Below are 115,343 nucleotides of genomic sequence, written 5' to 3'. Positions count from 1 at the left end.
TTTATTTAAAGCGTATGATTGGAGAGATACTTGGCCGGCTACTCCTACTTCTGAATGGATGAAGCATGTTCTTTCTGAGTCGGATAATGAGACTGAGAAGGAATATTATAAGATTCTTCGTAAAACAAATCAAATCTTCTTCAACCAGGGATACAATGTTGCCCATAAAGAAATATACACTAAGGGCTCAAGCGATGCTCCTAATGATACATCTCATATTGAAGATATAATCCTTGATTATGCAAATACTAATTCTTTTGATCAAATTATTATTGGAACGCGTGGTTTATCAAGTTTTAAGGGGTTAATCTTCGGCAGTTTAGCTCATAATTTACTTAATAAGTCAACGATACCAGTTATGCTGATTAAAAAGCTTCCACAAGAATTTATAGATAATTATTTGGGAAATTGATAGGAATTATTATTAAACATTTATCCAATTGTAAGACTCCCACTTAAACAAGTGGGAGTGGTTCCCATATCTTGCTTCGGTGGGGGTAAAGTTCCCCCGAAGCCCTGATGAAAAAGTTAGACAAAAATAGGTTTTGATTTTGTTGAGGTGACTGAATAAGCGGTTACCTCTTTTTTTGCTGCGTTAATTAAACGGTACTATACGGCATTCATGCCGCTAAGCTTTTGCTTTATACGCTCAACAGGTGGTCAAGACTTGAAATACGATTCGGATGTGGGGCACAAGCACCAGCGTTATAAGGATGTGGATGAAATTTTGTTCTGAAAAGAGGCTTCTATTTGTTTTTGGGAATTTTTTTTTTAGGGTCATTCCTTCAGCATCGGTAATAATTATTGGTTAGTTACTGCTTTCAACTGGATACCTAAACCATTGATGAGCGTTTTAGAGAATGAGAATGTCAAATTGTAGGTAATATAAGATATATTTGGCGGTATTTTGCAGATTATATTGCAAGTAATGAATCTGAGTAAGGAAAAAAATCCACAAAGTAATCATAAGGATAACTGAAGTATTGTGGAACTAAACCGGCAATTACATTATTTTTCATTTTTGCCATTACGTTAATTGATGGTGAGCATATTGATTTCCCATAGACAGAATAAAAACATAATGTTAACCTTTTATTAAATTAGTGAAATATTTAATTTGGAGGTGAGAGCAATGTTAACAGGTATATTAGCGATTATGGTTATGGTAGCATCCTTCGGGGTTATCTTAGCAGATCAATTGGAACAAAGAAGCGGAGGAAGAGAGCATGCGTAAATGGACAGTTTTAGAAACAGGAACAAAAATTCCGACGATTGGGTTAGAGTTAAGAAAATAAAAAAAGCAGCCTCGAAGGCCGCTAAAAAATGTGACTAATTAAATTATACCAGAATTCCTTATGGTTATCTACCCTGACCAAGATAGCTGCTGCAAAATCTCATGCTTAAAAGAAAAGAAGACTTAGTTGCAGCCTAAGATGAGGCTGCAGCTAAGTCTCAATCAAAGCCATCTGTGTTAAGAGGAATTCTAGGCCGCCGTTTTTAGGGCGATTTGAACGTCTATAGGTATATGTTGACACCAATAGGCTTGGCTTTTTATTGCTAAATTTTGAGACAGGATTTATGCCTTAAACGTTCGGAATAACAACCCTAATGTATTATTAACAACACAGATAACTTAGAGGGTTGTTATTCAGAGGAAAGGTGGAATTAATTTGAACCTAACAGGATTTCGATATATTCCTGTGATGTCTACAATAAAAAACTACAAAAAGGAATATTTCACCAGAGACTTAATTGCTGCTTTGACTGTTGCTGTAGTAGCGATTCCTCAGTCGATGGCGTATGCTCTGATCGCAGGAGTGAATCCAGTATACGGTCTATACACGGCTATCGTGTCTTCTATTTTCGGTTCAGCTTTTGGAAGTTCAAAACATTTGGTTACTGGTCCTACAAATGCCATTTGCCTGCTCGTTGCAGGAAGTATGCGAAACTATATGGGACTTGATAATGCTTATCAAATGCTCTTTCTTATGACCTTCCTAGTAGGGACTTTACAAATGTTGTATGGAATAATTAAACTAGGAAAAGTCATTAATTTTGTATCACATAGCGTTATTGTGGGTTTTACCGCGGGTGCAGGTGTTTTAATTGCCCTTGGACAATTGAATACGATACTGAGCATCTCAATTAAAAATTCAGCTCAATTACCAACTATGGAGAAACTTTACTATGTATTAACTCACATTAATCAAACCAATCTCTATGCATTAGGACTGGGATTATTGACAATCGTAATTATTTTGACATGTAAAAGAATCAATAAAAACTTGCCTGGTGCACTTATAGGGATTGTTATCCCGATCTTAATCATTATCATGTTTGGATTGGATCAAAAGGGTGTTAAACTTACAGGATTCATTCCTTCGTCATTGCCTCCTTTCAAAATGGTTCAATTCAACTTTGATTCAGCAAGTAAAGTTTTTAGTGGGGCAGTTGCAATTTCTGTGATCGGCTTGGTTGAAGCGATTTCAATTTCTAAATCTATTTCAAGTACCTCTAGACAAAAAATTGACGCCAATCAAGAATTCATTGGACAGGGGCTTGCGAATATAATATCCTCATTCTTTCAGTGTTTCCCAGCCTCTGGTTCCTTCACCCGTTCCGCTATCAACTACCATAATGGAGCAGTTAGCAGATTGTCAGGAATTCTGTCAGGTGTGGTGATAGGCCTTGTCCTCTTGTTCTTTGCACCCTATGCCCGTTATATTCCGAATCCTTGCCTGGCAGGAGTTATCCTGGTAACGGCATATAGTTTAATTGATCAAGAAGAAATTAAAAGTATTATCAAATTAGGGAAATTTAATTCAGATTCTTTAGCTATGGCGGTAACTTGTTTGGCAACAATCTTGCTGCCAGATTTAGATTATGCGATTTATACGGGGATAGTGTTATCCATAATACTCTATCTCAAGGACACAAATAAATCACCAATCAAATTGTTCATTCCTTCACAGGGAAGGGATTTGAAAATTAACCGGCAGGAATTAATGGTCGTAGATGAGAAAACCGATTTGCTTATCATCCAAATAGAAGGTCATTTGTACTTTGGCTCTGCCTACGATTTAGAACAAAAACTTGATAGTTTGGTTGATAAAGCTAATCTTTATGTTTTGGAAATGAAAAATGTTATTTCCCTTGACGTAACAGCACTAAATGCCCTGAAGGTTTTTATTAAATCTGTAAATAGGTTTGGTGGAAAAGCCATGATCTGCGGAGTAAGGCCAGAGATTAATTTACTACTTTTAAAGGCGAATCTAGATACTGAATTAGGAGTGGATTACGAGTTTACCTTGTCTGAAGACGATCTGTTAAAATCGATTGCTCTTGATATTGAGAAGACAAGGGTTGCATTTTCTTGTGAAAATACTAACACGGAAACTGATAATTTTGCCTATCATCTCTTACAATCTGTTTCGAATTTTAATGGAGGGAACAGCTCCAATAAAAAGCCAGCTTATTTTGAAAATACCAGCACTAATTAAAGATGATTGTAAACCCAAAACGATGAGTGATCGACGATCGGTAAATTGATTGAGAGGCGGGGTCAAAATGTCAAATCTCATACGCCATAACTATATATCTCAAACTGAAAAGGCTAAGAGAGATACAGGAGATAAAAATTATCCAATTTGGTTATTGGTAAATCCCAAATATCCTGCAGTTCGCCATCAAATATGGACACCGGTTCTTGCCGAAATGCAAGATAAAGTTTATCGGGAAATCCAAACGAGAATTGATACAACAAACCTATATATTAGGAACGCAGTAACTGATAGTGGTATCGTTCCCAATACTTTAAACTGGTGGGGCGTTGAAGTCGGCGAAGAAATTGAGATGTTCAGGGAAATCGTCTTAGACTATAAACCGAAAATTATTATTACCTTTGGTGCCTTTCCCTATGAATTTCTGCGACGGGTCTTTAAAATTAAGCCGGAGAAGGGACCAGTCTATTGGGGAAATGCTATTTTAGGCGAAGAATTTGGCAAAGGAATTAAGAATTTTGATATAAATAAAACCAACCGCATACCTTTGCTCCACAGAGTCAATGCGGGTGTAAAGTTTGTTGAGAATCAAAATTACTTCGGCGAGAGCTATTTTCAGTATGTTGGGGTAAAAATAGCAGAGAAAATTATCGAATATAAGGATAATCTTGATATCTGGATAAAATAAAAGAGTGTTTGCTAATCGCCACGGGGATTGTCCCTTGCCAAATCATTAAATAAAGGCGTTCTCATTATACTGAGAACGCCTTTGACTATTTGCACCCACTTTGGATTTTTAGAGTTAAGTCTTTAAACGCCTCTTTTTGCAGGAGTTAGACGGGGCATGGTTTTTTGATAAACAGATAGATAATTGGGTTGACATAGAGCAGAGAATTGACCATCAATAATTGATAAGGGTTAAAAAGTCTTGAATTTTAGTTGCACAATTGAAACAATGTCGCTTAAATAGCACCAAATTGTATTGCTAGCGCAACTATTTTGATAAAAATCTGAGCAACATTCGTGAGTTAGAGGTATAAAAGGAAGTGGATATAACCGTAATTGCCTAATAATGGGTAAATTCAGACAATTCAAAATAGTAATTTATTGGTGTCTGTCTTGGTATAAATTTTGCTTGTATTAAAAGTAAAATGATTTAACTGTAAAGGAGGATAGTGTTATGGAACATGGTTAGTTCTGAATTATTTACCCTTTTTAGAGTTTTATTCACTTGGATTAGCGCTGGGGGGATATCATGCTTACAGAGATTGTTGTAACTTCACCGGATAAAGAAGCGACGAAAATTATTGAACAAGTTCAAAGTGAACTGAATATGTTTGTTTCAATTATAGAGACTTCTTTCGAATCTGCTGTAAGTTTAATCAAAGATATTATATCAAATGATCCTGATCGCATCAAAGTAATATTAAGCGGAGGGGCGACATTGGAATTATTACGACAAGAATTACCTTTCATGCAAATGATTAGTATTCATCCCACGGAGTATGAGATAGTTCTGGCTCTTGATAAGGCAAAAGCAACGGGAGAGAAAATAGGTTTATTTATTGCCGGAACTGAGGACCCCACCGTCGTAAGACAACTTAGTTATGTTCTTGGCCTTAACGTTAAAATTTACGTCTACAAAAGCTGGATGGAACTAGAAAATCAAATGGCAGAAGCACGTAAAGATGGGATTCAAGTAATATTGGGCGTTGGAGAGAGAATCAAAAACTTAGTGAAACGATTTGGGTTAATTTACGTCTCCGTATCTGCCGGAAAAAAAACCATTAAAAACGCTTTAACTCAAGCTAGAGATTTTCTGGAAGCTAGATTATACAGTAAAGTTCAGGAACCTAAGCATAAAAGAGAGTTATTGGCAAAAGGATTCAGAGCAAAATATACGTTCAACGATATTATCTATGTGAACCGTAAAATGGCTGCTATTATTGAGAAAACGAAGAAATATTCAAATACAGACTGCACAATACTAATCCGGGGAGAGAGTGGTACTGGTAAAGAATTGTTGGCTCAGAGTATTCATAATGAACATTATGTGAGGCGTAAAGAACCATTTGTTGCAGTAAATTGCGCATCATTCGATGATAATTTATTTAAAAGTGAACTTTTTGGTTATGCGGAAGGTTCTTTTACTGGTGCAATAAAAGGGGGCAAACCTGGTTTGTTTGAACTGGCGAATGGCGGAACTCTATTCCTCGATGAGATTGGGAAAATGAAATTTGAACAGCAAGGTAACTTATTGAGAGTACTTCAGGAAAAAGAAGTTCGGCGCATAGGCAGCGACCGAGTGGTTTCAGTGGATGTTCGAATCATTGCAGCATCTAATGAAGATTTAACAGAATCAGTCAGGAAAGGAACATTTAGGGAAGATTTGTATTTTCGTTTAAGTGTCTTGAAAGTTGTTTTACCGCCTCTGCGTGAGAGAAGGGAGGATATTCCGGATCAAGTAATTTTGTTTGTGAGGAAATTTTCTAAAAAGTACTCCAAAACAGTCTATTCTTTGCCAGCATACGTCCTCAAAAGACTATCCAATTTGGATTGGCCTGGGAACAGCAGACAGCTTCAAAATTTAGTAGAAAGATGTGTGGTATTAGCAAATAATGAAAAGGATGCATCAACTATTATGCTTGAACTTATTGACGAAGAATTTATTGAAAATAATTTTTCCGCTGATTCGAAGGATGGAAATAAGGATAAAATAAGTGTTTGTATTAGTACCTTAGCGGAAATGAATACAGAAATTGTTCGCAGAATGAGAGCTACAGCAAAATTAAGCAATAGTGAATTAGCACTGAAACTCGGAATTAGCCGCCCAACTCTTTCGAAGATGTTAAATTATAATTAAGCGTAGGAACTTATTATAATCTAATTGTCTCTTAACTTAGTACCTATTAACCCTAGCCTAATAATCTTACTACATTAGGTCAACTGCGATTAGCATGATTTTAGATGCTAATTTTTTTTTTACTATAGAAAAGTAATCCCATTTGGCCGTAAATTTTTTCCTCTTGCATTAGTGCGACTAATCTGCCGCTTTTGTCAGGGGGTAAAGGTGCGGTTTAAATGTCTTCGAGCGCTGGCTAAACCTTTTATATTGGATACGGAAAAAATTTTTACATTTCCAGAAAAATATTTTGCCAACAGGTAATGGACTTTAAAATTCTATTCTTTGAAAATATCTTCAAATAAGCTTCTTCAGGGAGGAGAGAGATTTGTTTTAAAGATGGCATGAGAATTGCAAATTTAAAATAGTCAGAATATTTCAAAATAGATATCTCCTAGCATATCAAACGTGTTTTATGATCCTTATTCTTACTCATGTTGAAATTAATTAATGGAAAGGGGAAAAGACCATGGAACGATGGAAAGAAATTGAGCGAATTCCTGCGCCGGCTCTTGTGCCAACCTATGGACCACTAACAGGTATGAGAGTGTTAATGACAGGAAGTATTGTGGCGGCACCTTTTTGCGCATCATTGCTTGGGGAATACGGGGCTGAGGTTATTCATATCGAGAGGCCAAAGGCAGGTGATCCCTATCGGGAACAGGCTCCTGTTATTAAGCGTGGTGATAAGCGGGTCAGTGCTGGGTGGATCCAGGAAGCCAGAAATAAACTAAGTTTGACACTTGAGATTAACCTCAAAATACCAGAAAGCCGGGAGATTTTTCTCTCTTTAATTAAGAACTGTGATGTCTGGGTAGAAAATATGGTCTGGACAGAGAAGCTGGGAATAACAGAAAAGATACTCTTGGAAGTTAACCCAAAGTTAGTCATTGCTCATATAAGCGGCTTTGGCAGGCCCCAGTTTGGGGGCATTCTTTCGGAGTGTGATCGACCTTCCTATGATCCGATTGGTCAAGCGGAAGGGGGCTATATGTTTGTTAATGGTTTTCCAGAACCATCGCCCCCATCACATGCGGCAACGTTTATTAATGACTATTTAACAGCTATGTTTGCGGCTAATGGAATTCTCATGGCTTATATTCACGCTCAAAAAACGGGTCAGGGGCAAGCTGTTGACGTTGCTCAGATCGAAGCGATGAGCAAAGTCCTCAATGATACCTTTGTGCAATATTTTCTTTTAGGTCGAATTAGAGAACGGAAAGGAAATAAGGTAGCTATTTTTCAACCGGGCAACCTCTTCAAAACTAAAGATAATAAGTATTTATACATTGGTGCCTATGGACCAGCAGTTTATGGGCGATTTGTTAAGGCTCTGGGACTCGACTTGAATAAATATTCTCATGAAGCAGCAGGGGGGTCTGTTGAGGCGATTAATTCAGAGTTAGGCCTGGAGTTAAATCAGATTGCAACAGAATGGGTGGCGGCAAGAGATGCTGAAAAGGCTAAGGAATATTTGCTCAGTTTAAAGGTGCCCTGTGGAATCGTGAGAACCTCGGCTGAACTTGCTGCTAGCGAACATTATCAGAAGAGAGGCAATTTCATTCAGTACTTCGATGAGACCTTGGAAGAAAATGTGAAAGCCTTTGGCTTTTGTCCCAAAATGAGCGAAACTCCCGCTCAGGTTTGGCGTGGGGCACCGAAGATAGGACAGGATACAGATAAGATTCTCCACACCCTTCTCGGTTATAGTGAGAGTGAAATCGCTGTTTTTAAAGAAAAAGGCATTATCTAGTAGATGCCATTACTTCAATTAATATCGGGGAGGTAAGATAATGGATAAAATATCCATATCCCAAATCATTGATGGCATAGGTTTGTCAAAATATACATTTAAAATTTATTTTTTAATAGGTTTTGCCCTGCTTTTTTGTGGATTTGATTATATGGTCGTTTCTTATACAATGCCTCAAATGACGAAAGAATGGAGCTTATCAAAGGTGCAAACCGGAAGCCTTGCTTCGTGGAGTCTTATAGGCTTGATGATTGGAGGAATTATTGCTGGAGTTATTTCCGACCGGATAGGCAGAAAAAAGACACTTGCATTCTTTTGCCTGCTATTCTCCCTCTTAACGTTTCCTATTTATTTTGTCCATAGTTTTGAGGCCTTTGCTCTACTCAGAATTTTAAGTGGTATTGGTTTTGGGGCGATTATACCCGTTGCCGTGACCATGTTGTCTGAGAGTTCACCGACTAAGAATAGAGGATATTTTACTTCATCGATTATGTCTTTCTATGTTTTGGGCTGGGTTGTGGCTGGTATAGCAGCCATATATATTGTTCCAGCCTATGGGTGGCGTGTTTGTTATTTGGTCGGAGGTATTCCAATTATTTACGCCTTTATATTGCTCTTTGTACTTCCTGAATCATCACATTGGCTTCTAGGAAAAGGGAGAGAAATTGATGCCTTACAAGAAATAATGCACATGGAAATTACAGCTAGAGGCCAGGCGGGGAAATATGTTCCGGGAAGTTTAGTGATCCCATCTCCTCCGTCCACAGTCGGTGTAAGTGCTGTTTTTTCAGCGGATTATCGCAAGACAACGATAGCTCTCTGGATTATATATTTTATGGGCTCTGTCGTTATTTATGGAATTAATGGTTGGCTGCCCACACTTCTTGTTGGTAAAGGGTATGGCTTGGTGAAAGGTTATTCCTTCGCTGTTTTACAAAATGTTTTTGGGATGATTGGCGGTATTTGTACAGGGTACGCAGCTGATAAGATTGGTCGAAGAATCAACGTGATTTTCGGCTGGGTTTTTACAGCTGCCGCAATTCTCTTGCTCGGTATTGCTTTAAATCAATGGCAAGTTGTAATTTGCGGAATGCTGGTAGGCTTGGCAATGAATTGGGGGCTCAGTGGCACTCAACCACTCCTTGCGGAAGGATATCCAACTGAATTTAGAACAACCGGTGTATCATGGGCCCAAGCGTTTGGCCGAGTCGGCGGTTTTTTCGGTCCCATCGCTGCAGGATATGTGCAGCAATTAGGAGTTGGTTTCAGGGGGATTTTTATCTTTTTTGCTGTTCCTGCAGTCATTGCCGCTTTCATAGCTCTATTTTTTATTGCAGAGACAAGAGGAAAAAGTATCGAAAATATAGCCGGTATAAAGGCTTAATCCTTGAAGATAAAAAGATACACTTGATAAATCTCTAAAGTTTGCTTCAATACCAAAACTGAATACAAGTTAATGGATTAATAATCGAAAGAAATAGGGAGAGTGAGTTTAATGAACCAATTGCCTAAAGGAGGAAGTTTTCTTTTCGAGCAAACCAATCCCCAAGCTATCTTTACCCCTGAAGATTTTACATTAGAACACAAAATGATTTACAGAACGGCGGCCGGCTTCGTTACAGACAGCGTTTTAGCCAGAATGGATGAATTGGAAGCTGAAAAAGAGGGACTCAATAGAGAACTGCTCAAGGCAGCCGGAGAGTTAGGATTAAATGGTGCCGATATTTCGGAAGACTATGGTGGTTTCGAGATGGACAAAATAAGTACTACCATTATCGCCGAGTGTATGGGCCGATCTGGTTCATTCGCTATGACCCAAGGCGGTCAGACGGGGATCGGAAGTATGCCTATTGTAATGTTTGGTACTCATGAACAAAAGAAAAAGTATTTACCGGGTATCGCTGCCGGCGATATCATAGGAGCGTATGCTTTGACAGAGCCCGAAGCAGGATCGGATGCAATGTCGGCTAAAACGAGGGCAGATTTAAGTTCCGACGGCAAGTATTACATTCTTAATGGAACGAAGCAGTTTATAACAAATTCAGCGATGGCTGATATATTTGTTGTTTACGCTAAAATTGATGGAGATAAGTTTTCAGCATTTATTGTAGACGCAGATTCCCATGGCTTATCCACGGGACCTGAAGAAAAGAAAATGGGCATAAAAGGATCTTCGACTAGATCTGTAATCTTTGAAGATGTTCATGTGCCAGCAGAGAATTTACTATTCGAAATAGGCCGGGGGCATGTGGTAGCATTTAATATTTTAAACTTAGGCCGCTACAAACTTGCAGCAAATTCTGTGGGTAATGCCAAGTATGCCCTTGAATTAGCGGCCTCATATGCTAATGAACGTAAGCAATTCGGAACCGCAATCGCTAATTTTGGCCTTATTAAAGAGAAATTGGCTGAGATGGCCATTAGAATTTACGTGACAGAAAGCATGGTTTATCGAACAGGCGGTCTTCTGGAAAACATGATGAATAGTTTAGACACTTCAGGTGAAAACGGAGGACAGATTGCTGCGAAGGGTATTGAAGAATATGCTTTAGAATGTTCTATGAATAAGGTTTTTGCTACGGAAGCTTTGGCCTTTGTTGTTGATGAAGGAGTACAAATTCACGGAGGATATGGATTTAGTTCTGAATATCCCATTGAAAGACTTTACCGAGATGCACGGATTTATCGGATTTTTGAAGGAACTAATGAAATAAATAGAGTTTTAATACCTACAACTCTATTTCGTCGTGCTGTGAAGGGAGATTTACCTCTTCAAGAAGAGGTTGATGAGCTCAGAAAAAAAATTGAAGCGGGATGTATAGTCAGAGAAGGGGAAGCGGGAAAAGTACAGTCAGCAAAGGATATCTTTTTGTTGACCTTTGGCAATGCACTTGAGAAGTATGGAAAAGATCTTCAGAAACAGCAAGAACTATTAGGAAGATTGGCGGATATTGCAATCCGGATTTTCGCTCTTGAAAGTGCATGGCTTCGGGCACAAAAATCATTGCTTAATGAAGGCGAAGAGCAGGCAAAGCTGAAGTTTAAGATGGCTATAGCTTATATTAACTCCAGTATCGGATGTATCGAACAAGCTGCCAGAGAAATTTTAACAGCCCTAGTTTGTGGAAAGGACTTAGAGAACCAGTTGGCAAATTTGCAGCGGTTAACAAATTATAGAATTCAAAATACGATCTCCTTAAGACAAGAAATTGCCGGCGCTATTTCAGAGAACAGCAAATATACCGTTTGAATCCGATTACATCTTTGGGTATAAATTCTCAATGAATTTTGCTATAACATTACCTCGTATTTGTTTCACTAATTTATAAAGTTTCAATAGCCTTCCGAGGATAAAGAGAATCCTTCGGAAGGCTTATTTTTGCTATCAGACCTGCATGCAGACATACGGAACCACCGCCGTTTTCCCGGAGGCTAACAGTGCGAAAACAGTGTCTTCGAGGACTAGCCGAGTTGTCTTTCATAATTCAGTGGAAATTTTTTTTACAAGGATAGGAAAGATTTTTTACAAGGTACTTATTTAACAAGGCTTTATCCAATCGTAAGACTCCCACTTCTACAAGTGGGAAGACCCGATGTAAAGCTTTAGCTGAACGGCTTCACTGTCTCTGTTTTGCAGCAAAACTGGGATAATGCTCCTAAGGTATTTTGGCATGGGAATTGCATTATATACATTTCAGCGTAACGACAATGTGTTCTTACAAGATGAAAGAAGGCATTTAGGCTAAGGCGAATGAGAAAGTACAAATTACTTAATTTCGAAAGGAGGCGTCGAACCAAGTTTAAAACAAACACCTGTAAACATTAAAAAGTTATTAAAGCTTTATCAGAATAAGGAGGTAAGTGTGATGTCAATAAAAACAATTGGGGTTTTAGGTTCCGGATCAATGGGGGGCGGAATTGCTCATTTAGCCGCTGTTCAAGGTTTTAAAATTGTACTCTGTGATGTTGAACAGAGATTTGTTGAAGGTGCCGTTAAGCGAATATCCGGTTTTCTTGATAAAAGCATAGCCAAACAGAAAATGACCGTGCAAGAAAAAGAGGAAGTACTGCAGCGCATAACTTTGACTACCAATATGGAAGATCTAGCCACCGTTGATCTTGTCATTGAAGCTATATTTGAGGATTTAGAGGTTAAAAAGAGCGCTTTTGCCAAACTCGATAAGATTTGCCCACCGCAAACCATCTTTGGCTCCAATACGTCCTCCATGTCAATAACCACCTTGGCTTCGGCAACCTCCCGACCTGAAAAAGTCGTTGGCATGCACTTCTTCAATCCTCCTTTGATCATGCGCTTGGTAGAAGTTATTCGAGGCTATTATACCAGCGATGAGACGGTAAAATTAGCTTCCGATGCGGCTTTGGCTATGGGTAAAACTCCGGTTGTCGTAAAGAAGGATACCCCGGGCTTTATTGTCAATCGTATCATGATGCCACAGTTCCTTGAGGCCATTCGAATCGTTGAAGAAGGAATTGCTTCTCCGGCAGATATTGATACAGCCGTAAAATTGGGCTTGAACTATCCAATGGGTCCCTTCGAACTTATGGACTTTACCGGTGTTGAAATTTCCGTACATGTGGGAGATTACTTATTTAACGAATCTAAAGATATGAAGTGGAATCCTCCTCAGACTATAAAATCTTTGGTTCGCGCCGGACGGCTGGGTAAGAAAACCGGCGGCGGCTGGTTTGACTATGATAAATAACCTACTAAATCAGGAGGAAGTATTTATGGCTGAGAACAATGTTGTTGAACTTACAATCACAGATGATGTGGGTGTTATTGCTATTAACAATCCCCCAGTTAACGCTCTTACGTTGGCGGTCAGGTCACAGCTAAAGAAGATTCTAAAAGCCGTTGAAGGAAATCAGGAATTAAGGGCTATTGTAATCACGGGTTCAGGACCAAAGTGTTTTGTCGCCGGGGCGGATATTAAAGATTTTCCTCAACAAATGGAAAGTGGTCCGAGAGGAAATGCAACGATCTATAAAGAAATGTTTGCTTTTCTTGAAGAATCGCCATTGCCAGTTATTGCGGCCTTAAATGGTCTGGCATTAGGCGGGGGATGTGAATTAGCTTTAGCCTGTGATTTGAGAATTGCTGATGAAAAAGCAAAAATTGGTTTGCCGGAAGTGACTCTGGGTCTAATTCCCGGGCTCGGCGGGACTCAAAGATTAGCAAGGTTAGTTGGGCAAGCCAAAGCAAAAGAATTGTTGTTTACGGGTAAAGTTCTTTCAGCAGAAGAAGCATTGCAGATTGGTTTAATCAATCAAATCGTACCTCAGGGCAAGGCTTTAGAAGAGGCTTTAAAGCTTGCCAAACAATTAGCCAAAGGAGCAGGTGTGGCAATATCCTATGCCAAGCATCTGGTTAATAAGGGAATCGAGCTTTCTCTGCCGGATGCAATGGAAATGGAAATGCAATATGTGGAAAAAGTCTTCCATACCAAAGATCTCCATGAGGGCATAAAAGCTTTTATTAACAAACGGCCGGCAGTCTTTAAGAATTGTTGAAATGCTTAACCTAAAGTCAAGATTTGGCCGAAAGAATGATTCCACAAAATAATTTATGGCTAATTATTTGATTTATATAGGGAGGTTTATTGAATGTATACCAAAGTCTTTATCCCATATGGCGGTTACTATAGTACTCCCTTTGCCCGTTGGCAAGGTAGTCTTCAGAATGAAAATTCCATTGAGTTAGCTGCCTCGACAGCTAAGAAATGGTTTGAAACACGAAAAATTGATCCAAAAATTTTCGAATATCTTGTTTTTGGTAAAACAATCGGACAATTGCACTCTTTCTATGCAGCTCCATGGGCAGCAGCACTCATGGGCGCACCGGATATTCCTGGTGTACACATTCCCCAGGCTTGTTCAACATCTACGACGTCCATTAATCATGCCGCTGCATCGATTGAGACCGGCCTATATGATACGGCCTTTTGTTTACTCACGGATCGTTGTTCCAATGGACCTTTCACAATCTGGCCCAATCCCCAGGGGCCTGGTGGTGAGGTCATATCAGAAAGTTGGATGATGGATAATTTTGCGCAAGATCCTTGGGGCGGTGTGGCCATGATCCAGACTGCAGAAAACGTTGTTAAAAAAGCCGGCAGAATCAGCAAAGAAGACATTGATAGAGTTACGATGCGACGATATGAACAGTACCAGGATGCTTTAGCTAATAATCGCGAGTTCCAAAAACGATACATGGTTCCCGTTGAATTCAAGATCACGAAAAAGAAAACCGGAGTTCTGGAAGGCGATGAAGGTGTAACTCCCACAACACTAGAGGGGTTAACGAAATTGAAACCTGTCATTCCCGGAGGAGTCCTATCTTATGGAGCTCAGACCTACCCCGCAGATGGAAACTGTGGAGTTATAGTAACAAGCCAGGAAAAAGCTCTAAATCTGAGTACTGACAACGCTATTCAAATTCAGGTACTGTCATATGGTTTTGCTCGTGCTGAAAAAGCTCATATGGCTATGGCTCCTGTTCCGGCCGCCAAAATGGCCTTAGATAAGGCCGGAATATCCATTAAGGATGTTAAAGCCATCAAAACTCACAGTCCCTTTACAGCAAATGATCTTTATATGGCCAATGAAATGGGAATAGATGTTATGAACATCAATAATTATGGATGTTCACTGATTTACGGGCATCCTCAAGGACCTACCGCCGGTCGAGCGATCATGGAGATGGTTGAAGAATTGACTATTATCGGAGGCGGGTATGGTCTATTTGCAGGATGTGCAGCAGGCGATACTGGCGCAGCCCTTGTCATTAAAGTCTTTTAATGCTGATGAATACCAAGGAACCGTTTAACTATTGCAAGTATGTTGAGGTATAGGATTTAAAGTAGAACCAACGTAAGAATTAATTTATGATTGGTTCTATTTTATTTTTAAGTTCTATGATGAGCTTATTCAGATAGAGGATAGAAGTTTTTCACATATAAAGAATAGAAGGTTATTAAAGGAAGCATGGCGAACTAATGGTAACGGTAAATGATATAAAATTCAGAATATTTAATATACATTTAATAGATTAGTACTATAATTTTTGTACTTAATGTACTTGTAGTTAAGAATAGTATCTCTCTTTTCTTTTTTCGACCAAATTCTCTTTCATCTTAGATATCAATTAAGAGAAGGTGATAATATGGTCTCAGAAAATCATAAAACAAATCAACAGGAATCTATTAAAGACTTAAAAAAGTCTGTTGGCCAGCATTTTTTGCAACAGATACTCGATAACTCTTATGACTCAATCTTTGTTACCGATAGATTTGGTAATGTACTTTTAGTGAATAAAGGGACCGGTAAATTTATGGGATTAACTACGGATCAATTAATAGGAAAGAATGTTAGAAATTTTGTTAAAAGTGGAGTCTACGATTGGTCTCCAACCATGCAGGCTATTAAAACTCGTTCGATTGTGTCGGGAATTGTTAGAAACCATCAAGGTGAACAACAAATGGTGACGAGCAAACCATTGATGAATGAATCCGATGAAATTGTCATGGTTATAACAAATGCTCGAGACATTGATGTCGTTAATCAATATATAGAAGCCTTAGAAAGAGAAAGAACTACAGCTCATCTCTATAAAACTGCTGCTAAATACCTTAGTGATTCCGATATGGAGAATAAAGAAATTGTGGCTGAAAGCAAGCAGATGCTGCAGATTTTGAAGAGCAGCAATTTTATCGCTAAAACAGATAGTACTGTAATGCTTATTGGTGAGACGGGGACAGGCAAGGAGGTTATGGCAAGACACATCCATAGGAATAGTCTCCGCTCTAAAGAAACATTTATTCCCGTGAACTGTGCAGCTATTCCCCATGAATTGCTGGAATCGGAGTTTTTTGGCTATGTTCGCGGGGCATTTTCAGGAGCAAACCCTCAGGGAAAGCCGGGATTGTTCGAAATAGCGAATAGCGGTACTTTGTTTTTAGATGAAATTGCTGAATTACCTCTCTCGATGCAATCAAAAATGCTGAGAGTTTTAGAATCAGGAGAGGCCAAAAGATTAGGTGATACAAGTACATATCAAGCCAATGTTCGATTTATTGCTGCTACTAATCGAGATTTAAAAACTATGATCAATCAAAGGCTATTTAGAAGTGATCTATATTATCGCTTAAATGTAATACCTATAAATTTGCCGCCTCTTAAAGAAAGGCCAGAGGATATTTTGGCTTTAGCCAATAAATTTTTGGCTGATTTAAATAAAAAATATACTTTGCATAAAATACTGTCCAAAAATGCGACACAGGCACTATATAGTTATAATTGGCCAGGAAATGTACGAGAATTACGCAATGTTATTGAGCGATTGTTCATAACATCGGCCGGCGATATCTTGAATTTCGAGAAAGATTTTTTCATCAACAGCTTAACACGATCTGAATCATTCATGGATAATGATATGCCGGCCAAGAATCGAATATATCAAGGAACCTTAAAAGATGTTATCAAGGCAGTAGAAGAAGAATATATAAACCAAGTTTTAGCAGAATGCGGCGGACGTGTTGGTGAAGCTGCCCAGAAGTTAGGAATTCATCGTTCTATTTTGTATCGAAAAAAGAATAACAAATAAGTGAAATATTATGGGCAGCCCAACAAGCCGCTCTTATAAGATGAGGATTTGAAGGCGAAATTTCCTTTTTGAAAGACTGAGATTTCTCTTCCATCCCATGTTTCTCCGATTATCTCTAAATCATTTGTACCAATCATGAAGTCAACGTGTATTAACGAATCATTAACTCCTAACCCTTGTAATTCTTTTGCATCCATTGATTCACTATTCTTAATACATACAGGATAGGCTTTACCTATAGCTAAATGACAAGATGCGTTTTCATCAAAAAGCGTATTGTAAAACAGGATATTTGAATTTGAGATAGGAGAATCAAAAGGAACTAAAGCAACTTCGCCTAAATAATGAGAACCCTCATCTGTTGCAATGAGATTTTTCAGCGTGTCGTACCCTTTCTTCGCAGAGAAGCCAACGATTCTCCCATCCTTAAATGTAAAGGAAAAATGTTCGATCAAATTTCCATTGTAATTTAAGGGCTTTGAACTAATGACGGTGCCATTAACTCCATTTCGATCAGGCAATGTAAACACTTCTTCTGTAGGCATGTTGGCAATAAATTCAATGCCTTCAGGTGTGAAGTCTGAACCGCCAAGCCATTGGTGTTTTTGGGAGAGCGAAATGGTTAAATCTGTGCCCAAAGAATTCCTGTAGTGGAGTGATTTAAACGCATAGTTATTGAGAAAATCCAGTCTCTTTTTGAGGTTGGTTTTATGGTTATTCCATGCCATAATCGGATTTTCCGTATCAACTCGTACTGTCATGAAAATAGTTTCCCATAGTTTGTTTAGTGCTTCTTCAGGTTGTAGATCTGGAAAAACTTTTTTAGCCCAGGCCGCGGTGGGAATAGAAACGATACTCCAAACATTTTGATTGCTCATAAGATGCTCGCGGTATTCTTTTAAAGCCATACTGCTTGATTTTTGGGCTTTCATCATGCGTTCAGGGCTGACATCTTGCATAAGTTCGGGGTCAGAAGCAGAAATAGTTAAGAAAGCAGATCCCTGATGAACATAAGAGAGATAAAAACTTTTCTGCCATTCAGGGAATTCATCGAATATTTCTTCAGGGGCGTTGAGAAAACGAATTTTTGAAAAGAGTTCGTCTCTCCATTGAATTATGACATCTCTTGCCCCTTCTTGGAAAGCTGTCTGGGCAATTAAGCGGGCAAATGATGCACATTCAATAGGAGACATAACAACGAGAGTCTGATTCGGCTGGAGATTTAAGCCGGTTTTTACAATAAGTAACGCGTATTTTTCTAAACTATCAGCCATGATAACATTCCTTTCTACCGAAATTAGCTTCATGAATTATTTCTTCATCAGCATTTAATATATGCTAAAATCAAGGTACACATAATCGAAAGATCTTTTGAGATTGAGGTATTTATTCACTAGCTCACAAAGACTTGTTAAATTATAACATATATTTTCTGAAGAATTCTCTATAGATCATATAAACATCTTCAAGATGGAAACTAAACTTTATGTAGAGAAAATAGTCTGTAAAATTAAAATTGGGAAAAATATTCCTTAATCTAAAAGAGGATATGATATAATTATTTGGTAATCAAATCAAAGGAGAGTGACATTGAATGTTAAAACATGGAGATTCCCTAAAAAAAGAAACAGTCTTTGAACGCTTTGGGGGAAAAGGAGAACTCCAAATAACTCATTTTCTTAATGTTGATGAATTTAATGGCAAGGGAAGATTATTTGCCAAAAATGTACTCCTTCCTGGGGCGTCTCTTGGCCTTCATGAGCATGTCGGAGATTTTGAAACTTATGTCATTCTCAGCGGGGAAGGCCTTTTAAATGACAATGGAGAGCAAAAATCTGTCAAACCCGGAGATGTGATTATTACTCGCAGCGGCGAAAAACATGCTATTGAAAATACGGGGAACCAGAATTTGGAGTTTTTAGCTCTAGTCATTTTTGACTAGATTTCCGATGGATACTTACTTTAAAGGACGGATGCTTGTTATTTTGCTAAAACATAAGAATATCTAGAGAATATCTGGCAAAACGTTCAAAAGAAAGTGGATGAAACGCTCCTCTTGTGGTAGTGGACAGTTTAAATAGAAACTGTTTATTTTACTTCAAGAAGGAGCTTTTTATGTTTTAATTTACTTTTCAATGCAGCTTAACAAGCTAGATAGTTTTAGCATAATGTTTGCATGGCCTTGGTTTTATATGGTAAACTTCATTTAATTTAATTAGGATTTTGACGTTTTTTAAATAGAAAGGCAGGGAAAGTAAATGGCTGTTAGACTTAGTAAAGGGCAAAAGGTCGATTTGACTAAAAGTCATCCGAATTTGCAAGAAATTATTGTTGGCTTGGGGTGGGCTCCAAATGTCTCTAAGAATAGTTATGATTATGATTTAGATGCTTCAGCTTTTCTGTTAAGTTCCAACGGACTTGTCAATGATGAAAAGGATTTGGTTTTTTATAATAACCCATCTGGTGGCCAGGGTTCTGTTAAACATAGCGGCGACAATAAGAAAGGATCCGGAAGCGGAGATGATGAGCAGATCCGAATTAACCTTCAAGCTGTGCCATCATATATTGAAAGAATTGCCTTTACGATTACCATTAATGATGCTCAACTAAAGAGGCAAAGTTTTGGCGATATAAAAAGCTCTTACGTTCGAATTATTAATGCGACCACCAATGAATTACTGCTAAATTATGACTTGGGTCAGGATTTTTCAGTTGAAACAGCTATTGTAGCTGCTGAACTATATCGCCACGGCGGGGAGTGGAAATTCCATGCCATAGCAAGTGGGTTCCAAGGTGGTTTGGCAGCCCTCTGCAGAAATTTTGGGTTAGATGTTGAAGAAGATCAAACGTCAACAAGCAGAAACCTTAATATTAATAATGAAAGAAATTTCTCTGCAGGTAATTATAGACAAGAGACAAGCATCGATCATGCGACTTATGGAAGTTCTTATGCAAGCACATCGCATGGACAGACAAACTATACCTCCTATGAACCATCCCGAAATTCAGGGTGTCCACAGGATCATGGTGGTCTGACTTGTCCGCGTTGTCATTCGACTCAAATAACAGCAGGAAAGAAAGGATTTGGAATTGGCAAAGCTTTCGTAGGGGGCATTTTACTAGGACCCGTTGGCTTGCTGGCCGGTTTTATTGGCAGTAGAAACATGGAATTTGTTTGCTTGAGCTGTCGAGAACGTTGGAATGCGGCAAGTAATACCAATACTGCCCAGTGGCTTCAACAACAAACGGAAAATGCCAGAAATGTCGTTAATAAATATATGGGTAAAGACCTTACTGATGCTCTGGTCGCTGGGAGTGCCTTGGTCGCTATGGCAGACGGAGTAATTGATCCTTCAGAACGAGAGAAACTCATAGAGTATTTCAGGACCAGTCAAGAAATGCGTGGTATAAATATTCGCGATGTTGACAGTCGATTTACCGAATATGTTCAAAGAATTAAAAATGACCCCATGTTAGGTAAAGCAGAAGCATTGAGAGCTGTTGGCAAAGTCGCAAATAAACCCGAAGCAGCCCGTTTAGTTGCTCGACTATGCTGTGCTATCGGTTTTGCAGATGGAGAATTCTCATCGGTCGAAAAGAATGTCGTTAGCGAAATATGTCGGGAAGTTCACTTAGATCCCGGAGAATTCATTTATTAAACTATCATGTTTCAAAGTTCATTCTTATAGCAACTAAGGAAGGGTGTTCAATGAGGCTCTGGCATCAAGATCTATTACCTTTCTTGCCTCGCGCCCAACTTCTTGGACAACACCGCGAATGCTGCGCTCTGCGAGGCAAAGGGTGGGGAAAAAAGCATTCAACAGTCGATTATGTATTTGCTTACAATGTAGAAAAGCTCGTAAGCTTTCATCATCTTGTTCTTAGAGAAATGGAACATCGAGGATACAAACCAAATCAGCAGTGGTATGGCCCTGAATACAGGGGGAAAAATATAGGACCCTGGGCCGGTCTTGTGCTGGAAAAATTAGATATTCCGGCATCTACTCCTATCTACCCTGAACATGATAGGGCATACTTAGAAGAATGTTTATTAAATCTCAGGCAGAAAGGGATAGAACTTAAAGTGCCTTTTAACGAGGATTCTTGTTCTCCATAACGTTATATTATACAATAATATTATGGTAATGGTATAAACCCGAAAGGGATTTTTCTTGAGGAGGAACACTTTGAAAGCCATTATTCTGGGTATTTTAGCATCATTTTTTTTTGCCTTTACCTTTGTGCTTAATCGGGCAATGAATCTTGCCGGAGGCAGTTGGGTATGGAGCGCAGTTCTTCGCTATGAGTTTATGGTGGTGCCGCTGTTTTTAATTGTCCTACTCCGGGGGAATTTAAAAATACTTGTGTTGGATTTGATAAGAAGGCCTTGGTTATGGCTGGGTTGGAGTACTGTTGGCTTTGGCTTATTTTATGCTCCTTTATGTTTTGCCGCTGACTACGGGCCGGCCTGGTTAGTGGCCAGTACGTGGCAAATTACGATTGTTGCGGGTTCTTTACTGGCCCCATTGTTTTTTGAAGTTGTATCTTCAGACAGCGGGTTACAAAAAGTACGTTCGAGGATTCCCGTGAAAGGCCTGTGGATTTCCTTAATCGTTCTGACAGGGGTTGCTGTTATCCAATGTCAGCAAATACAGCACCTGACCCTGCGGGAGATCCTGCTCGGAGTACTTCCGGTCATTGCAGCGGCTTTCGCGTATCCCTTAGGTAATCGCAAAATGATGGCAGCTTGCGGAGAACGATTGGATACCTATCAAAGAGTTCTGGGAATGACATTAGCAAGCCTTCCGTTCTGGTTGATTCTTTCTATCTATGGCTATATGAGTGCTGGACTTCCCAGTCATCAACAAGTTATTCAATCATTGATTGTTGCTCTATCGTCCGGTGTAATTGCTACTGTCCTCTTTTTCACAGCAACTGATCTTAGCCGAGGTGATCTTCATAAACTTGCCGCAGTTGAAGCTACTCAGTCCGGTGAAATTATTTTTTCGCTCCTGGGAGAGATATTCATTTTAAAGGGAAATTACCCCAGCATCATATCAATCATCGGTATTGGACTTGTGATTCTTGGCATGACGCTTCATAGTTTCAATTCTGGAATAAGAAGGAAAGATGAATCTGTCTCATTATGAATTGCTTGCTTGGTGTAAGTATCAGTTCATTGGATTAATGCCATAATTTAAGCAGATGCATTTTAAGGAGAATTACGGTAAGGGGAGCAAAGGAATGACTATACAAATCTTTGGCGTCAAGAAATGTTTTGATACCAAAAAGGCAGAACGCTATTTTAAAGAGAGAAGAATTTCCTATCAATTTATTGATTTAGCACAATTTGGTTTGAGTAAAGGCGAACTGCAAAGTGTTAAGTCTGCAGTTGGTTTAAATAATTTAATAAATTCTGAGGCCAAAGATTATAAGCTATTAATGATGGAGCGAATTATTACACCTCAGGGTAAGGAAGAGATGTTATTGAAGCATTCAAGCCTTTATCAAACACCGATTGTACGTAATGGAAAATTGGCAACAGTAGGATATAAGCCGGAGGTATGGGACTCTTGGGTCTAGCACAAATCATGGCTTTTCTAAAGAGGTGAAATAGGGTGGAGACAAGCCGAAATGATCAAATGATGCTGTTGGAAATTGAAAAACTCTTTAAGGATCTACTGTCTCCTTTGCAGGAAAGAGAAGGGGGTTCAGCTGCTTACTTCTATCGAATTGTCGGCTGCGATAATCAGAAAGAATTATTAAGTCGAGTCGCTAGTTTTGCGGGAAAACTTCAATTCACGGACAATTTTAAAATTTGGGACACGGTAATTCCCTTGCCGAGTGATCAAAAAATTATTGAAAGAATTAAGGGGGTTTTAGAGCCGATTTCCCTTAAAGATTATAATAACGGGGCTCTTCTTAATGTTCTTGAGGGTAAAGGTTATTTTTCCCTAACGATAGATTATTTGAGCCCTCAAACCATTCGCGAGGCTTTTGCTATTGTAATTAATTTATATATGGTTAATGATCAACCAAAAAATATTAGCATCGCCATGAATTTTGTGACAAAAATTCTGCTTTGGTGCACTGATTTTGGTCAGTTTTGCCAAAGAGCTCGGATTAAGCCTAAAATTCTCTATTGGGGAAGTCCTAAGACTCATGAAGTATACTTCCTGATATTAGTGTTTCTGCTTGGCTGCGATGTCATCATAATTAATACAACCTTTAATGATCGCTTTGACAACATCGATAAGCAAAATCATTTTTGTCTGCCTATAAAATTATCCCAAGAAATACCCCTTCCTTCCTTTCCCCAAAGACGGTCGGTACTGGAAACCAGTCCAAAAAACATCTCGACGATTCAATCCCCAACAAAGGCAGTGCAAAGGCCCTCCAATTTAATCTCTAAAATAAAAACTGATCCTGCAATCGTGGTAAAATTGAAGCATTCAGATAATCCTTTGCAAGATATCCTTCTTCCGTTATCTAAACGCAGTGGGTATATTTCTGGACAGTTTCCCATTTTACCGACATTATTTACACGTTATATCGGTGTGCCTGTTTCTTCGGATGATTGGAAAGCAGAATACTATAACGACCTCTATAATTTAGACCGAACCTTACAGCGTTCGGGTCATTATCTGAAGTTTCTTGAGGGCGTTCCTGCTCCTACTCCTGTGGAAAGTTCCTTAATTCCGGAGCAATTTGCTCATGGTTCCTCTGAGACTCGAGAGGATATCTTAGAAAAGATTCTTCAAGCTAATATTTTGCCTCAGATAAAACCCCCAATCTTTGATAATACGCTTAAACAATCGTTTATCGATACAGTAAATCTATTTTGTGATAGCCAAGCACATTTCACGTCTTCTATTTTCTTGAATTTTTGTTTGAAGCTCGTGGTATGGATTAATCGCTATCTGCCAAAACTGCTGGAAGGAAGAGATCCCTTGCCGCAAGATGGGGAGGGAGGAATTCTTCAGGAACAATGCTTTAAAATTCTCTTTTATGGTCCTATCAAACTTCATGAAGTTTATTTGTTGAACTTTTTTCATGGGATCGGAAGCGATGTACTCTTTATTCATTCCGAGTTAGATGGTGATTCGGCGTTTAAAAATTTCGACAATAATGGTACAATGACTCAAGTGATCAGAAACTTAAATAGTCTACAATTAGTGCCATTTCCTCAAAAAGAACAATTAATCCGCAAAAGTACTGTGGCGTATAATGCCTCAAGAGAAATTGAAGATGTTATTTACAGTGAGGATGTTGGTTTATATAAACCTTGGCAATTCGAACATTACTTGACTCAACCAATTACTCTGAAAACAACGTATGATGAACTGAAGATACTTTGGCAGGAAGCAGCTAAAATAAGACCTGAATTCAAAGTTCAAAATCATAAAGTCTATATTCCCAATCTCTTTGCCAAGATTAATGGAATTCATGAGGATTTAACAGCCTATTGGCAAGACCTGAAAACTTTTTCCCAGGCTGCAAATACGCATTTAATCAAAGCTGTACCTTTCTGTAGAGTGACCTATTCCAGACAAGAACTTTATCAAGCTGATTATTTATTTAATCCTCAAGGCTATCTCGATGAAGATAAAGTTATGAAAAGTCAACATTATAAATTTACGTATCTGAGAACACCTTTGCAGCGGTTTTTGCTTGCTAAAATCAACGAACTTCTGTTTTCCAATATGTTTCTTTTCCAAATTGATGAACGGATGAAATTGAAGATTTTAATGACAGTCTTGACCATGGATGATTCTTTGATCAAGCTCATAGAAACTTTCGATTTTCCCCAAGAAATTCCCAAACTTATTGTTTATGATTCTAATAAAGAAAGTTTTTCAGAATTTGACGCGATATTAATTGCTTTTCTGAATTTAGTTGGCTTGGATATTCTTGTTTTTACTCCTACTAAGTATAATACCCTTGAACAATTAATCAGGCCAAACCTTTTTGACGTATTTCAGCTGCCTTTGTTGAAATATGACCTTGATCTTTCAGAACTATACAATATTCCTTCGCCTTCAACTCATAAGCAAGGGTTTTTCTCGAAATTTTTTAATAGTAATAAGTTTTAGTACTGATGGTCGAGGCTGTAAATAGACGAGACAAGAGATTGCTATTTTTAAAGAAGTTAATTTGAAGTTGCAAAAAAAATCGATCGTGAGATGCTCTTAATTAAGAGGAAATGAGGTATAAAGAACATGGAAATCCAAGGCTTTACAACGACATTGACTGAGGACAAAAGCTTAGTTCCGGCACCCGTTCCAGAGTTTAATGTTGAACAAACTAAAAACGAAATTATGGCTAAGGTTAAGGAAAGCCCGGAAGTACGCAGTATTGTTCGCCAAATCAATATTGAAGATGTTAGTTCAATTATGAGCTTTGGGAAAAATACTTCAGAAGAGGTTTCAAGATTTGCAGATGCTATTTTACATTCCATGCAGACAACGAAAGTTGAAGATTCAGGTGAACTTTTACTGCAACTGAATAAAATTATGGACAAATTTGATATTAAGGACTTTGAAGAAAAATCGCCGGGATTTTTAGCAAAAATGTTCTCTAAAGCTAAAAACTCTGTAGAAGCTTTGTTTCATAAATATAACTCTATGGGTGATGAAGTAGATAAAGTCTTTGTCACTCTAAAACAGTACGAAGCAGAGATCAATACTGCAAACAAACATTTAGAAGATATGTTTATGAGAAACACAGAATATTATGAGCAGCTGGGTCAATATATCTATGCCGGTCAAGTCGTTCTGGCTGAGCTTAAAAACAATATCATTCCTACAGCCCAAGCTGCGGCTAATCAGACGGGCAATCAGCTTGATCAAATTAAGGTTAATAACCTCTTGCAAATACAAGAGATTATGGAACAGAGAATCTATGATTTACAACTTGCTGAAAATGTTGCTGTTCAAAGTATGCCAACCATCAAATCTATTGAATATGGTAATTATAATTTAATCCGCAAGATTAACTCAGCTTTTGTTATAACAATGCCTATTTTCAAGCAATGTTTAGTTCAGGCAATTATGTTAAAACGGCAATCAGTCCAGGCTAAGGCGATGAGCGCTTTGGATGAAAAGACGAATGAACTTCTGCTCCGCAACGCAGAAAACACAGCCCTGCAGTCTAAAATGGTTGCTAGGTTAGCGTCGGGAAGTTCAGTAAGTATTGAGACTCTGGAAAAATCTTGGCAAACAATCGTTAAAGGGATAGAAGAGACCAAGGCTATCCAAGATGAAATGAGGCAAAAACGTATTGATGGCACAAAACGTTTAGAGGTTTTGAAACAAGACTTTATAAATCGTGGAATTATTCGCTGATCATAAACGGTATTTCAAAATAGCAGACAGCCATAAGGCAATGCACCGATGATGAAAGAAATTAACGGGCCGATTCAATAAATCGTGCCCGTTAATTTTATAAAAAAGTAAAATGTTCCTAATACTTCATTGGTCGAATCTTTTGTAAATCAGGTTGAATTGTCTTTAGTATAATACTTTCCAATAAGCTGTTGATGTGAACTCGTTCAGCTAAAGCTGAACATCGAGGCTTCGGTGACGAAAGTGTCCTGTGGACACTTTTGCCGTAAGCGCCTAGCCCATAACAAATGCTATCGCGCTGAAGGATGGACTCTACCCCCGCCGAAGCAAGGTATGGGAACCATTCTAACTTGTGGGATTGGAAGCCTTTCGGTTGGATGAATTATGTTGGTAGTTCTATGGTTTAATTTCTAAATTGAGTAAATCTGAAATACAATCGGATCAATTCGTATGTAATAATTTGAAAATTTAATTAAATATCTTGATACTTTTTTAACTCAAAACTATAATGGTATTACAATCATTTGTATACAATTAATTGTAATACCAATAAAAAGGAGGCCTGAAGGTAAAAATGATCAGCGATAATTCATGCGGTCCCTCAAAATATATTTGTTATAAGCTGAGTCGTGTTATGAGAAAAATATATCGTTATTACGAGAGTAATCTTTCTCCCTATAGTATTACTCCATCTCAGTTTTACGTCTTGACCGTAGTTTGGGAGAATGACGGACTCAAGTTTAAAGAACTTGCTAAACGTTTGGAGATGGATGGGTCAACACTGACTTCTATCTTGGATCGCATGGAGAGGCAAGACTTAGTGGAGAGGAGGGACGATCCCGAAGACAGACGGTCACTATTAGTTTGTCTAAAAGAAAAGGCACGTGCAAATATCTTGGAAATTACTAACCTTGCAGAAAAAATGGATCAAGAGATCAAAGAGCGTTTTTCCAGAGAAGAATACGCTATTTTTGAAAAGGTTTTGGAGAGGCTTTTCCAAGATTGAGGACAAGTCTATTTGCTCAAGAAAGAGATGCACTATATACCTAATGACAATACCTGACATCTATTTTAAATAGAAAAAGGAGGATTATCGGATGTCTCGATTGTTTTCTCCCGCCCAGATAGGAACCCTTAAAGTGCGTAATCGTCTGATCATGACTCCGCTGCATTTGGGGTACTGCCCGGAAGGTGAAGTTACGGATCGACTGATTGAATTCTATCGATCCCGTGCCCGCGGAGGCGTAGGTTTGATTATAGTGGGTGGTTGTGGCATAGATAAAATCGGCAACGCCTTTGGCATGCCGCAGCTGGACGAGGATCGCTATATACCGGGACTGATTCGTTTAATTGAGGCAGTACACTCCGAAGGAGCAAAAATTGTACCACAGCTCTACCAAGCTGGTCGTTACGCTTACTCTGCCCATACCGGTCAACCTCCCGTAGCTCCTTCAGCGATCCCATCCCGGCTTACAGGCCAAACTCCTCAGGAATTGACACAAGCGAAACTATTGGAAATTATTGCGTCTTATGAAAGCGCAGCTAAACGTGTCCAGACAGCGGGTTTTGACGGGGTTGAAATATTGGCCAGTGCCGGTTACTTAATCTCTCAGTTTCTTTCTCCCTTAACTAATCTACGTAAAGATCGTTACGGGGGAGATCTTCAGGCTCGAATGACGTTTGGTTTAGAAGTTGTTGAAGCTGTTCGCCGAGCTGTTGGAGCGGATTATCCAATCATCGTTCGGGTTGCGGGCAATGATTTTATGCCTGGAAGTCATACAAATCTCGAATCAAGAGCTTTTTGTCAGGCTCTTGAAAAAGCGGGGGTCAACGCACTTAATGTGACAGGGGGATGGCATGAAACACCCGTACCTCAACTTACCATGAATGTTCCGTCCGGAGCGTTTACCTACTTAGCTGCAGGGATTAAACAAGCGGTCTCGATTCCCGTCATTGCCTGCAATCGGATCAACACTCCAGAGCTTGCCGAGAAGATTCTCCAAGAAGGTAAAGCGGACTTCATTGGCATGGCCCGGCAGCTCCTGGCCGATCCTGATTTCCCGAATAAAGTCATTCAAGGAAATCTAGAAGCCATTCGTCCTTGCATCGCTTGCAATCAAGGATGTCTTGATAGTATCTTCCGTTTAAAACCGGTTGCTTGCTTAGTCAATGCTGAAGCTGGACATGAAGCTGAGTTAGGATCAATGCACCCAACATCGAACCCCCAAAAAATTCTAGTGATTGGGGCTGGGGCTGCCGGACTGGAATATGCTCGAGTTTCAAGTCTTCTTGGGCATAAGGTTACAGTATGGGAAAAAACTGAAAAACCTGGGGGACAATTGACACTAGCCGCTGCTCCTCCGGGACGAAAAGATTTCCTTTATCTCAGCAGCTATTTGCTGTCAGCCTGTCAGCAACAAGGAGTACATATTGAATTTTGTGTTGCGGCTACGCCGGAAATGATTCTTGAAGCGGTAAAAAAGGACATGTTTGATCAAGTTATCATCGCTGCCGGGTCTGTTCCTATCAACCCGCCGCTTCCCAATCAGGGCCATAAGAACGTTCTTCAAGCATGGGATGTATTGGCTGGCCGTAAAACAACTGGTCAGAACATCATAATTGTTGGCGGCGGTGCAGTTGGGGTGGAAACGGCTCTCTTTTTGGCAGAACCATCTGTTCTCGATGATGAGAGCCTTCGCTTCCTTATCTTGCATCAAGCTGAATCTGACAAAGAACTATACCGCTTATTAACCCAAAGTAATAAGCAAATTACTTTGTTAGAAATGGCTAAGGGAATTGGCAGAGACATCGGTCCAAGTACGCGCTGGTCAATGCTCGCCGATTTGAAACGCTATGGCGTTAAATGTATGGATCAAACGAAAGTTTTAGAGATAACAACCGATGGCTTGCTGGTTGAACGCGAAGGGGAACAACGTCAAATCCCCTGCGATACTGTGATTCTTTCTGTGGGTTCTATCTCTCAGAATGAACTTTACCACGCTTTGCTGGGAAAGGTTGAAAAATTGACTTTGATTGGAGATGCGCTAAACCCTCGTAAAGCATTGGATGCTATTCATCATGCTTATCAGGAAGCTCGAGGCCTGTGGTCAGGAGAATAATTTTGCCTTTGTCTCAATCTCCACTTACAAGAAGTGGGGGTCTTAGATGGGGAAAAGCAGTTCTTTATAGATTAGGTTGTTCGGATACTAATACTGTCTCTGAGTAAAAACTGTAGTTATCAGTACAGTGATGCTCAGAGTTTTTTTATTAAAGTAACTGGACAAGGAGGAGAAATAGGTGTTATTGTACATAATGTCAATAGTAGAGTAAAATCACTACGGAGGTGAACTGTTTGTCAGCAGCGCAGTATAATGCAGAATCCATACAAGTATTAGAGGGCCTGGAGGCTGTACGCCGCCGTCCGGGCATGTATATAGGTTCCACGGGAAGCAAAGGACTTCATCATCTTGCTTATGAGGTTATTGACAATGCTATTGATGAAGCGGGAGCAGGTTTTTGCGATCGAATCTCGGTTACCCTTAATCGAGATGGATCAATTACGATTGAAGACAATGGGCGGGGAATTCCCGTTGATATTCATCCTGAAAAAAAAATCTCCGCAGTGCGCTTAGCTTTTGAAACCCTGCACGCTGGCGGTAAATTTGGCGGAGATACTTATAAAACATCGGGCGGGTTACACGGAGTTGGGGCAAGTGTTGTCAATGCTTTATCGGAGTTTTTAACGGTACAAATTAAACGGGATGGCAAGCAATATCAAGTTGAATATGTTCAGGGCGGGGAATTAAAGTCTGATTTGAAAATTATTGGTAAGAAGTTAAAAGGTACTGGAACAACGGTAACCTTTAAACCCGATCCTTTGATTTTTAAGGAGACTACTGTTTTTAAATACACTACCTTGCGCAGCCGCTTAATGGAGTTATCCTTTCTGAATAAGGGATTGACGATTATACTTACGGATAACAGGGGAGAGGTAAAGACCGAGACCTTTTTACAACAGCAAGGGATCGTTGGTTTTGTTGAACATTTAATGAAAGAGGCCGGAGTATCACCTGTCCATAAAAAAACGATCTATTTTACCGGGGAGAAGGACGAGGTCATTGTTGAATGTGCTTTGCAGTATAACGATGGCGAGGATGAATCCCTGCACTCCTACGTTAATAACATACCTACGGATGAGGGGGGAACCCACGAATCGGGTTTCCGTACTGCCTTAACGAAAGCATTCAACAATTACGGGCGAAAAAACAACCTCTTCAAAAAAGATGAGAGTCTTATCGGGGATGACCTGCGGGATGGTCTAACCTGTATCTTATCTCTTAAAATCAAAGAACCTCAGTTTGAAGGACAAACCAAAACAAAACTTTCCAATCTGGAGGTTGAAGGGATTGTTCAATCCTTAACGAACGAGGGCATAAGTCAGTTTCTCGAACAAAACCCATCCATAGCTAAACAAGTGATTAACCGCACCTTAACAACATGTTTAGCTCGCTTGGCTGCTAAAAAAGCGAAAGAATTAAAAAAGAAGGCCCGAGATGCGGAGGTTAAAGCTTTAAGCGGTAAACTTGCCGCCTGCAGCGGTAAGGATAAAACTCGCAATGAACTATTCTTAGTAGAAGGAGACAGCGCCGGCGGCTCAGCTAAAATGGGGAGGGACCGGCGTTTTCAAGCTATACTTCCCTTGCGAGGCAAAGTTATTAACACGTATCGGGCGAAATTAGATAAGATCCTGGAAAACGAAGAGATACGAAGTATTATTACGGCAGTAGGTTCGGGAATTGGCAAAGAATTCGATTTGGAAAAAGGCAATTATGCTCGTGTTTGTATCATGACAGATGCTGATATTGACGGAGCTCATATTCGATGCCTTTTGTTAACCTTTTTTTACCGTTACATGAAGCCTCTCATTTTAAACGGTCGAGTCTTTATTGCCCAATCTCCTCTTTTTAAAGTAGAAAAAGAACGGGGCAAGATTACCCGCTATGCCTATGATGAAGAGGAATTAAAGAAAGAGCTCAAAGAATTAGGAAAAACGGCCAAGATTTCACGTTACAAAGGGCTTGGTGAAATGAACCCCGAACAACTTTGGGAAACAACCCTGAATCCTGCCAACCGGCGCATGATTCAAGTAACAATAGATGATTCATTGGAGGCAGAACGTAAACTGAGAATTCTCATGAGTGAACAGGTCGAACCGCGGCGGGATTTTTTGATGGAAAATATTGTTTTTACGGATGATGATATGTAACGTGAAAGGGGGAGTATCCCAATGAGTGTAACTGAAGAAACGATTAGTCAACGGCCATTGGAAGAAGTCCTGCCTGAATCGTTTTTAGGCTATTCCAAACATGTAATTTTGCAGAGAGCCGTTCCGGATGTCCGGGATGGATTAAAGCCTGTACACCGCCGAATACTCTATTCTATGGACGAAATCGGCATGTCTCCTGATAAACCCTATAGCAAGTCGGCCCGCCTTGTTGGTGATTGTATGGGAAAATATCACCCCCACGGCGATTCTTCGATCTATGAATCGGCTGTTCGTATGGCCCAGCCCTGGGCTATTCGTTATCCTTTGGTTGACGGTCAAGGGAATTTTGGGTCAATCGATGGGGATAATGCAGCCGCCATGCGTTATACGGAAATGAGAATGACTCCTTTAGCTCAACTAATGACCCAAGATCTTGATAAAAACACCGTACTTTTTAAAGCAAATTATGATCAACGACTCAAAGAGCCCGTTGTTCTTCCCAGCCCTTTTCCCAATCTGTTAATTAACGGAGGGTCAGGGATTGCCGTAGGTATGATGTCGAATATTCCTCCCCATAATTTAAGGGAAGTTGTTGCCGGGTTGATCATGCAAATTGACCGACCGGACATTACCGTCGAGGAGCTTTTGGAAAAAGTGAAAGGTCCTGACTTTCCTACAGGTGGGTTGATCATAGGAACTGAAGGAATTATCAGCGCTTATAAGACCGGCCGCGGAAAAGTGACCATGCGCGGTAAAGCTGTGATAGAGCAAGGTAAAAACGGCAAACGTTTAATTGTCATAACTGAAATTCCTTTTCAAGTCAATAAATCAACCTTAGCATCTAAAATCGAGGCACATGCAGATTCCGGAAAAATCAATGGGATTAGTGAGGTTCGAGATGAATCGGATCGTGAAGGAATTCGTTTGGTTGTGGAATGCCGTAAAGAGGCGGACCCCCTCGAAATTTTACGCAATCTTTACAAATATACCCAGATGGAGGAGACATTTGGGATCATCAATCTTGTTATTACTGCGGATGGAACACCCAAAGTTTTAGGGTTGCACGAGATTAATGAGGCCTTTATTGAACATCGCAAAATTGTGGTTACGAAACGAACAGAGTTTGATTTAGAAAAAGCCAAAAAGCAGATTCACCTTCTTGAAGGCCTGATGATTGCGATTAATCATCTTGACGAGGTAATTGAGATTATCCGTTCCAGCAAAACACCGGCACTTGCCAAAGCAGCGCTTATAACAAGATTCGAGCTCTCGGAAATACAATCACAAGCAATTCTCGACATGAAGCTCCAGAGCCTCACAAACTATGAACTGGAAGGAATACGAACTGATTATGAAAATACCTTGCAACTGATATCAGAATTAGAAGGAATCCTGGCTGATGTGTTTAAGGTCTATCAGATTATTAAGCGGGAACTTAAAGAAATCGCGGATAAATATGGTGATGAACGTCGTACACTTATTTTGCCTGAAGAAATGAGAAACCAGTTTGACCTCAGTTCCTTCGAGGAAACAGAACATCCCTTTGAAGTAATTCTGACCCAGCAGGGTTATATTAAACGAATTCCTTTACCGACCAAGAACCTTAAATCGACACCGTTATTATCGTTTAAAGATGGGGATAGTGTCTCTATAAAAGTCCCGGCCACAGATCAAGAAACACTGTATTTCTTCACCCAACTTGGTAATTTTTATAGTATCAAAGCCAAGACGGTACCGGAAGCTGGGCCTAAGGAGAAAGGATGTCTACTGAATAATCTGCTTCAGCTGCAAGCGCAGGAGACCATTGTCTCAATTATAGCTTTAAAAGAAGGGGCAGATCAGAGCAGTCAGAGTTACTTTGTTTTTATAACGCAAGAAGGACAAGTGATGAGGAGTCCGGTTAAGGACTTTGTTCATGCTCGCAGCTCCGATGGTATGGGACTTAAAGAAGGAGATCGTTTAATTAAAGTATTTATGGGTTTTGTTCAAGGAGAGTTATTCCTTGCCACGTATAAAGGTCAAGGGATTCGTTATCCCTTGACGGATATCAACCCAATGGGTCGTAAAGCGCGTGGTATTAAGGGTATTACCTTGAACGAAGGGGATCGAGTTGTCGATGCATTATTACTGGTTTCCTCACCGGATGATTCTTCGGGCGATCTTGTAACCCTTACCGAGCGAGGATTTGTCAAACGGACATCTTTTAATGAGTTTAAACCTCAGGGAAGAACCGGCAAGGGTATTGGAATTGCTAAAATAAACCCGGCTAAGACGGGTTTTCTTGTCGGCATCACTCAAGCTAAAGCGGATGATGTTTTAGAAATTCTTCAAGTCAACGGTGAGATTACAAAACTGGATATGAACAATTTAAAAACTGAATCTCGGACTAAATACGGAATACAATGGATACCAGTTTTACAGAATAATTTAAGCGTTAGGCTGTTTTGAGAAGAGGATATTGCATAATGCAAATGACGCTGCAACATACTAAAGGGTAAACAAGAGGTGAAACGGGAGGATTTACGATGGAAATTTACGATGTTACAGTTAATGGCTCGGGATTTGATCCTGAATATAACTTTAACAATTATGCTTTAACTCTCGTCTTCCAAAATAACGGTTCAGAAAAAACTGTTAGAGCAAATTTACGCTACTATCCTGCAAATCACGAATGGGATCTCAATCCGATTTTTTATGAGTATTCTGCTGATGAAAAAACAGAGTTAATAGCCCAAATTATTAAAAATGAGAATTTCAAAACTGTCTTTGAGGATCGTCCGAATACTTTAATGTAACTAAAAAGGCGAAATATTTTTGTACTGGGAAGGAGGGCGTGTTATACACAAACTCCTTCGAGAAAAAAGAGGAATTTTCGGATATTTCTTGAATGTTTCTATTGTGCCTAAATATATAGTAAAGGATTGATATATTCTGTCACAACATGAGGAACCATTAATCTACAACCCGTTAAATTTGCCGCCATCTCAAACTCGGGGATTTCTAGAAAAACGGCAGAGATTTGGACTCGTGCAGTTCCTGAAAAACAACATATTACTTTTCACCATGGTCTTGACACTTTTAATAAAGTTTATTTTGTTTCTTGGCTTAGTTAATAATGATGATTCTTCAAAATTCAGCTTTATGAAGGCATTCTTTAGTTTTAGTTCAACTCCGCCGATCCTTGTCTATATTTCCATGATCCTGATTCCTCTAAGCTTTAGTTTCTTATTCCAGGGGCGGGCACGCTTTTGGTTCCTGCAGTTTTGTAATGGCTTAATAACCCTATTATTAATCTCTGATTTGATGTACTATCGAGGATTTAATAGTTTTATTTCTCCCTATATCTTTAGTCAGACTACGAATCTGGACAATTTATCAAATAGCATAATTTCTATGCTTCGTCCCATTGATATGGTTATGATCATAGATCTTGTAATATATCTTGCCCTTGGCCTTGGTAAAAAAACATTTTATCTCCATAGGACTCGAAGCGGAATAGCCTTTTTACTGACATTGCTGCTGCCCACTGCATATATCTATTATCAGCATTATCAGCTTGATCTTCACGGAAACAACAAGACAATGCTGTTTAGAGTTTCTTGGTCTCCCAACCAAACGATGTCTAATTTGTCGCCTTTAGGTTATCATGCGTTTGATTTATATAATTTTTATAAAAATAAGAATATCCAGCCGGCTACTCCCCAGCAAACCGCTGAAATCAAGAATTGGTTTAAGGATAAGCAAGAAAATCTGCCGCCAAATCAATACTTCGGTATGTTTACCAATCAAAACCTTATCGTGATTCAAGTGGAGTCACTTGAGAATTTTGTCATTAAGCAAAAAATTAATGGACAGGAAATAACACCTAACCTTAATAAATTATTAGCAAACAGTTTATATTTCTCTAATTTTTATGAACAAGTGAATAATGGGACGAGTTCCGATGCTGACCTTATGACCAACACTTCTGTATATCCCATCCGAACAGGGGCTGCCTTTTTCCGTTTTCCAAATGATACCTATAATTCTTTACCCAAAATGTTGGCCAACAAAGGGTATGCAACGGTGGCCATTCATCCCGACAAGGGGTCCTATTGGAATTGGATGCCCGCTCTGAAGTCTATAGGTTTTGAAAAAACGTTGGATGCAACTCACTTTAAGGAAACTGAGAAAATCGGCTTAGGGATCAGCGATGGAAGCTATTTAAAGCAAATCGCACCAATTATTGAAAATGAAAAACGGCCTTTCTACAATTTTATGGTCACCTTAACGAGTCACAATCCTTTTGATCTGCCGGCTCAATATCGAACTCTCAAGTTAAGTGATGACTTAAACAAATCCAAGCTAGGGGGATATTTCCAAAGTGTCCATTATACCGACGAGCAACTCGGAAATTTCCTGAATACTTTGGACCAACGAGGAGTTTTGGATAATTCCGTTGTGGTTATTTATGGCGACCATACTGGTGTTCATAAATATTATGATGATGAAGTTAAGCAAGTACAGCCCCAAGAAAGCTGGTGGCTTGATGACAGCAAACGAATTCCTCTGATCATTTTTCATAAAGGAATGAATGGGCAAGAGCTTAAGATCACCGGGGGACAGATTGATACTATGCCGACAATAGCTTCTTTAATGGGTATTAGTGAAAAGACGTATCAAAACACTGCCTTTGGACGAAATCTCTTAAATACGCATAAGAATTTTGCTGTTTTGGCTAATAAAGAATACGTAGGACAAGCTTCCTCCGAGACTGAGGAAAATCAAGCAATAGCAGGTATTGATTTGGCAGATCTTGTTGTTGAAAAAAACTATTTTAAAGGACAAGGTTATAAATAATTCGAGAAACATTTAAAGAATAATATGCCTAAGTCAGTTGAGAATCCCGGGCTGGCTTAGGCATTAGTCTTTTCGACATTATCTCTGTTGACGAATTTATTTATAATTAGTATAATAACAATAAAATAAATAGTACATATTCAAAAACAAAACAAATTTAATCAGATCCAATTCATCCAACAACCAAGCCAAATTTCTATCAATGAACTTATCTTACCAAACTTCAATCATCAACGAAGGAATAGGGAATGAGGTGGTAAATTGTATAAAGATCCTTATGTCTGAATAAGCGTAGTTTGAGTTTAAAATGAAAGCGGAGGTGCAGCGATGACTCAACTAATATTATCTAGATTACAGTTTGCAGTGACAACATCCTATCATTTCTTATTCGTACCCCTGACTTTGGGGCTTGGAGTTTTAGTTGCTCTGATGGAGACCTGGTATGTAAGAACAGGCAATGAAACTTATAAAAAAATGACTAAGTTTTGGGGTAAATTATTCCTGATCAATTTCGCCATGGGCGTTGTTACGGGGTTGGTTCAAGAGTTTCAATTCGGTATGAACTGGTCTGAGTATTCCCGCTTTGTCGGTGATATTTTCGGGGCGCCTTTAGCCGTTGAAGCCTTGCTAGCCTTTTTCCTGGAATCAACCTTTTTAGGAGTATGGGTTTTTGGTTGGGATAGATTGCCCAAAAAGGTACATTTGCTTAGTATCTGGTTGGTAGCTATATCCTCGAATTTATCAGCACTTTGGATTTTAATTGCTAACTCTTTTATGCAGGAGCCTGTTGGCTATGCTTTGCGTCATGGCCGGGCAGAAATGACAAGTTTCCTGGCCTTAGTAACCAACCCCCATGTTTTCTATCAATTTCCTCATACCGTCTTAAGCGGTTTTGTTACAGCAGCCTTTTTCGTAATGGGAATTAGTGCTTATCATCTAATCAAAAAGAACCATCAGGACGTATTTCGCCGTTCTTTTCATATGGCCGTAGTTTTTGGAATAATTAGTACTTTCGGAGTCGCCGGTATCGGGCATTTACAAGGCATGTATCTTGTGAAGGTTCAGCCTATGAAGATGGCTGCAGCAGAAGCACATTGGGAAACTGAAAATCCCGCCGGCTTGTTGCTTTTTGCCTCTATTGATGATCAAGGGCATAAAAATACGTCCCAACTTGAAATTCCCGGCATGCTGAGTTTTCTTTCTTATGACAGTTTTACCGGGGAAGTTAAAGGAATTAATGAACTTCAGGCTGCCGACGTGCAGCAATATGGACCAGGAAACTACATTCCGCCTGTAACTTCTCTGTTCTGGAGCTTTAGAATTATGCTTACTGCCGGTATGTGGCTGGTCTTAATGTCTCTTTTAGGTCTGTATTTCTATAAGTCTAAACGCTTAGAACAAAAGACTTGGTTTTTAAAGCTTTTGCTTTTTACAATTCCTGTTCCCTATATTGCCAATACTTCCGGTTGGTATATGGCAGAAGTCGGCCGTCAGCCCTGGATTGTCTATGGCCTGCAGAAAGTGGAAGCAGCTGTTTCGACTTCCGTACCTGCGACGTCAATGCTCATAGCTCTGATCGGTTTTGCCCTGATCTATTCAATCCTAGCTGTTGCCGATGTTTATCTCCTCGTTAAATTTATTAAACAAGGTCCTGAAGAGGCAAGCCCGGAGACACTGAATCATGAAATGAAGGGGGCGTCATTATGGACTTAAATAGTCTGTGGTTTATCCTAATCGCTGTTTTGTTTGTCGGTTTCTTTTTCCTCGAAGGATTTGATTTCGGAGTAGGCATCCTATTGCCTATTCTGGGAAAGAATGATGTAGATCGCCGCCAAATTATTAATACCATCGGTCCCCATTGGGATGGCAATGAAGTCTGGATGATTACGGCAGGGGGAGCCATATTTGCAGCGTTTCCCAATTGGTATGCCACCTTATTCAGCGGTTTCTTTCTCGCCTTGTTTTTAGTCTTGGTGGCCTTGATCATAAGGGGAGTGGCTTTTGAGTTTCGCAGCAGTCATTCAAGCCCCGGCTGGCGTACTTCTTGGGATTGGGCAATTTTCACCGGGAGTATTTTATCGGCTATTCTCTGGGGGGTTGCTGTAGCCAATCTCATTAAGGGAGTTCCTATTGATGCGAAGATGCAATACGTAGGAACGTTCTTTGATCTCCTTTCTCCCTATACAATTATAGGCGGTTTAACGACACTTTTTGTTTTCGTCTTTCATGGTGCTCTGTTTCTTAGTCTTAAAACTACTGGGCAAATGGCTGAAAAGGCTGCGAAAACAGCCCGAAGTGTTGGCTTATTAGCTATTCTCATTGTCCTAATCATGGCAGTCTGCACGTACTTCCAAACAGGACTATTTTCCACTCTGGGCGCTGGGATCACCTTGTTATGCTCGGGTATTACGCTTATACTTGCCAATGTCTTATTGCGTTCGCAAAAGGTGAAAGTTTCTTTTGTCCTGAATGGCTTGACAATTCTCTTATTTACTGTTGCAATGTTCTGGGGACTTTTCCCTCACGTTATGATTTCAAGTTTAAATCCGAATTGGAGTTTGACAATCTATAATGCCTCTTCCAGTCCTTATACTTTGAAAATCATGACTATTGTAGCTTTTACCATGGTTCCTATCGTCTTGCTTTATCAAGGCTGGACTTACTGGGTATTCCGCAAACGGGTCACTGAAAAAGACCTGCATTATTAAAAATACGCCTGAGGGCCTGTTCTCCATGCATTCCTTTATTTTGACTGTGAATGCCATAGAAAACTAAGCCCTCATTTTTCATTTGGTCAAGCTAAGGTTTAGGAGATGAACGGCATGTTTGATAAGCGACTAATAAATGAAGGGAGGCAAGTGAAGGGGTACCTTATACTTACCGTTGGTCTGAGTGTCGGAATTTCACTCCTGGCCGTTGCCCAAGCTTGGTATTTTTCTCAGATTGTCGCTAACGTTTTTCTTGGCAAGGCGCCCTTTAAAGCTGTTGAACATGCTTTGGGCTTAATTCTGGCTATTGTCATCACTAAAGCTGTTTTTCAATGGTCAAGCGAAGTATGTGCCCATGAAGCAGCCTTACGTGTTAAAAGCGGTTTGAGGCAGCAATTGCTGCAGAAGATATTCGCTTTAGGTCCTTTCTATGTTCGGGGAGAAAAAAGTGGTGAAGTAATCTCAACCATTGTTGGCGGAACAGATGCTCTTGAAGATTATTTTGCCAAATATTTGCCTCAGCTTCTCATAGCGGTCGGTATACCTTTAATCATCTTAGTCTTTGTTTTTCCCTTAGATTGGAAATCAGGGAGCATTCTTCTTTTGACAGGGCCATTGATTCCCATCTTTATGGTGCTGATCGGCAAATTAGCCGAGAAGAAGTCGTTGCAGCAGTGGCAGCGTTTGAGTTGGATGAGCGGACATTTTCTGGACATTTTGCGCGGAATCACTACTTTAAAACTATTTGGACGGGCTAAAGATCAGATTAGAGTCATCGCCAGGGTCAGTGAATCTTTTCGGGAATCGACGTTGAGTGTATTGCGAATCGCTTTTTTATCGGCTCTTGTCCTTGAATTTTTGGCGACAATGAGTACCGCACTTGTTGCCGTTGCTATTGGCTTAAGACTTGTTTACGGTACTCTTTCTTTCTCTTCCGGGTTGTTTCTTTTATTGCTAGCACCTGAATTTTATACTCCTCTAAGAACACTTGGCCTAAATTTTCATGCTGGACTATCCGGAGTAAATGCTGCTGCAAGGATTTTTGAGATTTTAAACGTGCCTCAGCCAAATCTTATCATCGAGCCTAATTCCAATATTCGTCATTCAAGGATTCTTGCAGACGATTATCAGATTAAGTTTGACCATATTTCCTTAACCTATGAGCAGGAGGATACACCGGCATTACAAGATATCAATGTATCTTTGAATTGCCAGGAAACCATAGCCCTTGTTGGTCCCAGCGGGGCAGGGAAGACCTCTTTGGTTCAACTTTTAATGGGCTTTATTCAACCCTCAGAAGGTCAAATTTTTGTAAATGGAGAAGTGCTTCAGGCCATCTCACCCAATATTTGGCGGGAACAGATCGGCTATGTTCCTCAAAATCCCTATCTCTTTGCTGGCAGCATTTTAGAAAATATTACCCTTGGAAAACCCGAGGCGACCACGAGCGAAGTCATCAAGGCGGCGGAGGCCGCTAATGCTCATGAGTTTATCATGACATTTCCCCAAGGGTATCACACAATCCTGGGTGAAGGAGGGTATCGTTTAAGCGGAGGTCAAGCCCAAAGAATTGCTATGGCCAGAATTTTTTTGAAAAATCCACCGCTGCTTATCTTCGATGAACCGACGTCTTCTTTAGACCTTGAGAGTGAAAAGGCTGTTCAGGAAGCTCTCTGGAACTTAGCACAGGGGAAGACCACTATTATCATCGCTCATCGGCTTAATACCATTCGTCAGGCAAATCGTATTCTTGTCTTGGATCAAAGCCGCATCGTCGAAGCGGGCAACCATGATGATTTAATGATAAAACGGGGGCTGTATTATCAGCTTGTTCAGAAAGCAAGAGGGCTCTCATTATGAAAAGAATAATCTGGTTAATTCGTTTGCTGATTCCTTATTGGCCAAGAATACTGTTAGCCTTATTCTTAAGTGTTTTTACTGTTACCAGTCATATTGGTTTAATGGCTGCGTCTGCTTATCTTTTGGCGCGAGCTGCTCTGCATCCTCCCATTCTGGATTTGATGGTAACCATCGTAGGAGTACGCTTTTTTGGGCTATCGCGCGCTGTCTTCCGCTACCTGGAGCGTTATTTGTCCCATGATGTGACGTTTCGTGTTTTAAGCAGAATCCGGGTAACATTTTATGAACAAATAGAGCCACTCGCCCCGGCTCGTTTAAGCCACTTCCGCAGTGCTGATCTTCTAAGCCGAATTGTTGGGGATGTAGAGACACAGCAGAACTTTTATCTTCGAGTTTTTGCCCCGCCTCTTGTAGCCTTCTTAGTTTTGTTGGGATATGGAGTCTTTTTAACGAGGTTCGATGTTCGTTTTTCCTATATTCTTGCTGCCGGCTTCTTAATGGCGGGTCTATTGCTGCCTTGGCTCATTAAGATACTGGGACAGGGTATCGCAACTCGGGTTATCTCCCTAAAAGCAGAGTTAAATACCCAAGTTGCTGACGGTCTCTTGGGAATGACTGAACTATTATCTTATAATCAGGTCAGAAAACACTTGCACAAAATTGAACAGACAAGTGACAGGATAATCAAGCATGAGCGTAAACTCATGAAGCTTTCAGCACTTTCTTCATCGCTGATTGGACTGATTGCCAATCTTGGCATGCTGTCTGTCCTCGTCTTGGGAATTCTGCTTGTGGAAGCAGGGAGGTTAAAGGGAGTCGATTTAGGAATGTTGGCTCTTGGAACCTTAAGCAGCTTCGAAGCAATTTTCCCACTAGCCTTGCTCCCTCATTATTGTGAACAAAACCTTGCGGCGGCCGATCGTTTGTTAGAGCTAATGGAGAACAAACAGGGGCTAAATGACAACGGCAATCTTCTTCCCCAAGGAGATAATTTAGATTTGCGTTTCCAAGATGTGAGCTTTCGATATGATCAAGATGAACCCTGGGTTCTGAAAGATCTGGCTTTTGCCATTCCAAAGGGAAGCAAAACAGCAATTGTCGGACCGAGCGGAGTGGGCAAAACCAGCATCATCAACCTTGTCTTAAGATTTTGGGAACCTGATAAGGGCAAGATATTCCTGGCTGAACACTCGTTGCCGGAATACGATTTAGAAGGGCTGAGGGATTTATTCGCTGTCGTTTCTCAACAGACTTATCTTTTTAATGCAACGATTAAAGAGAATTTTCTTTTGGCCAAACCGTCGGCCACGGATCAGGAACTGATTGAGGCTGCTCAACAGGCCCAGCTCCATGAATTCATCCTGTCCTTACCCCAAGGTTATGATAGTTACGTCGGTGAAGTTGGTTTAAAGCTATCCGGCGGACAGAGACAGCGTTTAGCTATTGCTCGTGTCTTATTAAAGAACGCGCCTATCATAATTCTAGACGAAGCATTTGCAGGCCTTGATTCGATTACTGAAGGCGAGGTACAAAGGGAAGTCTTTCATCTTCTGGAGGGGCGAACAATAATTTTGATAACTCACAACCTCTTAGGTTTAGAGAACATGGACGAGATTTTGCTGCTTGGCAACGGAAGAGTAATCGAACAGGGGACGCATACAGAGCTTCTTCAATTTGGGGGAGTTTATAATGAATTATGGAAACGAGCAAGATTTGTTAGTTAGGATTAAAGTGTCAATGACACTATCAAATGAAATGAGCTATTTTACGATGGCTCATTTACTTTTTACGGGTAATTTTAACCCTCTTAATGAATTTGCTAGTGAACTCGTTCAGCTAAAGCAAAACATCGTGGCTTCGGTGGCGTAAGTGCCCTGTGGACACTTACGCCGAAAGCGCCTAGCCCATAACAAATGCTATCGCGCTGATGGATGGACTTTACCCCGACCGAAGCAAGGTATGGGAACCACTCCCACTTGAAGTGGGAGTCTCACGATTAGCGAATTCGCTGAAAAATTATCTCTTAAAGATTAAAAGAGCTGCCAATTTTTAATAAAAGAAACTGACAGCAGTGAACCCTATTAGTCTTCAATATTACTTTCATTCTGTTCTAAGAGTAGATTTGTTTCATTTACTGGCAGCGATTGAACGGTTTTTAGTTTCCGAACAATGGTGCGCGATTTTTTCGTTGCCGAATCAATAGTATTACTTGCTTCTTGAAGTTTCTTCTGGGTTTTTTCAAGGATCTCCACAAATTTTCCGAATTCCGTTTTGACAGCACCCAAGAGATTCCAAACCTCACTCGATCGTTTTTCAATGGCTAAGGTTCTGAAGCCCATCTGTAGACTGTTAAGGAGTGCAGCGAGGGTCGTTGGACCGGTGATGATCACTTTATATTCCCGCTGCAGGAATTCACATAAACCCGGGCGCCGCAAAACTTCGGCATATAAGCCTTCAACAGGCAGAAACAAGATGCCGAAATCCGTTGTGTGGGGCGGATCGATATATTTATCATGAATACTTTTGCCTTCTGACTTAATCCGAGTCTCCAGGGATTTGCCAAACTCTTCAACCCCCGGGACATTTACCTGTTCTTGTGCTTCCAGCAATCGTTCATAGTCCTCCAAGGGAAATTTTGCATCAATGGGTAACCAAAGGACACTATCCTGATCATCCCGTGACGGTAATTTAAGGGCAAATTCAACGCGGTCATTGCTTCCGAGTTTTGTCGGGACATTGGTTGCATATTGTTCGGGGGTAAGGACTTGCTCAAGCAAATTCCCCAGTTGAATCTCACCCATAATGCCTCTGGTTTTTACATTCGCTAAGACTTTCTTTAAATCCCCAACACCGGAGGCTAATGTCTGCATTTCCCCGAGCCCTTTATACACGGCTTCAAGCCGCTCACTGACTAATTTAAAGGATTCTCCCAATCGCTGCTCCAGGGTAGCGCTGAGTTTCTCATCGACGGTGGCGCGCATTTGGTCTAATTTATGGGCGTTATCCTGTTGAATCTGTGTAAGCCGTTCTTCGACAGTATGACGCAGTCGTTCCAATTTCAAATCAGTGGTTTTAGTTAGCGAGCCTAACTGATCTGAAAAAATATCCAACTGATTGCGCTGGAGGGAAGCAATCTCCGCCATGCGAGTCAAAACTGAATCGTTGAAGGAATGAAGGGTTTGGCTTAGTTCTTCCCGCACCTGACGTGAGTTGAGCATTGATTCTTCGCGATTTTTAGAGATTTCGCCATGAACTAAGCGCTCGCTGCGTTCAAGGCCCTTCTCCAATACCTCGAATTTTCCTTGGAAATGGTTCGCTGAATTTTGAGAAGAGCGAAATACTAAGAGAATAAGTAAGAGTAACGAAATACTTGCTAGAACTATTATGGTCATAAGTAAAGGATCTCCCATTGAAATGCCTCCTAAGTTTAAATCTATAATTACAATAACAATAACACACTTGTAAGACATTTCGCGGTTATTCTCGTATTTTAATAATTTCGTTTATGCCCCCCCGGACGACCAAGTGTCTCTGAAGCCATGGACGGCGAGAAGAGACCGCTTCCCTAAAATAAATCGAAAATCATGGTTTGCCCCTAAGTTTAAAGAGTTGACTTTCGATTTCGAGCGTGTTAGATTTTAGAAAAACATAAGAACAGAGCGGGGGAGCTGGAAAGGCCGGCTGAGATTTAGACCCTGGAAAGTCTAAGACCCTATAAACCTGATCTGGATAATGCCAGCGTAGGTAAGCAGTTACTCTTTTTGTTTAAATAATTAAGAGCTTAACTCCTATTCTGGAGATAGGCTCTTTTTATATGAAAGAATGAAAAATTATGGGGGTAGAACAATGAAAAAAGCACTTACAATCGCTGGTTCGGACAGTAGTGGAGGAGCAGGAATTCAAGCCGATCTAAAAACCTTTTCCGCACATGGCATTTTCGGCATGAGCGTCATTACCGCCGTCACGGCTCAAAACACACAAGGAGTTTTTGCCGTTCAGGATATTTCCAGAGAGGTGATAGCAGCTCAAATTAAGGCGATTTTTGAAGATATTGAAGTCGATGGTCTCAAAATTGGTATGGTTTCTCAAATTTCCACTATTGAGGTCATTGCCGAATCTCTAAAAGACTATTCCCCGCAGAACATTGTGCTGGACCCGGTCATGGTATCAAAAAGCGGCTACCATTTGTTAAATCCTGAAGCCGAGGCAACACTTATTCGTAAGCTTTTGCCCTTAGCTACCATCGTAACACCTAATATTCCGGAAGCAGAAGTGATGGCAAAAATGTCGATTCGTAATCTTCCCCAGATGGAAGAGGCTGCAAAAATAATTCGCCAAATGGGAGCTAAGAATGTTCTTCTTAAAGGCGGACACCTGGAGGATGATTCAACGGATATTCTCTATAATGGTCAAGGCTTTAAGTATTATGCTTCAAAACGAATTGCGACAAAGAATACCCATGGAACCGGATGTACTCTGTCTTCAGCTATAACTTCTAACCTTGCTTTAGGCTATTCTCTTGATGAAGCCGTTTCCCGGGCTAAAGAATACATTACTGCTGCGATTGAACACTCTTTAGACATTGGCAAAGGGGTTGGACCGACTCATCACTTTTATGAGCTGTATAAGAAAGCAGGAATGACGAACTGAGGTTAAGCATTTGTTCAAGATTTAGACGCCAAACCAGGAAAGTATCTCTCTAAGTAAATCCAGTAAAACCCCTTTTGACAAAAGAATAGGGGCAGATTACAGGAACTAGAGCCATCTCCAGAAAAAACAAAGAGGCTTTATCCAGTTTTAAGCCCCCCACTTCTATAAGTGGGGGTGGGCCCTTCGTTAACTTTAGGTGGGGTAGAGTCCTCCTTCGCCGCTAAGTATATTCCTTTTGGGAAAGGCGGCTCGGCAATAATGTCCACTGGACATTATTGTATCTGAAGCCCCGATGTTCAGCTTTAGCTTTCTTGGATTAGTTTTAAGATTTTTGGCATCCTAAAGTCTGGAAGGACCCTCTGGATTAAACTTGTACAGTTTTAGAGGGTGCGTTATACTAGAATTCAATATTTTAAATTTATATAATACAGAATTAAGACGTAGAGGAGGAGTTTAAATGCTGCAAGGAAAAATAGCTTTAATTACTGGCGGAGGTACGGGAATTGGGAGAGCAATTGCCCTGATTCTTGCTAAAGCCGGTGTCCAGATTGCCGTTAATTATTCACGTTCAGAAGATGACGCCTTAAAGACAAAGGCTGAGGTCGAAAGTTTGGGTGTTCGTTGTCTAACTTATCGGGCCGATATAGCAAAGGATGAAGACGTCAGATTAATGATCAGGAAGGTTGTTAACGACTTTGGAAAATTAGACATTCTTGTTAATAATGCCGGTATGACTCACTTTGTAGATCATGCTGATTTAGAAGGCTTAAAAGAAGAATATTGGGATGACATTATGGGAGTAAATGTTAAAGGAACGTTCTTCTGCTCCCGTGCTGCCGCCCCAGAACTTAAGAAAACTCGTGGATGTATTGTCAATATGGCATCCATTGCCGGCCTGACGGGATTAGGCAGCTCTATTGCTTATTCAGCCTCAAAGGCTGCCGTTGTCAGCATTAATAAATCTTTAGCTCGCGTTTTAGCTCCTGAGGTTAGGGTCAATGCTGTAGCCCCGGGAATCGTACAGACTCGTTGGGTGGAAGGTAAGGATGAGCATATCGCCCATCTTGCAGCCGGTACTCCCCTCGGACGCGTGGCCACCCCGGATGATATCGCCGAAGTTGTTTACGCACTTATTGCACATGCCGGCTTTGTAACCGGGCAAACGATTGTTGTTGACGGCGGGAATTTCATCTAAATCCTAAAGAGATAAATCCTAAAGTAGGAATTGGTATGAAGGTGAGAAACTATAATGTTGCGGAAGTTGATAATCTTTGTTCTGATACTATGCCTGATTTGTTTTCCAGTAACGTTATTCTCTCCTCAGACCGCTGACGCCACCACAATAACTCCAACCGATTATGTCTCTTTAGGTGATTCGATAGCTTACGGGTATAGCGCTCCTTCAGGCCAGGGCTACTCTGATCTTTTTAACGCCTACTTGCAGAGTAAGCCTGAGCTTGCAGGCTCTCAATTTTATAATCTGTCTCATCCCGGAGATACCAGCAGCGACCTTTTAGAAAAGCTTAAAAACAATTCCAAAGTAAAAGAGCGTTTAAACAAGTCACGTATAGTAACGATAAGTATAGGCGGAAATAATCTCCTCGGTCCAGTGATTAGTTCTCTGGCTGGGGTTTATGACCTTAAGCTGTTAGATCCTCAATTAAACTCTAAGCTAGCTCAGGCTTTGCGTTCTGATAAAAATCTTGAGGGTACACTTTTGCAGCTTGCTTCATCTGGAACGATTGAAAGACAATTAGCCGATGGTGTCGCAAGTTTTAAAAAGGATTGGCCTGGAATCATTCAATCCCTGAAATCTCTTGCACCTGACAGTCAGGTATACGCCTTGAATATTTACAATCCCTTTGCTCAAAATGATCCCTTTTTCTCCCTCATAGATCCTTATGTTGAGAAAATCAACTCCGTAATTGAAGTAGGTGAAGGGTATTCCTATGCGGACATCTATACTTGTTTTCTCAAGGGATATGAGCAAAAACCATTGAATTATAATTTGTTGCAAGGAAATACAGATCCTCACCCAACTCCAGAAGGCCATCTTTTCATATTCCAAACTCTTTGCAGCCTATATGACCTAACGAATGCAATTCCCTGGGATAGTCGAAGAAATGTGCCTGAGGATAAAACGTGGACAGTAAAATTCACAGATACCTTAGCTCAGTCAGCTGCCGGTTACATACAGGTTTATACGAATTCCGGCTTGTCGTTGAACCTCTCTGTTCAAACTACAAAGATTGGTTCTGATTTTCTAGTTGTTAAACCGCCTTCAAATGGGTATTTGCCGGGTTCCTATTGTCTCTTAATCAAACAAGGATTACCGTCTCGGAGTGGTCAGATCCTTAAGAAAAGTATTTGTATGAGGTTCACTGTGGAGTGAACTCGTTCAGCTAAAGCCGAACATCGTGCTTCGGCGGGGGACCTGATTGGGATAAAAAGGCACTTGACAAAAAATAGAATAGGATTATAATTAAATCATAAACAATAAATAAAAGATTCAGTTAAGTTCTTGTTAGGGCATTGCTAGGTGAAGTTTCGATTCTTCGGAGGTTTTCAGCATTGCGGTTTTAATGGGTGCTGAATTCGTTGAATTGATAACTACCTAGTAAGAAGGTAGTTCTTTTATTTTAAGAAAGCTTTCCCGCAAAGTTCCTCCCCGTAACTCTGTTGTCGTTAGTCCCATAAAATTTCTTTGGTAATCAGTAAGTCATTGATTCTGCTAGGAAATTAGGTCGAGATTTCAGAGGATTGTTCCCGAAACACATTTTATCAGAAGTAGTGGAGGATTTGTCGAGATTAGTTTGCTAACCTAACATGATTTGGTTCGTATTTTCTTAGTGAGTATGTTGAAAATTAATCCAGAGCCGTTTATCCATTAATTCTGGGGGAACTTTGCGGGATCCATTGGTTAAAAGAAAGGTCACTAATTGGTGGCCTTTTTTGTTTGCACTCCTCGCAGCTGTGCAACACAGAGGGTTAAAATTCTTTCACTGCCGTTTACCTGTTCGGTGCTAAAGCCAATATTAAACTGTCCGGTATTTATGGACTGACAAATCTTCATCCTTACCTAAAACTTACCACGAAGCAACGCAATACAAACCCCTGGGAATATTGTATAATAAGGCGTAAGGACATTTGTCCTTAAGTCTTTTTCATGTATATCCTCTTTGTCCCTCCGGGACAGCATAATCGGAGGGAACCTTTTTCTTCTTTCCTAGTGCGATTGGGAACGTACTGCTTATAGTTTCTTAGAGGATAAATGAAGAAAATTTTTGGATTAGTTTTTAGGAATAAGCCCGCCTTTTGGTGGGCTTATTCCATTAAAGTGGACAGATCGTCATAGAATCGGTTAAAATAAGATTGATCAGAATTGTTTAATTTAGGAAGGTGACGTTTATGAGTATACATATTGGCGCTAAAGAGGGCGAGATTGCAAGGACAGTTCTTTTACCCGGCGATCCTTTGAGAGCAAAGTTCATAGCAGAGACCTTTCTTCAAGATGTTGTTTGTTATAATGAAGTAAGAGGCATGTTCGGATTTACAGGTACTTATCAAGGAAAACGGGTTTCTGTTCAAGGAACTGGAATGGGAATGCCCTCAATCTCAATCTATGTCAATGAACTTATTACCGAGTTTAAAGTTAAGAATTTAATTCGCATTGGTACTTGCGGTGCTATGCAGGCGGATATTCATCTTAAAGATGTCATTCTGGCAATGAGTACCTCGACTGATTCCAACATGAACAAACTTAGATTCAACAATATGGATTATGCTCCAACGGCTAATTTTTCCTTGCTCATGAAGGCCTATAGTAATGCTCTAAAATTAGGAGTCCCTGTTCGAGTAGGCAACATATTAAGCACAGATACTTTTTATGGAGATGAACCTGACGATTGGAAGCACTGGGCTAAGTTTGGAGTTTTGGCAGTGGAAATGGAAGCAGCAGCACTCTATACTTTAGCTGCAAAATTTAACGTCAGGGCCCTTGGGATAATGACTGTCAGCGATAGTTTTATAACGCATGAAATTACAACCTCCGAAGAGCGTCAAAAGACCTTCCGAAATATGATTGAAATAGCTTTAGAAACTGCATTAGAGTTAGAAGATTAATCATTTAATAGAATTTATATTAGATTTTATGTATAGAGTCTATATAGGGCCTGACTTTACAATCTTAAGGTCCTCAAAAAAAACTTAGAGATGCAAAATAGTCTCAGAAGAACTTATGCAGCGTTTCAAAATAGGGGGTGGCAAATCACATGTCACTGGATAATCCTTTGGAAGTTTACAAATTGCTCCCTAGATCAAATTGCAGACAATGCGGCTTGGCAACCTGTCTTGCCTTTGCTGCAGCAGTGATTAAGGGAGAAAAACAGTTCACTGGATGTCCTCATTTAGAGAGGGCGCTTATTCAGGAATTAGAAGGAAAGATCGTCCGCCAATCGACCCCGGAAGAGCAATTGAAGCAAGTTCTTGTACCTTTGAAAAATGAAATCAGTAAGATAAACTTTCCCGCATCAGTAGAACGGTTGGGGGCTGCTCTTTCCGGAGATAAGCTGATCATTAAATGTTTGGGAAAGGATTTTGGCGTTGATTCTGAGGGAACTGTTATCTCTGACTGTCATATTAATGTCTGGGTAATAGTGCCTTTGCTCAACTATACTATTTATAGTGCCGGGAAAGTTCCTACCGGGAATTGGGTTCATTTCAGAGAACTAAGTAAAGAGACTGTATGGAATACATTCTTTGAGCAACGTTTTGAAAAACCTTTAAAACAACTTACCGATGACCATCCAGACCTGATTGAAGATATGATTCATATTTTCAGCGGCAAACCTGTTCCAACAAGTTTTGAAGCAGATATTTCTCTTGCCTTATATCCCTTGCCTAAAGTTCCTTTACTCCTTTGTTACACTAAACCAACAGAGGACATTGAATCAAAATTAAATGTATTTTTCGATGAGACTGCAGAAGTTAATCTCCAGCTGGATTCAATTTATAGGTTGTGTGTTGGCCTTTTGGTGATGTTTCAAAAGATTGCCTTACGGCATTTAAAATCTTAAAGAAAGCTAAGATTTAAAACTTCAGCCATGAGATAAAGGATTACTATATGGGAGGGAAAATCTATGATTTTATCGACAACCCCGTCTATTGAAGGACATCGTATTACCTCATATTTAGGTATTGTAACCGGAGAAGCTATTATGGGTGCCAACATTATGCGTGATATATTTGCCAGTATTACGGATATTATTGGCGGACGCTCAGGTGCTTATGAAGAGAAACTGCAGGATGCGCGAAGTGTAGCTTTAAGAGAGTTAGAAGAGCGGGCAGCACGAATAGGGGCCAATGCGGTCGTCGGAATTGATTTGGATTATGAAGTGATTGGTCAAAATGGCAGTATGCTGATGGTTAGTGCTTCTGGTACTGCCGTACATGTTGAATAGTATATCTTTAGCTATATGAGTTCACTACATTGTCCCTAAAAGGAGGATATATGGCAAAATTTTATAAAGCTCTTTGGTATTTGGCAATCTTGGCCTTTGTCATTACAATGGCCGCTTTCACCATGGGAATTCTATTAATGGGTGTTCTTCTTGTCGGAACAATAGGGATTTTACGTCTTTATTGGAAAAGAAAACATTACCGAAGTTTTAACAAGAATAACAATCACAATCATTTTGCCTCAGGTGAAATCATTGATATTACACCGAAGTCCTCAGCGGATGATGTTCATTTAAAGTTAAGGCGATAGCCATAGCAAACAGCCTCCTCGCAATGAGGGGGCTGTTTTTGAATCGTCTCAGTAACATTAACGTGCCCTTCTAAAAGGCATTCGCGGAGCTGATTGAAATCTGCTCCCAAGGTCCTCATAGGAATTAATCCCCTTTTTAGCTAAGAAGCGTTGCATACCGTAAGGCATCGCTCGATTAGATTGATTTAAGAACTCAGTATTTCCTCCCGCGTCCTGGCCTCCGAGTCCTCCACCTTGATTTAACGCCCGATTTCTACCAAGAAACATTTTTGGCACCTCCTTCAATAACCAATATATGCCATTTGTAACACGTTTGTTTAAATATCAGGTTAATATAGCAAAATTGTCAACCTGAATTTTACGATCGATCATTAAGATTTCTAGATTTATAGAAAGGTGTACCATCGCACACACGTTGATGTTAGTTCATTGTAAGTTTTTATAGAAAATATATTTCCATGAACGCAGCACGTCGAGACCGTGGTTCGATTAAGAAAACAGACACTCTAAACCCGCCTGTGGTGCGGGTTGTAGGTTCTGGAATATTCGGAATTAAATTAAAAACAGGCGCAATGTTTTCTGGCTACGTTCATGGGTACATGTTCGAGGTAAAATGGACGTTTTTGGGGTAAAAACGTCTGATAAATGTATCACAGTGTCAAGGGGGCCTTGAGACTGTGAAAGTAATTTATGGTAATAGTCATGGTGATTTTTTCAATCAGCTAACTGTCTTAATTCAATCGAGAAAAATATTACAATGTAAAACAAATGTTATACAAATCGAATTTTATCTATTCAAATATGTGAGTGCTAAGACAAGGGTCCTCTTTCAAGATGTAATATCTATTCTTTCGGTCGATAATGTTTGCGTCCTTCAACTCATTAAGTGTTTGAATGACCATAACCCTGGAAGAACCAATCATATCGGCCAATTCTTGCTGAGTAATTATAAGATCGATCATTGTTGAGTTTTGAAGTTTTTTCCCATATTGTTTAGCAAGATTATAGAAAAGGCCTAATAATTTCTCTTTAACAGTTCGTCTGGTTTCCTTTTCTGAATTTAAATTATCATAACGCTTTTGTCCTAAGTAGTTAATAATTCTTAAGGCAAAAGAGGGATCTTGCTTGATTAACGACTCGAATTGTATTTTACTAAAACAGCAAATGCACGCCTCTTCCATGGCTATCGCACTAGAATGTTCTTTTTGTTCTTTGTAAAAAGACAATTCACCAAGTACTTCACCGGGACCGCAGATATCCAATATCGTTTCATGCCCATCTTCAGCAGTCTGAACAAGTTTTAGCTTACCTGATTTTACCAGGTGGATAGTATCCGTAATGTCTCCTTGATGAAAAAGATAGTTTCCTTTGGACAGCCTCTTTCTAGTTGTACATTGACATAAATTTGTGAATTGCTCCCGATCTAGTCCCTGAAATAGGTCTAATTCTTGTAAACAGATGAGGCAACGCTTCATACCGTTCCCTCCCTTATCCTTATATATTTATAAAGAAAGTTTATCAAGAAAGGTTCAGTTTAACAATAAAGAACGAAAACTCACTTTATGATGGTATTATTTGTATCAAAGGCAAATGCACAATAACCTGCTGTAATGTGCGAGATCATTGTGCATTTTGATATTCTTATAACAGTTTTTCTGCTTTCTCGGCTTTAAACAATACCAACTTATCTTCGATAAAAGCTTTGCCTTCAAGCCTAAAACCTTTAGGGCCGCCCTCTGTTGTTGAAATTATAACCTGCATTTTTGCGTTATCCTTAATGTTTTGTTGGGTTATCGTCATCTTATAGATACCAAACGCGAGGATGTCCCCATCTCTGACTTCCGCTACTTTTCCGACCACGATCATGTGTGGTTCACCATAGGTGGAAACAGTAGTAATGGGAATGAATGGAGCCTTTGATATAATCTCTTTAATATCATCAACTATAACCATAATAAGACACTCCTTAATTTTTTATTTACTATTAATTAAGTTTGTTATGACTTATTACACTAATGCTTGTTTTAAAGTTTCAACCACATACTCTTTAAAAGCACCTAGTTCGACTCTCTCAATTTCGATTGGCACTTGGGTATATTCAAAAAACTCTAAAATATCCTCTTCCTTGAGATCGGAAACACCGGTGTCTAAAAGTACGACCTTATCATAGAAACCAAAATTTTGTCTAGCGTCTATTTCGTCCCAGCCCTGACCCTGCTTAAAAATGCTCTGCCAATTATGCAACCAGCCTGGTGTAAGGTAAAATACATTTAGAGATGATTCAGACTCCTTCAGTCTATCCATACCCAAAATCAAATCAATACAATTCCTAGGTTTCTGTTTGCTAACGTGATATCTTTCTGTAAATTCGCTAAGATCAGGATGGCACATAGAGCCAAAGAAGAGGACTTTCTTTTCCTCAGTCACAAAATCAAGAGCTTCTGTAATGCCAGCTTTAAGCTTATCACTGTCTACATGCAAAGCCGAAGATGTAAATGTAACATTGAACTCATCGGTTGGTCCCCATTCTGCTTTGATTTCCTCTAGTACTCGTTCAAGCTCCAATTGAAAGATACCACAGGCAACTATGTGCACCTTCATTTGAACACCACCTACTTTTCAACATGATACCAAGACCTTGGATCAAACAAACTAGCTAGTATATATAAATACTAACATCACTGATAACATGAAAAAGTTAAATATTTAACAGAACCACGCTTTTTCTCCAAATAATTATGGATATGTAACAAAGCAGCCTGGTGATAAATTAACTCTGGATTGGTTTGCAATGTTCTTATTTCGCGCAGGTGCCGTCTGTAGTTGGCGCTTGGTTGTATAAATTCTGGTCACTCCGGACACCCAAATCGGCGGTATACCGGGACACTCATCAATGGCAAATATGACCGCAGGGAGCGGTGGGAGGCAGGATCAATTTTACTTATATAAGGGAAACAAATACGATAAAATATAGTATCGTATTATTAAAAGAGGTGATTTCCTGTTGGAGACAGTTAAAAAGGGGGTCTACATAGAATTAGTTTCAATAATCTGGATGATTATTGAAGCAGGGGTTGCAATAGGTGCTGGTTTAATTGCACACTCTCTTACATTAGTTGCTTTTGGAGCCGATAGCATTATTGAACTAGTTGCTGGAGTTGTTTTGTTATGGAGATTGTTAATTGAAGCCAAGGGGGCAAGTCTGGAACGAGTGAAACAGGCAGAAAGAACCGCATCATGGGTCGTAGGTATAGCTTTAATATTATTAGCCATTTATATCGTTGTTGCTGCAATTCATGAATTATGGACTAAACAAGGTGCTGAATCCAGCACGATGGGAATTGGATTAGCGATTGTTTCAACCATTTTAATGATATATTTGTCGAGATCCAAGAAGCGGATTGGTGGGGAAATCAGTAGTAACGCGCTTAAAGCAGATGGCTCTTGCAGTATTGTTTGTGCGTATATGGCGATAATTGTTTTAGTCGGAGCTGCTTTAACTGCATTTTTTGGTTGGTGGTGGATTGATTCAATTATTTCATTTGGGTTGACCTACTTTGTAGTGAAGGAAGGCCTGGAGGCCATTCAAGAAGCTCGGGGAGTAGAAGATACCTGAAGTTGCCACGATGATTAAACCTCAGGTTGAGGTTTAGATGAGGGCTGGACATACATGACAGCAAATTCCACGCCACTTGCGCCCCGCTAAGCTCAAGAAGAAATAGCCGCCGTAATAAAGCTTAGCCAGCAGTCATGTGCGTGACTTGCGTGTGATGTTACCGGATGGTGGCCTTCGAGCCGGAGGAAAAGGAACCTTAATAGGCAATACTGCAGGCATGTCCTCACCTATCCAAAGGGGCTCACAGAACCGGAAAGGTAGAGGGATGCGTTACATTTAAGTATTAAAAAGAGGAATTATCAAAAACATGTATAATATTAAAATTTGAACTGCGTAATACTGCTTCTTCAAAGATGTTTACACCAAAAGTTAAATTCTATGCCGAACGATTCCGGGTTGTTGTAATAGATTATCCTGGGCATGGTAAATCTGAAATATTGCAGGAGTTTCCAGTAGATTATTGGTGCTACAATGCTAGGGTTGCCATTAAGTTATGTCAAACATTAAAGCTTAATAAAGTAAACCTAATCGGTACGAGTGGGGGAGCCATTGTCGCCTTAAACATGGCTTTATTAGAACCATTGCTAGTCGGCAAAATCATTGCAGATAGCTTTGGAGGCGATTCTCTAAATAGTGAAGATGTTGCTACTCTGAGAGACCAGCGTGAAGAAGCGAAGAGAAATATTCGTTCAATATTATTTTGGTTTCTGATGCATGGTCTGAGGTGGAAGAAAGTTGTAGATGCTGATACTAAAATGATTGAACTGTCGAGTTTATCCAGAAAGGGATTCTATTGTGGAGATTTATCTGAAATAACTGTGCCGGTATTAATAACCGGAAGTCTTCAAGATGAATTAATTAAGGATATGGAATTTCGCATGAAAACGTTTTCCAATAGGTTGAAAAATTCGAAATTAGTTTTCTATCCAACTGGTTCACATCCGGCCATGTTCAGTAATAGCAGAGAATTTGACAAGCTAGCTCTTGAGTTTTTAGAAAATAATCACTAGGTTTTATGATTTTTGAAATACCCTTCAGAATACCTTTATTGGCTTTGGGAGGGTATTTCAATTCTAGTCGACTTCAGCAAAGAATTAGCGAGAGTTAGGGTGGAGAAAAATGTAGGTACATTATTAATATCAATCCCTCCGCTCCGGCGAACCTCAAGAAGAAATAGTCTGCCATGTGTAAAGGCAAGCTGGTCTTCATGTGTGAGCCGAAGAAAAAAGAACCCTAACAGGCTATCCTTACCTATCCAAAAGCGCTCACCAAACCGGAAAGCTGGAGGGATTGCGGCATATTTGGAATTGATATTATTCAGAAGTCTGGCTATAGCCTAATAGTTTGCTTTAATAAAGGAGCAAGTTATGATTGAGAGTTCTTCGAAGGAAAAACTTCCGCGAATACAAATGCATCGTTCCTTACTGGAAAACATATTTGATATTGGCGCTATTATTGGAGTAGCAACTTCATTAATTTATCCTGTAATTATATGGTCCTCATTACCGAGTAAAATTCCGGTTCATTACAATATTCAGGGCCAAGTTGACCGATGGGGGTCGAAAGGAGAAATATTCCTATTAGTTCTAGTGGTCGTTCTAATGTACATATTCCTAACGATATTAAATCGTTATCCACATAGGTTCAATTATCCATTTGATATTACTGAGCAAAACGCGGAAATACAATATAAATTGGCCAGATTAATGGTCCAAGCTTTAAAGATGGAAGTAATTTGGATTTTCGCTTATATTCAATGGAGAACTATTGAGGGTGCAATGGGTAAGGAGCTAGGCCTTGGAATAGGTTTCATCTTAATATCTATATTGCTACCGTTAGTTACACTGATTTTCTACATCTGGCGGGCATTTAAGGCTAAATAGTGTGAGAAACCTAACAGGATGCCCTTACCTATCCAAAGGCGCTCACTGAACCGGGAAGCTGGAGGGATGAGTAAGGTGGAGTGTTTCGGGGCAGAAAACCGGAGGTGGGTCTGCTAGTCGGAGAACTATGTAGTACTTTGTATTGGCAGGTATTTATTGTAAATTTGCAGAATAATGCAAATGATATTCTTAAAAAGGAATAAATGAGAATGATCAATTATGCAGAACTGAACATACAAAAATTCCTGAGCGTTTTGAATAAGTGTTGGTCAATAAATTCAAGTTCAAAGTGGACTTTAGAGAACCCGGCAAATGGCCAATGTGGAGTAACGTCATTAGTTGTTAACGATTTCTTTGGTGGTGACATCTTAAAAACAGAAACACCTGATGGGTGGCACTATTATAATAGCATAGATCATAAAAGGTATGACTTTACAAAATCACAGTTCCAGCATGAACCAATCTATTTGGATATACTCTCTAATAGAGAAGAAGCATTCTCTGACACAAATTTAGAACAATATAACCATTTAAAGTGCGAAATTGAACAATATCTAAAGAATTTGTGATTAAAATATAAACGCCATGCAAATCCCCAGCCACTTGCCCCCCCTTGCCAAGTCCAAGAAGCCGCCTTGTGTAAAGGTTAGCTGGGGTCAAGTCCGGGTCTCCAAAAAAGACTTTTTTTGAGGGGTAGTTGGGTATATTGAAAATGCTAGATTGTGAAGATTGTGTTTAATTTTGTATTTTTTGGATCATTCTGCTTTCCTTAGCCATACAGTGGGTTTGACGCTAGAACCGACAAAGAAGTGATGATTTCTTATCACAAGTTTAAGTACTTGGCGGGTAATCTTTTCATTTTGTTGAATAATCTCTATGGAGTTTTCGGTTACTTTTGTTACAATCGCTACATGCCCGTAAAGACCGTTAGAAAAACTAATATGTCGTCCGGCTTTGGCCCCATATTTCCACCGTTTCTATATTGAAGTAAGCCTCTTTGTTCATTTAGGAAACCTTGAGACACAGAAGAGGCNGTTCATTTAGGAAACCTTGAGACACAGAAGAGGCATAAAAATCTTTAGCGTTACCAAAACCATCTGGCATTTTAACGTGTTTTACGTCATAGTAAAATCGCTTCACAAATTCAACACATTGCCATTTAAGACCGTAATAATAACCATCAGGGCTAAAATTCTCACCGTGACTTGCGGTGTAGTCTTGCCCATTATAATAAACAGGTATATTTTTGTAACTATCAATAACTCTTGCTGGCTCATACTGTTGTGGCTTTCTTGTTAAAGGATTATGAAAGAAAAAATATAGTATCAAGCCAAAGCAAAAAAGTAGAAAGCCAAAGGCATATAATAACGGTTTCTCCTTCGCACGGTTCTGTAGGAGGCTAGAGGTGAAATTCCTCCGGCCTACCTGGCGAAGTGGGGAGTGTTGGTGAGATTGCGTGTTAACCGCGAAGAGAGTTGGACAAATAGGAACCCTCAACAGCCAAAGCTGCGGGATGACCTTACCTAACCTAACCTAACCAAAGGTGCCCTTTCACCATGGAAAAGCAATATTTTTAGAAATGTGCCGAGACAAGGAATTTGATGTATACGGAAGGGACTGCATATATGACATATGGATGATGTGAACAACTCAATAAATAGTTATTTGAAGGGAGAATATTTTAATTATGATTATTGACAATAATCCAAAAGAAATAGAAGCAATGAAGGCATTTCATCGTGGTGACAGAAAAGAAGGATTGCGATTGCAGGAAGAGTTTGCTTCGGAATTTCGTGAAGAATTTAAAGATAAGGACCATTGTCCATGTAAAAAGGCATGTCGTTATCATGGAAACTGTAAAGAATGTGTAGCAATTCACAGAGCACATCAGGAACATGTACCAAATTGTATGAGACCATTAATAAATAAAAAGGTAAAAATATTATCTGAACTTACTGAACATACAATTGCCAATGAAATTGAGCCACCTAAAGAAGTTTTGAGAAAAGAATGAAGTTATGAACACACAGGTTCGTCAATTGTATATTTTCCAAATAATAAACGCTGCCTGATTGGTCTTCAGACAGCGTCAATATTAACGTGTAAACCGTTTAAGGATATAAACCAAGCCTGCAACCCATTCCCTTACCGCTACCCATTCGATTTCCTGTGCCACGTCCCATACTTTGTCCGCCCATGAGTCCGGAACAATTGCCGGTTCCATCACATAAGGCTTGATTGCTTTTTATTGCTGTATAAATTTGATCCGCCTGTTGTTGGGTTAATTGGCCATCATTAACTCTTTGATCAAGTATGGCCTTTTTTTGTTCTAACATTTGAGCTTGAAATTCTTTCAACTTTCCGGCTTCTTTAGCAATAGTCCCATAAGTTTTACCTGAAGCTCTTTCTTGATTGACAGCAGTGATTGATTGTCCCGTGACACTTGCCGTTATGTCCGCAGGTGTCTGATTTACAGCGGCATAAGCTGTCCCGGCAATCCCCAACATTCCCAACACAGTTAGGGAAACTGCAAGCTTTTTGTAGATTTTCATCAATCCACATCCTTTCAATGATTTATTACAGCTTTAGCTTACAAATAAATTGTGGCAAAATTATGGCAAAACTTTGAACCCGTTTTGACATTAAGTGTGCCACAAATCTGTCACAATCATGAAACGAATTAATGGTAAAATAAATATGGAGTAGGGGGGATATTATGAAGAAGTTTCTTTTAATTGCCGATGATAATGAGGGTATCCTCGATATCTTAAAAACCTATGTGAGTAAAGAAGGCTATAACCCGATCGTTGCCCGTGATGGGGAAGAAACGCTCCTGAAATTTGCCGAGTATCAACCCGTGCTGATTCTCCTGGATGTTCTGATGCCTAAGAAGAATGGTTTTACAGTCTGTCAGGAAATCCGTCAAAATTCAACGGTGCCTATTATTATGATTACAGCAAAAGGGGAAGATGGGGATCGAATCATGGGCTTAGATATCGGTGCAGATGACTATATTGTCAAGCCTTTCAGCCCCGGTGAAGTTATGGCCCGAGTCCGGGCCGTTCTTAGAAGGCTTGATATTTCGGAGGAACAAAGCAGCGACGTGATTCGGTACTCTGGGCTTGTTATTAATCTTTCGGATTACGAAGTACTACTTGAAGGACGGTCTGTTTCCTTAACGAAAAAGGAACTTGAACTTTTGTGGGTTTTAGCCTCGAACCCGGGAAAAGTTTTTTCGAGAGACAACCTTCTCAACAGTGTTTGGGGCTATGAATATTTTGGCGATGCACGTACCGTAGATACTCATATTAAAAGACTAAGATCGAAAATGAACATTCCTGCCAAACTTCCTTGGGATATTAAGACGATATGGGGTGTTGGTTATAAGTTCGAGTCTCAGAATCACTGACAAAATCATTAATTTAATTAAAAACAAACTGGCCGTAAAATTGGCCTTAAGTGTTATCGTAATAATCACTATTTGTATGATTACCATTGGTGCCCTATTTATGCAGCTTTTTAAGCAATATGCCTTTGAGAGTCGAGAAGAAACAATGCTTACGAGTGCGAGGAGTATCGCAGCTACAGCAGATGAGGTAATGGACGATTCTGATGGTAAGACAGCGGGTCCGAACAATCCTCTGAGAGGTTTTGGTGGTTATCTTCGTTCTCTGGACACCATCACTGAGTCCAAGGTTTGGATTACGGATAACAAAGGGAACCCTACCGTAATTTCCGGCAGCCTGCAAGGTCAAGGTATGGGACAAGGCCGGGGATTTGGCTATGGAGCAAGACAGGGGGGACCTATGGGAAGCGGAGCCGGACAAGGCATTTTGACGAATCCAGGTCCGCTGCCTGCAGAAGCCGAGAGAGTAATTCAGGATGTACTTCGAGGCCAGGAATCTACCAGTGAAAGTTTTAGCGGACTGTATCACGAAGCTACGATTACCATTGGCGTTCCAATTTTTAATCATGAGCATAAAGTCATAGGGGCAGTTCTTTTACATACTCCTGTAACAGGGGTCACCAGTGTTTTAGACAAGGCAGTCAGTATTCTAGCTGTCAGTCTATTAGCAGCGCTTCTATTAGCAGCTGCTTTGGGAGTCATGTACTCTATTCTTTTTACTCGTCCTCTCAAAGCAATGAACCGGACGGCTCTTGAAATTACTAAGGGGAATTATCAGGCAAAGACAGGCATCAAACGAGACGATGAAATAGGTCAGCTTGGGAATTCTCTCGATCTTTTGGCGAAAGAACTTGGTTCAACGATTAACCAACTATTTCAGGAAAAGGGAAAACTCAAAGATATTATAGCCAGCATTTCTGAAGGAATTATCGCATTTAATTGTAATCTCGAGCCTGTAAGTATTAATTTTGCTCTCGCAGCCATCATGAATAGGAACGCCCCATATTCCTTAGATGATGTTGACAGAGATCTGCAGGAGTTAGAGATTAAACCTAAGATGGATCAAGTGATGAAAACCAAGGAAACTTTGCAGATTCTCCGCAATTGGTCGGATAAGGTACTGCGATTTACGATTTCTCCCATAATTGATAAGCATGATACCATTACAGGGTGTGTTGCCTCAGTTCAGGATATCAGCGAAAATGAGCGTCTTGAACAATTGCGCCGAGATTTCGTTGCTAATGTATCCCATGAATTTCGTACTCCTTTGACAGTCATTCGAGGGTACCTGGAAGCAATGGTCGATGGAACCCTGGATTCGCGAGAGGATTTTCAGCATACTTACCACAAAATGCTCCAGGAAACTCATGGCTTAGAACGATTGGTTAAAGATCTTCTGGAACTTTCTCAGCTTCAATCAGGGAAAATATCGATAAGCCAAGAAGTAATTCATTTTCCAAGCCTGCTTGAAGATACCATTAAAAACCTGCAAACTCTTGCCGCTAAAAAATCTATTGAATTAAGCTATTCAATGGCAGAAGAAGTCCCTCCTTTTCTAGGAGACTACAATCGATTACGCCAGCTCATCATTATTTTCCTAGACAATGCTATCACTCATTCCCCCAATAATAGCTGTGTTTACATTGCGGCCAATCTGGAGGGCAAGGATGCTTTGATACTCCGGATAAAAGATGAAGGGTATGGCATTGCTGCAAATCAAATGCCGCACATCTGGGAACGCTTTTACAAAGGAGATCAATCACGAAACAGTAAAGGGACAGGACTTGGTTTAGCAATAGCTAAAGCCATAATCGAATTGCTGGAGGGCGAGATTGAAATCCAGAGCGAATTGAAGCAAGGTACTCAGGTAACTATAAAGATTCCCCTTCAATTTCTCTCCTCCTCGCTGGTCGACTGAGTTCTGCGGAATATTTCCTGAACAAAGCGCAGACGCTAGATCAAAAGTCAAAAATCAAGATAGGAAAGTTAAGGTGGATTCATGGGCAAAGTGATTATTGTTGAAGGAAAAACAGACAAGCAGCGGTTACAACAAATTCTGGATGAACCTGTAGAAATAGCATGTACCTATGGCACCATAGGTGAGGATAAATTGGAAGAATTATTCTCTGAGTATGGTGAGGATGAGGTCTTTGTTCTGTTGGACGCAGATTATTCAGGGGACAAAGTCAGGCGTTTATTTAAACAGGACTTTCCCAATGTGCGCCACTTATATACCCATAGGATGTACCGTGAAGTTGCAACAACTCCCTATCATGTACTAGCCCAGATTCTTGAGGGTGCCCACTTTATAGTAAAGTCCCCGGAGGACTTGGAGGATAATTAGCTTAAAGCGTAAGATAAAACGACCGTAACGATTTACCCTCGTTACTGTCGTTTTTTTACTATCAGCCCTTCATCGCAAGGGAGTACCTTAGGATCGTGAAAAAAACTGAATGTTTCTATTTTCCATACGTACCCAGAGAATTTTTTTAAACCGAATAGTAGGAATATTAAGATATATCTAGAACTATTAGGTAAGCTCTAATTAGATTAAGTTACGCTAAGGAGGTTACCTATGAACGATGATATGGCTTTAGAGGCTCGTTCGCGAGCTGGAAACAAATTCAAAGAAGGACTTAATTGTTCAGAGTCAATTCTTCATACCTTCAACGAGCTGCTTAATAACCCCCTGAACTCCGAGAGTTTGCAAATGGCAACTGGGTTTGGAGGTGGCCTGGGGCATGCCGGCTGCATGTGTGGTGCCTTGACAAGTTCGGTTATGGTTTTGGGGCTTTACCAAGGACGCATCAATCCTCAACAAGATCGGGAACCGCTCTATAATCTCGCTCATGAATTCCATGACCGTTTTTCCGACCAATTTGGAGGAACCTGTTGTCGAGTTTTAAATCCCCACGATTTTGATTCCCCGGAGCATTTAAGGCATTGTTTAAAACTAACGGGAGGAACTGCCAAACTTCTGATGGAGTTCATTTTAGAAAAAAAGCTGACATTAGAGAAGAAATAACAGCTTTCCCTGAGGCAAAAGCCTAAACCAAATAGTCGGGGGTTGAGTAAAACTTAACTCTAAAAATCCAAAGCGTGTGCAAATGACCGAAGGCGTTCTTGCTTCACTAGTATAGTAAGTGAGAACGCCTTTATTCACTTAATGACTAGGCAAGCAAAATTTGGGACTCAATGAGGGTGCCGAAAGGAATGAGTCACACTTTTCTCAAAGTTGCCACTTCAAGGAGTGACTTTTATTTCTCTTCGAATCATGGTATTATGCAAGCAAAGCTATAACAATTTTTGACACGATTAAGTGAGAAATACTTGGCAACGAGGTCATAGACAAAGCGCTATGGCCTTAAAAATATTTTTTAGCAATTAAGTCTATTTCAAGGCAAATGCAGGTTGGAGGTAAGTATGGAATCACAAACTGTCAAGAGGATTTACGTTGAAAAAAAACCCGGCTATGATATCGAGGCTCAAGGATTATTAAGCGAACTGCGCGAAAACTTAGGCATCAATTCTTTGTCAGGTGTACGGATTATCAATCGCTACGATATTTCCGGAATTACCGATGAAGAATATCAAAAATCCCACTCAATTATTTTTGCTGAGCCGCCTCTTGATTCAATTTACAATGAACGTCTGGATATTTCGGCTCAAGACAGAGTTTTTGCCATGGAATACCTCCCTGGTCAATATGATCAGCGGGCGGATTCAGCTGCTCAATGTCTTCAAATTCTTACGCAGAAAGAACGGCCGGCGATTGCTTCCGCAAAAGTTATTATTTTAACAGGCTCGATAACAGAAGAAGATTTCCAAGCCATTAAACATTATTGCATCAATCCGGTGGAATCCCGGGAAGCCTCTTTAGCTAAGCCCAATTCTCTGGAATTTGAATCCGTCCTACCGCCTAACGTAGAGGTGATTTCTGATTTTATGCGAAAATCACCGGAGGACCTGAGGAAATTTTTTCATGAAGCGGGTTTAGCTATGAGTTTTGAGGATCTGATGTTTTGTCAGTCCTATTTCCGTGACACCGAGAAGCGGAATCCAACGCTTACGGAAATTCGAGTCATTGACACATACTGGTCAGACCATTGCCGCCATACTACCTTTAATACCAAAATAGAAGAAGTTATCATCCCTTCAGGTGACTTTTCCGACCCTCTTCTTAATTCCTATCAAGACTATCTTGCATCTCGGGATTTCGTCTATGCTGAAAACACAGACCATCGGGATATCTGCCTTATGGACCTGGCGGTTATAGGAATGAAAGAATTGAAAAAGAAGGGGCTGCTTACTGATCTCGATGAATCGGAGGAGATCAATGCCTGCAGTATAGTTGTTAACTTAGACCATGATGGCCAGTCTGAAGAGTGGCTGGTCATGTTTAAAAATGAAACTCATAATCATCCTACAGAAATAGAACCGTTCGGGGGCGCGGCAACTTGCTTGGGAGGAGCTATTCGCGATCCACTGTCAGGCAGGACCTATGTCTACCAGGCAATGCGCGTCACAGGAAGCGGCAATCCCAGAGGCAAACTGGAAGATACCTTAGAGGGGAAATTGCCTCAGCGAAAAATTACGCAGGGCGCGGCCGCCGGTTATAGCTCTTACGGCAATCAAATAGGGCTGGCAACAGGACAAGTTGCCGAAGTCTATGATGAAGGTTTTATGGCGAAACGGATGGAAGTCGGAGCAGTTATTGCTGCGGCTCCCCGCAAAAATGTGGTTCGAGAGGTTCCACAACCGGGGGATGTTGTCGTTCTGGTCGGCGGAAGAACCGGCCGTGACGGATGCGGCGGGGCGACGGGTTCGTCTAAAGAGCATACCTCGGAGTCTTTGTTAACCTGCGGGGCAGAGGTTCAAAAAGGAAATCCTCCTACGGAACGTAAGATTCAGCGCTTGTTCCGTAAGCCGGAGGTTAGTACGATGATCAAACGCTGCAACGATTTCGGAGCAGGCGGAGTTTCTGTCGCTATTGGAGAATTAACTGAGGGTTTAGAGATTAATCTCGACGCTGTTCCGAAAAAATATGAAGGACTGGATGGTACAGAACTGGCGATTTCTGAATCTCAAGAACGTATGGCTGTCGTCATCAGTTCGGAAAATTTAGAACCCTTTATTGCCTTGGCTCGGGAGGAGAACTTAGAAGCGACCTTAGTAGCACATGTGAGTTCTAACCCAAGACTTAAAATGTCTTGGAGAGGTGAGACCATCGTTGATTTGAGCAGAGAGTTTTTGAATACCAATGGTATTAAACAAACGACTAAAGTGCGAGTGAATCTGCCGGAGTCATCCAGCAATTACTTTAAAACGTTGCCCGCTGCACTTAGTTCCTTAAACACTGAGACGAAGGATGCCAATCTGCTTGTCAGGGCATGGCTTACGAACTTACAGGATCTGAATGTATGCAGCCAGAAAGGTCTCGTGGAGAGGTTTGACAGCAGCATTGGTATGTCGACGGTGCTAATGCCTTTAGGCGGAAAATACCAGGCGACACCTGCTGAGGGAATGGTTGCCAAACTTCCGATGCAGAGCGGTGATACAAAGGCTGCCACAGTAATGACCTATGGCTATAATCCACAGCTGGCCAAATGGAGTCCATTCCACGGAGCTCTCTATGCAGTTGTTCATGCTGTTTCTAAAATCGTCACCTTAGGAGGAGACTATCGTAACGTTCGTTTAACCCTTCAAGAGTATTTTGAAAAACTTGGTTCTGATCCGGAAAAATGGGGAAAACCCTTTAGTGCTTTGTTGGGTGGGTTTTATGCTCAGAAAAAACTTCAAATACCGGCTATCGGCGGGAAAGACAGTATGTCAGGGACTTTCATGGATTTAAATGTACCGCCCACCTTAGTAGCTTTTGCCGTTAATGTTCTTGATGTGGACAAGGTGGTATCCCAAGAGTTCAAAAAAGCTGGCAGCAAAGTAGTCTTAATTTCTTGCCTGCGCGATGACCAAGAAATTCCTAACTTTGAACAGCTTGCTGAAAACTATCGTAAAGTCTCAGAACTAATCCAAGCGGGACACGTCTTAGCTTCACACACCGTCGGCATGGGCGGGCTTGCTGCTGCTGTCAGTAAAATGTCCTTCGGGAATCGCATAGGGTTAACGATTACTGAACCAATGGACTTCCAGAGACTCTTTAGCGCTGATTACGGATCACTCATTCTAGAAATTCAAGACTCCATTGAATTGGATCAGATCTTTGGGGATGTTGACTATGAATTCCTCGGGACAACCCAAGATAATCCGATGCTTACAGTTAATGGGGTTTCTCTTGCGATAGAAGAAGCCCAACAGGCCTGGGAACAACCTTTGGAGAAAATCTTTCCTACTCGGACTGGAATCATGCCTGAACCAAGATCAATACATTTTAATTCACGCAATACGCAAAAACCATCCTTAAAAATTGCCAGACCGAAAGTCTTGATCCCTGTTTTTCCCGGTACCAACTGTGAATATGACTCAGCAAGAGCCTTTGAGAAAGCTGGAGCAGCTGTAGAAACCCTAATTATCCGCAATTTAACGCCTTCCGACGTAGAACAGTCCATCTCGGAATTGACGAGAAAGATTGGTCAAGCCCAGATCGTCATGCTGGCAGGTGGTTTCAGCGCTGGGGATGAACCCGACGGTTCCGGTAAATTTATTGCCACAATGTTCAGAAACCCTCGGATTAAAGAGGCGGTTTCGGAGCTTTTAAACAAGCGCGACGGACTTATGCTGGGAATTTGTAATGGCTTCCAAGCGTTGATCAAGCTAGGCTTAGTACCTTACGGAGAAATTATAGATTTAACCCCGGAAGCGCCGACTCTGACTTACAATAAGATTGGCCGGCATGTTTCCTGTATGGTTCAAACCAAAATTGTTTCCGTTTTATCGCCGTGGTTTAGCGGGGTTTCCCTTGGTGATATTCATACAATCCCTGTATCCCATGGAGAAGGGCGTTTCGTTGCCAGTCCAAAGGTCATTGAGACGTTGGAAGCCAATGGACAAATTGCGACCCAGTACGTGGATTTCAATGGTGACCCGAGTAACCGCATTGAGTATAATCCAAATGGTTCTTACGAGGCTATCGAAGGAATTACCAGTCCCGATGGAAGAATCTTAGGTAAGATGGCTCATTCTGAAAGAACGGGTCATGGAGTGGCACTTAATATTCCGGGAGACAAATATCAGCCGATTTTTGCCGGTGGTGTGAATTATTTTAGAGGATAAATCTCAAGTATTTCCACAGGCAAATCCACTGAAATGGGTAAGGTAAGGCAGGACGATATACAGTAATATTTTGAGAAAGCGTTTCTTTTGCAGGGTTTCAGAATTGTATGTCGAAGACATATGCTTAGTCGATTTCTTAGGGTATAATTTATCCGGTTTTTAAGACCCTCACTTCTATAAGTGGGGGTGGGTCCTTCGTAAACTTCAGGTGGGGTAGAGTCCTCCTACGCCGCTAAGTATCCCTATTGGGAAAGGCGGCTCGGCAATAATGTCCACTGGACATTATTGTATCTGAAGCCCCGATGTTCAGCTTTAGCTGAACGAGTTCACTGTTACAGATATTGAAATTTACACTGATCTTCAACATAAGAATTAGGAGATGAATGACTTGGAAAGTAAATTTGAAGCAGCTGTCGTGACAGAACAAGGTAAAACTATAGCGGTGATTTCGGTTCAACGCCCCATCTTCCGTGACTCAGATAATGCGATTATGATTATTAAAGCTATGCTTCCCGTATTTCCTGGTATGCCGGTTGTCCTTATGACACTCGACCCTCAAGGAAATCCAGCTTATTTTGGCAGATCAGATCTAATACTTTTACTGGAATCCATCAACATTAAAGAAGCTGATTGGAAAGAAATAACTGCAGAAATAGATCTCAGCAAGACTTGCCCGACCAAAGAGGCGGAGGATGCATAAGATTATTTGATCTCCCAATCCTTGTCAACCGCCGGCAAACTAATCGATCTGGCGGCGGAATCAAAAGTGTTCTCATTTTAACTGCCTGACCAGTTTAAAAGGGTAGAATAAATAAGGAACAGAAATATTAAGCTATACCCTGTAGTTGGACACAGAAAAGACGCTGTGTAGGCCAATCTATAGGGTATATTTTTGTTTGCAATCCATATATATAATTCGAGATTTTCTTTCAGTATTACCCCTTTAATAGTTACTTAATACTGATTAGTACCAGGCTTATTTGGGTTACACTGGAGATAGAAAATTATCTAAGATTAAGGAGAGATTCTCATGAACCGGTCATCTTCCTATATCTGCGTAACCCTGTTAGGTCTGCTGATTCTTCTAAGCGGATGTCATCGGTCATCATTTCCAACGCCTGCGATTCCTTCAGCCGACACGAACAGTGCTTCCGTTCAAGCAACCTCTGGAATTCCAGTTTATCAGCGAAAGGAAAAGGTTACCACTCCAGAAGCAGCAATGGAGCTTCTTCTGGAAGGAAACCAGCGCTTTAAATCAGGAACGGTGTTAAATAAAGATATTAGTATAACCAGACGCACTGACTTATTGCGGAATGGGCAGCACCCCTTTGCTGTGATTGTCAGCTGCTCTGATTCAAGAGTCCCTCCAGAAATGTTATTTGATCAAGCTCTGGGTGATTTATTCGTCATTCGCGTGGCAGGAAATGTCATAACACCGGTTGAACTGGGGAGCGTTGAATATGCCGTTGAACATCTAAAGGTACCTTTAGTCGTCGTGCTTGGTCATGAAAGCTGCGGGGCGGTCACAGCTGCCGTAGAAGGAGGAGAAACGAAGGGAAGCATTTCTGCTGTGATTGCTAAAATTATCCCCTCTGTTATTCAAGCAAAGTCAGAGAACCTAGCGGGAAACCCATTGATCGAACAATGTGTGAACTTGAATATTCAGAGCTCTGTTCAAGATCTTAAAAAGAGTCCAATCTTAAAAGAAGCGCTCGAGAAAAAACAGCTTCAAATTATCGGTTCGAAGTATGACTTGGACGAAGGAGGAGTAGCAATATTGAGTTAAGGTATGTCTTCAAGAAAATACTATAAAGCTGAATTAAAGAATAATTCATATCATAGGCAGTAATGATCAAACTTAGATTGTTGCTGCCTATTTTTATAAAAATTATTTAATAATTTTTAGCAGAATCAGGTAATCAATTGCCAACTTGAAAATCGGCAATTGATGCACCTGTTTTTAAGAAGCATTTCTATCAGAGGTAAAGTTCAAAAAGGATTTAATTATTTTAGATGAATTATAAAGAAAAAATTTAGTTTAGGAATAAATATGCAATGCGATTATTGTAAATTAGTGTCGGAAAATTTTCTGTCAGAAAAACGGATGTTGCAACTTTCTATATTTTATAATAAAGGATATGAAACATGCTTTTATCCGAGCAGGTACTGGTTTGATCTAAAAACAATTGCTAGTTATGAAAAATTATTTGCAAAGGGGGCAATCAATTTAATTTTAAGAGAACTGAAGAAAGGTAGGAATAAGGATGGTAAAAAACTATAAAAAAGCATTGGCAGGGGTTGTGACGATTGCTTTTATATTCCAAATGTATTCGTTTCCGGTTTTTGCAGCTGAAAAGACTTCCGAATCTTTGACTACAACCGTTTCCACTGAAGTGACATCGCCTAAAATCACCCTGGAAAAAGCTCTTCAGATTGTAAAAGCGAATTTTGACATACCAAGTGATTTATCAAGCTTTACATCTAATTACAGCACCAATGACGATCGACAATCTTGGTCCCTTCATTGGAATAATGCGGATAAAGGAGGAGATTTTTCAGCCGAGGTAAATGCTGTTAATGGGGATATTTTAAGTGTTAATTATTGGAAAAATGATGACTCGGCGTCAAGTTCTGGCCTTCCGAAAGTTTCCAAAGCAGAGGCCCAAAAAATCTGCGATTCGCTTTTGAGCCGGCTCTTGGGAGAACGGGCCGAAGAGACTAAAGAAATGACCAATGACCAGGAGGTTATACCTCTTAATAATTACGGACCGGTCACCTATATGTTTCATTATCAGCGATTAGTTAAGGATGTTCCTTTTGCGGGCAATGGTGTAGACATTCAAGTTTCCGGCAGTGACGGACACATCATTTCCTACAACCTCAATTGGAGTGATGTTAACTTCCCGGAGAATAAAAATGTGATTAGTGAAACTCAAGCGAACGAAGCTTTCGCCTCATCGCCTTATTTTAAACTTCAATATTGGCTGCCCGCACCCTGGCGAATTCCGACAATTGGACAAAAGCAAGATGCAAAACTTGTTTATCAATTAATCAGCCCAAGCGGTGGAGCGATTGATGCCCTGACAGGTGAACCTCTTAAGCTGAATTCCGGTGAGTGGATTGCTCAGAACTCAATGAACGGCGGCATGGGAGACAAAGCTAGTAGTGCTGGTTCTGCTTCTGATAGTTCACAGAGTTTGACACCTCAGGAACAGCAAGAGGTAGATAAGACCGCGAAACTCATTAAGCAGGATGAAGCTATTGCAGATGTAAAACGTTGGCTTAGTATTCCGGATAATTTAACTCTGCGAAGTGCTAACTTAAGCACCGACTGGCGAAACGGAAACAATAGTGTTTGGAGTTTTGATTGGTTCAACCCCAACCCGGAAAACTCTGAGGGCAAAGCTCAATATATGAGCGCCAGAATCGATGCTGCAACGGGAGAATTATTAAGTTTTAATCGTGGTTATCAACCCACAGAAAAAAGCGAATCCAAACTTGACCCTGCAGCCATGCAAAAAACAGCTGAGGATTTTCTTAAAAAAGTTCAGCCAAGCCGTTTTAGTCAAGTAACTTTTGATACGGACAACAATAGTGATCAGCTTACAAAAGTCGTTCTAATTGATAATGCGAACAATTTCACCTACCATCGTATCGTCAACGGAGTTGATTTCCCCAATAATGTCATGACTGTTACTGTAGAACCTACTGACGGGACCATTGTTAATTACGATTTGAACTGGTCAGAACTTGATTTCCCGGATACGACAGGATCATTAAGTAAAGATCAAGCAGTTCAAGATTTTTTGACTCTGCGCCCCATGATGTTGACCTATGTGCGAATTTATTCTAATGGGATTCCTGGAGATGTGCGCTTAGTATATCTTCCTAAGGCAGAGGATCAGAGTACTCAGACGTCGAATGTTCTTGATGCCAAGAGCGGAGAACTGCTCGATTTTCAAGGCCGACCCATTGATAAAGGACCAAAGCCTTACATCTTTAACGACATATCAGGAGTTGAAGGTGAGCAAGAAATTGCGGCCCTCGGAGAAGCAGGCTTATTCAATGATTATGGAAATAGTTTTAAACCCAATGACAAGATGACTCTCGGTTCACTCTTAAGGGCTATGTATTTAAGCCGTAATGGGGTATGGGGCAATACCTCCTTGTCTGACACTGATATTCTGACCCAAGCCAAAGAACAAGGCTGGTTAAATGAAAACCTGCAGTCGGGGGATCATGTCAGCCGCGAACTATTATGCAAACTTCTTCTGCGCTATCTCCAGCTTAATAAATTCGCGGAATTAAAAAATATTTATCAGGTAAATTACCAGGATGCGTCGGACATATCCTCTGATGCTTTAGGCTATGTTGCTGTGGCCACGAGTACCGGAATTGTTAACGTTAAGGGTCAGAATTTTGTTCCCAGCGAAGGTGTAAGCCGTGCTGAAGCTGCCGCTGATCTGTTCAGAGCTCTGACTTGGCGCAATTAATCAGGCCCTATGTGACTGATGCGGTATAACTATTAAAGGGGGCGCTCGAGTCGGGCAGCTTCTCCCACATCGTTCACTCAGCATTTCAAGGCTTGTTCACTCGCTTGCGCGGGAGCTCCGCCAAACCTCAGGGTAATCGAATTTATCATCCATATGCTGAGTAAAAACTTGCGTTGTATCCTTTCTAAGTATAAGTGACTAGGCAGCCGTCTGCTCCAGAGGTTTGACGGCTGCCTAGTTTTCTTTGCGGGATCAGCTTTTGTAGTGTTAAATTGCCGAATAGATTTAGCTCTCTTGATTAGCCCAAGGATTTAGAAGGAATTGAACTAGAATTGTTGAATAATAGATAAATATGTTTGCGAAACTAGAGCAAGCAATAATTCGACAAAGATCCTATCAACAAATCTATTAAAGAGAGGGAAATGTTAAATGCCCAATCGTCAACGATTGATAGCTGAATTTCTGGAATTAGTAAAAATTGAGTCGCCAACGCGTCAGGAAAGAAAAATAGCTGACATCCTTAAAGAGCGCCTAAGTGGTTTAGGCTTGGAAGTGAGCGAAGACCAGGCAGGGGAGGCAATTGGCGGCAACTGCGGAAATATCTTAGGCTATTTAAAAGGTAATCTTCCGGAAGCCCCAACTCTATTACTATCTGCTCATATGGATACGGTACAACCCTGTCAAAACATTGAACCTCTTCAGAAGGAAGGAATAATAGGCTCCGCCGGAGCAACAATTTTAGGGGCAGATGATAAATCCGGCCTTGTACCAATTTTAGAGGCTCTAAGAGTCATTAAGGAGGAAAACCTTCCTCACGGTGATATCCAAGTAATCTTTAATATTGCCGAGGAAGGCGGCCTTAATGGTTCCAAGAACCTTGACGCCTCAAATCTGAAAGCAGATTTAGGCTTTGTCTTGGATTCCGGGGGAACACCCGGGAAAATCATTCTTGAAGCTCCTGGTCAGGACAGAATTAATGTCTCTATTAAAGGCAGAGCGTCCCATGCCGGAATTGTTCCTGAAGAAGGAATTAACGCTATTTTAGCTGCGTCTAAGGCCATAGCCAAAATTTCCTGGGGACGTCTTGACGGGGAGACAACTTCGAATGTTGGTACTATTCAAGGCGGTATAGCGACAAACATTGTAGCTGAAAATGCCGAGGTCGTTTGTGAATCAAGGAGTCGTGACTTAAATAAACTTGAGCGTCTGACTGCAGAAATCTGCGCAATCTTTCAAAATTCAGCGAAGGAGATGGGGGCTGAGTCAGAAATCAAGGTTCAACGATTATATACGCCGTTTAAGCTGGCTAAAGAATCAGCAATCGCTGTTTTAGCGGCCAAAGCAGCGGAAGCAGCCGGACTTACTCCGGAATTTATTGCCACCGGAGGAGGCAGCGACGCAAACAATTATAATAACTACGGTGTTCCCTGTCTTGTATTATCTACTGGTATGGAAAAACTTCATACAACAGATGAGTACATCAGGGAAGAAGACCTGGTAAGAACTACGTGTTTTGTTCTGGAGATTATTAAAGCCACTAGTTTTAGAACTAAAGATTTAAAAGTGAAAGGCTAAAGATATTAGGAAAAGGAGCTAATTCTTTGGACTTAATAGCAGATAAATAGAAATTGTTCACTAGAAATCTATATAAAGAATTATAAATAGAGCCTTAACTTGAGGAGTGTAGAGAACGTATGAAAAAAAGCAGTTTATGGTTTAAAGTCATTCCATTTCTTCTAGGGTTAGCCTTAATTGCCTCCGGGTGTGGAACTGCATCGCCGACAACAAAACAACCATCAGCGAAGACAAGTACTCCTGTAAAAATCGGTGTGCTGCCGATTGAAGATAATCTTCCTTTCTATGTGGCTGAAAAAGATGGACTTTTTGCAAAAGAAGGGGTTCAAGTCCAATTGGTTAGCTTCTCCAGCGCCGTTGAACGCGATACAGCCTTGCAGGCAGGCCAGATTGATGGTGAAGTCGCAGATCTGGTCGCAGTTGCCTTGCTCAAAAAAATCGGAACTGATGTAAAAATAGCGACGATCGGTCTTGGTGCCACCCCGCAAGAAGGGCGCTTTGCCATTTTGTCGTCACCCAAATCCAATATTCGTGACCTTCAAGGCTTAAAAGGAGCTACCTTGGGAATCTCAGAAAACTCTATTATTGATTATGTCAGTGATCAGATGCTCAAGGACAAAAGTGTACAACTAAGTGATGTCAAGAAGATGTCCATTCCTAAAATGCCTGTACGTCTGGATATGCTGCTTTCCGATCAAATTAATGCCGCTTGCCTGCCTGATCCCTTGGCTTCTTTGGCTCAGGCCAAGGGAGCGCACTTAATTGCAGATGATACCTATCGCAATATATCTCAAACGGTGCTTTTGTTCCGCACGAAAAGCATTCAGGATAATCCTGAGGGTATAAAGGCTGCCGTTCGTGTCTATGGCTCAGCCGGACAAGCTTTAAGCAGTCATCCTGAGCAATACCGAAGTCTGTTTTTAGAAAAAGCTCAGGTTCCTGCCGCTATTCAACAGAGCTACAAAACACCAACTTTTTCTAAGCTGCAGTTGCCTACTCAAGAAGAAATAGATAGTGTCATGAAATGGATGGAAGACAAGAAGCTGATCCCTCAAGCGTACAGTTATAACGATTTAGTTGATAATACCCTCGTGCCTAAAGAATAAGGAGAAACACAGCCCGTGATTGAAGTGACGAATTGTAATCTTGCCTATGTTCAAGGAACAACATCGGTAAAGATTTATAGTGATTTTAACTTAACCATTGAGACTGGTGAAAGTCTTGTCCTTATCGGCCCTTCTGGCTGCGGAAAAAGTACTCTGCTCTATCTTCTCTCGGGATTATTACGACCGACGGGGGGAGAGATTACAATTGGCGGAGAACCCTTAAAAAAGACACGCCAGCAGACCGCCATTATTCTTCAAGAGTATGGCCTTTTTCCCTGGCTCAATGTTGAACAAAACGTTCGACTTGGTTTGAAGGTACGACATCAACCTCAAAGAGTCTATCAGAGCCTGGTCGATGAAATAATTCACAAAATGGGGCTGGCAGATGTCCGCCATCATTTTCCCAGTCAATTAAGCGGCGGACAAAAACAGAGAGTGGCTTTAGCAAGGGCCTTAACTCTTAAACCCGATCTGCTCTTGATGGACGAACCATTATCTGCCCTTGACGCCCTTACTCGTGAGCGCCTGCAGGAACTTTTACTGGAAATCTGGCAGGAAGAAAGGCTGACAACAGTTTTGGTCACTCATAGTATTGAGGAGGCTGTTTATCTAGGGAGTCGTATCTTAGTGCTTAAAAATGGCCGTCCAACAGAAATAGTAGGAGAAATTCCTAATCCTTTAGTTGGACAAAAGGGTTACCGGCAAACCTCCGAGTTTTTTCAAAAGGCAACCTACATCCGTTCTCTCTTAGAAGGAGGAACGGCAGAATGAAGCAAGGCCAGGATATAGTTCAAAAACAACTTTTGGGTTATTTCGGAGCCGGGTTATTTCTGCTGGCACTTTGGCAGTATGGTGCCTGGGTTCTTAAGACACCACTTTTACCAACACCAGGCGCAGCCATTAGAGCAACGCTGCGCCTATTGCACGGAGACCTCGGGGCACACCTTTGGATTAGTACTTACCGAGTTCTGGCTTCGACCTTAATTTCCCTGTGTTTGGGACTGCCCCTCGGTTTGATGATGGGATTTGAGAAGAAGATTGACCGTTTTTTGGCGCCTTTAATTTACCTTCTATATCCAATCCCTAAAATTGTCTTTCTTCCTCTAATTCTTTTACTTCTAGGCTTGGGAGACCAATCAAAGATTTTTCTCATTACTCTGATCGTCTTTTTTCAGATTCTTGTAACGACACGGGATGCCGTCCGCAAAATACCATCCGAAACAATTTCCTCCCTGCGTTCGCTGGGAGGTAACCGGGGGCAAATCTATCGTTATGTGCTCTTGCCTGCAAGTTTACCGGATGTTCTGACCTCAATGCGTCTCAGTATGGGAACAGCGATCGCCGTACTGTTTTTTGCCGAATCCTTTGCTACGACAAAGGGGCTGGGGTATTTTATTATGGATGCCTGGAGCCGGGCGGCACCAGATGAAATGTTTGCCGGGATCATTATGATGGCTTTCCTCGGGGTTGGCTTATTTATCATTGTTGATTTGCTGGAGACTTTTTTATGCCGTTGGCAGCATGTCAATAATCGTAACTAACTTAGAATTTGTGACGATGGGCCGAGCGTATTCACACAAATCTGCCATGTAAGGCATCATCAGTTTAGTAACCAGGATAAAACTAAACCTCTCATTCTTTGAATGAGAGGCTCTTATTATTTGAGATCTATTTCTAGCTCTTAAAATAAGAACAGACGATCCTTAATATGCTATAATTTTAGAGATCTGACATTAGTTTATCTTAAGCTTTCCCCTTAAACTGTCATCTCTTTGCGGTCAGTCAGTTATCAGTTTAAAATTATGAGAGGAGATTATATGCTTCTTTTTAAAGATCTCATGTGGTTTTTTAAGCTAGAGAAAAAAAGCTACATATCAGGGATAGTTGTCCTAGTCCTCGTCGCCTTTCTTAATTTATTTCCTCCTTATGTAGTTCGAGTTATTATTGATGAAATCAGCCGCGGAGTCCTAACGACAATATCGCTGCTTCATTGGACGTTGTTGCTTATAGGGACTGGTCTGGCAGTCTATGCTTTGCGCTTTTCCTGGCGTTTAATGATTTTCGGGGCAGCAAGCCGTTTAAGCAGGCTGCTGAGAAAGCAACTTTTTGATCACTTTACCCTTATGTCCCCGCAGTTTTATCAAAAGCAGCGAACCGGTGATTTAATGGCTCATGCGACCAATGACATCCAAGCCGTTGAAATGACTGCCGGCATGGGGGTATTGACTCTGGTGGATTCTTTAACGACCGGCGGATTAGTGATTTTATCAATGGCGCTATTTATCAGTTGGAAACTCACGCTGATTACGCTTTTGCCCATGCCGTTAATGGCTTGGTCTACGAGTCGTTATGGGACAATGCTCCATGAGAGATTTCATCGAGCCCAAGCCGCCTTTTCCGATCTTAATGATAAAGTGCTGGAAAACATTAACGGCATGAGAGTTGTCAAAGCCTTCGGAGAAGAAGAGGCAGAATTAGATGCCTTTCGCAGCTTATCTGAGGATGTGGTAGAGAAGAACATTGCTGTTGCCAAAGTGGATGCACTTTTTGATCCGACAATCCAGCTGATTATCGGGATTTCCTTTTTTCTGGCTCTTATTTTTGGCTCAATTGACGTAATTAATGGAAGATTAACCTTCGGACAGCTTACTCAGTTTACGATCTATTTAGGTCAATTTATCTGGCCTATGCTCGCTTTTGGCTGGTTGTTTAATATCCTTGAACGGGGCAGAGCGTCCTATGATCGAGTCGATACCTTATTAAAGATTAACCAGAAGATAAATGAAAAGGATGGAGCTCTTGACCGATTCGACAATGGTGACGTCACTTTTGACAAAGCTTCATTTACCTATCCCGGAGGAAAAACACCCATTTTGCAAAACATTAGTGTTCAGGTACGTCAGGGCCAAACTCTGGGAATTGTCGGTAAAACCGGGAGCGGGAAAACAACGTTCCTGCGGCTTCTTCTGCGCGAATTTGACCTTAATGATGGAGATCTTCAACTTGGAGGGACTTCAGTTTATGATGTAACTCTCCAATCGTTACGCAGTAAGATCGGCTATGTACCTCAAGACCATTTCCTTTTCTCGAGTACCATTGTTGAAAATATTGCCCTGGGAAAACAGGAGGCCTCTTTAGAGGAAATCTATAATGCGGCGGGAATTGCCGACATCCACGAAGATATTCTGAGTTTTCCGGAGGGTTATAATACTTTGGTTGGGGACAGAGGGGTTACCCTTTCCGGCGGGCAAAAGCAGAGGATCTCTATTGCCAGAGCACTTCTGTTGGAACCGGAAATTCTTATTTTGGATGACTCTTTATCAGCTGTTGATGCGAAAACAGAAAAGTCAATTTTAGAGAGTCTGCGCAAAAAGCGGGCTCAAAAAACCACGTTTATATCGTCTCATCGTCTTAGCGCTGTCGAAGAAGCAGACCTAATCATCGTGCTTAAAGACGGACAAATCAGCGAACAAGGTTGTCATTCGGAACTGATGTCACTCAATGGCTGGTATGCTGCCACCTATCGAAGACAGCAGCTGGAATCCTTGCTTGAAGAGGGGGCGGAACATTAAGATGGTGATTCGACGCTTGCTTAACTATCTTGTCCCCCATAAAAAGGCTTTAACGTTTGCTTCTTCCCTTCTGATTCTTGCTACCTTTTCGGATGTCATCGGTCCTGTTTTGGTTAAGATTTTTCTCGATCAGTACTTAGTGCCGCGTTCCTTCAATCGAGGTGCACTAATCATCTTAGCCTCAAGTTATCTCGGCTTGAACATACTGTCGGCACTATTACACTATCGTCAATTAGTCAGTTTTAATGAAATTGCTCTCAAAATAGTTCAGCAGCTGCGAATTGATGTTTTCAGTCATGTACAACATCTGGAATTTAGGGTTTTTGACAAAACTCCGGCCGGTGCCTTAATTTCCCGCATAACCAATGATACGGAAGCCATTAAAGAGCTGTTTGTGGGGGTTTTGGCTGCTTTTGTCCAGAATGTGGTGTTTATGCTTGGCGTTTTTGTGGCTATGTTTTACTTAGATGTTCGTCTGGCCTCTTTTTGTCTGATCCTGCTTCCTATTATTATCATCCTCATGATTTCTTACCGCAAAGTTAGTACCAAGGTTTACCGAAGATTACGCAAAGAACTTAGTCATCTCAATGCCAAACTGAATGAATCCATACAGGGAATGTCTATTATCCAGGCAATGCGTCAGGAGAAACGCTTTCGTCAGGAGTTTCAGACCATCAACAACAATTACTATCGGGAAGCAATGGCTAACATCCGTTTAGAAAGCCTGTTTGTTCGTCCGGCTGTTGACCTGATCTATACCTTGGCCCTAATCATTGTTTTAAATTATTTTGGGTTCCAATCGTTGACGGGACCAATTGAAATAGGGGTACTGTACGCTTTTATCAACTACCTGGACCGTTTCTTTGAACCTGTCAATATGATGATGCAGCGCTTGTCTCAATTTCAACAATCTTTAGTTGCTGCTGAGCGGGTTTTTGAATTATTGGATGATCAACGAATCACCTCGAAGGTCACCGCGCTGGATTCACCTGCCATAAGTCAAGGAAAGATAGAATTTAAAAATGTCAGTTTCTCTTATGATCAGGACGCCAAGGGAGCAATGGCCTTAAAATCAATCAGTTTTACTGCCTACCCGGGGCAAACAGTCGCTTTAGTCGGGCATACGGGCAGCGGCAAGAGTACCGTCGCCAATCTGCTCATGCGGTTCTATCCGGTTACTCACGGAGAAATTCTCATCGACGGAATTTCTTTATCTCAGCTCTCTGATCAGGAGCTAAGGTCAAAAGTAGGACTTGTAGCTCAAGATCCCTTTTTATTCGTTGGTACTATTTCCAGTAATATTGCTCTTTCCAGATCGGAAATTAAAGAAACAGAAGTTCGAGACGCTGTTTCTTTCGTTCAAGCCGACAGCTTTATTGGAAGGCTGCCCCAGGGACTTCAAGAGCCGATGGGTGAACGGGGGGCAACCTTATCCAGCGGACAGCGTCAACTTATCTGTTTTGCTCGGACCATTGCCGGTAATCCCAAGATCCTCGTTTTAGATGAAGCTACAGCAAACGTGGATACAGAAACAGAAGAGGCCATCCAAAACGCTTTAGGAAAGATGCGCCAGGGACGAACAACCATCGCTATTGCCCATCGGCTTTCAACGATTCAGGATGCCGATCTTATCTTAGTCCTCCACCATGGTAAAATTGTAGAGAGGGGGACTCATGCTGAACTCTTGGCTCAAGAAGGTTTATATTACAAGATGTTTATTCTGCAGCATGGGAATAAAGAAAAAGAAGAATAGTGAACTCGTTCAGCTAAAGCTGAACATCGGGGCTTCAGATACAATAATGTCCAGTGGACATTATTGCCGAGCCGCCTTTCCCAATAGGGATACTTAGCGGCGAAGGAGGACTCTACCCCACCTGAAGTTAACGAAGGCCCCCCCACTTATAGAAGTGGAGGTCTTAAAAATGGATAAAAATAGCTGGGAAAATTTCCTGGCAATTTTTATTCACTTGAACAGATATGTTATTAATTCAAAAGCGGAGTACTATTTAGATATTTTTGTCACTTGGTATTATGAACCAGGCCACAAGATAGGCCAAAAAACCTGTTCCACCCACTAAGAGAAGAAGTAAAGCACCTATCCTAACAAGACTGGGATCCAAATCTAAGTATTCAGCTATTCCGCCGCATACGCCGCCAAGCTGCCGATCTTGACTCGATCTATACAAGCGTCTCGACATAAGATTTCCTCCTTTTCCTTTATGGAGTCTCTTTGACATAAAAAATCTAATCTCTCACTTTAATATTCATCAGGATGTAAAGATGTGACAAAGACGGTAAAAGTCTAAAATATGGGATATCTGCTTTTGCTGCGGGATCCCCTTAAGAAAAATAAAAAAGTCTAAGGCTTGTTTTCATAAAACTAGCCTTAGACTTTTTTATTTATGATAAAATCATGGTAAAAAATTTACTGAGTTTTATTCGGGAAGGAAGGTAGCGCAGTCTGTCATTTCGGTAGTTGTGGCATCGGGGGATTGAACTTCGATTTTCTCGGCATGGCAATGATCTCCTGTACCATAATAATGACAGGTGTTAACAACACATTTAATTCCGTTATTAGGTTGAGGCATTTTTTTAACATTCATATGGGCTATTCCTCCTTAAATTTAATTCCCTATTAGATTCTCCAGAATCCAAGTTTTAATGAATCCATTTACTTGTAAGACAGTAATAAGAATATATTGATGGTATAATTTAGTACATAGCTTGATTTGATAGATAATTAAAAAATATGACGATAAAAAGGAGAAGATCAGATTGAGAAAAGTATTAGGAATTGTTGCTTCCCAGAGAAAATTAGCCAATGGGGAAATACTTATTAAAGAAGCCGCTGCTTCCATGGGAGAGGAAGTGCAGCTGGATCTTGTAAAGTTGACAGAGTTAAAGCTGCTGCCGTGTAAAGCTTGTTATGCCTGCTTAGGCCAGGATAAGCGCTGCCCCTTGGACGATGATTTATATTCCTTATTTGAACGGATCAAAGAAGCCGATGGAATTATTTTTTCATCGCCCTGCTACGCTTTGGGTCCCGCAGGAATCACAAAACTTTTTGGAGACCGGATTATCGCTCTAGCTCAACAGATTGATCAGATTTGGGGAAAGCCATGCGTAATTATCGGGACAGCTGGAATAAAAGGTTGGGAAGGGTATACCCTTTCTGCCCTTATCACTTATGCACGCTTTTTGGGGTTGAACGTTAAAGATGCCCATATGTTTATCGGTGCTCTTCCTGGCGAAGCCTTAGTTGATCCTGAGGGCAAAGAACGAATTAAGGCTCTCGGACAATCCTTGTTCGGCAATCCTCATCAGCCGGAAACCGGACGATGTCCTACCTGTTGGTCTGATCTCTGGAAATTCCCTGCTTCCAATCACGCTCTATGTCCTTTTTGTGGCCAAGAAGCGACGATCTTGCCCTCGGATCAGGGGAATTCCTTGCATTGGGAGTTTGGTCCTTCCGGCAGCCGCTTTACAAAAGATTTTTTGAAGGAACATTTTCAAGTCTGGCTGAAAGACCAAGTGCAAGAATTTGTCAAGAGGCGTAAAGAATTAGCTCTGATTAGAAATCAATATAGGAGCTAACGCTCAGCAGGAAGCGATTATTTTCCTATAAGGAAAACGATCGCTTCCTGCTGATCATAAGGCTATTTACACTACTATTGATTCGCTGTCAAAAAGTATTTTTCAAAGGCTGATATTTAGGTGTTTATAGAAGGAATTGTTGACATGTATATGAGTGCACATGGGGTTTAATATCTCATAAAGTCATGATAGATATTCCGATTATATATTTTACTTATAAGTTAAATTGACGTAAAATAATTACAGAAACCAGGAGATGAAAGGATTGCAAATTAAAGGGAAGTTTGAAATGTTTTACCTGCCAACATGCCCTTAAAAAGGAGGTGTCATCTAATGAAAAAACAATTATTAATGTACGTTATGGGTTGTCCTGTATACGCTGAAGTTAAAGAATCTAATAAAACATTAACCAATAACTCTGCGAAATAAAATGGCCATGGAAAAACGCAATAGGCTTACAGTTTTCAAAATTAATCCAGAAAGGACGTGAAAATGATGGCCAAAAATGAAATAGGTAAAAAAACCGTTGTACTTGATGTTAAGAAATCAGCAAATGGAGACATTACGCAATCGAAGGAGTATTGGTCTACTTTGGCGGTAATTAGCTAATGGTGAAACGCATTCTGTTGCTAGAGATATTACAATTGAATTTTCAAAGATAGAAAGCCCTGATATTTCACTGCTGAGATATTGGGGTTTTTTGTTAGGTCGAAGATTCAAAAAACTCTTGTAATCTGAACCTCTATGGATTAAAATACGATTAATTAAAGACATAATAGGTGCCCTTAATAAGGGAGAATAGGGAACTGGGTGAGAATCCCAGACGGACCCACCACTGTAAACGAGGAGATTTATACTTAAGCCACTGGGAAGCCGGGAAGGCGTATAAGTCGTTGATTCTAAGTCAGGAGACCTGCCTATAATGTAGAACATGAATCAAGGCAAAGTTCATGGTCAAATTTCTGTCTTTTAAGGCGGATTTATGACTGTGAACTTTTTGTTTGTTAAGGGAAAGGAGTTGAATAAAGAGTTGGGGTATCAGGGGCGGGATATTGAAGCTGTTTTAATTAATCCGGAACAATATCTTATTGCATCTTGTGATTCCTGTGGAGCAATTGGACTGAAAGATTTCGATGTCGTTAAAGTATCTTGGCAGGTTACAGGTAGAATGACAACGAGGGTTGCCTTATTGGAAGTCTTAGCTGTGGGGGCAGAACCTCAAATTATGACTGTTGCCATTTCTAACGAACCCGATCCAGCAGGTGATGAAATATTAAAGGGGGTGAAAGAGGAATTAGCATGTGCCGGTCTTTCCCTCTCCATGGCAGTAAGCACCGAGAAAAATATACCAACCCAGCAGACTGGGCTTGGTATCAGTGTTATTGGTACCGTTGCCAAAGATCAGCTGCGTATTGGAACTTCACAAGCCGGAGATGAAGTATATTGCTTAGGTTTGCCGAAAGTTGGCTCTGAACTTAGCAATCCAGAGGACCCGGAAATAGTACAGATCAAGGAGATAAGAAAACTCTTGGCATCTCCAGGAATCCATGACATTATTCCTGTGGGCTCAAAAGGGATTTTAACAGAAGCCCAGCAGCTTGCCTCAAACGCTAAGCGGCAATTGCAGATTGATCAATCCTGCGGTTTAGACTTGAGTAAATCCGCCGGGCCGTCGACATGTCTCGTATTCTCGGCATCTTCAGCTATGACAAAAGATTTTATTTCTTCAAACCAAAATCAATTAATGATGGTTAAAATTGGTAAGATGATATAAGTGTAAAAGAAATATGAATGCTATGTCCAAAGGGACATGAGGTATTAGAGCATATCAATGGCCCCGATGTTCAGCTTTAGATGAACGAGTTCACTCATGAACTGTTTCAGTTCACAGAGTAGGATGAAAATTGTTTTTCGTAAAAAAGTAAAAGAGTAAAAGTATAAAGTATAAAGAAGTATAGGGAGGAAAAACTCGATGAGTCAAATTAACGCAGAAACTAAGGACGTCAAGCTGTCCGCCTGGAATGTCAAACGGCTTTCTATTATGGCTATTTTTCTGGCCTTGAGTTATGTGGGGGCACTGATTAAGATTCCCAGTCCAGTGGGAACTATCGGTATGGATTCGGCGCCTGGTTTTTTCTGTGCTATTGCCTTTGGTGGGATTGAGGGAGCAGTGGTCATTGCTTTTGGCCATTTATTAACATCGGCTGTTGTTGGGTTCCCGTTGACAATCCCTGTTCATATTTATATTGCTGTGCAAATGGCTTTATGGGCCGTAGTTTATCGTTGGGTGAATAAAACATTCGGCCTTATTCCGGCAGCCATAGCAGGTATAATCCTCAATGGAGTTGTATCCTCCTTTGCGATGCTGCCGATTATGGGAATGGGAGGGGTTCTTGGGGTTCTGCCCTTTCTCGTCATCGGTTCAGCTCTTAATGTCATTATTTCGGCAGTAGCCTATAAAGCAATCAAAGGGACGCGGCTCATTTAGGCTCGTAAGGAGGAAACTGAAGAAACAATGGTAATCAAAACAACAGCAAGAGATCGTATTAACGACGAAAATGACAAAGCCATTGAACTCAATAATGTTTCCTATCAATATCCAAATTCTCTCGAACCAAGTTTGCGCGGTCTTAACCTTAGCCTAAACAAAGGACAGTTCATTGTCCTGATGGGAGCTGCCGGAGCTGGGAAAACAACCTTGAGTCTCTGTCTCAACGGACTGATACCTCAGCTTTTCGAGGGAGAATTAACCGGCGAGGTTAAAGTGGCAGGCAGAAACGTGAGAAAAACACCTGTCCAACTTATGTCCACAATATTGGGCCTTGTCCTCCAAGATCCGGAAACACAAATTCTCGGCCGTACTGTGGAAGAAGATACGGCCTTTGGCCCCCGCAATATTTCTGTTCCCTTAGAAGAAATCCAAGACCGAGTTGATCGTTCCTTAGAAAAAGTTCGGCTCAAAGGATACAACCAGCGTTTGACCGAGGAATTATCCGGGGGTGAGAAACAACGTTTAGCCATTGCGGGAGTCCTGGCCATGGAACCCGAAATCTTGGTACTTGATGAACCGACATCAGAACTTGATCCTGCAGGGCGCTTGGAGATCTACGCAACCCTCGACGACTTGCGCCGAAAAAGGGCTTTAACCATCTTATTGGCGGAACATTCCAGTGAAGAAGTGATCAACAGGGCGGATGAGATAATCGTATTAAATCAGGGACAACTGGTTTGGCGTGGTGAACCAACTCAGCTCTTTCGCGACATTCCTTTATTGCAGCAGTATGGCATAAAACCCTTGCCTGTTAGTCTTGTAGGGTGGAACTTATATGAAAAAGGATGGATAGCCATTGACGAAATTCCCTTAGATCTCCCGTCAGCGGCACGTCTTTTGAAAAAGCTGTTATCTAGTCCTACACAGTCTGCTAATGCCGTAATGCATTTTCCTCTTCAGCCGAAACAGCACGATCGGAAAGACCATCAATTTCCTGAGGAAAAAGCCATCGAAATCAAGGACTTGTTTTATCAATATCAATCGGGAAACCCTATTCTCCAAGGAATCAATTTAACAATAGACAGCGGCGATTTTGTCGCCCTGATTGGCCAAAACGGGGCCGGTAAAACGACCTTAGCGAAACATTTAAATGGCTTGTTAAAACCGACAAGCGGAGAAGTATGTGTCCACGGAATGAGTACGCAAAAGTATGATACCGCTCATTTGGCAAGAACCATCGGTTATGTTTTCCAAAATCCGGACCATCAAATTTTTTCCACCACCGTTGAGAAAGAAATAGAATACGGTTTAAAAAATACCGGTTTAACGACGGCGGAAATCAAAGAACAGCTCAATCAGGTCCTCAAGGAAACCGGCTTAGAGGATTATCGTCATGTTCATCCCTTTACCCTGGGAAAAGGGGAAAGGCAGATGATTGCCGTAGCCTCAATCTTAGTGCTGAAACCTCGAATCCTAATTGTTGACGAACCGACAACCGGTGCAGATTATTCTGGTGTTCAGGCCATGATGAGGTTGATAAACCAACTTCATCAAGGGGGTACGACGATAATTATGGTAAGTCATGACATGGATCTTGTAGCTCAGTATGCCCAACGGGTTATCGTCTTGAAAGAAGGCAGTGTTCTCCTTGATGGACATCCTCGCGAAGTCTTTGCTCAAGAAAAGATATTAGCAGATGCCTCCATTATTCCTCCGCAGCTCTGCCGCCTTTCCGCCTGCTTGAGTGACGTCGGATTTTCAGAGACATTACTCCATCCGGAAGAATTCACGGCACTGTTCGAAAGAGGGGATATAACAAAATGTTGGTAGCCTCTTCCTCGGAAAATACCTTAATTCATCGGTTAGATGTACGAAGCAAGATGCTGGGTTTTTTAGTAATCATCATTCTGTCTTTCCTGTTCCAAAATCCAATTTATCAGCTGGCAATTATCTCTGCTACAGCCTTTTTAGCCTTGGCGATAAATATCCCGCTGCGAAAGATTACTGGCCTTATCATCCCTCTGCTGCCAATTGTTATTTCCATCATCCTGATCACAGGTTTTTCTTATTCACCTCAGCACTTTGACCATCTTTCCAATCGGAAAATTCTCTTTTATCTATTTCCGGGGAAACACTTAGGGGCTACTGTCGGAGGATTTTTAATGGGGACGACCTTTCTGCTTCGAATATGGAGTTTATTAATTGCTTCTTCAATCTTAACCTTCACAACGTCCCTTGAGGATTTTACCCAATTTTTTCAGTGGATAAAGGTTCCTGCCGAAGTATCTATGATATTGACGACAGCGCTGCGCTTTATTCCGACCTTAGATAAAAAAAGATCCCTTATTCTAGAGGCTCAAATGGCACGGGGAATGAATCTGCACGGAAAAGGAATTATAGGTTCAATTCGTTCCTATATTCCCATTATGATCCCTTTGTTTATCAACTCAATAATAATGGCTAATTCCCTATCTATGGCTATGCTGAACAGAGGGTACGGTTTATCTCGGGTTTGGACGGTGAAGCTTGACAAAGCCATTGCAGCAAGAGATTTTTGGGCACTCACTGTTATTATTTTCTTATCTTTTTTATGTTTATTTTTGCGTTTCAAATTGCGGCTTGGACTCTTATAATAATTTAAGGTTTTTTTGATTATAGGCAAATAAAAATCCTTACAGAACGTTTAGCTATAACCTAGTGCTGAATATAGGAAATGTTTGTCCGCTTGAATAGCAGTATTGAACTGACAAATATTATCATTTATACTTTAGGATAAGTATTTGCTAAATTAAAATAACGATTATTAGAATACTTCTATGACGACAAATTTTATAATTATTTTTTCGGACTAGAACAATAATTTCTCAGAACGTGACGTAAAAAAGTGCAGAGTGATGATAACTCTCTGAATGAGATTCTAATAATTGCTAACAGGAGATAACTATGGCGCGAAATAAAGATCGACATACTTGGCGCGAGGGATATACAACAGGCAGCTGTGCTGCAGGTGCTGCCAAAGCAGCTTGTCTTCTCCTGCGCGGAGATTGCTTGCCGGAACGAATCGAAATACCATTGCCCAATCAAGCTCGTTTAGGGATGCCGATCCATTCCGGAAACCTTGAGAATTCAAGGGCAGCTGCAAGTATTATCAAGGATGGCGGAGATGATGCCGATATTACGGACGGCTTAGAGATTCGTGTCCTCGTGCGCAAGCTTTCGACTCAAGGCGAGGTTCATATTCGGGGTGGACAAGGCGTGGGCACTGTCACTAAAAAAGGCTTGGATCAACCTGTAGGTGAAAAGGCTATCAACTCGGTCCCCAGACGAATGATACGTGAAGCAGTACGGGAGGCTTTTCCCCAGGAAGAACTTGAAATCACCATTGAAGTTCCGAGAGGCGAAGAGACTGCTAAACATACCTTAAACCCCCGTCTGGGTATTGTGGGCGGGATTTCAATTCTGGGAACCAGTGGGATTGTTCGTCCCATGTCTGAAGAAGCCTTCAAAACCTCGATTTTACCGGAATTGGACCAAGCAGTGGCCTACGGACATAAAGCAATTGTTTTAACTCCGGGACATTATGGATTTCGTGTGGCGACAGAAGGTTTTGATGTTCCCACAGAAGCTGTTATTCAAATGAGCAATTTCGTCGGTTTTCTTTTGGAAGAAGCTGTTTACCGGGGTATTGAAGACGTCGTTTTAGTGGGCCATATCGGCAAATTGATTAAAGTTTCGGGAGGTATCTTCCACACTCATAATCGTGTGGCTGATGCGCGGACTGAAATTTTACTGGCTCATGCCGCGCTCTCCGGAATTAAGACCGAAACCTTAAGAGCACTGGCAGAGTTCCCTACAACTGAGGGAGCTGCTATAGAACTTTTAAACCTAGGTCACCAAGCATTGCTGCATCATTTAGCTTATTTGGCCAGCGAACGGGCACAAGCTTTTACGTTTGGCCGTCTTCGAGTGGGAGCCATCATGACCTTATTAAATGGTCAGCCCGTGGGTTGGGATATGAATGCTCAAGAGATCGTTGAAAAACAACATTGGAAATGGAGCGTCGGTAAGGCTTAAAGGCCTGATAGTAAATACGTTTGTTTTAATAAGACTCCCACTTCTGCAAGTGGGAGTGGTTTCTATACCTTAGTCCTGATGTTCAGCTTTAGCTGAACGAGTTCACTAAGAGAAGCCCTAAAATCGAATGCTCGATTTTAGGGCTTCTTGATTATTATGGAATCTAGGTAAAGGATTCGTGTATTCTAGGGCAGTGTATCAATATCATCTTGAATTGGGGTTTCAACAGTTGGAGATTCAGATGAGTACGTAACAACTTCAGGCTCGGATTCTGAGTCCGCCTGGATATCAACCGCAGAAGAACTAGCGATGTCAATGGAATTTAATTTTTTGGGTTTTAAATCCTGCCAGAGGACTTGAAGATCTTCTTTAATTTTCTTTCCCTTATCGAGCAGGTTTGAGCCCGTTTCTTTTAAAGCCTCTGCTTGGTGAACTGTGCAGTCTTGAACTTGCTCGGCAAGATTTTCTGCTTTTGTTTGAATATCTTTACGTAATGCTTCCCCGCTCTTCGGAGAGACCATTAAACCAACAACGGCGCCGGCCACTCCGCCAACTAGCGCCGCAATGGCGACGGAGGCGATACTCGCAGTTTTTTTACCTTCGGGCATCTTATCAAAAACTCCTTTCTTTGCACTCTATGCAAAATATCTTATTCTTTAATAGACAGCGAAGTGTCAAATGCCTTGTGGTATAATATAACATAAATGGTTAAAATGATTATATAATCTTTATAGAATATTTACCAAATATCATGAATTGCTTAAAACAAATTGCTTAACATTGCCTAATTAAGAAATAAGCTATAAAATAGTATTAATCAATAAAAGTGAAGATTTAATTTAAATTTTTTTGAAAAGAGGAATTTTGTTAATACTTATAGAATACTCAGATATTCAGATGATATAATGAAACGTCATTTAGGCTTATAATTTTATAAAAATACTTAAGGCTCCTCAGTCAACGAGGATCTATAAGGGGAAGCCGGTGATAATCCGGCGCGGTCCCGCCACTGTGAACAAGGAGTTTTCTTCCATTGCTTTATCTGTTGTAAACATAGGAAGAGAATGATGATTTGAAGCCAGAAAACCTTCCTTAAGTAATTCACAGACCTACGAGCGATAGGAGATGTGTGTGTTTATTAAAGGATAAACCATACGAGCCGCTCAGGCTCTTTTTTAATTGTCACAAAGTTCCAAGTAAGGTTTTGGCAAAACGTTAGTCAACCACGGAAGAAGGGAAATTAATGTTGAAGGTAATCGGAATCGGGCCCGGAAGAACAGAATGGCTGCCTCCAGCCGTTATAGATCTGGCTATGAACTGTGATGATTTAATTGGAGGATCCAGAGCTCTCAAGCTTTTTCCTGATTTCTTGGGTGGTCAACACTGTTTAACGGGAGACCTTAAGGCCAGCCTTGAGGTCATTAGAACGGCCTTATTAGATAAGAAAGATATAGGAGTTCTTGTCTCGGGTGATCCAGGTTTTTTCAGCCTTTTGCCCAGACTAAAAAAAGAATTTCCCGGAGAGCAAATCGATGTCTATCCCGGAATCAGTTCTCTTCAATTTGCCTTTGCCCGAGCAGGACTCCCTTGGCAAGAGGCTGATTTTGTCAGTGTCCACGGACGAGATTTATCAGTACTTCCTACCCAAATAAGACGTCTGACGGGAGTATTAACCGGAGGAATGAACACTCCGCAAAGAATCGCCCAATTTTATATTGATCTTGGACAAAATCCGAATATTTCAGTGGGGAATGCGTTGGCTTACCCCGAAGAGCTATGGCAAACTATGGATGCCAATCATTTGGCTCAAGAAGCTGCCTCCTTGAAGAATGCAATTCTTATTTTGCATCCGGAGATTGTGCAGGCAACAGGCGATGATTCTAAGAAATCAGCTGCTTCTGTCTTCGAAGGACGAATAGGAATACCGGATCAGGAATTTTTGCGGGGCAACGTTCCTATGACCAAGTCAGAGATCCGAGTTCAAGTTATCGCCAAAGCTCAAATCTCCAGATCCGACAGTATTGTTGATATCGGGGCGGGTACTGGAAGTATTAGTATTGAAGCTGCTGGCTTAGTCCCGGAGGGAGTTGTCTATGCTATTGAGCATAATCCCGAAGCTCAAGCCTTGATTCTTGCTAATCAGCAGAAGTTTGGCGTTTCAAATCTGCAATTGATTCCCGGAAGCGCACCCGATGTTTTTCCGGAACTTCCACCGGTTAATGTCTGTATCATTGGGGGAAGTAAAGGGCGGCTGGAGGATATTTTAGTAAACGTGCCGCTTCTTGAAGGTGGCAGGATCGTCATTACAGCCGTCACCCTTGAAACTATGTCTCAGGGGGTAAAATTACTTTCAGAACTGGACTATCAGGATATTGATATTGTTTCTCTTCAAGCTGTCCGCTGGCAGCCCGTTCATAATCTGCATATGGCCCAAGCCTTAAATCCTGTCTTTATACTATCTGCACGAAAAGGGGTAAGATCATGACAACAACATGGGGCAAATTTTATGGAGTCGGAGTCGGACCGGGAGATCCTCGCCTTCTAACTCTGCAAGCTGTCGATGTCCTGCAAACGGTAGATTTGGTGGCTATTCCAAAATCAAAAATGGAAAGAGAAAGCGTTGCCTGGGACATTGCCAAAGTCCACTGCCCGGCTAATGTGTGTTTGCTGGAACTGGAAATGCCCATGACGTCCGATCAGCAGGTTTTAGCCAAGGCCTGGCGAGACGGAGCAGAAATGCTCTTACAGGAGCTGAAGCAAGGCAAATCTATTGCCTTCATTACGTTAGGTGATTCTTCCTTATATAGTACTTACAGTTACCTGCTGAACCTTCTTCAAGAGCAATTACCTTCTGAATTAATTACTACTGTTCCTGGTATTACAGCTATGGCAGCTGCGGCCGCGAAAATCAATTTGCCGCTTGCTACGGGAGATGAGCCCTTAGTGGTCCTGCCGAGTACGGAAGACGTTGACCAATATCTTGATTTTCCCAATTTGGTTTTGATGAAAGTTTCGCGCAGGCTTCCGGAAATTCTCAACCTTCTGCGAGAGCGAGACCGAAAAGCCGTTTTGCTTACACGTTTAGGTCAGACCGGAGAGCAAATCTGCTGGGAACCAAAGCCGGAAGATTTTCAAGCCAATAAAATCGATTACCTTAGCCTGCTCTTGGTCAAAAAGGATTTATTAGGGAGGGAAAACGGTGAGCGAAAATAAACCAAAGGGAGTAGTTATCTTTGTAGGTGCAGGTCCGGGAGATCCGGAACTGATCACCATCAAAGGGTCCCGAGCCTTGGAGAGAGCAGATCGGGTCATTTACGCCGGATCTTTAGTCAACCCGGATTTGCTTAAGCTCTGCCGGCCGGGAACTCCTTGTCACGACAGCGCCTCTTTGACTCTGGAAGAGGTGATCGCTTTAATGATCGAAGGAACAAAAAAAGGAGAAACTATTGTCCGTCTCCATACGGGAGACCCCAGCATGTACGGCGCAATCAAGGAACAATTCGATCGCTTAGACCAAGAGGAAATTTCTTATTCTGTGGTTCCGGGAGTCAGCTCAGTTTTTGCCGCTGCTGCGGCGGTCAAACGGGAGTTCACCTTGCCGGATATCAGTCAAACCTTGATTCTTACTCGTTTGGCCGGACGGACACCCGTACCGGAGCGGGAAGCCTTAACCCTTTTAGCGCAGCACCAATCCAGCATGGCGATTTTTCTAAGTGTACAAGATATGGGGTCTGTTGTTGAAGCCTTACTTGAGGGAGGATACCCTGCCTCCACTCCTATTGCTGTAGTTGCTAAAGCCACCTGGCCGGATGAAGAAATTGTCGTTGGAACTTTGGAAACCATTGCCGATAAAGTGAAGGCTGCCGGAATCCGCAAACAGGCTCAAATCCTTGTGGGAGATTTCCTGGATCCGGCAGGAGGATATGCCCGTTCTAAGCTTTATGACCCAACGTTTACTCATGAATTCAGACAGGGAAAAGAGACGTGAAGATAGGGATACTGGCTTTAACAGATCGAGGTTTGGCAACGGCCTTGCGCATTGGGGAGAATCTTCCCGGTTCAGCTATACCGACCTTCTGTCTTCATGCAAAAGCTCTCTCAGCCGGCGCCGGAAAAATCCCAAAGGCTATCCCTTTACAACCCTTTCAGCGTTTAGGTGATCTTGTCCCAACCTTATGGCAGGAGTGTTCAGTACTTATCTTCATCATGGCCTCGGGCATTGTGGTCCGGCAGATCGCCTCACTCATTGATCGGAAGGACCGGGACCCCGCTGTACTGGTTTTGGACGAGGCAGGAAATTTCGTAATTCCTTTGCTTTCCGGTCATTTAGGGGGAGCGAACGCCTGGGCGAGGGAAATCGCTAAGCATCTCCAAGCCCAAGCGGTTATTACCACGGCCACAGACGGCCGGGGAATTACGGCACCTGATGAATATGCCCGAAGGTTTGGCTGGAAGGTTGAACCTGTTGACCATTTGCCCGCCGTTAATCGGTTACTTTTGGAACAAGGGTATCTTAACGTACTTAAACCAGATGATTTTTCTATTGATCAACGTTGGTTGGATGATCCTCACTATCGTTTTATGGATTGTACAAGAAGATTTGCCAAATCCATAATCGGATCGGGTAACCCTAAAGATATTAAGAGTACTAAGAGCACTAAGAGCACCAATGTATCTCAAGAAATAAATCTTCATGAATTGCAAACTAACCCAAATGTAATTATTGATGCCTTTCCCTCCGGCAATACTAAAAAAGATTGCATTTATCTAATCCCTCCGGTCTTAAGTGTGGGGGTCGGGTGTCGTCGGGGAATTTCCAGTAACGTGGTTTTGGATGGGATTACCTCAGCTCTGGAACAAATTGGGGCCTCATTAAAGGCCATATCCGGTCTTTATAGCATCGATTTAAAAGCTGATGAAGCAGGTTTGCAGGAAGCGGCGAAATCTCTCGGGGTTCCCTTTCGGACCTTTTCAGCTGATGAACTTCAAGCAGTAAATAGCCAAGAAAATTTAACGCGCTCAAACTTTGTAAAAGAAAAGATAGGAGTGGACGGAGTATGCGAAGCAGCGAGTATCCTGGGAGCACACATGGGGCACCTGATTCTACCCAAGACCAAGGGACAGGGAGTCACGGTGGCAATCAGCACAGCAAGCTCTATGTCGTGGGACTTGGCCCCGGAGACCCCGAGCACATGACAGCACGGGTTCAATCCGTACTAAACGAGGTTGAATACATTGTAGGTTATAAAACTTACATTGAGTTAATTCGTCCTTTCTTAACCCATCAGCAAGTCGTCGCCACAGGTATGCGGCAGGAAATCGATCGCTGCCGGGAAGCGATTCGCTTAGCGGGAGAAGGACATCGCGTTGCCGTTGTAAGCAGCGGTGATGCCGGAGTCTACGGGATGGCCGGAATTATCATTGAATGTATGGAACAGGCTGGGCTTTTGGACCTGCCTCTGGAGATTATCCCAGGAGTTACGGCGGCCTCGGCTGCAGCCTCCATGCTTGGTGCACCGTTAATGCATGATTTTGCCGTAATCAGTTTAAGTGATTTGCTTACTCCATGGGAAGTTATTGAAAAACGAGTTCGTTTAGCCGCTGAAGGGGATTTCATTTTTGCAATTTATAATCCGAAAAGTCAAGGCCGTACTCAACACATTGAAACAGTCCGGGAAATCCTTCTGCAATATCGCCGACCGGATACTCCGGTCGGCCTTGTTCGAGAAGCCTTACGAGGTGACGAATCCAGTGTCCTGATTACGAATCTTGGTGAATTTACCAGTCATCCCATCGATATGCTGACGACGGTTATCGTTGGAAACTCTCAAACCCGTATTGTGGGACCTTACATGGTTACTCCTCGAGGTTATAAACTGTGAAGCTTTTTCTCCTGGCAGGAACGGAGGATGGACGTAACCTGGCTGAAACCTTAAAGACTCGGGGACATGAGGTTTTAGTATCGACACTAACTGCTTACGGCGCAGATTTAGCAGCAGAATCCGGGCTGGACGCCCGTTCTGGAGCAATAAATGCCAACCAGCTTAAAGACCTTCTGCGAAGGGGATCTTATTCAGCCCTCGTTGATGCTACCCATCCTTATGCCATACAAGTCAAGGAAACGGCCCAATTCGTTTGTTCTGAACTAAAAATACCCTATCTGCGCTGGGAGCGTTTACCCCTGGAACTTGAGGACCATCCTTTGATTCATTGGGCCGAGGATGTCCCAGATGCGGCTCAAAAGGCCGCTGACCTGGGGGAACGCATCTTACTTACCACCGGGAGCAATTCCTTGCCGGAGTGGAGGGCGCAGTCCTGCCTTAACGACAAAAACCTTTTTATTCGTGTCTTGCCGACGTCTCAAGTTTTAACACGCTGTGAAAACTTAGGATTCAAGCCCAATCAGATCATTGCTGCTCAAGGGCCGTTTTCTCAAGCCTGGGACGAAGCCATGTTCCAACAGTTGAAGATCGACGTTGTGGTTACTAAGGAAAGCGGCAAAGTTGGAGGAACCTTGGAAAAAGTACATGCCTGCCGCAGGCTGAATATTCCTTTAGTCTTATTAAAGCGGCCGCCGGCGAACTTAAATAATCCAGATATGCAAATAATAGTGGCTCATTCAATACCGCAATTTCTTAAACAAATGGAGGAACTCTTATGAAAACTGAGATCATTCTTTTAGGACATGGAAGCCGACGTGCTGAGGCGAATCAAGGTCTTTTAGTAGTTGCTGAAAAAGTAAGCTCATTACTTGGCCAACACGTTACGCCAGCATATATGGCTCACGATAAGCCCAGTCTTCCTGAAGCCGTGGCGGAAAAAATCAAGGAAGGTGCCTCCCGAATTATTATCATGCCGCTGTTTCTCTTTCGCGGGATTCATGTCACCGTCGATATTCACGAAGAACTTCGCGAACTTCGCGAACAACATCCTGATGTAGAGATCGTCTATACCAGAGAATTAGGAGCAGATGACGGTATTGCCGGCTTGGCCTCTGAACGCATCAAGGAGGCTATGGGATGACAGAGTTTATTTTGGATCCCCAACAAATTGAAGCAAAAAGCATGAGTATCATTCGCTCCGGTCTTACCCGCACTTGGCCGGAAAAAGAGTATCCCGTCGTCGAACGATTAATTCATACCAGTGGAGATCCATCGTTGGAACAGGTTATTGCCATCCATCCCCAAGCCATTGATTGCGGGCTGCAAGCTCTGAAAAACGGAGCGAGGGTTATCACGGATGTGGAAATGGTACGCGCCGGCATAGCTAAAGAGAAACTCAAATCTTTAGGCGGAAGCGTAGAGTGTTATCTAAATGCACCGGAAATTCCCCAACAAGCCAAAGAATGGGGAATCACTCGTTCTATGACCGCCTTTCGGATGCATCCCGAACGATTGCAGGGGGCTATAGTTGCTATCGGCAATGCCCCTACAGCCCTGTTGGAGGTCCTTCGTCTAGCCGAGGATCCCGAAACGCGTCCAGCTTTAATCATTGGCATTCCAGTCGGCTTTGTCGGTGCTAAGGAATCTAAAGATTTGCTTTGGCAGCACCAGGAAATCCCTTCAATCACTGTTCTCGGAACCCGCGGGGGAAGCCCCCTGGCGGCAACCGTGGTTAATGCCTTAATTTATACAGCTTTGCGGTAGGTAAATGAGATAACGTGAAGTGAACTCGTTCAGCTAAAGCTGAACATCGGGGCTTCGGTGGGGGACTCCAGCCCCACCGAAGTAAGGTATGGGAACCACTCCCACTTGTAGAAGCGGGAGTCTTACGATTAGATAAACACCACCTTAGAAAGAGGGTGAGGATATGTCTTCAGAGAAACAAACAGCGGCCAGGCTCATGGTCCAAGGAACCTCCTCCAGTGTGGGAAAAAGCGTGTTGGCGGCTGCTTTCTGCCGGATCTTTTATCAAGAAGGTTATCGGGTGAGTCCCTTTAAAGCCCAAAATATGGCGCTTAATTCCTTTGTCACCGCAGCTGGGGGGGAAATGGGCCGGGCGCAGGTGGTTCAGGCCCAAGCGGCTGGAGTCGATCCCGATGTGCGCATGAATCCGATTTTATTGAAACCCAGCGGACCCAAAGGTTCTCAAGTTGTCATTATGGGAGTATCCCAAGGGAATGTGACAGCTCTGCGCTATCACGGGGAATACCAGCGTTTGACTTGGCCGCATGCCCAAAAAGCTCTGCATGAATTGCTCAATGACTATGAAATCGTTGTCATCGAAGGGGCAGGAAGCCCGGCGGAAGTAAACCTTAAATCCAATGATATCGTGAACATGCGCGTAGCCATGGAGGCGAAAGCCCCTGTCCTGCTGGTAGCTGATATAGACCGCGGCGGAGCTTTGGCCTCTGTGGTGGGGACCTTAGAATTAATAGAACCAGAAGAACGGGCTTTGATTAAGGGAATTATCTTCAATAAATTTCGGGGGGAACTGGCTCTTCTTCAGCCGGCCTTAGATTTTATTGAAGAACGAACAGGGATACCTGTAGTAGGTGTTGTTCCTTATTTTAAAATACGCATTCCAGATGAAGATTCCGTAGCCATCAGTGAGGCGGCTGAAATGCCTGCCATGTCCACTGCTGATCAGCTGGATATGGCAGTTATCCGCTTGCCTTATATTTCTAACTTTACTGATTTTGATGCTTTGCAGGACGAGCCTGATGTTTCCGTCCGCTATGTTACGGAACTTAGCAATTTAGGCCACCCGGATTTAATTATTATTCCCGGCAGTAAAAACACCCTCGCAGATTTGCGCTTTTTACACGAAAGCGGCCTGGGAAATCAGATCTATAAGGATTGGCAAGAGGATCTTCCCATCATCGGGATCTGTGGAGGCTACCAAATGATGGGGCGTTTGGTGAAGGACCCTCTCCATACGGAATCTGATTTGGAAGAGGTGCCCGGACTGGGAATTCTTCCTATGGTCACCGAATTTTATCCTCAAAAACATACGGTCCAAAGTAAAGGGAACATCCAATCAACAAGGAGCTTTTTTCAAGGCTGTACCGGAGAGTCCGTGGCAGGTTATGAGATTCATATGGGACGTTCCATATCCGATGAAGGTCAGGAAGCGCTTTTTGAGTTAACATCTAACGGGGTATCATATGATGACGGATTACAGTCAGGGAATGGGTACGGAACATATTTACACGGGATCTTTGACAATGATCATTTAAGAACGTCTCTTCTGAATTGGCTTTGGCAGCGCAAAGACCGCACGCGCCCCTGCGCAGCAACTCAGTCTCAGGCGGCCCTGAGGGAATCGGCCTTTAATGAATTAGCGGATCTGGTACGTCAAAGCGTTGATCTTGAACGTATTCGCAGGATTATGGGATTGACACCAGTTGAGCAATCATCCCCTAAAGGAAATAGCTAGGAGAAGGATGATGACAGAAATTCCTTATCTAACGCTGACGGTTTTTCTCGGATTTGTTTGTGATCAAATGATTGGTGACCCGCCAAACTGGCCTCATCCGGTGGTGTTGATCGGCAAAATTATAGCCTTTTTAGAAGGAAGGCTTAATCATGGGCCAGGAAACTCTAGGCGGAAAAAAGGCGTTTTGCTCACAGTTTTAGTTGTAAGCGGGAGCTACCTGGTGACATGGGTCATTATTTATGGAGCAAAGGTAATCCATCCTCTGCTGGGTTTCGTTATCAGTGCCTATTTTATTTTTACAACACTGGCCGGCAAATCTCTCCCAGATGCGGGACAAAGTGTTCTAAGCCCTTTAGAACAAGGCAAGATAGAAGAGGCACGAGTCAAACTTTCTTGGTTTGTCAGCCGTGATACATCCAATCTCAGCGAAAAAGACATAGTCCGGGGTACGCTGGAAACATTGGCTGAAAACTTCGTGGATGGGATTCTCTCGCCGCTTTTTTACGCGGCACTGGGAGGGGCTCCTCTGGCAATGGCTTTTAAAGCGGTCAGTACCTTGGATTCTATGGTTGGTTATCGCAATGAACAGCATGAAGATTTCGGCTGGTTTTCTGCCCGTACGGATGATTGGGCCAATTATATCCCGGCACGTTTATCTGTATTCTTCCTGCTCTTAGCGGGATGGTTCCAGAGACTTCCCGTCAGACGGGCCTATAAAATTTGGCAGCGAGATGCCTCAGGCCATCCGAGCCCTAATGGCGGAAATCCGGAAAGCATTGTAGCCGGATTATTGGGAGTACAGCTTGGCGGTATCAATATCTATCACGGCCGCCCGCACCACCGGGCAGAAATGGGAGATGTCTTGCATGATTCGAACTTCAAAGACATTATCCTTTGTCAAAAGCTTATCAGATCTGCGACTTGGCTGTCCTTGCTTCCGGCACTGGGTTTAGTTTATTGGTTACGTTAATTTAGAAGGGGGCGACATCGTGAAGATTCCTCGCATAGTCCTGGCAGGTACACACAGCGGAGTGGGCAAAACTACTCTGGCTACAGGATTAATGGCAGCGTTAAATAAACGCCAGCGTCCGATTCAAGGGTATAAGGTCGGCCCCGATTATATTGATCCCAGTTATCATGCGGCTGCGACCGGGAGACCATCACGCAATCTTGACCGCTGGCTGCTGGGAGACCGTCTGCCTTCGATTTTCCTGCAAAGTTCTCAGGAACGCTGGGCAGTGATCGAAGGTGTCATGGGAATGTTCGACGGTATGAGCGGAACTGCCGGTTTTGGCAGTACCGCCGATGTGGCAAAGCTCCTCAAAGCTCCGATAATACTGATTATTGATGCTTCTTCCATGTCCCGAAGCGCAGCAGCTTTGGTGCATGGATTCAAAACCTATGATCCTGAGGTGAGTCTTCAAGGTGTCATTCTAAATCGCGTTAAGTCACCAGCCCAGGAAAAAATAATCCGAGAGGCCCTTTTAGAACTTGAAATCCCTGTACTCGGAGTCCTGCCGAAAGAAACGTCACTTCACCTGCCTGAGCGGCATTTGGGATTAATTCCCGTTGGAGAAGGTGGCTTGCTGGAAGGATTCATTGAGTCCCTCTCCGAATTTATGCAAAAGTACCTTGATCTTGAGCAGATCGAAAAAATCATGCTGCAGGCTCCTGATTTTCCAGATACCACTCAAGCTGACATTAACAATTACAATGATAATTTATCCTTTGGCTTTAATCGCGGTATCGATGCCTTAAACCATATCGGCACGATTAAGAATAGTAATCCGGATCAGGGTGAATCTGGATACGCAAATCGTAAGGGTCACTTGGACCTGAAGGTATCCGACCATAAATTTCGTTTAGGGTTAGCTTGGGATGAGGCTTTCTTATTTTATTACCAGGATGCTTTGGACCTTGCCGAAGGCCTGAACTGTTCTCTTATGCCCTTTAGCCCATTGCATGATCAGGCTCTGCCGGACGACCTGGATGGAATCTTTCTCGGAGGTGGTTTTCCCGAGCTGCATCTCCAAGAGTTGAGTGATAATATTCCCTTTCTTGACTCCCTGCGCGGCTTTGCGGCAAGCGGGAAACCCATTTATGCGGAATGCGGCGGCTATATGTACCTGGGGAAATCGATCACAAGTTTTGAAGGAACAGAACTCCCTATGGCCGGTCTCATTCCCATGAAAGCAGAAATGACGAAACGCTTGCAAGGTATAGGTTATCGCAGAGGCGTTTTCAGAGAAGATAATTTTCTTGGACCCAGGGGAACCGTGGTGCAGGGTCATGAATTCCATTACTCACGAGTTACCTACGAATCAGAAGTTCCGACGGTTTACGAACTGTTTAAAGGAGAACAACCAGATCGCCTAGAGGGATATGTGCGGGACAATCTTGTGGCTTCTTACCTTCATCTCAACTTTGCCGGACAACCTGAATTAATGCAGCATTGGTTTACCTCTCAACGGAGGGGATGATTAAAATGATTACAGTCTACACGGGTCAGGGCAAAGGAAAAACTACATCAGCGATCGGGGACGCATTATTAGCCAATTCCGAAGGTAAAAAGGTTCTCATGGTGCAATTTCTAAAGGGGAGTACGTATAGCGGCGAGCTTATGGCTCTGAATCGGTTGGGGATTCCCCTTGTTCAGTTCGGTGTAGGATGTCGTTGGTCGGGAATGATTCGCACCGGATTGAAGCATTGTACGGGATGTGGTGAATGCTTTCGCCAAAATCGCGACCCGGAGATCGCCAATGAACTTGTCAATATGGCCTGCGATTATGTCATTAAAGAAGCTAAAAGTAATTGCTATGACCTCATTATTTTAGATGAAGTCAGTCATGCTCTGAATAAAGGTTTTCTAAGCTTAAATCGACTGCAGGAACTTCTTTCAGCTAACACTCATATGCGCTGGATTCTAACCGGCAGGGGAATGCCCGAAGCAATAGAACCTTGGGTAGATTCCTGGTGGGACTTAAACTCAATTAAACATCCTTTCGCTCAAGGGGTACACAGTCGTAGGGGGATTGAATATTAATGAATTTCTCGGTCGGTTTAGCCCGGTGTCCGGGAACATGCGGGGAATGGGTACAAGGGGCTCACGGTGGAGTCCCATTTCTTGTCGATTGTCCCATCGATCGCTTTGCGGAGATCAAAGTGACCCTTAACCCGCTTAGCGGCCAATGGGATCTCCCTATACAAAAAACGAAAGTTCTTCAGGTATTGGAATTGCTCAAGGAAGATTTGGGCTTGAAAACGTTAGGTGGGCAAGTCGAATTTCTTCAGCAGCTTCCGGAAGGGAAAGGAATGGCCAGTTCAACGGCCGATATTTCAGCTGCTGCCGCAGCACTTTTATTGGCTTTAGATCAAAATCCTGCTCCTGAGCAAGTGATGAAATTAGCTCTACGCATAGAGCCAAGTGACAGTGTGATGTTTCCCGGAATTACTGCCCTTGAACATGTTCAAAGACATAACTATCGCTTTCTGGGATCTTCCATACCCGCTTTGTTTTTAGCTCTGGATTGGGGCGGTTCAATCGATACTAAAGCCTTTAATGCCCGCCCGGGACTCGGAGAACATTACCGTCGTTTTGAAGGTACGATTCAAAGAGCCTACAAATTAGCTTTGGAAGGAATTGAGCAGGGGGATATCGAAAAATTAGCTGCATCTGGGACAATAAGTGCTCAATGCAATCTTGAGATAAATCCTAAACCTCAATTTAAACCGTTTCTTGATTGGGTTCTGCAAAACGGTGGCTTAGGCGTGGTAACAGCTCACAGCGGAACGTTGCTGGCCGGAATTTTCCCAGCCTCGGAATCCGTTGAACGGGTACTTCGCAGCCATCTGCAGCGTGAAGTTCAGCAACGATTCAATCCTGTTTATCTCGATGTCTTTAACAGCCATCCTGGAGGAATTATAACCAAGAATCTAAAGTATACAGAAAATGCGGGGTGACATCATCGTGCACGGCGGTAATCTTAGAAAAGCTCAGGAAAACTATGGCTTACATGACTTTATAGATTTGTCGGCAAATATTAATCCTTTCGGACCTCCACAAAGAGTATGGGAGTCACTAGAAGAAGGTCTAAAGGAAATTGTAAGCTATCCTGATCCCGAATGTCTGGCCTTGAGAACAGCTCTTGCAAGTCATACACGTCTGCCTCTTGAGGAAATAATGGTCGGTAACGGTGCCGGGGAATTAATCTTTACCATCGTGAATGCCCTAAAACCCCGCAAAGTAGTTATCCCGCTGCCAACCTTTAGTGAATACGAACGAGCAGCTCGATCGGTGGGAGCTGAGGTGTGTTATATCACTTTGGGAGCAGAGGGCTGGAACGGCTGCCATTTAACTAAAGAACAATGGTCCGAAACGTTAAAGGACTGTGATCTTTTATTTCTATGTTCTCCTCATAATCCTACCGGTACTGTCTTACAACAGGATTCCTTTGAACAAATTCTTAAGCTGTGCGCAGTGATGGATTGTAAAATTCTCTTCGATGAGTCCTTTTTTGATTTTTTACCATCTGGACAGTATACGTCAGCTCGCACTTATTTAACCAAATATCAACATCTCATTGTTTTATATTCCTTAACGAAGTTCTACAGTATCCCCGGATTGCGTTTAGGGGCTGCTTTTGCTGATCGATCACTGTTAGCCCAATTTGAAGGATTTCGCGATCCGTGGTCGGTTAATGCCCTTGCTCAAAAAGCCGGGATTTCAGCGCTTGAGGATCTTACATATTCTCAAGATGTACGAAATAAGATCGAAGAAAGCCGATCCTATTTTTATCACGAATTTGAAGCGGCTTGTTTTCCTTATCTAAGGATTTATCCCACTACAGCGAATTTTGCTTTGATTGAGGTTCTAGACTCTTCCATTTCCAAATTAATCCCTTATCTTGGGAAGAGAGGAATTCTTGTACGTGATTGCCGCAATTTTACCGGTTTGAAGGGGGATTTTATGAGAGTTGCCATTAAGGATATCTCAGCCATGCAGAAATTGATTGAAGCTCTTAAAGGTTTCTATCTATAGTTAAAGTAATCTACCTAAGGTTCGTTCTCAATTCAATAATGGTTGGGAAACTGGAAACATGTTTTATTTACAGGATTCTTCATGTAATTGGGATTAATCCTTAATCTTTAATGCTTGTTTATTTAATATCAAAATTTATAGAGTTTAAAGTTAATGTTAAAAGTAGAATTTCAAATGAAATGGTTTAATTGGTATAAAAACGTTTTAAAACCATAAATCTTCAGCTTGGAATTAAGTTATAATGTGTTATACTGTGCAAGTAATATTCAAACGGGGGCGTTTTAGACTCGCTCGGGGAAGCGATAGCAAAGGTTGCGCGTCGAGATTCCACCTGGTCTCGTTAAACGGTGGACACAAATAGTTAACGAAGATAATTTCGCTCTAGCTGCCTAAGTGCCGCTAGCATCCTTCCTTCTGACCTACGGTGAAGGGTCAGGGTGTCAAATTAGTAGGACGCTCTAATGTCAATGCTCGGAGACATTAGCTAAGATCATCGAGCTAGCCTGAAATGAATCCTTGCCTTTAGGAGTCATGAGTGGCGAAATTTAAAATAAAGGATACACGCGTAGACGCTTTTGTGGCCGCTCTTCGATACAGGGGTGCAATTCCCCTCGCTTCCACCATAATTTGTCTAAAAACCCGCTATTCATGCGGGTTTAACTGTTTTTATAGAGGCTTTTTGAGCCTGATTTTTTAACCAAAAAACATAAAAAGAAGGCCCTTAGGCCTTCATTGCAGCTACTAATTTCTCAGTTCCTACCATGTTAATGGCTCTTTTTAAATTATACGCAAGAAAATTTAGCCCCAGCTTGCCTGTGGCTTTTTCTATGTCCTTACATAGAAGATAGTGGGCTCCGTGGTACCATTTAACCGTCCCAAAGGGATGCTCTGAGAGCATAATCGCAGCTTTTGAGTCGGTATGTCGTCGCGTATATGTAAAACCACTTTCTTTTTGCTCCGTCGTTTTAGAGCCGAGAAGGTATTGTAGGGCGTTTCTGAAGCCGGGTACACCTGCAACTGCCCGTCGCTGTGCCATACATCAGAACCGGTGCATACTTCGTGGTGGGTCCATATCTAACGACCATGTAATCTCTCCTCGACGTGCAGCGATTGGGACATTTTCGGCAGGCCAAACGGTTCTGGTAACTAGCACTACCTCCTTTATGGCTGCGTACTTTGGTTAACGTATTACCCATCGGACAAGTAACCGTATCATCGGAATTACGGGCAAAGCAACTGACCTGGTTCTGCTCCTGAACTTCAATATCAAGAATCGTATGTTCGTAAAATGTGGGCAAAACTCCTGCCTTAAGGCAGCGCCCAATATCCTGAGGCTTCTTGGACCTGCGCTCTTGCTCTGTAATCGTAGCCCTTATCAGCTGCGACATGAATGGTTTCAACCTGCAGAATATCCTTACTTTGTTGGGCCATCGTAGTGAGGCTGTTGTAATCGTTGCAGGAGTTCGTGACTTCATACTCAGCAATTAGATGACTGGTTTGATCAACTGCGGTCTGGACGTTATAGCAACAAGCAAAACCGTCTTTGGTTCTCATCATTCTTGACTGGGGGTCTGTGGTCAGAAGCTGCGTTTCACCAGTTTCCTTCAATTCCGTCAAATAGCCTTGATACGTTTCTTTACGCTGTTTCAGTTCGGCTAACTTCTGTTTAATTTCTTCGGATGTATAACCGGATGGTTTCTGATCATGCTGATCAGCATGATCAAGTTCGTTCAGGTAGTTGGTAATGTTCTCCTCAATTCGCAGGAGTTTCATAGTTAAAATTTCTTCGTTATACATTTTCTTGCGCCCATTAACTGCCCGGAATTTCGAACCATCTACGGCAACGAGTTCGCGCTCGTAGAGTTTCAGGTCAATACATACTTTGACGAAGGCCTTAAAGACATGTTTAATAGCCTTGGCATTGTTTTTGCGGAAGTCGGCAATGGTTCGGAAATCAGGGGTTAAGCGGTTGAGCAGATAGAAAAGCTCAATATTGCGTCGGCATTCGATCATCAGTCTGCGGCTGGAACGGATGCGGTTAAAATAGCCGTATATGTAAAGTTTGAGTAGGTCCTTGGGATCGTAGGGAGGTCTACCGGTGTTCGCTGGTGTGGTCCTAAGAAATTTTAATTCGTCCATGGTAAGTTGGTTGACGAAGGCATCAATGACTCGAACAGGGTTATTTTCGTCTACAAGTTCTTCTAGAGTTATTGGATAGAGATGCATCTGGTTCCGACTTTCTCCGCGAATAAATCCCATAGAACTACCCTTTTTCAGATGAAATCGAGCTTATTTGGATATTATATCATATTTATACATTATATGGTTAATTATTGTGACTTTTCGACAATCTGACCAATGGCACACCTAACATATCGAACTTGACTTTAATGTTAATATTAAGCTTTTTATCTTCAGAGAAAAAGAAGACCTTAATAGTATCAACATATTCTTGAATGACGGTCTTTTGATCTTTTGGATTGTCAGATAAAAGGCTGGTTTTTCTATTTTCCAGGACTTTTATAATCGCCTCATCATCAATTTCTGGAGTTCGCTGGATAACTTCAATTTGAGCCAATTGAGAAGTAAGGAAGTCCTTCTTTTCATTGGCTTCTTTTATTTTTGCCGCCAAGATATTTCGATCAAGAATACCATCCCAAATAGCATCGATCCAGTTGTTTATCTTAGAATCAAGAGTGGCAATTTTTTCTTTAAGTGGTGTAAGGGCAGCTCAATAGTTTTGCAGCGAAGTTGGTTAAGTGAAAGTTAAAAAGGAGGGATAAAATGTTAACCGGATTAACGTTACATCTCTACCCAACCAAACAGGAAATGGACAACGCTAAAAATGGCGTTAGCACAATTGTTGCTTGGTCTAAAGGGAAACAGTCCAAAGAGGCTACCTACCATATCAGTGCATCAGCCGATATTTGCGACATTCTGGATGGAGAAGTCAGGATTAATATTATCAAAACTGATGGAGAACTTGAAAAAATGTCGGCAAAATGGGGACTGCTATTGGGAGCAGAGTTGGAAAAGGTATTTTCGAAATTCTCCTAGTTTGTGAAAACGTTGGTATTGAAAGAAGGTGAAAGAGATTGGAAAAAAGGGCATGAAACAATTCGAGATATGGAGGAAAAATTCACTGCGAAGGATGTACCTGAAAACCGTATGAGGATCCTGCAGGATATAAACAAGAAAAAAGAAGAGATTGCTTCAAATTTTGTAAGCGTTCTCTGCCAAGAACAACTTACCGTCAACGAAGCAATCTCGATATTAAAAAGTGCTGAACTAATTATCATGCAGTCTAAATTTACGACTTAATCTGGTTTCTCAGGTTTCGGTTTCTTTGGCTTGTAAGTAGCGTTTGGGTAGAGTCATTCAATACTCTTATCCGCATCTTTTCCCCTAATGAGCACCTAGTATTCGCGTTAGCTCCTGCTAAACATGCAAAACTGATTTCCCCATAGGATTTACAGATATTGATATTATGACAATACTGTTTATAAACATGTTTTCCTTTTTCATCTTGCTCAATTGGATCGGACAGATTGCTGCCTATCAAAATCATTGATTTCATCTCCTTACTGTATGGATTGGCTTGTCTAAACAATTATCAACTTCGACGCAAAAAAGGAATATTCTTGTAAATATTTAGCGAAAGTGAGGGGAGGAAAGATAAAAGTAGCGCGTATATTCCCGCGAATCACCAAAGTAATCACAGTTTCTGGATGTCGTTGACATCAGTGACGAGGAGTTTCTGTAATCGCTTGATACGAGTCGATATTTGTTAATACGTCAACTGGTTTGACGCTTACGAATCAAAAACGTTTCTGGCGGTAAATCTCGTTCGAATACAGTCCTAGTCTTTAACTGCCTGGGATTTATTTTTCGTTGCAATATGCGTAACAATTATTAACTACGCCGATAAAAACATTTCTAGAAAATGAGCATGGTATTTCTTTATTATGTGTTAATAAGAAAATAGTGGAAAGTAACACAAAGTGTACAAGTTACATAGTATAAAGTAACACTCGGAGGTTAACGAATTTGTTAGAAAACGCTGCAGGTGTAGACGAAAGACCAAGTTCAACGTTTACGGTAAAGATATCTAACGATAATATCATTAACGGAACAATTCAAATTAAAGGATTTTTCCGTAGCGGAATCATAAAGTCATGTACAAAGTTTCGACTTGGGGAAAAGATGCAATTGGGAACCTTAATACGGCTCATCGAGTTGAAGTTGAAGCGGTTAACCAATTAATAGACAATCCTAAAAAACTACTTATGGAAGGAGATGTGTTTAATGGCTATTCTACAATTAACTACCGGAGTGATTGAAAATCCAATGAACTCAAGTGGAATTAGACCAACTAAACAGATTATAATAGCAGTCAAAAATGATAGTATATTACCTGTTATAATTACAATTAATGGGTTTTTCATTACTGGAGCGCCAGTGCCTTCGGGAACGCCACAGAACCCGCATGTGACTACACTGTATGTCCTCAAACAGTTTATTTTGAATCCAACTGGGGTTAGCCCGGATGTATTTAAAGAAATCGATTTTGCGGACTTAGATGAACTTGAATTTCAGTTCACCATCGACTTCGGCCTGCTCGCCATCGCCCCTGGTGTAGAGATCTCCGTCTGGGGAATAGATGCTGCTGGGGATTTGGTCGCAGCTCATCGCTTGGTACCGGCAGAAATTAGTCAAATAGTTCCTTAAGGAATAACAGGAACAGTTTTCCAGCTGGTAATGTCATTCCACTTAGGAATGCCTCTGGTATAGCGTTTACCCTAGTCACTACACTCGAGGTTGGTGACAATTGACTATTGATAGATTGATTAATTAATTAATTAATCTCTAACTAATATAATCCACAGAATAAATAGGTGAGCTAAAGTCCCTTGGTAACGCCAAGGGACTTTTTGGGCAGAAAGTATTTAGTTTTGGGGTGTATTAGTTCAAATGATTGCCTCATCATGATATATGGGAATTACAGTTTCATATTTGTTTTTTGTTAAGTGTTTTTTTTGGCTCAAGCTAAAATTGACGATGAAAAGTATTTGGCGTTATACTCAATTTAGGTAATCGAATGGACTAGGATCTATAAGTAAACGTCAAGTGCTTGATATAAGCGGCTTTAGCGTGTTGGTAGCGTCAGCAGGACTCGAAATCGAGTAGTTTTCCAAATTAAGAAGCGTGGGTTTGGGTGGGTATGCCTCGCTTCCACCAAATGAGTACTCAATAATTGATACAATTTTTGAACATACGAAGTCCAGCATTGCTGGGCTTTTCGGCGTTTATAGGTTGTTTAAGCATCGTTTTGTGCGGTGCTATTTCTATTTCTGCATATAAATTATTTAAAAATGCACCCCCCTTTTCGTGTAGAGACCCATCTTGTGGAAATTAAAAGGTTTAACAAAGGTCTCTTTATACAACCCTAGCTCTAACTAAATTAACTCGAAAAGTTGCCGATAAAATTACTAAAAGTTTTTAAGATTGATATAGGTAATAGGAAGGGCATTATAGAGTGTAGAATCACATATATTCAAAAGTTTAAAAACTATCGGCAACCGGCAACCGAGAGATGTGGAGTAGTGAAAGATGGTGGAGATTATTTCGTTATACTTTATGGGGCTGATATTTTGCCGTGGACGCAGCACGTTGAGAGCATCGTTCGCCTCGAAAGAAAACACAACACTAAATATGGAAAAACCAAGTGGTGTAGCCACTATATATAGTGGTCTTGGTCAAAAAATCATGTGTTTCTCTGTACTGCAAGAGTAGTGTGGGGAAACATTTTTTTACGGTTTTTGCATCAGAATTATGAAACTCCGTTACTTTGAACCTTAGGAGTATGTCGGAAAATGCGAATTGAATTTAGAAATTATTTGGATAATAGATTAGAAGAACAATGGTTTTATCAAAGCACATAGAGAACCTATAAGGGAGAACTAACTATGGAAACCATAGAATTATTTGGAGCATTGCAAGCCCGTTTTGAGAAAAACATGAACCGCCATAAAGGTCTTGAATGGACTAAAATTCAAGCAAAGTTGGAAGCTAATCCAGAAAAACTGTGGGCACTGAATGAAATGGAAAGAACCGGTGGTGAACCGGATGTTGTTGGTTTTGATGAAACGACGGACGAATACATTTTTTATGATTGTTCAGCGGAAAGTCCTAAAGGCCGCAGAAGTATTTGTTATGACCGTGAAGCGCTGGAGTTAAGGAAAGAACATAAACCAGAAAATAACGCTCTTGATATGGCTGCTGCCATGGGCATTGAACTTTTAACAGAAGAACAATACCAGGATCTACAGAAACTTGGGAAATTTGATACGAAATCATCGAGCTGGGTAAAGACCCCTGCTAATATTAGAAAACTCGGCGGAGCCATCTTTTGTGATCGTTGTTATGACACCGTGTTTGTGTGCCACAATGGAGCAGAATGCTACTATGCTGGCAGGGGTTTTCGTGGCTCGCTAAGGATGTAACCTAGAAGAGTTGCTCCTATAAAGCGCGCGTTTAAACTCCGCATAATGTCTCCTTTTCTTCAAATGTATTCATTTATCAAAAAGGAGGTTTGATGTTAATGAGTATATTTACAGAGCTAATAATCAGAGGGGTCCTCGTTATTGCGTTAAATGATAGTATTATACTTTACGTGGTTAAAAAGCGTTCTACTCCAATAACTATTCCTTTAATTTTAGAAATAACTATAGTAACTAGTGTCGCATTAGTAATTAACATTTGGTATTGTCTTAAGAAGAATGGAATAATTTAAAATAAAACATTTAGAAATCATGACAAGACGCATTCTTCTGATAAACGTAACAAGTTGAGTTCCACTTACCTCATTTGTTACCAGTAGTCCCCAGTGCAATGAACTCCATAAGATCCAATTAAGTAGTGTTAAGGAGGAGCTTGTTATGCAAAAAATTGTTCCGCATTTATGGTACGACACGGAGGCCAAAGAAGCGGCCCTGTATTATACCAGTTTATTTGACCAATCGAAAATATTGGATGTAACAGTTATGGAAAACACCCCATCAGGTGACGCGGAAAGTGTAAGTTTTGAGTTAGCCGGACAGCAATTTAAGGCGATTAGTGCTGGCCCTTTCTTCAAATTCAACCCATCTATTTCCTTGATGGTCGCTTGCTACTCAATAGAAGATGTGAATACCCCTTTAGTAAGCGGTATAGTTGGGTACAGGACCGGTACGGTTAATCCTGGCAGTTAATGCTTACCGATCATGGACAAAGCGTTCAAAAGATTTATACCCAACTTGCTTTTCTCAGATGAATCATGCGGGAAAGCTGAAGAAGCTGTAAGGTACTACACTGGGTTTTTGAAAAATCAGAAATAGGGACAATCAGCAGATACAAAGAAGGAGAGGCAGAGTCACCAAAGGCAAAAATAAACTATACTGCCTTTAAACTGAACGGTATTGCTTTTTCTGCGATGGACAACGGCTTTGATGTAGATTTTGGCTTTAATGAGGCATTTTCACTCATGATAAACTGTAAGGACCAGAAGGAGATTGATTACTTCTGGGACAAGCTCTCTGCTGTACCTGAGGCTGAGCATTGCGGTTGGGTTAAGGACAAGTTTGGAGTATCGTGGTAAATTGTACCTGCGATAATGGATGAGATGATGAAATTTGGTGACAGAGAACAATTACAGCGAGTGACAGAGGCGTTCCTGAAAATGAAGAAATTCCATCATAAGCTTTGCAAAAAGCTTATGATGGAATTTAAGGTGTAACACTAAGATAACAGTTAGAATACCGGTCGACGTGTATAATCAAAGGATTAACAATCGATAAGGAAAATGCAACTGGCCAATAGTTTTAGTTGCATTTTAGTGTATAGATGTTCATTTTAGATTCGATCCGTCCCTTTTCCCACACAACACACGTGAGGGGGCAGGAAAAACGGCCCCACAAAAGGGCTATTTGGTAGTCCTGATTTTTGTATCATCTATGGAAATACTAATTAATGATTAATGGGGAGGGATATATACGTGTCTGAATTGGATAGAATTACAAACCAAATCAAAGAATTGCGTTCAAGCACCATCGAAGTACAAAAGAATAATTCCTTTACTGATCCTGAAACAGTAGCAGCATGCCACGAATTACATACCGCCTTAGATAGATATCAAGGAATACTTACGAGGATAATGGAGGACAGATAATTGAGATAAAGTGGTCTTCGATTATTGTGCTCGGGGCAAGAAAACGTTATTTTGGGAACATGTACCCATGAACACACCACGTGGAGACCGTTGTTTGTTTAAGAAAACTCACAGTCTGAAAGCCGCTTGTAGAGCGGCTTTCAGAAATAGGGTATAAATTGTGTAACAATTGAATAGGACTACCCTTGAGACTGTTATGAATATAGAAAACAGTTAGGGCTAAGAATCGCCAGATTGTTCCATATTTTGATGGAGGGTCTGGCGTTTGATATTTATTCGACTGAGAAAAGAGGGATTTTAACCCAATATCTTAGAAGGAATTTCTACAAAAATGCTGAATATTTAGGGTGAGTTATCTTTAGGGGGCTTGAGAAAGCAAAAGATTTCAGTTAGATGAACTGTATAGCCTGGAATTTTGCTTACATTTCGGAGGAGATTTAAATGGATAAAAGAATAAATATATTTATTAGCTATAGTTGGGAGGAAGCTGGTAATAAGGAATGGGTTAACAAGTTAAAAAATGATTTGTTAAGTGAAGAGCGTTTTAATGTGATTTTAGACCAACGTGAATTTGGGGATGGGACACAGAATAAAGATAGGTTTATTGTTGACAACATACTTAACTCAGATTTTATTATCGTTATTTTGACTCCGTCTTATGTCTACAAGGCAAATAAGAAAGACGATGGAACTGGAATTACCGTTAGAAGTGGCGTTGAAATTGAAACAGAGTACATAATGATGAGAAAGCACGAAGGATATAAATGTATAATTCCAATTTTGCGCGTAAAAGAAAAAGATGGCAAAAACATACCAGGGTATTTAAAAAATTTAGATTATATAGATATGTCTTCCGATAAAATTTATAATAGTGCTCTCAATGCTATGAAGAGTAAAATATTATGCCAAGATAATACTGCTCAAAATTCTATTGAAACATATAGCCAAAGAAGTGATTTTGATGGGAAAAGTAATATGGATTTTGGTATCTTATTTAGCTTTGAAGAAATTCCTGTTCGAGTAAGTCTTTGTTTAACTTATAAAGGCACAAAAATTACATTGGAACATCAACAGGTAATGCATATTTTTAAGACCTTAGCAAGAGGAGAAGTAAAAGCTGATGATATATTGCAAGAAGATAAAATTATGTTCAATTGCAAATATTTCTCGCTTGAGTTAAATACAAAATATTATAAAAAATTAATTAATGAGTTAAGAGAAAATATGGAAAAATACTGTAAAAGGGTAATTGAGTTTGAAGCAAGATTTGAAACACATTCCTTTGATACATTTAGAAATGATTATTCATTCAGTATTGTAACCGTAAAAAGATCATTTTGGTATAAAATGCTTGAAACCTCTAATTATTATGACTGGGATAATGGGAAAACAGAGTGGCATATCTTCCAAAAGAACGGTGGATATGTTCACGTTTTTTCACCGGTAGTTTCCAATAATAATAATTATAACCCTGGGGAACATGCTAGTTTTTATGCCGTAAAGAGTGATAATATTAATTCGGATGATGTTGTTATTTTCATAAAAATAAGTGATATTTTGAACTCAAATTTTGGAAATCCTTGCAAAATAAATAGAAGAGATACGTGGGGAATTCGAACAGCTCGGGATTGGATGATTTATGATTTTATACCTTTCGTTTGTAAAAAAAACCATATTGATATAACAACAGTTTTAGATTCTATTAGTAGAAATGAAGAAGATATTATTTCGAAAATGCAATACTTTTATATGAGATCTAAAGCTAGTGTTACATTTGAAGAACTTAAGAACTTACGAGATGCATTAGCTTATTGCTTGGAAAAAGAATTTCCAAGTAAAGATTTTAATTATATTACGTCAAAACTAAGCATGGACGGATTAAACCTTAAAGAACAGCCTCACGTAGTAGCGGGGGCCATACGTGATTATTTATACACTAATAAATTTGAAAGTTACATAAACAATAATAATTATAATTGTTCAAAAGCTGATGATTTTTTAAGGTGTTTAATGGTATTTACAGATAGTAATAGCTCCTATAAGATTTGCCATGAGGACTTCATATTTGTAAAGAATTTATTAAAGAGCCTAATCGAAAAAATGAATAAGGTCGAATTGATAGAGAAATATGACTTTTAATATTAGATGATAATAAAAGTTATTCACATTGTACTTTTAAAAATATTTGTGATGAAAAACATGTATAGGCAATGCTAGATTATTTGATAATCTAGCATTTTTGGTTTTTTAAAATTAATTTTGCTATCGAGAAGGAAGTGAAGGAAAAATGAGGAATGTATAGTGAATAATAGAGAAAGTTTGGAGTTGGAATAAGTGGACCAATCTATTCAAGAATTTATAAGGACTTATTCTCGTGCAATAGAGGAATCGAATGCAGCAATTTTTGCTGGTGCAGGACTTTCTAAACCAGCTGGCTATGTGAACTGGAAAGAGCTATTAAGAGATGTTGCTTTAGACCTTAATCTAGATGTAGAAAAAGAGAGCGATTTGATTGCGATTGCACAATATCACGTTAACGAGAATGGTGGTCGAGGTAAGATAAATCAAGTCCTCTTAGACGAGTTTACAAAGGATTGTGCTATTACTAAGAACCACGAGATTTTATCCAGACTACATATTAAGACTTACTGGACAACGAATTATGATAGCTTGATAGAGGAGTCCCTTAAAGTTTTAGGAAAAAGACCTGATGTCAAAAGAACAGTAGAGAATCTAGCCGTAACAATGCCTAATAGCGATGCAGTAGTATATAAAATGCATGGTGATGTTATCTTCCCTAACGACGCAGTTTTAACCAAAGATGATTATGAGGGATACAACCTAAAAAGGCAGCTATTTACTACCGCCTTACAAGGTGATTTGGTATCAAAAACATTCCTGTTTATTGGATTTAGTTTTGATGATCCAAATTTGGGATACATCCTTAGCCGTATCCGGATATTATTGGGTGAGAACCAAAGACCACATTATTGCTTTATGAAAAGAGTATTACGCGAGGAATTTGAAACTGATAGCGAGTACATATATGCACAGACTAAACAGGATCTCAGAGTTAGGGATTTAAAACGTTATTGTATAAAACCTCTTTTAGTTAACGAGTACTCTGAAGTAACTGAAATTTTATTTCAAGTGCAATTAATGCTTAAACGCAAAAATATCTTTATATCTGCTAGTGCTTCAGATTTTGGGACATGGGGACAGCAGAGAGTATTTTTATTTGCATCTAACTTAAGCAAAGCAATTATTAACAATGGTAACGATTTAGTTACTGGATTTGGATTAGGGGTTGGTAGTTGTGTTATTTCGGGTGCTTTAGAGGAAATATATTCAAAAGGTTTAGGAAAGCCTGAAAAGCGATTGAAGGCGAGGCCATTTCCACAGATAACCGTTGGAACGACCCCTTTGACTGAGTTATGGACTAAGCATCGGGAAAGCATGTTAACTAACGTAGGAGTAGCCATTTTTATATTTGGTAACAAGTTTGATGACAATGGTAATGTGATCCTAGCGAATGGTATGTTTGAAGAATTTGAGATTTCTGTGAAAAATGGTACGATACCTATCCCGGTTGGAGTTACGGGTTTCGCCGCTCAACAATTATGGCAAAAAGTATTAGATAATTTTGAATCATATATTCTGAGGCCGGAGCTAAAATCATTGTACAAACTTCTAGGAGATTCCAATATTCCAGACTTGGAAATTATTAAAGCCATTATTAATATAATTAACAAGTTATAAGGGGGATTATTGGATGGGACGTAAGATATTTATATCTTATAAATATGCAGACGATGATGTGTACAATATTACAGATAGTTCTAATGGTTGTACAGTTAGAGATTATGTTGACAAAATTGAAGATACAATCGATAGTTCTGACCACGTTTATAAGGGGGAGTCTGATGGAGAAGATCTTTCACTGTTAAGTGACGAAACCATTTGGGAAAAGTTGAAAAATAGGATATATGATAGTACTTTAACAATCATAATGATTTCTAAAAATATGAGAGATGCTTTGAAAGCTGATAAAGACCAATGGATTCCAAGAGAAATTTCATATTCATTAAAAGAAGTGTCAAGAGTAAATAGTAGTGGTCAGTCAGTAACGAGTAAGACAAACGCAGTTTTAGCTGTAGTTATACCAGATCAAAGTGGGTCATATACGTATTACACATATGATAAAGGTTGTTGTCCATCTAAATGTAGGGTGCTTTTAACATATAAGATATTTGATATTATTAATAAAAACATGTTTAATTTAAAAAATTCAGAAACAAATGATTGCAACGATGGTTCTAAGGTTTATTATGGTGATAGTAGTTATTTAAGTTTCGCACCCTGATAGGAGTTATTTCCCGGCGGAAACTTGGTCACCAGTTTGAGTTCTTGCATCTTAACTCAGACAATTCCATTGGAATTTTACTGTTTAACAAGCTTTATCAAGCATT

Annotated in this window: 99 protein-coding genes, 1 other RNA gene, 1 pseudogene and 3 riboswitches (1 of these 104 running past the window's edge); of the genes and pseudogenes, 87 read left to right on the top strand and 14 right to left on the bottom strand. The window is 41.1% G+C overall.

All coding sequences use genetic code 11. The features are described from left to right. The 11 genes from B5Y67_RS02640 to B5Y67_RS02590 all read left to right on the top strand — a co-directional run. Window positions 1–412: the 3' portion of a universal stress protein gene (locus tag B5Y67_RS02640; protein ID WP_088225014.1), read on the top strand. Its footprint begins 146 nt before the window's first position; the window shows 412 of its 558 coding nt (coding positions 147–558); its start codon lies off the left edge, out of view; its stop codon occupies window positions 410–412. A 1,258-nt stretch (window positions 413–1,670) separates the two neighbouring features. After that, window positions 1,671–3,500 (top strand): SulP family inorganic anion transporter, encoded by a 1,830-nt coding sequence (locus B5Y67_RS02635; RefSeq protein WP_088225013.1) that lies wholly within the window; start codon window positions 1,671–1,673, stop codon window positions 3,498–3,500. 67 nt (window positions 3,501–3,567) lie between these two features. Next, the gene (locus B5Y67_RS02630; RefSeq protein WP_088225012.1) at window positions 3,568–4,188 is read left to right on the top strand and encodes a hypothetical protein; all 621 of its coding nucleotides are present in this window, start codon (window positions 3,568–3,570) and stop codon (window positions 4,186–4,188) included. Window positions 4,189–4,755: 567 nt separating this feature from the next. Next, window positions 4,756–6,363 (top strand): sigma-54-dependent Fis family transcriptional regulator, encoded by a 1,608-nt coding sequence (locus B5Y67_RS02625; RefSeq protein ID WP_088225011.1) that lies wholly within the window; start codon window positions 4,756–4,758, stop codon window positions 6,361–6,363. Window positions 6,364–6,871: 508 nt separating this feature from the next. Then, window positions 6,872–8,155 (top strand): CoA transferase, encoded by a 1,284-nt coding sequence (locus B5Y67_RS02620; RefSeq protein ID WP_088225010.1) that lies wholly within the window; start codon window positions 6,872–6,874, stop codon window positions 8,153–8,155. 40 nt (window positions 8,156–8,195) lie between these two features. Then, entirely contained in the window at window positions 8,196–9,539 is a 1,344-nt protein-coding gene (locus B5Y67_RS02615; protein WP_088225009.1) for an MFS transporter, read from the top strand. 111 nt (window positions 9,540–9,650) lie between these two features. Beyond that, window positions 9,651–11,405 (top strand): acyl-CoA dehydrogenase family protein, encoded by a 1,755-nt coding sequence (locus B5Y67_RS02610; RefSeq protein WP_088225008.1) that lies wholly within the window; start codon window positions 9,651–9,653, stop codon window positions 11,403–11,405. 616 nt (window positions 11,406–12,021) lie between these two features. Next, window positions 12,022–12,879 (top strand): 3-hydroxyacyl-CoA dehydrogenase family protein, encoded by an 858-nt coding sequence (locus B5Y67_RS02605; protein WP_088225007.1) that lies wholly within the window; start codon window positions 12,022–12,024, stop codon window positions 12,877–12,879. Between the two features lie 25 nt (window positions 12,880–12,904). Continuing rightward, window positions 12,905–13,687, top strand: a complete 783-nt coding sequence (locus B5Y67_RS02600; RefSeq protein ID WP_088225006.1) for an enoyl-CoA hydratase — start codon at window positions 12,905–12,907, stop codon at window positions 13,685–13,687. A 93-nt stretch (window positions 13,688–13,780) separates the two neighbouring features. Continuing rightward, window positions 13,781–14,974, top strand: a complete 1,194-nt coding sequence (locus B5Y67_RS02595; protein ID WP_088225005.1) for a thiolase family protein — start codon at window positions 13,781–13,783, stop codon at window positions 14,972–14,974. A gap of 364 nt (window positions 14,975–15,338) precedes the next feature. Next, on the top strand, window positions 15,339–16,778 hold the full coding sequence (locus B5Y67_RS02590) for a sigma 54-interacting transcriptional regulator (RefSeq protein ID WP_088225004.1): 1,440 nt from the start codon (window positions 15,339–15,341) through the stop codon (window positions 16,776–16,778). An 8-nt stretch (window positions 16,779–16,786) separates the two neighbouring features. On the opposite strand, the gene B5Y67_RS02585 is transcribed toward B5Y67_RS02590, so the two are convergent. Next, a complete protein-coding gene (locus B5Y67_RS02585; RefSeq protein ID WP_088225028.1) occupies window positions 16,787–18,052 on the bottom strand; it encodes an aminopeptidase in 1,266 nt (421 codons plus the stop codon). 320 nt (window positions 18,053–18,372) lie between these two features. On the opposite strand from B5Y67_RS02585, the gene B5Y67_RS02580 reads away from it, so the two are divergent. The 19 genes and pseudogenes from B5Y67_RS02580 to B5Y67_RS26105 all read left to right on the top strand — a co-directional run bounded on the left by B5Y67_RS02580 (window position 18,373) and on the right by B5Y67_RS26105 (window position 42,664). Further along, a complete protein-coding gene (locus B5Y67_RS02580; protein ID WP_088225003.1) occupies window positions 18,373–18,720 on the top strand; it encodes a cupin domain-containing protein in 348 nt (115 codons plus the stop codon). Window positions 18,721–19,036: 316 nt separating this feature from the next. Continuing rightward, window positions 19,037–19,615: pseudogene (locus B5Y67_RS26320) on the top strand (TerD family protein); the annotation flags it as partial. 327 nt (window positions 19,616–19,942) lie between these two features. After that, the gene (locus tag B5Y67_RS26315) at window positions 19,943–20,437 is read left to right on the top strand and encodes a TerB family tellurite resistance protein (protein ID WP_348982278.1); all 495 of its coding nucleotides are present in this window, start codon (window positions 19,943–19,945) and stop codon (window positions 20,435–20,437) included. A 50-nt stretch (window positions 20,438–20,487) separates the two neighbouring features. Beyond that, window positions 20,488–20,895, top strand: a complete 408-nt coding sequence (locus tag B5Y67_RS02570) for a TIGR02328 family protein (RefSeq protein ID WP_088225001.1) — start codon at window positions 20,488–20,490, stop codon at window positions 20,893–20,895. Between the two features lie 70 nt (window positions 20,896–20,965). Next, window positions 20,966–21,928, top strand: coding sequence for a multidrug resistance efflux transporter family protein (locus tag B5Y67_RS02565; protein WP_088225000.1), 963 nt, complete (start codon window positions 20,966–20,968; stop codon window positions 21,926–21,928). 94 nt (window positions 21,929–22,022) lie between these two features. After that, the gene (locus tag B5Y67_RS02560) at window positions 22,023–22,361 is read left to right on the top strand and encodes an ArsC/Spx/MgsR family protein (RefSeq protein WP_088224999.1); all 339 of its coding nucleotides are present in this window, start codon (window positions 22,023–22,025) and stop codon (window positions 22,359–22,361) included. 35 nt (window positions 22,362–22,396) lie between these two features. Continuing rightward, on the top strand, window positions 22,397–24,871 hold the full coding sequence (locus B5Y67_RS02555; protein ID WP_088224998.1) for a YceG family protein: 2,475 nt from the start codon (window positions 22,397–22,399) through the stop codon (window positions 24,869–24,871). A gap of 126 nt (window positions 24,872–24,997) precedes the next feature. Then, entirely contained in the window at window positions 24,998–26,122 is a 1,125-nt protein-coding gene (locus B5Y67_RS02550) for a toxic anion resistance protein (protein ID WP_088224997.1), read from the top strand. A gap of 574 nt (window positions 26,123–26,696) precedes the next feature. Next, complete coding sequence (locus B5Y67_RS02545) at window positions 26,697–27,128, top strand: MarR family transcriptional regulator (protein ID WP_088224996.1); 432 nt, start codon at window positions 26,697–26,699, stop codon at window positions 27,126–27,128. 91 nt (window positions 27,129–27,219) lie between these two features. Beyond that, the gene (locus B5Y67_RS02540) at window positions 27,220–29,241 is read left to right on the top strand and encodes an FAD-dependent oxidoreductase (protein WP_088224995.1); all 2,022 of its coding nucleotides are present in this window, start codon (window positions 27,220–27,222) and stop codon (window positions 29,239–29,241) included. Window positions 29,242–29,474: 233 nt separating this feature from the next. Next, the gene (locus B5Y67_RS02535; protein ID WP_088224994.1) at window positions 29,475–31,388 is read left to right on the top strand and encodes a DNA gyrase subunit B; all 1,914 of its coding nucleotides are present in this window, start codon (window positions 29,475–29,477) and stop codon (window positions 31,386–31,388) included. Window positions 31,389–31,409: 21 nt separating this feature from the next. After that, entirely contained in the window at window positions 31,410–33,836 is a 2,427-nt protein-coding gene (gyrA, locus tag B5Y67_RS02530) for a DNA gyrase subunit A (protein ID WP_088224993.1), read from the top strand. Between the two features lie 77 nt (window positions 33,837–33,913). Further along, on the top strand, window positions 33,914–34,183 hold the full coding sequence (locus B5Y67_RS02525) for a hypothetical protein (RefSeq protein WP_088224992.1): 270 nt from the start codon (window positions 33,914–33,916) through the stop codon (window positions 34,181–34,183). 232 nt (window positions 34,184–34,415) lie between these two features. After that, complete coding sequence (locus tag B5Y67_RS02520) at window positions 34,416–36,227, top strand: LTA synthase family protein (protein ID WP_088224991.1); 1,812 nt, start codon at window positions 34,416–34,418, stop codon at window positions 36,225–36,227. Between the two features lie 327 nt (window positions 36,228–36,554). Continuing rightward, complete coding sequence (locus B5Y67_RS02515) at window positions 36,555–37,940, top strand: cytochrome ubiquinol oxidase subunit I (protein WP_088224990.1); 1,386 nt, start codon at window positions 36,555–36,557, stop codon at window positions 37,938–37,940. Further along, the gene (cydB, locus tag B5Y67_RS02510) at window positions 37,931–38,935 is read left to right on the top strand and encodes a cytochrome d ubiquinol oxidase subunit II (protein ID WP_088224989.1); all 1,005 of its coding nucleotides are present in this window, start codon (window positions 37,931–37,933) and stop codon (window positions 38,933–38,935) included. The genes B5Y67_RS02515 and cydB overlap by 10 nt, the downstream gene beginning before the upstream one ends. Before the next feature lie 114 nt (window positions 38,936–39,049). Further along, entirely contained in the window at window positions 39,050–40,795 is a 1,746-nt protein-coding gene (gene cydD, locus B5Y67_RS02505; protein ID WP_088224988.1) for a thiol reductant ABC exporter subunit CydD, read from the top strand. Beyond that, entirely contained in the window at window positions 40,792–42,519 is a 1,728-nt protein-coding gene (gene cydC / locus B5Y67_RS02500; RefSeq protein WP_088224987.1) for a thiol reductant ABC exporter subunit CydC, read from the top strand. Before cydD ends, cydC begins: the two co-directional genes overlap by 4 nt. A gap of 13 nt (window positions 42,520–42,532) precedes the next feature. Then, entirely contained in the window at window positions 42,533–42,664 is a 132-nt protein-coding gene (locus B5Y67_RS26105; protein WP_282432742.1) for a hypothetical protein, read from the top strand. A 212-nt stretch (window positions 42,665–42,876) separates the two neighbouring features. Here B5Y67_RS26105 and rmuC read toward each other — a convergent pair whose 3' ends face one another. Continuing rightward, window positions 42,877–44,205 (bottom strand): DNA recombination protein RmuC, encoded by a 1,329-nt coding sequence (rmuC, locus tag B5Y67_RS02490; RefSeq protein WP_088224985.1) that lies wholly within the window; start codon window positions 44,203–44,205, stop codon window positions 42,877–42,879. A gap of 241 nt (window positions 44,206–44,446) precedes the next feature. Beyond that, a riboswitch (TPP riboswitch) is annotated at window positions 44,447–44,560 on the top strand. 81 nt (window positions 44,561–44,641) lie between these two features. Here rmuC and thiD point away from each other — a divergent pair. From thiD to B5Y67_RS02455, 7 genes are all read left to right on the top strand, one after another. Beyond that, window positions 44,642–45,445 carry a bifunctional hydroxymethylpyrimidine kinase/phosphomethylpyrimidine kinase gene (gene thiD / locus B5Y67_RS02485; protein WP_088224984.1) on the top strand — a complete coding sequence of 268 codons (804 nt, stop codon included), beginning with the start codon at window positions 44,642–44,644 and terminating at the stop codon, window positions 45,443–45,445. A 457-nt stretch (window positions 45,446–45,902) separates the two neighbouring features. Continuing rightward, on the top strand, window positions 45,903–46,640 hold the full coding sequence (locus tag B5Y67_RS02480) for an SDR family oxidoreductase (protein ID WP_088224983.1): 738 nt from the start codon (window positions 45,903–45,905) through the stop codon (window positions 46,638–46,640). A gap of 54 nt (window positions 46,641–46,694) precedes the next feature. Next, entirely contained in the window at window positions 46,695–47,837 is a 1,143-nt protein-coding gene (locus B5Y67_RS02475) for a GDSL-type esterase/lipase family protein (protein WP_088224982.1), read from the top strand. 1,016 nt (window positions 47,838–48,853) lie between these two features. Beyond that, complete coding sequence (gene deoD / locus B5Y67_RS02470; RefSeq protein WP_088224981.1) at window positions 48,854–49,567, top strand: purine-nucleoside phosphorylase; 714 nt, start codon at window positions 48,854–48,856, stop codon at window positions 49,565–49,567. A gap of 149 nt (window positions 49,568–49,716) precedes the next feature. Further along, window positions 49,717–50,520 carry a DUF3786 domain-containing protein gene (locus B5Y67_RS02465; RefSeq protein WP_088224980.1) on the top strand — a complete coding sequence of 268 codons (804 nt, stop codon included), beginning with the start codon at window positions 49,717–49,719 and terminating at the stop codon, window positions 50,518–50,520. 63 nt (window positions 50,521–50,583) lie between these two features. Further along, a complete protein-coding gene (locus B5Y67_RS02460; RefSeq protein ID WP_088224979.1) occupies window positions 50,584–50,904 on the top strand; it encodes a heavy metal-binding domain-containing protein in 321 nt (106 codons plus the stop codon). Window positions 50,905–50,954: 50 nt separating this feature from the next. Then, window positions 50,955–51,212, top strand: a complete 258-nt coding sequence (locus tag B5Y67_RS02455; protein ID WP_088224978.1) for a hypothetical protein — start codon at window positions 50,955–50,957, stop codon at window positions 51,210–51,212. A gap of 57 nt (window positions 51,213–51,269) precedes the next feature. Here B5Y67_RS02455 and B5Y67_RS02450 read toward each other — a convergent pair whose 3' ends face one another. From B5Y67_RS02450 to B5Y67_RS02435, 4 genes are all read right to left on the bottom strand, one after another. Continuing rightward, a complete protein-coding gene (locus tag B5Y67_RS02450; protein ID WP_088224977.1) occupies window positions 51,270–51,479 on the bottom strand; it encodes a hypothetical protein in 210 nt (69 codons plus the stop codon). Between the two features lie 524 nt (window positions 51,480–52,003). After that, window positions 52,004–52,687 (bottom strand): Crp/Fnr family transcriptional regulator, encoded by a 684-nt coding sequence (locus tag B5Y67_RS02445; RefSeq protein ID WP_088224976.1) that lies wholly within the window; start codon window positions 52,685–52,687, stop codon window positions 52,004–52,006. Window positions 52,688–52,853: 166 nt separating this feature from the next. Continuing rightward, window positions 52,854–53,165: a pyridoxamine 5'-phosphate oxidase family protein gene (locus B5Y67_RS02440; protein ID WP_088224975.1), complete on the bottom strand. Its 312-nt coding sequence runs from the start codon at window positions 53,163–53,165 to the stop codon at window positions 52,854–52,856. Window positions 53,166–53,219: 54 nt separating this feature from the next. After that, window positions 53,220–53,813, bottom strand: coding sequence for a DUF1638 domain-containing protein (locus tag B5Y67_RS02435; RefSeq protein WP_088224974.1), 594 nt, complete (start codon window positions 53,811–53,813; stop codon window positions 53,220–53,222). Window positions 53,814–54,216: 403 nt separating this feature from the next. Between B5Y67_RS02435 and B5Y67_RS02430 the strand changes: the two genes are divergently transcribed. The 3 genes from B5Y67_RS02430 to B5Y67_RS02420 all read left to right on the top strand — a co-directional run bounded on the left by B5Y67_RS02430 (window position 54,217) and on the right by B5Y67_RS02420 (window position 56,711). Further along, entirely contained in the window at window positions 54,217–54,828 is a 612-nt protein-coding gene (locus B5Y67_RS02430; RefSeq protein WP_207652387.1) for a cation transporter, read from the top strand. A gap of 353 nt (window positions 54,829–55,181) precedes the next feature. Continuing rightward, window positions 55,182–55,838, top strand: coding sequence for an alpha/beta hydrolase (locus B5Y67_RS02425; RefSeq protein WP_088224973.1), 657 nt, complete (start codon window positions 55,182–55,184; stop codon window positions 55,836–55,838). 357 nt (window positions 55,839–56,195) lie between these two features. After that, on the top strand, window positions 56,196–56,711 hold the full coding sequence (locus B5Y67_RS02420; protein WP_088224972.1) for a DUF1648 domain-containing protein: 516 nt from the start codon (window positions 56,196–56,198) through the stop codon (window positions 56,709–56,711). Between the two features lie 755 nt (window positions 56,712–57,466). Here the strand turns inward: B5Y67_RS02420 and B5Y67_RS25725 are convergent. Then, entirely contained in the window at window positions 57,467–57,652 is a 186-nt protein-coding gene (locus B5Y67_RS25725) for a CHAP domain-containing protein (RefSeq protein ID WP_242975796.1), read from the bottom strand. 746 nt (window positions 57,653–58,398) lie between these two features. Here B5Y67_RS25725 and B5Y67_RS02410 point away from each other — a divergent pair. Beyond that, complete coding sequence (locus B5Y67_RS02410; protein WP_088224971.1) at window positions 58,399–58,725, top strand: LPS biosynthesis protein; 327 nt, start codon at window positions 58,399–58,401, stop codon at window positions 58,723–58,725. A 97-nt stretch (window positions 58,726–58,822) separates the two neighbouring features. On the opposite strand, the gene B5Y67_RS02405 is transcribed toward B5Y67_RS02410, so the two are convergent. Beyond that, window positions 58,823–59,263 carry a DUF2680 domain-containing protein gene (locus B5Y67_RS02405; RefSeq protein ID WP_088224970.1) on the bottom strand — a complete coding sequence of 147 codons (441 nt, stop codon included), beginning with the start codon at window positions 59,261–59,263 and terminating at the stop codon, window positions 58,823–58,825. Between the two features lie 164 nt (window positions 59,264–59,427). Between B5Y67_RS02405 and B5Y67_RS02400 the strand changes: the two genes are divergently transcribed. The 14 genes from B5Y67_RS02400 to B5Y67_RS02330 all read left to right on the top strand — a co-directional run bounded on the left by B5Y67_RS02400 (window position 59,428) and on the right by B5Y67_RS02330 (window position 79,846). Next, complete coding sequence (locus B5Y67_RS02400) at window positions 59,428–60,120, top strand: response regulator transcription factor (RefSeq protein ID WP_088224969.1); 693 nt, start codon at window positions 59,428–59,430, stop codon at window positions 60,118–60,120. Then, window positions 60,086–62,035: an ATP-binding protein gene (locus B5Y67_RS02395; protein ID WP_348982275.1), complete on the top strand. Its 1,950-nt coding sequence runs from the start codon at window positions 60,086–60,088 to the stop codon at window positions 62,033–62,035. The genes B5Y67_RS02400 and B5Y67_RS02395 overlap by 35 nt, the downstream gene beginning before the upstream one ends. A gap of 81 nt (window positions 62,036–62,116) precedes the next feature. Next, complete coding sequence (locus tag B5Y67_RS02390; protein ID WP_088224968.1) at window positions 62,117–62,461, top strand: toprim domain-containing protein; 345 nt, start codon at window positions 62,117–62,119, stop codon at window positions 62,459–62,461. A gap of 231 nt (window positions 62,462–62,692) precedes the next feature. Beyond that, window positions 62,693–63,142: a C-GCAxxG-C-C family protein gene (locus B5Y67_RS02385; RefSeq protein WP_088224967.1), complete on the top strand. Its 450-nt coding sequence runs from the start codon at window positions 62,693–62,695 to the stop codon at window positions 63,140–63,142. 398 nt (window positions 63,143–63,540) lie between these two features. Then, window positions 63,541–67,347 carry a phosphoribosylformylglycinamidine synthase gene (locus tag B5Y67_RS02380; protein ID WP_088224966.1) on the top strand — a complete coding sequence of 1,269 codons (3,807 nt, stop codon included), beginning with the start codon at window positions 63,541–63,543 and terminating at the stop codon, window positions 67,345–67,347. 388 nt (window positions 67,348–67,735) lie between these two features. After that, window positions 67,736–68,047: a hypothetical protein gene (locus tag B5Y67_RS02375; protein ID WP_088224965.1), complete on the top strand. Its 312-nt coding sequence runs from the start codon at window positions 67,736–67,738 to the stop codon at window positions 68,045–68,047. 330 nt (window positions 68,048–68,377) lie between these two features. After that, complete coding sequence (locus tag B5Y67_RS02370; protein ID WP_088224964.1) at window positions 68,378–69,133, top strand: carbonic anhydrase; 756 nt, start codon at window positions 68,378–68,380, stop codon at window positions 69,131–69,133. Between the two features lie 478 nt (window positions 69,134–69,611). After that, window positions 69,612–71,840 (top strand): YcdB/YcdC domain-containing protein, encoded by a 2,229-nt coding sequence (locus B5Y67_RS02360; RefSeq protein ID WP_088224962.1) that lies wholly within the window; start codon window positions 69,612–69,614, stop codon window positions 71,838–71,840. 429 nt (window positions 71,841–72,269) lie between these two features. Then, the gene (locus B5Y67_RS02355; RefSeq protein WP_088224961.1) at window positions 72,270–73,415 is read left to right on the top strand and encodes a M20/M25/M40 family metallo-hydrolase; all 1,146 of its coding nucleotides are present in this window, start codon (window positions 72,270–72,272) and stop codon (window positions 73,413–73,415) included. Between the two features lie 119 nt (window positions 73,416–73,534). Next, window positions 73,535–74,521, top strand: a complete 987-nt coding sequence (locus B5Y67_RS02350) for a MetQ/NlpA family ABC transporter substrate-binding protein (RefSeq protein WP_088224960.1) — start codon at window positions 73,535–73,537, stop codon at window positions 74,519–74,521. A gap of 15 nt (window positions 74,522–74,536) precedes the next feature. Beyond that, complete coding sequence (locus tag B5Y67_RS02345; protein WP_088224959.1) at window positions 74,537–75,292, top strand: ABC transporter ATP-binding protein; 756 nt, start codon at window positions 74,537–74,539, stop codon at window positions 75,290–75,292. Then, the gene (locus B5Y67_RS02340; protein ID WP_088224958.1) at window positions 75,289–76,062 is read left to right on the top strand and encodes an ABC transporter permease; all 774 of its coding nucleotides are present in this window, start codon (window positions 75,289–75,291) and stop codon (window positions 76,060–76,062) included. Before B5Y67_RS02345 ends, B5Y67_RS02340 begins: the two co-directional genes overlap by 4 nt. Window positions 76,063–76,338: 276 nt before the next feature. Beyond that, window positions 76,339–78,093: an ABC transporter transmembrane domain-containing protein gene (locus tag B5Y67_RS02335; RefSeq protein ID WP_088224957.1), complete on the top strand. Its 1,755-nt coding sequence runs from the start codon at window positions 76,339–76,341 to the stop codon at window positions 78,091–78,093. 1 nt (window position 78,094) lies between these two features. After that, on the top strand, window positions 78,095–79,846 hold the full coding sequence (locus B5Y67_RS02330; protein ID WP_088224956.1) for an ABC transporter transmembrane domain-containing protein: 1,752 nt from the start codon (window positions 78,095–78,097) through the stop codon (window positions 79,844–79,846). Between the two features lie 253 nt (window positions 79,847–80,099). Here B5Y67_RS02330 and B5Y67_RS02325 read toward each other — a convergent pair whose 3' ends face one another. Both B5Y67_RS02325 and B5Y67_RS02320 read right to left on the bottom strand, forming a co-directional pair. Continuing rightward, window positions 80,100–80,291, bottom strand: a complete 192-nt coding sequence (locus tag B5Y67_RS02325) for a PspC domain-containing protein (protein WP_047810693.1) — start codon at window positions 80,289–80,291, stop codon at window positions 80,100–80,102. A gap of 237 nt (window positions 80,292–80,528) precedes the next feature. Continuing rightward, window positions 80,529–80,696 (bottom strand): DUF1540 domain-containing protein, encoded by a 168-nt coding sequence (locus B5Y67_RS02320; protein ID WP_088224955.1) that lies wholly within the window; start codon window positions 80,694–80,696, stop codon window positions 80,529–80,531. A 172-nt stretch (window positions 80,697–80,868) separates the two neighbouring features. Here B5Y67_RS02320 and B5Y67_RS02315 point away from each other — a divergent pair, with 172 nt between their 5' ends. The 6 genes from B5Y67_RS02315 (at window position 80,869) to cbiD (ending at window position 88,252) form a co-directional block, all read left to right on the top strand. Then, on the top strand, window positions 80,869–81,687 hold the full coding sequence (locus B5Y67_RS02315) for a flavodoxin family protein (RefSeq protein ID WP_088224954.1): 819 nt from the start codon (window positions 80,869–80,871) through the stop codon (window positions 81,685–81,687). 760 nt (window positions 81,688–82,447) lie between these two features. Next, window positions 82,448–82,623: riboswitch (cobalamin riboswitch) on the top strand. Between the two features lie 52 nt (window positions 82,624–82,675). Continuing rightward, a complete protein-coding gene (locus B5Y67_RS02310; protein WP_348982274.1) occupies window positions 82,676–83,461 on the top strand; it encodes an AIR synthase related protein in 786 nt (261 codons plus the stop codon). Between the two features lie 198 nt (window positions 83,462–83,659). After that, complete coding sequence (locus tag B5Y67_RS02305) at window positions 83,660–84,175, top strand: ECF transporter S component (protein ID WP_088224953.1); 516 nt, start codon at window positions 83,660–83,662, stop codon at window positions 84,173–84,175. A gap of 27 nt (window positions 84,176–84,202) precedes the next feature. Further along, entirely contained in the window at window positions 84,203–86,008 is a 1,806-nt protein-coding gene (locus B5Y67_RS02300; RefSeq protein WP_088224952.1) for an ABC transporter ATP-binding protein, read from the top strand. Beyond that, the gene (locus B5Y67_RS02295; protein ID WP_088224951.1) at window positions 85,999–86,811 is read left to right on the top strand and encodes an energy-coupling factor transporter transmembrane component T; all 813 of its coding nucleotides are present in this window, start codon (window positions 85,999–86,001) and stop codon (window positions 86,809–86,811) included. The genes B5Y67_RS02300 and B5Y67_RS02295 overlap by 10 nt, the downstream gene beginning before the upstream one ends. A 310-nt stretch (window positions 86,812–87,121) precedes the next feature. Next, a complete protein-coding gene (gene cbiD, locus B5Y67_RS02290) occupies window positions 87,122–88,252 on the top strand; it encodes a cobalt-precorrin-5B (C(1))-methyltransferase CbiD (RefSeq protein WP_088224950.1) in 1,131 nt (376 codons plus the stop codon). Window positions 88,253–88,437: 185 nt separating this feature from the next. Here the strand turns inward: cbiD and B5Y67_RS02285 are convergent, their stop codons facing one another. Then, complete coding sequence (locus B5Y67_RS02285; RefSeq protein WP_088224949.1) at window positions 88,438–88,860, bottom strand: YtxH domain-containing protein; 423 nt, start codon at window positions 88,858–88,860, stop codon at window positions 88,438–88,440. A gap of 321 nt (window positions 88,861–89,181) precedes the next feature. Continuing rightward, window positions 89,182–89,362: riboswitch (cobalamin riboswitch) on the top strand. 133 nt (window positions 89,363–89,495) lie between these two features. Between B5Y67_RS02285 and cbiE the strand changes: the two genes are divergently transcribed. The 15 genes from cbiE to ssrA all read left to right on the top strand — a co-directional run bounded on the left by cbiE (window position 89,496) and on the right by ssrA (window position 103,291). After that, window positions 89,496–90,737, top strand: coding sequence for a precorrin-6y C5,15-methyltransferase (decarboxylating) subunit CbiE (gene cbiE / locus B5Y67_RS02280; protein ID WP_088224948.1), 1,242 nt, complete (start codon window positions 89,496–89,498; stop codon window positions 90,735–90,737). Beyond that, window positions 90,734–91,465 carry a precorrin-2 C(20)-methyltransferase gene (gene cobI / locus B5Y67_RS02275; protein WP_088224947.1) on the top strand — a complete coding sequence of 244 codons (732 nt, stop codon included), beginning with the start codon at window positions 90,734–90,736 and terminating at the stop codon, window positions 91,463–91,465. Before cbiE ends, cobI begins: the two co-directional genes overlap by 4 nt. Continuing rightward, on the top strand, window positions 91,452–92,240 hold the full coding sequence (gene cobM, locus B5Y67_RS02270) for a precorrin-4 C(11)-methyltransferase (RefSeq protein ID WP_088224946.1): 789 nt from the start codon (window positions 91,452–91,454) through the stop codon (window positions 92,238–92,240). Before cobI ends, cobM begins: the two co-directional genes overlap by 14 nt. Then, window positions 92,237–93,448, top strand: a complete 1,212-nt coding sequence (locus tag B5Y67_RS02265; protein ID WP_242975793.1) for a cobalt-precorrin 5A hydrolase — start codon at window positions 92,237–92,239, stop codon at window positions 93,446–93,448. The genes cobM and B5Y67_RS02265 overlap by 4 nt, the downstream gene beginning before the upstream one ends. Further along, a complete protein-coding gene (gene cobJ, locus B5Y67_RS02260; RefSeq protein WP_242975792.1) occupies window positions 93,445–94,134 on the top strand; it encodes a precorrin-3B C(17)-methyltransferase in 690 nt (229 codons plus the stop codon). Before B5Y67_RS02265 ends, cobJ begins: the two co-directional genes overlap by 4 nt. After that, entirely contained in the window at window positions 94,131–94,913 is a 783-nt protein-coding gene (gene cobK, locus B5Y67_RS02255; protein ID WP_088224944.1) for a precorrin-6A reductase, read from the top strand. Before cobJ ends, cobK begins: the two co-directional genes overlap by 4 nt. Beyond that, entirely contained in the window at window positions 94,910–95,275 is a 366-nt protein-coding gene (locus B5Y67_RS02250; RefSeq protein WP_047810706.1) for a CbiX/SirB N-terminal domain-containing protein, read from the top strand. Before cobK ends, B5Y67_RS02250 begins: the two co-directional genes overlap by 4 nt. Further along, complete coding sequence (locus tag B5Y67_RS02245) at window positions 95,272–95,898, top strand: precorrin-8X methylmutase (RefSeq protein WP_088224943.1); 627 nt, start codon at window positions 95,272–95,274, stop codon at window positions 95,896–95,898. Before B5Y67_RS02250 ends, B5Y67_RS02245 begins: the two co-directional genes overlap by 4 nt. Window positions 95,899–96,061: 163 nt before the next feature. Continuing rightward, a complete protein-coding gene (locus tag B5Y67_RS02240) occupies window positions 96,062–97,630 on the top strand; it encodes a cobyric acid synthase (RefSeq protein WP_088224942.1) in 1,569 nt (522 codons plus the stop codon). A 10-nt stretch (window positions 97,631–97,640) separates the two neighbouring features. Next, complete coding sequence (gene cbiB / locus B5Y67_RS02235; protein WP_088224941.1) at window positions 97,641–98,600, top strand: adenosylcobinamide-phosphate synthase CbiB; 960 nt, start codon at window positions 97,641–97,643, stop codon at window positions 98,598–98,600. Window positions 98,601–98,619: 19 nt separating this feature from the next. Further along, window positions 98,620–100,110 (top strand): cobyrinate a,c-diamide synthase, encoded by a 1,491-nt coding sequence (locus B5Y67_RS02230; RefSeq protein WP_088224940.1) that lies wholly within the window; start codon window positions 98,620–98,622, stop codon window positions 100,108–100,110. Between the two features lie 5 nt (window positions 100,111–100,115). Then, window positions 100,116–100,673 (top strand): cob(I)yrinic acid a,c-diamide adenosyltransferase, encoded by a 558-nt coding sequence (locus B5Y67_RS02225; protein WP_088225023.1) that lies wholly within the window; start codon window positions 100,116–100,118, stop codon window positions 100,671–100,673. Next, window positions 100,673–101,590, top strand: coding sequence for a GHMP kinase (locus B5Y67_RS02220; RefSeq protein WP_088224939.1), 918 nt, complete (start codon window positions 100,673–100,675; stop codon window positions 101,588–101,590). The genes B5Y67_RS02225 and B5Y67_RS02220 overlap by 1 nt, the downstream gene beginning before the upstream one ends. 7 nt (window positions 101,591–101,597) lie before the next feature. Continuing rightward, the gene (gene cobD, locus B5Y67_RS02215; protein WP_088225022.1) at window positions 101,598–102,668 is read left to right on the top strand and encodes a threonine-phosphate decarboxylase CobD; all 1,071 of its coding nucleotides are present in this window, start codon (window positions 101,598–101,600) and stop codon (window positions 102,666–102,668) included. A gap of 272 nt (window positions 102,669–102,940) precedes the next feature. Continuing rightward, window positions 102,941–103,291, top strand: a transfer-messenger RNA (tmRNA) gene (ssrA, locus tag B5Y67_RS02210). A 98-nt stretch (window positions 103,292–103,389) separates the two neighbouring features. Here the strand turns inward: ssrA and B5Y67_RS25720 are convergent. From B5Y67_RS25720 to B5Y67_RS02200, 3 genes are all read right to left on the bottom strand, one after another. After that, on the bottom strand, window positions 103,390–103,704 hold the full coding sequence (locus B5Y67_RS25720; RefSeq protein WP_242975791.1) for a hypothetical protein: 315 nt from the start codon (window positions 103,702–103,704) through the stop codon (window positions 103,390–103,392). Between the two features lie 272 nt (window positions 103,705–103,976). Beyond that, window positions 103,977–104,927: a transposase gene (locus tag B5Y67_RS25715; RefSeq protein ID WP_242975790.1), complete on the bottom strand. Its 951-nt coding sequence runs from the start codon at window positions 104,925–104,927 to the stop codon at window positions 103,977–103,979. Window positions 104,928–104,994: 67 nt separating this feature from the next. Then, window positions 104,995–105,300, bottom strand: coding sequence for a hypothetical protein (locus B5Y67_RS02200; RefSeq protein ID WP_242975789.1), 306 nt, complete (start codon window positions 105,298–105,300; stop codon window positions 104,995–104,997). Window positions 105,301–105,452: 152 nt separating this feature from the next. On the opposite strand from B5Y67_RS02200, the gene B5Y67_RS02195 reads away from it, so the two are divergent. The 11 genes from B5Y67_RS02195 (at window position 105,453) to B5Y67_RS02135 (ending at window position 115,237) form a co-directional block, all read left to right on the top strand. After that, window positions 105,453–105,725 carry a hypothetical protein gene (locus B5Y67_RS02195; protein ID WP_088224938.1) on the top strand — a complete coding sequence of 91 codons (273 nt, stop codon included), beginning with the start codon at window positions 105,453–105,455 and terminating at the stop codon, window positions 105,723–105,725. 18 nt (window positions 105,726–105,743) lie between these two features. Continuing rightward, window positions 105,744–105,989, top strand: coding sequence for a hypothetical protein (locus B5Y67_RS02190; RefSeq protein WP_170932557.1), 246 nt, complete (start codon window positions 105,744–105,746; stop codon window positions 105,987–105,989). Window positions 105,990–106,715: 726 nt separating this feature from the next. Beyond that, on the top strand, window positions 106,716–106,931 hold the full coding sequence (locus B5Y67_RS02180; protein WP_207652386.1) for a hypothetical protein: 216 nt from the start codon (window positions 106,716–106,718) through the stop codon (window positions 106,929–106,931). A 42-nt stretch (window positions 106,932–106,973) separates the two neighbouring features. After that, on the top strand, window positions 106,974–107,396 hold the full coding sequence (locus tag B5Y67_RS02175) for a hypothetical protein (protein WP_088224935.1): 423 nt from the start codon (window positions 106,974–106,976) through the stop codon (window positions 107,394–107,396). Between the two features lie 1,238 nt (window positions 107,397–108,634). Then, entirely contained in the window at window positions 108,635–109,171 is a 537-nt protein-coding gene (locus B5Y67_RS02165; protein WP_088224933.1) for a DUF4256 domain-containing protein, read from the top strand. Between the two features lie 435 nt (window positions 109,172–109,606). Continuing rightward, window positions 109,607–109,918, top strand: a complete 312-nt coding sequence (locus B5Y67_RS26310; RefSeq protein ID WP_348982273.1) for a VOC family protein — start codon at window positions 109,607–109,609, stop codon at window positions 109,916–109,918. 122 nt (window positions 109,919–110,040) lie between these two features. Beyond that, window positions 110,041–110,304, top strand: coding sequence for a VOC family protein (locus B5Y67_RS26305; RefSeq protein WP_348982277.1), 264 nt, complete (start codon window positions 110,041–110,043; stop codon window positions 110,302–110,304). 396 nt (window positions 110,305–110,700) lie between these two features. Next, complete coding sequence (locus B5Y67_RS02150; protein ID WP_088224931.1) at window positions 110,701–110,874, top strand: aspartyl-phosphate phosphatase Spo0E family protein; 174 nt, start codon at window positions 110,701–110,703, stop codon at window positions 110,872–110,874. Between the two features lie 441 nt (window positions 110,875–111,315). Then, window positions 111,316–113,013 carry a toll/interleukin-1 receptor domain-containing protein gene (locus tag B5Y67_RS02145; RefSeq protein ID WP_088224930.1) on the top strand — a complete coding sequence of 566 codons (1,698 nt, stop codon included), beginning with the start codon at window positions 111,316–111,318 and terminating at the stop codon, window positions 113,011–113,013. Between the two features lie 195 nt (window positions 113,014–113,208). Continuing rightward, window positions 113,209–114,633, top strand: a complete 1,425-nt coding sequence (locus B5Y67_RS02140) for an SIR2 family protein (RefSeq protein ID WP_088224929.1) — start codon at window positions 113,209–113,211, stop codon at window positions 114,631–114,633. Between the two features lie 13 nt (window positions 114,634–114,646). Further along, window positions 114,647–115,237, top strand: a complete 591-nt coding sequence (locus B5Y67_RS02135) for a TIR domain-containing protein (RefSeq protein ID WP_088224928.1) — start codon at window positions 114,647–114,649, stop codon at window positions 115,235–115,237. Window positions 115,238–115,343: the final 106 nt, after the last annotated feature.

Origin of the sequence: Desulfosporosinus sp. FKB, from assembly GCF_002196705.1 — a bacterium.
GTDB lineage: Bacteria > Bacillota > Desulfitobacteriia > Desulfitobacteriales > Desulfitobacteriaceae > Desulfosporosinus.
Note: the sequence above shows the minus strand (reverse complement) of the source record. Positions and strands in the feature narration are given on the sequence as shown.

Excerpts from the sequence above, each read along its gene's own strand:
- rmuC (WP_088224985.1), bottom strand. The coding sequence starts at position 44,205 with ATGGGAGATCCTTTACTTATGACCATAATAGTTCTAGCAAGTATTTCG.
- B5Y67_RS02525 (WP_088224992.1), top strand. The coding sequence starts at position 33,914 with ATGGAAATTTACGATGTTACAGTTAATGGCTCGGGATTTGATCCTGAA.
- B5Y67_RS02320 (WP_088224955.1), bottom strand. The coding sequence starts at position 80,696 with ATGAATGTTAAAAAAATGCCTCAACCTAATAACGGAATTAAATGTGTT.
- B5Y67_RS02325 (WP_047810693.1), bottom strand. The coding sequence starts at position 80,291 with ATGTCGAGACGCTTGTATAGATCGAGTCAAGATCGGCAGCTTGGCGGC.
- B5Y67_RS02370 (WP_088224964.1), top strand. The coding sequence starts at position 68,378 with ATGAACCGGTCATCTTCCTATATCTGCGTAACCCTGTTAGGTCTGCTG.
- B5Y67_RS02580 (WP_088225003.1), top strand. The coding sequence starts at position 18,373 with ATGTTAAAACATGGAGATTCCCTAAAAAAAGAAACAGTCTTTGAACGC.
- B5Y67_RS02545 (WP_088224996.1), top strand. The coding sequence starts at position 26,697 with ATGATCAGCGATAATTCATGCGGTCCCTCAAAATATATTTGTTATAAG.
- B5Y67_RS02625 (WP_088225011.1), top strand. The coding sequence starts at position 4,756 with ATGCTTACAGAGATTGTTGTAACTTCACCGGATAAAGAAGCGACGAAA.
- B5Y67_RS02450 (WP_088224977.1), bottom strand. The coding sequence starts at position 51,479 with ATGTTTCTTGGTAGAAATCGGGCGTTAAATCAAGGTGGAGGACTCGGA.
- B5Y67_RS02380 (WP_088224966.1), top strand. The coding sequence starts at position 63,541 with ATGGAATCACAAACTGTCAAGAGGATTTACGTTGAAAAAAAACCCGGC.
- B5Y67_RS02335 (WP_088224957.1), top strand. The coding sequence starts at position 76,339 with ATGCTTCTTTTTAAAGATCTCATGTGGTTTTTTAAGCTAGAGAAAAAA.
- B5Y67_RS02425 (WP_088224973.1), top strand. The coding sequence starts at position 55,182 with ATGTTTACACCAAAAGTTAAATTCTATGCCGAACGATTCCGGGTTGTT.
- B5Y67_RS02385 (WP_088224967.1), top strand. The coding sequence starts at position 62,693 with ATGAACGATGATATGGCTTTAGAGGCTCGTTCGCGAGCTGGAAACAAA.
- B5Y67_RS02145 (WP_088224930.1), top strand. The coding sequence starts at position 111,316 with ATGGATAAAAGAATAAATATATTTATTAGCTATAGTTGGGAGGAAGCT.
- cydD (WP_088224988.1), top strand. The coding sequence starts at position 39,050 with ATGTTTGATAAGCGACTAATAAATGAAGGGAGGCAAGTGAAGGGGTAC.
- B5Y67_RS02285 (WP_088224949.1), bottom strand. The coding sequence starts at position 88,860 with ATGCCCGAAGGTAAAAAAACTGCGAGTATCGCCTCCGTCGCCATTGCG.
- B5Y67_RS02595 (WP_088225005.1), top strand. The coding sequence starts at position 13,781 with ATGTATACCAAAGTCTTTATCCCATATGGCGGTTACTATAGTACTCCC.
- B5Y67_RS02300 (WP_088224952.1), top strand. The coding sequence starts at position 84,203 with ATGGTAATCAAAACAACAGCAAGAGATCGTATTAACGACGAAAATGAC.
- B5Y67_RS02590 (WP_088225004.1), top strand. The coding sequence starts at position 15,339 with ATGGTCTCAGAAAATCATAAAACAAATCAACAGGAATCTATTAAAGAC.
- B5Y67_RS02515 (WP_088224990.1), top strand. The coding sequence starts at position 36,555 with ATGACTCAACTAATATTATCTAGATTACAGTTTGCAGTGACAACATCC.
- B5Y67_RS02360 (WP_088224962.1), top strand. The coding sequence starts at position 69,612 with ATGGTAAAAAACTATAAAAAAGCATTGGCAGGGGTTGTGACGATTGCT.
- cbiB (WP_088224941.1), top strand. The coding sequence starts at position 97,641 with ATGACAGAAATTCCTTATCTAACGCTGACGGTTTTTCTCGGATTTGTT.
- B5Y67_RS02480 (WP_088224983.1), top strand. The coding sequence starts at position 45,903 with ATGCTGCAAGGAAAAATAGCTTTAATTACTGGCGGAGGTACGGGAATT.
- B5Y67_RS02475 (WP_088224982.1), top strand. The coding sequence starts at position 46,695 with ATGTTGCGGAAGTTGATAATCTTTGTTCTGATACTATGCCTGATTTGT.
- B5Y67_RS02305 (WP_088224953.1), top strand. The coding sequence starts at position 83,660 with ATGAGTCAAATTAACGCAGAAACTAAGGACGTCAAGCTGTCCGCCTGG.
- cydB (WP_088224989.1), top strand. The coding sequence starts at position 37,931 with ATGGACTTAAATAGTCTGTGGTTTATCCTAATCGCTGTTTTGTTTGTC.
- cobI (WP_088224947.1), top strand. The coding sequence starts at position 90,734 with ATGACAACAACATGGGGCAAATTTTATGGAGTCGGAGTCGGACCGGGA.
- cydC (WP_088224987.1), top strand. The coding sequence starts at position 40,792 with ATGAAAAGAATAATCTGGTTAATTCGTTTGCTGATTCCTTATTGGCCA.
- cbiD (WP_088224950.1), top strand. The coding sequence starts at position 87,122 with ATGGCGCGAAATAAAGATCGACATACTTGGCGCGAGGGATATACAACA.
- cbiE (WP_088224948.1), top strand. The coding sequence starts at position 89,496 with ATGTTGAAGGTAATCGGAATCGGGCCCGGAAGAACAGAATGGCTGCCT.
- B5Y67_RS02420 (WP_088224972.1), top strand. The coding sequence starts at position 56,196 with ATGATTGAGAGTTCTTCGAAGGAAAAACTTCCGCGAATACAAATGCAT.
- B5Y67_RS02245 (WP_088224943.1), top strand. The coding sequence starts at position 95,272 with ATGACAGAGTTTATTTTGGATCCCCAACAAATTGAAGCAAAAAGCATG.
- B5Y67_RS02220 (WP_088224939.1), top strand. The coding sequence starts at position 100,673 with ATGAATTTCTCGGTCGGTTTAGCCCGGTGTCCGGGAACATGCGGGGAA.
- B5Y67_RS02135 (WP_088224928.1), top strand. The coding sequence starts at position 114,647 with ATGGGACGTAAGATATTTATATCTTATAAATATGCAGACGATGATGTG.
- B5Y67_RS02600 (WP_088225006.1), top strand. The coding sequence starts at position 12,905 with ATGGCTGAGAACAATGTTGTTGAACTTACAATCACAGATGATGTGGGT.
- B5Y67_RS02225 (WP_088225023.1), top strand. The coding sequence starts at position 100,116 with ATGATTACAGTCTACACGGGTCAGGGCAAAGGAAAAACTACATCAGCG.
- B5Y67_RS02540 (WP_088224995.1), top strand. The coding sequence starts at position 27,220 with ATGTCTCGATTGTTTTCTCCCGCCCAGATAGGAACCCTTAAAGTGCGT.
- B5Y67_RS02250 (WP_047810706.1), top strand. The coding sequence starts at position 94,910 with ATGAAAACTGAGATCATTCTTTTAGGACATGGAAGCCGACGTGCTGAG.
- thiD (WP_088224984.1), top strand. The coding sequence starts at position 44,642 with ATGAAAAAAGCACTTACAATCGCTGGTTCGGACAGTAGTGGAGGAGCA.
- B5Y67_RS02630 (WP_088225012.1), top strand. The coding sequence starts at position 3,568 with ATGTCAAATCTCATACGCCATAACTATATATCTCAAACTGAAAAGGCT.
- B5Y67_RS02560 (WP_088224999.1), top strand. The coding sequence starts at position 22,023 with ATGACTATACAAATCTTTGGCGTCAAGAAATGTTTTGATACCAAAAAG.
- B5Y67_RS02455 (WP_088224978.1), top strand. The coding sequence starts at position 50,955 with ATGGCAAAATTTTATAAAGCTCTTTGGTATTTGGCAATCTTGGCCTTT.
- B5Y67_RS02295 (WP_088224951.1), top strand. The coding sequence starts at position 85,999 with ATGTTGGTAGCCTCTTCCTCGGAAAATACCTTAATTCATCGGTTAGAT.
- B5Y67_RS02195 (WP_088224938.1), top strand. The coding sequence starts at position 105,453 with ATGTTAACCGGATTAACGTTACATCTCTACCCAACCAAACAGGAAATG.
- B5Y67_RS26105 (WP_282432742.1), top strand. The coding sequence starts at position 42,533 with ATGACACTATCAAATGAAATGAGCTATTTTACGATGGCTCATTTACTT.
- deoD (WP_088224981.1), top strand. The coding sequence starts at position 48,854 with ATGAGTATACATATTGGCGCTAAAGAGGGCGAGATTGCAAGGACAGTT.
- B5Y67_RS02405 (WP_088224970.1), bottom strand. The coding sequence starts at position 59,263 with ATGAAAATCTACAAAAAGCTTGCAGTTTCCCTAACTGTGTTGGGAATG.
- B5Y67_RS02340 (WP_088224958.1), top strand. The coding sequence starts at position 75,289 with ATGAAGCAAGGCCAGGATATAGTTCAAAAACAACTTTTGGGTTATTTC.
- B5Y67_RS02400 (WP_088224969.1), top strand. The coding sequence starts at position 59,428 with ATGAAGAAGTTTCTTTTAATTGCCGATGATAATGAGGGTATCCTCGAT.
- B5Y67_RS02615 (WP_088225009.1), top strand. The coding sequence starts at position 8,196 with ATGGATAAAATATCCATATCCCAAATCATTGATGGCATAGGTTTGTCA.
- B5Y67_RS02445 (WP_088224976.1), bottom strand. The coding sequence starts at position 52,687 with ATGAAGCGTTGCCTCATCTGTTTACAAGAATTAGACCTATTTCAGGGA.
- B5Y67_RS02585 (WP_088225028.1), bottom strand. The coding sequence starts at position 18,052 with ATGGCTGATAGTTTAGAAAAATACGCGTTACTTATTGTAAAAACCGGC.
- B5Y67_RS25715 (WP_242975790.1), bottom strand. The coding sequence starts at position 104,927 with ATGGGATTTATTCGCGGAGAAAGTCGGAACCAGATGCATCTCTATCCA.
- B5Y67_RS02435 (WP_088224974.1), bottom strand. The coding sequence starts at position 53,813 with ATGAAGGTGCACATAGTTGCCTGTGGTATCTTTCAATTGGAGCTTGAA.
- B5Y67_RS02550 (WP_088224997.1), top strand. The coding sequence starts at position 24,998 with ATGGAAATCCAAGGCTTTACAACGACATTGACTGAGGACAAAAGCTTA.
- B5Y67_RS02355 (WP_088224961.1), top strand. The coding sequence starts at position 72,270 with ATGCCCAATCGTCAACGATTGATAGCTGAATTTCTGGAATTAGTAAAA.
- B5Y67_RS26315 (WP_348982278.1), top strand. The coding sequence starts at position 19,943 with ATGGAATTTGTTTGCTTGAGCTGTCGAGAACGTTGGAATGCGGCAAGT.
- B5Y67_RS02350 (WP_088224960.1), top strand. The coding sequence starts at position 73,535 with ATGAAAAAAAGCAGTTTATGGTTTAAAGTCATTCCATTTCTTCTAGGG.
- B5Y67_RS02175 (WP_088224935.1), top strand. The coding sequence starts at position 106,974 with ATGGCTATTCTACAATTAACTACCGGAGTGATTGAAAATCCAATGAAC.
- B5Y67_RS02605 (WP_088225007.1), top strand. The coding sequence starts at position 12,022 with ATGTCAATAAAAACAATTGGGGTTTTAGGTTCCGGATCAATGGGGGGC.
- B5Y67_RS02410 (WP_088224971.1), top strand. The coding sequence starts at position 58,399 with ATGATTATTGACAATAATCCAAAAGAAATAGAAGCAATGAAGGCATTT.
- B5Y67_RS02620 (WP_088225010.1), top strand. The coding sequence starts at position 6,872 with ATGGAACGATGGAAAGAAATTGAGCGAATTCCTGCGCCGGCTCTTGTG.
- B5Y67_RS02610 (WP_088225008.1), top strand. The coding sequence starts at position 9,651 with ATGAACCAATTGCCTAAAGGAGGAAGTTTTCTTTTCGAGCAAACCAAT.
- B5Y67_RS25720 (WP_242975791.1), bottom strand. The coding sequence starts at position 103,704 with ATGGCACAGCGACGGGCAGTTGCAGGTGTACCCGGCTTCAGAAACGCC.
- B5Y67_RS02330 (WP_088224956.1), top strand. The coding sequence starts at position 78,095 with ATGGTGATTCGACGCTTGCTTAACTATCTTGTCCCCCATAAAAAGGCT.
- gyrA (WP_088224993.1), top strand. The coding sequence starts at position 31,410 with ATGAGTGTAACTGAAGAAACGATTAGTCAACGGCCATTGGAAGAAGTC.
- B5Y67_RS02390 (WP_088224968.1), top strand. The coding sequence starts at position 62,117 with ATGGGCAAAGTGATTATTGTTGAAGGAAAAACAGACAAGCAGCGGTTA.
- B5Y67_RS02570 (WP_088225001.1), top strand. The coding sequence starts at position 20,488 with ATGAGGCTCTGGCATCAAGATCTATTACCTTTCTTGCCTCGCGCCCAA.
- B5Y67_RS02465 (WP_088224980.1), top strand. The coding sequence starts at position 49,717 with ATGTCACTGGATAATCCTTTGGAAGTTTACAAATTGCTCCCTAGATCA.
- B5Y67_RS02240 (WP_088224942.1), top strand. The coding sequence starts at position 96,062 with ATGTCTTCAGAGAAACAAACAGCGGCCAGGCTCATGGTCCAAGGAACC.
- B5Y67_RS02440 (WP_088224975.1), bottom strand. The coding sequence starts at position 53,165 with ATGGTTATAGTTGATGATATTAAAGAGATTATATCAAAGGCTCCATTC.
- B5Y67_RS26310 (WP_348982273.1), top strand. The coding sequence starts at position 109,607 with ATGCAAAAAATTGTTCCGCATTTATGGTACGACACGGAGGCCAAAGAA.
- B5Y67_RS02165 (WP_088224933.1), top strand. The coding sequence starts at position 108,635 with ATGGAAACCATAGAATTATTTGGAGCATTGCAAGCCCGTTTTGAGAAA.
- cobJ (WP_242975792.1), top strand. The coding sequence starts at position 93,445 with ATGACAGCACGGGTTCAATCCGTACTAAACGAGGTTGAATACATTGTA.
- B5Y67_RS02460 (WP_088224979.1), top strand. The coding sequence starts at position 50,584 with ATGATTTTATCGACAACCCCGTCTATTGAAGGACATCGTATTACCTCA.